The sequence below is a fragment of the Pseudoxanthomonas sp. 3HH-4 genome, from assembly GCF_006716465.1.
Lineage (GTDB): Bacteria > Pseudomonadota > Gammaproteobacteria > Xanthomonadales > Xanthomonadaceae > Pseudoxanthomonas_A.
On record NZ_VFPB01000003.1, the window covers coordinates 294,426 to 409,768 of the forward strand.

Sequence of the window (115,343 nt, forward strand, 5' to 3'; positions counted from 1 at the left end):
GAGCGGGATTCTGCGAGTTGCCGCCTCACGAATCACCAATCACGAATCACCGCTTTCTGGCACAAACCCTGCATCAGCTCCTGCGCCCGCATTTCTCACCAGTCGCCGGACCCACGGCGGCGGTGGGAGACGGAGAGATGCGGGCTAAAGAACGGCCGCGGCAGGCCGCTACTGAAACTGCACGGGCGGGCCCCATCCGGTAGCGGATGCCAGGCCCGCCCGGCCACCCTTTTTCGGAAGGGCACTGACAGGAGACGGCAATGGCAGACTATTCGCTGGGTTATGGCGGCATCGGCACCGGGATGGACATCAACGGCATGGTGTCCCAGCTGGTGGCTGCCGATCGCGCGCCCGCTGAGAACCGCCTGACCCGCATCGAAAGCCAGGCCAAGTTCAAGCTGTCCGCACTGGGCACGGTCAGTTCCGCCTTCAGCAACCTCGACAAGGCCCTGACCGCGCTGAAGGCCGCCACCGCCTTCGACACCCGCACCGTCAAGTCCGCCACCGACACGGTGGTTGGCGCCACGGTGGGCAGCGGGACGCCCAACGGCACGTATGCGGTCGAAGTGGTCGAACTGGCCACCGCCAACAAATGGATCACCAGCCAGCCGGTGACGGCCGGCACGACCTTCGGCGCCGGTCAATTGACGCTGACGGTCGGTGGCGAGGCGCTGGCCATCGACATCGCCGCGGACAGCACGCTGCAGGATGTCCGCAGCGCGATCAACGACGCCGCCCGCAGCAAGGGCGTGCAGGCGAGCGTGTTGACGTCCAATGACGGGCTCTACCTGTCCGTGTCGTCCGACAAGACCGGCGCGGCCAACGGCATCTCGCTCGCGTTCACCTCCGGCGGCAGCGACCTGCAGGCGCTGGCTGCCAGCCTGCAGGAACGCGTCCCCGCCGCCGATGCCGAAGTGAAGATCGACGGCCTGACCGTCACCGCCAGCGGCAACAAGATCACCGACGCGGTGCCCGGCCTGACCCTGGACGTGAAGACGAAGGGCACCAGCACGGTCACCGTGTCCACCGACACCGCTGCCGCCAGCAAGCTGATCCAGGATTTCGTGACCGCGTACAACGCGGCCATCGGCGCCATCAACACGTCGACCAAGTACAACGCCGAAAGCGACGAGCCTTCTGCCCTGACCGGCGATGCGCAGATGCGCAGCGCCTCGGGCCAGTTGAGGAGCGTGCTGAGCGGCGTGCTGGGCGACCTCGCCTCGCAGGGCTTGGACGCCAAGACGCTGGGGCTGCAGACCAAGGGCTATCCGTCTTCCGACGGCACCCTGGTATTCGACAGCAGCAAGTTCACCGCCGCGCTGGTCAGCGACCCGGAGAAGATCCGCAGCGCCTTCACCGGCGACAGCGGCTTCGCGGGCAAGCTGCAGGCGGCCGTTGGCAGCTACATCGGCACCAATGGGGCTTTCACCCAGCGCACCAGCGGCCTGAATGCCCAGATCAAGGACGTCGCCACGCAGCGCCTGGCGCTGGATGCGCGCATGGAAGCCGTCGGCAACCGTTACAAGGCCCAGTTCGTGGCGATGGATTCGATGGTCGCCCAGATGAGCAGCACCAGCAGCTACCTGGCCCAGCAACTCGCCTCGCTCGCCAACCAGACCGGATAACCGCCGATCCGAGCCGCCGTCGGGTGACGCGCGGGGATCGCAGGAGAAAATGGAATGTCATCGCATTCGTACGCCGCCCAGTACCGCAACACCGGCCTCAGCAGTGCCGTCATGGACGCCGATCCGCATCGCCTGGTGGCCCTGCTGCTGTCGGGTGCCTGCGAACGCCTGCGACTGGCGGACGCGTGCATGGAACGTGGCGACCTGGCACGCAAGGGCAAGGCGATCGGCGAAGCGTGCGCGATCATCGGGCACCTCAATGGATCGCTGGACCATGAGGCGGGCGGCGAAATCGCAGGCAGTCTCTCCGCACTGTACGACTACGTGCAGACGCGCCTGATCGATGCCAACCTGCACAACGATGCAGCCGCACTGCGCGAGTCGCTCGACCTGTTGGGTGAGATCGAGTCCGCCTGGAACGCCATTCCCTCCGAGCAGCGCCAGCCCCCGGCCATGGCCGCCGCGCGATGAACGCCACACCGGCCCTCGACGACCTCTTCGCCCAGCTCGACGGCATGCGTCACGCCCTGCACGCGGGCGAACTGGAGGACGTCGAGCGCCTGCTCAACCGTCACGACCATGACGTGCGCGCTTTCCTGCATGCCGATGGGGGCCGCTCCGCGGGTTACGACGCGCTGGCCGTGTTGCTGCGTGCGCAACTGGAACTCCAGAAGTCGATGCAGGATGCGCGCGAACAGGTGCGTATCCGCATGCACGTCAACCAGAGCGCCGACCGCGCCGCGCGCGCCTATCTTTCCGTTGTCGAGGGGTGAGCCATGACCGCTTCGATCATCCTCGTGGAGCACCCTGCCGAGCACGCGCTGTTCGATGGCGCGCTTACCTGCGAGGTGGTGTTGCCCACGCGCTTTGATGCGGGTGCACGGGTCCTGATGCAGGGCCCGTCGGAGGCCTTGCTGAAAGGCCTGGCTGTCGCCGAGGACGTGCGCGGCGAAGACCCGGACGACCGCAAGGAAGCCACTCCCACGCAGCAGCGCATCGAAGCCAAGCTGGACCTGGTGCTGTCGCTGCTCGGCCGGCTGGCGCGCAGCCAGCATGAAACCCTGCCCGCCACCCCGTTGCGCTGGTCGCACCGTGGCCTGCGCCTTGATGTCGCCTCGCCGCAGGAACTGGCCGTCGGCATCTCCGGCGTGGTGACCATGCAGCCCGCCACCTGGTTGAGCGACCACATCGAATTGCCTGCCACGCTGCTGGCCCAGGCCGAAGGCTCGCAAGGCATGCAACACCTCTGGCTGCAGTTCGAAGCTTTGGGCGCCGGCCTTGCCGAAGCGATGGACCGCCACCTGTTCCGCCTGCATCGCCGCCAGATCGCCGAAGCCCGCCAGTCCCAGCACGCGGTTCGTCCGTAGCCACCTTTTCGCGCATGCACGCGCACCGCGACACCTGCGATGTGCATGCATCACACGCCGCGATTGCGGTATTCGCCCTTTTCACGGGAACACGGTCACCACAAGTGTGACTTATGTCGTGGTTTCACTTTTCCATCGCGATTCTGAATTGGCGCACGGGGACAGCGCGGCTATCGTGACATCACTAAGCAACGCGATATCGACTGGTTCTTCCCTGTGCGTGTACTCATCGTCGACGACCACACTCTGGTCCGCGCCGGCATCGGCCGGCTGCTGCAGTCATTGCCCGACGTTGACGTCGTGGCCGAGGCCTGCAACGCGCAACAGGCGCTGGACATGGCGGCGATCCACCGCCCGGACCTGATCCTGCTCGACCTCTCCCTGCCCGACCGCAGCGGACTCGATCTGCTGCCGCTGCTGCGCGAATCGCTGCCGCAGACCCGCGTGGTGATCATGTCCATGCACAACGATCCCACCCAGGTGCGCGTGGCGCTGGACCGCGGCTGCGCCGGTTTCGTGGTCAAGGAAGCGGCGCCGATGGAACTCGAACTCGCCCTGCGCGCCGCCGCCAGCGGCCAGGTGTTCCTGAGTCCGCAGGTGTCCTCGAAGATGCTGGCGCCGATGCTCAACCCGCAGCGTCCCACCGGCATCGCCGCGCTGTCGCCGCGGCAACGCGAGATCCTGCGCCAGCTGGGCAGCGGCATGAGCAGCAAGGAAATCGCGGCCCAACTCGGCATCAGCGTGAAGACGGTGGAAACCCACCGTGCACGGATGATGGAATCGCTGGGCTGCCGTCGCGCCAACGATCTGCTGTTGCTGGCCGCACGCCACCAGAACGAACTGGCCTGAGCCTTGCAGGTACGGCGTGGATGACCTCGCCGGCGACGGATTCCCGTTGCCGCACCGCCCTGACGGGCACTTCCCATCGACGATAACCCGACGCTGTAGGGGAAACCCTGACGGCCAGTGGGGCGTGCCCGCAGCACAACCAGAAACGCCCTGATTTTTTTTCCGTCACCGGGCGCCCAAAGTGTTCACACGATGTGAAGCCGACCTCGGCACGCCATCGAATCGGGGACAACGGGAATGAAGACGGGACTTTCCACCCAGCTCGGCCAGCAACTCCACCTGACGCCGCAGCTGCTGCAGTCGATCCGGCTGCTGCAGCTGGACGGCCTGCAGCTGGAGATGGAAGTGCGCCGCGCACTGGACCTCAATCCGCTCCTGGAAGTCGAGGAAGCGCAGGATGCCGAGACGGCCGCCGAGATCGACGTGCTGCCGGCGCAGGACGCCGCCGCCCTCGATGCCGCCGCGTTCGATGAACTGCCCGAATCCAGCCTGTGGGACGTGGCAGGCGCCAACTGGCAGGACGGCGACGACGACCGCATGCAGCGGGTCGAAGCCGGCGAATCCAGCGACCCGCACGTGCGCGTGCTCGACCGCCTCGCGCTGGAGCTGGACGACCGCGCGCTGGACGTGGTCGCCTTCTGGCTCGAGCACACCAACGACGCCGGCTACCTTGAGCAGGCGCCCGACACCCTGGCGCTACTGGCCTCGGCCCGCTTCGACGTGACCACCGGCGCCGCACTGCAGCTTCGCGCGCGTCTGTTGCGGGGCGAATTCCCCGGCCTGGCCGCCGCCGACGTGCGCGAGTGCCTGCAGGTACAGCTGGACTGCCTGCAGGGCCGCGTGCCCGGCCGCCACGTCGCCCGCCGCATCGTCACCGAAGGCCTGGCGCTGCTGGCCGCACACGAGTACGACGCCCTCGCCCGCCTGATGGACCTGGAACTCGACCAGGTGATGGAAGGCGTGCGCCTGGTGCTGTCGCTGGATGCGCGCCCCGGCGCGTCGCTGGCGCCGGCACCCACCGGCTACATCGTCCCGGACGTGGTCGCCTGGCATGCCGACTGCGCCTGGCGCGTGGCCCTGAACCCGGCGACCACGCCGCGCGTGCGGGTCAATCCGATGCAGGAACGCGCACTGGACCAGGCCGGAGCCTCCGAAGGCGCCGGCAAGCTGCGCGAGCTGCTGCAGGAAGCGCGCTGGCTGACCCGTGGCCTTTCGATCCGTTACGACACCCTGCTGCGGACGGCCCGCGCCATCGTCGAGCGCCAGGCCGGTTTCCTGGCCCAGGGCGATGAAGCGATGGCCCCGCTGACGCTGAAGGAAATCGCCGACGCCATCGGCATGCACGAATCCACCGTTTCGCGCATCACCACCGGCAAGTACATGCAGACGCCGCGCGGCACGTTCGAGCTCAAGCACTTCTTCGCGGTGCGCCTGGAAGGGGCCAACGTGTCCGGACCGGCCGTGCGCGCCATGGTGCGCCGCCTGATCGATTCCGAACCGGCCGGCAAGCCGCTGGCCGACGAGGCCATCGCCGGCCTGCTGGCCCGCCAGGGCATCCACATTGCCCGCAGAACTGTGGCGAAGTACCGGGAACAGCTCGATATCGCTCCCGCCCGGGAACGCCGACGCGCTACCGTACCGGTCTTGGCCAAGGCCGGATAAGAACGGAGCACGACCGCAATGAGCAAGATCACCGTATTGCTGGTGGACGACCACGAAGGTTTCATCAACGCCGCCCTGCGCCACCTGCGCAAGGTGGAGTGGCTGGACATCGTGGGCCGCGCCAGCAACGGCCTGGAAGCCATCGAACGCTCCGAGACCCTGCGTCCGGACGTCGTGCTGATGGACCTGGCCATGCCGGAGATGGGGGGCCTGCAGGCTACCCGCCTCATCAAGACGCAGGACGCACCGCCCTTCATCGTGATCGCCAGCCATTTCGACGACGCCGAGCACCGCGAACACGCGATGCGCGCCGGTGCCGACGAATTCGTCAGCAAGCTTTCCTATATCCAGGAAGTCTTGCCCATCCTCGAAAGGTTCAAAGACAGCCGCCATGAGTGAATCCCGCATCCTCGTCATCGATGCCGACGCCACGCGTGCCGAACGCCTGGCCGGCCTGCTCGAATTCATGGACCTGACACCCCGCTGGGTCGCCAGCGCCGGTGACGTGGATGTGCGCCGCCAGCGCCCGCACGACTGGCTGGCGATCGTCGTCGGCACCCTCGACGATGGCAAGGCCGCCGACGCGTTCTTCGCCTGGCTGGGCAAGGCGCAACTGCCGCCGCCGGTGCTGCTGATGGAAGGCGACACCGCCGCCTTCGCCGCCGCGCACGGCCTGCACCACGCCGGTGTATGGACGCTGGAAAGCCCCATCCGCCACGCGCAGCTGGAAGCCTGCCTGCGCCGCGCCAGCCTGAAGCGGCTGGATACCGAACACCAGGCGCAGCAGGTCAGCACCAGCGGCCCGACCGGCACCAGCCCGGCCGTCACCCGCCTGCGCCGCATGATCGAACAGGTCGCCAGCTTCGACACCACCGTGCTGGTGCTGGGCGAATCCGGCACCGGCAAGGAAGTGGTGGCGCGTGCCATCCACGACCAGTCGCCGCGCCGCGACGGGCCGTTCGTCGCCATCAACTGCGGTGCCATTCCGCCGGACCTGCTGGAAAGCGAACTGTTCGGCCACGAGAAGGGTGCCTTCACCGGCGCGCTCAGTGCCCGCAAAGGCCGTTTCGAGATGGCCGAGGGCGGCACCCTGCTGCTGGACGAGATCGGCGACATGAGCCTGCCCATGCAGGTCAAGCTGCTGCGCGTGCTGCAGGAGCGCAGCTTCGAACGCGTGGGCGGTAACCAGACCATTCGCTGCAATGTGCGCGTGATCGCCGCGACCCATCGCAACCTGGAAGCGCGCATCGCCGACGGCCACTTCCGCGAAGACCTGTTCTACCGTCTCAATGTGTTCCCCATCGAGATGCCGGCGCTGCGCGAGCGCGCCGACGACCTGCCCGACCTGGTCACCACCATCGCCACGCAACTGGCACGCACCGGTCGCGGTGAAGTGCGCTTCGCCAACGAGACGCTGCAGGCGCTGCGCCTGTACGCGTGGCCGGGCAACGTACGTGAGCTGACCAATCTGGTCGAACGGCTTGCGGTACTGCATCCGGGCGGACTGGTGCGCGTGGCCGACCTGCCCAAGCGCTACCAGCCGGACGGCGTGGAGGCGCTAGTCGCCCAGGCGCCGGCCCCTTCACCGGTGGCCGCTGCGCCGGCCCCGCTGCCGACCGCCGTCGTGGCCGCCGCCGTGTCGCCGGCCGACCGCCTGCCCGAATCCGGCATCGACCTGCGCGAACACATCGCGCAGATCGAGCTGAACCTGATCCGCGATGCACTGGACCGCGCCGGTGGCGTGGTCGCGCACGCCGCGCAACTGCTGGGCCTGCGCCGCACCACGCTGGTGGAGAAGCTGCGCAAGTACGGCATCGAGCGAGAAGAGGTCGCCCTGGCGACGGAAAACTGACTGGCGACGGACGGCGTTTCCGGCACGGGTCTTGCAACTGATCTGACAAGACACCCCGACGACCGAAGCACCCGCCCATGTCCGACGTCTCCTCCATCCTCTCGCAGATCCGCAGTTACCAGCACCAGGTCGGTACGCGTGCCCTCGAGCCGATGCCGAACCCGGGTGCATTCACCCCGAACCGGGTGGGGCTTGAACAGCCGGGCGTCAAGGCGCCGAGTTTCGGCGACACCCTGCAGAACGCGCTGCAAGGCGTGAACGAAGCGCAGAAGACGTCCGGCGCGCTCGCGCAAGCCTTCGAACTGGGCGACCCGCGCGCGGACCTGGCACGGGTGATGGTGGCCGCGCAGCAGTCGCAGGTGGCCTTCCGCGCAACGGTGGAAGTCCGCAACCGCCTGGTGCAGGCGTACCAGGACGTCATGAACATGCCTTTGTAGGTCCCGCCGCTGTAAAGCCCGCCGCCGCAATGCCCGACCGCTGACCGCCCCACTCCACCGAGCCGACCGCGCAGGAACCGCACCACCATGGCCCTGACCCTTTCCAAGGAAGCCCTGAAGGAATCGCTGACCGCCGACAAGGCAGGCGCGGCGCTGACCAGGATCCAGGACGCGCGCGTGTTCAAGCAGATGGGTACGCTGCTGCTGATCGCCGGTGCGGTCGCCGTGGGCATGATGGTGTTCTTCTGGTCGCAGAAGCCGGCCTACACGCCGCTGTACACCGGCCTGGACGCCAAGGCCACCGCCGAAGCCACCGACATGCTGCGCGCCGCGCAGATCCCGTTCCAACTGGACCAGGCCAGCGGCGCCATTTCGGTACCGGAAGAAAACCTGCACGACGCCCGCCTGAAGCTGGCCGGCGCCGGCCTGGCCGAAAGCGGACGCCTCGGCTTCGAGATGATGGAGCGCGATCCGGGCTTCGGCGTCAGCCAGTTCGTCGAGAACGCGCGCTACCAGCACGCGCTGGAAACCGAACTGGTGCGCACCATCACCACCCTGCGCCCGGTGCGCGACGCACGCGTACACCTCGCCATTCCCAAGCCCAGCGCCTTCACCCGCCAGCGCGAAGTCGCTAGTGCGTCCGTGGTGCTGGATCTGCGCTCGGGCGCCCTGCTGGAACGCAACCAGGTGGATGCCATCGTGCACCTGGTGTCGTCCAGCATCCCCGACCTTGCACCGGAACGCGTCACCGTGGTCGACCAGAGCGGCCGCATGCTGACCATCAGCGACCCGAACAGCGAAGCCGCGCTCAACGCCGCCCAGTTCGAGCGCGTGCGCAAGCTGGAAACCTCGTTCAACGACCGCATCCGCGAACTGCTGGAGCCGCTCACCGGCCCCGGCCGCGTGAATGCCGAAGTCGCGGTGGACATGGACTTCTCGGTCACCGAGGAGGCGCGCGAGACCTTCGCCAATGATCCGGCCAAGATCCGCAGCGAGCAGGTCAGCCAGAACAGCGTCGCCGGCACCGGTCCGGAAGGCGTGCCCGGCGCCACCAGCAACACGCCGCCCGGCCCCAACGCGGCCGCCGCGCCCAATCCCGCCGCGCCGGTCGAAACCAGCAGCAGTGCCACCCGCAACTTCGAAATGGACCGCACGCTGCAGCACACGCGCCAGCCTGCCGGCCGGGTGCGCCGCGTCACCGCCGCCGTGCTGGTCGACCACGTGCCGCGTACCGGCGAGAACGGCAAAGTCGTCATGACCGCGCTGGACGCCGCCACCCTGGCCCGCATCGAAGCGCTGGTGAAGGAAGCCGTGGGCTTCGACGCCGCGCGCGGCGACTCGGTCTCGGTGATGAACGCGCCGTTCGTGCGTGAGACCGAAGCCCCGGTGGACGTGCCTTTCTGGGAAAGCCCTTGGCTGCACAACCCGATGCTGCGCGACATCGCCCGCTATGGCCTCGGTGCGCTGGTCGTCATCGCGCTGCTGTTCGGCGTGCTGCGCCCGGCCATGCGCCAGATCATCCATCCGGCCACCAGGCGGAAGACGCAGGACGAGGAAGACGGCATCGACGTCACCGTGATGGACGAGGACGACATGGATGCTGGCGCCTTGGCCACGCTGTCGCACGACGCCCTGCCGCCGATGCGCGCCCTGCCCTCCGATGCCTACGAAGACCGCCTGCGCCAGGCGCGCGAAGCAGTAAAGACAGATTCCAAGCAGGTGGCGCAGGTAGTGAAGGACTGGGTGGCCAGTGATGAATAACGCACAGGAACCGGCACTCAACGGCGTGCAGCGCGCGGCCGTGCTGCTGCTCTCCCTCGGCGAGGAAGATGCCGCCGAAGTGCTCAAGCACATGAACGCCAAGGAGGTGCAGAAGCTCGGCATCGCCATGGCCACCATTTCCGGCGTCAGCCGCGAGCAGGTGATGCAGGTCATGGCCACGTTCGGCGAATCGCTGGACAAGCAGACCTCGCTGGGCATGGGCGCCGACGACTACGTGCGCAAGGTACTGGTGCAGGCACTGGGCGAAGACAAGGCCGGCAGCCTGATCGACCGCATCCTGCTGGGCCGCAACACCACCGGCCTGGACACACTGAAGTGGATGGACCCGCGCGCGATCTCCGATCTGGTGCGCAACGAACATCCGCAGATCATCGCCATCGTACTGGCCCACCTGGACAGCGATCAGGCCGCCGACACCCTCAAGCTGCTGCCCGAGCGCACCCGCACCGACGTGCTGCTGCGCATCGCCACGCTGGACGGCATCCCGCCGAATGCGCTGAACGAACTCAACGAGATCATGGAGCGCCAGTTCGCCGGCAACCAGAACCTCAAGGCCTCCAGCATCGGCGGGGTCAAGGTCGCGGCGAACATCCTCAATTTCATGGACTCCGGCCAGGACCAGCTCATCCTCGGCAACATCACCCAGGTCGACGCCGACCTGGGTGCACGCATCCAGGATCTGATGTTCGTGTTCGACAACCTGGCCGACCTGGGCGACCGCGAACTGCAGGCGCTCCTGCGCGAAGTGCCGAACGACCGCCTGGGCCTGGCGCTGCGCGGCGCCGATGCCAAGGTGAAGGAAAAGATCACCCGCAACATGTCCCAGCGCGCCGCGCAGATCCTGGTCGAAGACATGGAGGCCCGTGGCCCCGTGCGCCTGTCCGACGTGGAAGGCGCGCAGAAGGAAATCCTCGCCATCGTGCGCCGCCTGGCTGACCAGGGCGTGATCTCGCTGATGGCCGGCGCCGAGGAAATGGTATGAGCGCGGCGTCGCCGTTGCGCTGGATGCCGGCGCCGCTCGATGTCGTCGTCGCGGCATCCGCCCCCGAACCGGAAGCACCGCCGCTGGTACCGCCGACGATCGAAGAGATCCAGGCCATCCAGGATGCCGCATACCGCGAAGGCCTCGAACGCGGGTTGGCCGAAGGCCATGCCGAAGGCTTCGCGACCGGCCAGACCGAAGTCCGCCGGTTGGCCGCACAGATGGAGGGCATCCTCGACAACTTCTCGCGTCCGCTGGATCGACTCGAGAATGAAGTCGTCGGCGCCCTGTCCGAACTCGCCGTGCGCATTGCCGGCGCACTGGTGGGACGCGCCTATCAGACCGACCCGGTCCTGCTGCAGGAACTGGCGACCAGTGCACTGGATGCTGTCGGCGGCGCACAGCGCGAAGTCGAACTGCGCCTGCATCCCGACGATATCGCGGCCCTCACTCCCGTGCTGGCCATGGCCCCGGGTACGCGACTGACCGCGGACACCTCGCTCAGCCGCGGCGACCTGCGCGTGCACGCCGAAAGCGTCCGCATCGACGGCACCCTTGAAGCCCGCCTGCGCGGCGCGCTGGAAACCGTGCTCAACCGGAGCACGCGCGCATGAGCGCCCAACCGCTGGAATGGCTGACCGCACGCGACCTGCGCCTGTCTGCGCGCCTGTCGCAGATCAATCCCGAACTCGGCGGCCGCGGCCTGATCCGCGAGGGCATCCTGCGCCGTGCCGTCGGCCTCACCCTGGAAGCCATCGGCTGCGAAGCACCGATGGGAGCCACCTGCAAGGTGGAAGTCGTCGATGGCGGCTGGGTGGATGCCGAAGTCGTCGGCTTCTCGGGCGAACGCACCTACCTGATGCCCAGCGCCGAACTGCACGGCCTGCTGCCGAATGCGCGCGTGGTGCCTTCGCGCCGCCGCGGCGGCGTGGAGGTCGGCGAAGGGCTGCTGGGGCGCGTGATCGACAGCGACGGCGTTCCGCTGGACGGTCGTGGCCCGATCCGCGCGGAAGGCAGCGTCAGCCTCGCGGGCGTGACGATCAACCCGCTGTCGCGCGAACCGATCACCCAACCCCTCGATGTCGGCGTGCGCGCGATCAACGCGCTGTTGCCCATCGGCCGTGGCCAGCGCGTGGGCCTGTTCGCCGGTTCCGGCGTCGGCAAGTCCACGCTGCTGGGCATGATGACCCGCTATACCGCCGCCGACGTGATCGTCGTCGGCCTGATCGGCGAACGCGGCCGTGAAGTGCGCGACTTCGTGGAAAGCACGCTCGGCCCGGTAGGCCTGGCGCGCGCTGTGGTCGTCGCAAGCCCGGCCGACCGGCCGCCGCTGGCCCGCCTGCAGGGTGCGTATCGCGCCACCGCCATCGCCGAGTGGTTCCGCGACCAGGGCCTCAACGTGCTGCTGCTGATGGATTCACTGACCCGCTTCGCCCAGGCGCAGCGCGAGATCGGCCTGTCGGTGGGCGAGCCGCCCACCACGCGCGGCTATCCGCCGTCGGTGTTCGCGCGCCTGCCCGCGCTGGTGGAGCGTGCCGGCAATGGTGCGAAAGGACGCGGTTCCATCACCGCGTTCTACACCGTGCTGACCGAAGGCGACGATCCGCAGGATCCGATCGCCGATGCCGCGCGCGCCATCCTCGACGGCCACATCCTGCTCTCCCGCCGCGTGGCCGACAGCGGCCTGTATCCGGCCATCGACGTGGAATCATCGGTCAGCCGCGTGGTCACCGAGATCGCCGACGAAACCTGGCGCGACCGCATCCGCAAACTCAAGCGCCTGCTGTCCGCCTACAACAGCAACCGCGACCTGATCGCCATCGGCGCCTACCAGCGCGGCAACGATCCCACCGTGGACGAAGCGCTGGAACGCTGGCCGGAGATCGTCGAATTCCTGGGCCAGGACGTGGCGCGCGCAGCCGACTTGCCCAGCAGCCGTGCCGCCCTCGAATCGCTGGTCCAACGCAACGTCGCTGCCGGCATCCCCACGCCGCGCAGCCCGCAGTAACGCCAAGGAATCCCCGCCATGATGCAGTCCCGCCGAATCGATCCGCTGTTGCGCCGCGCGCAGGAACACGAGGATTCCGTTGCCCGCGACCTGGCCGAGCGCCAGAGCACGCTGGCGCAGCACGAGTCGCGCCTGGAGGAACTGCGGCAGTACGCCGAGGAGTACGCCAACAGCCAGATGGCCGCCACCAGCCCGGCGCAGCTGGCCAATCGCCGTGCCTTCCTGGAACGCATCGACCAGGCGCTGGCGCAGCAACTGCAGAACGTCGACCGCAGCCGCAGCAGCGTGGACATCGAACGCGACCGCCTGTTGCTGGCCAGCCGCGACAAGCAGGTGCTCGAACAGCTCGCCGCCAGCTACCGGGCCCAGGAACGACAGGTGGTGGAACGGCGCGACCAGCGCGAGATGGATGACCTGGGTGCGCGCCGGGCGCGACTGGCCGCCACCGCGCAGGAAAGCGAGGAAGCCTGATGCCATCCCCGATGGCTTCGCTGCCTTCTGCTGGCAAGACGGTGTCGCCCGCCACGGTGGGTGGCGTCGCGCAGACGCGGGAAGGCGCATCGGAGCCGGCGAAGCCCAGCTTCGACGAGATGGTGCGTCGCCCGGCAATGCGTGAAGACGCTCCCGCGCTAAAGCCCGCGCCCCGGCGCGACGAGGGGCAGGAGACCGCCCTGCCCCCTGCGCACACCGCCAAGCGCAGTCCCGACAAGGCGGCGCACGCAACGGACGATCAGGACACCCGGGAGACTCCCGTCTCAACGCTCATGCTGCCGGATCTTCCGGTACCGACACGCGTCGCTCTGCCGTCCGATCCTGGCGTCGCTATGGTGCCGACCGATCCGCTGGGCAATCCGCTGTTGGGCGACCCACTGCTCGGCGGCGCCCTGCCTGCGGAGGCGCCCTCCTCACCCGATGCCCCGTCGGCCGGCAGTCGCGTCCTTTTGCCGACCTCGCCGGCCAGCACCTTGCCGGCCCAGGCCAACGCAGGAGTCGACAACCCGGGCGTCCCCGACCTCCAGAATGCCGCAACCGCCACCGCAACCACCGCTGACGCGACCGCGACAGCGTTGCCCACGGCGACCGCCACGATGGACAACCTGGCCAAGGCGCCGCTGCAGAACCTGCTCTCCTTCACTGCCCACCTGGCCACCGGCCAGGCCGGCGCCGCGATACCGGAGGTGATCAACCTCGGCCGCGACATCATCGATGCCCTGCGCAACGACGACGCGGAGACCACCACTTCGCCCACCGGCACGCTCCTCGCCGGCGTCGGCGCGTCGAACGCCCCGCTCGGCCTGGCGCGCACGGAGACCGTCAATGCGATGGAAGCACCGAGCGCCGACCTGCATGGCGGCCACTTCGACGAGGACGTCGCCGATGCGGTGCGCTGGATGGCCGACCAGAAGATCGGCCATGCGCACATCAAGGTGACCCCGAACGACCTGGGCACCGTGGAGATCCGCCTGCGACTGGAAGGCGACCGCGTGCACGCCGACTTCTCCAGCGCCCAGGCGGACGTCAGGCAGGCGCTGGAAAACAGCCTGCCCAAGCTGCGCGACATGCTGGGCCAACACGGCTTCCAACTGGCCCACGCCGATGTCGGCCAGCAGCATGCTCCGCCGTCGCAGGGCGGCACTGCGCCGCACGGTGAAGGCGCCGCAGACACCAGCGACGCCGGCCCCGAGACACCACGTACCGTCCGCATGACGGCGCGGGGACTGGTGGACGCCTACGCCTGACGGGTCGCTGTTCCTGTAGGAGCGACGTGAGTCGCGACCGCGGAAATTCGGCGCCATGGGCTCCGGCCTACGCGGCCATCCTTGCGCGCACACCGTTTCTGGACCGCCATGACGTGCGGTCGCGACTCACGTCGCTCCTACAGAAGGCATCCCCGTCAAAACCCCGTCGGGCTCTCCTGCCCATCACGGCACGCCACTTGCATCCCCTGGACTGACCCCTCAGGAGATCCACCGCCGTGGCAGCCGCCGACAAGAACGCAAGCAAATCCAAGGCCGACAAGGGCGACAAGCCCAAGGGCGGCAAGTCGCTGCTGACCATCGGGCTGGTGGCACTGGTCGCGGCCGGCGCCGCTGGCGGTGGTGCGTGGTACTTCGCCAGCCATGCCGGCGCGGAAGTGAAAGCCGATGCCCCCAAGGCCAAGAGTCCCGGCGAGGTTCCCGCGCCCGCCCAGTACTTCGCGCTGGAGCCGCCGTTCGTGGTCAACCTTGTCGGCGAAACGGGCGGCGCACGCTACCTGCAGGTCGAGGTGCAGCTGATGACCCGCGACCCCGAATCGCTCAAGGCCATCGAACTGCATGCGCCCGCCATCCGCGCGCGCCTGCTGATGCTGTTCGCGCAGCAGGATGCCGCCGGCCTGATGAGCCGGGAAGGCAAGGAGCGACTCCAGAACAGCGCACTCTCGGAAGTGAAAGCGCTGCTGGTGGCCGAAACCGGCAAGCCCTCCGCAGACTCCCTGTTGTTCACCAGCTTCGTGATGCAGTGACGGAGCCGCGCCGCCATGAACAGTGACCTGCTGTCGCAAGACGAGATCGACGCGCTGCTCAACGGCGTCGATACCGGCGCGATCGAGACCGAAGAACCGCCGGTCGATCCCACCATCGCGCGCACCTACGACTTCGCCAGCCAGGACCGCATCGTGCGCGGCCGGCTGCCGACGCTGGAGATGATCAACGAGCGTTTCGTGCGCACGTGGCGCATCGGTCTGTTCAATCTGCTGCGGCGCTCGGCCGAACTGTCGGTGCGCGGCATCGAAACCATCAAGTTCGGTGACTACCTGCACTCCCTGTACGTACCCACCAACCTCAACCTGATCAAGTTCAAGCCGCTGCGCGGCGTGGGCCTGATCGTGTTCGAACCGAAGCTGGTGTTCACCATGGTGGACAACTTCTTCGGCGGCGACGGTCGCTATCCGGCCAAGATCGAAGGCCGTGAGTTCACCGCCACCGAGATGCGGGTGATCCAGTTGCTGTTGAAGCAGACCTTCACCGACCTGGTCGATGCCTGGGCGCCGGTGATGCCGGTGGACTTCGAGTACATCACCAGCGAGGTCAATCCGCACTTCGCCAACATCGTCAGTCCCCGCGAGTACGTGGTCGTGAGCCGCTTCCATGTGGAACTCGATGGCGGCGGCGGCGACCTGCACGTGACGCTGCCGTATTCGATGCTGGAACCGATCCGCGAACTGCTCGACGCCGGCATCCAGTCCGACCGCGTACACGACGACGACAGCTTCCGCGTCACCCTGCACGAGCAGCTGCGCGGCGCCGAAGTCACCGTCTCCAGCGTACTGGCGGAGAAGCGCATCAACCTGCGCCAGCTGACCCGGTTGAAGGTGGGCGACATCCTGCCCATCGACCTGCCCAAGTCGGTGCCGGTGTGCGTCGAACAGGTGCCGGTATTCACCGGCGAGTTCGGCATCTCCAACGGCAACAACGCGGTGAAGATCACCGCCAAGCACCCGCCGGGCAGCCATCACAAGCACGCCACGCCTCCCCGCCACGCCCTGACACCCGTCGCCTTCCAGGACGCCACACCATGATTCCCGAGAACGAAGACACCCTCGCCGCCTTCGGCGACACCAGCGCGGATGCCCCCGTGCAGGACAACGACGGCGACAACGACATGAGCCTGGACGTGATCCTCGACGTGCCGGTCACGCTGTCGCTGGAAGTCGGCCGCACCCGCATGCCGATTCGCAACCTGCTGCAGCTCAACCAGGGCTCGGTGGTGGAGCTGGAGCGCGGCGCCGGTGAACCCCTGGACGTGTTCGTCAACGGCACGCTTATCGCGCATGGCGAAGTCGTGGTGGTGAACGACCGTTTCGGCGTGCGCCTGACCGACGTGGTCAGCCCCAGCGAACGCATCCGTCGCCTGCGCTGAGCCGATGTCCATGCACGCCTTCGCCCTGCTCGCCACCGCTGCGGCACCCGTACAGAAGATCGGCCAGCACGCGCCGTCCACGCCCGGCATCGGCGGTGCGCTGGTCGGCCTGATCCTGGTGCTTGGCCTGATCCTGGGCATGGCCTGGCTGCTCAAGCGCATGCCGGGCGCCGGCCTGGGCATCCGGCCCAGCGAACAGCTTCGCGTGGTGTCCATGCTGTCAGTGGGCACCAAGGAGCGCGTGATGGTGATCGAGGTGGGCAAGCAGCAACTGCTGATCGGCGTCACCGCTGGCGGCATCACGGCCTTGCACACGCTGCCCGAACCCCTGGTCGTCGCGCCTGCGCCGACGATGCCGAATTTCGCCGAGTTGCTGGCCAAGCGCCTGCGCAGAGAGAGCTGACATGCGCCGTTTCGTTCTTTCCCTGATCTGCCTGCTGTGGCTGTGCGCACCGGTGCTGGCGCTGGCGCAGACGGCCCCCGCCGCCGCACCGGCGCAGAACCCCGCACCTGCGGCGACGCCCGCCGCGCCGACCGCACCGACCCTGCCTGCCCTGCCCAAGGTCAACGTGGGCCAGATCGGCGACAACACCGTCAGCCTGCCGTTGCAGACGCTGCTGCTGATGACGGCGATCACGCTGATCCCGTCCGCGCTGCTGGCGATGACCGCGTTCACCCGCATCATCATCGTGCTCGGCCTGCTGCGGCAGGCGCTGGGAACCGGACAGACGCCGTCCAACCAGGTGCTGGTGGGGCTGGCGCTGTTCCTGACCATGCTGGTGATGATGCCGGTGGGCGAAAAGGCGTGGGCGCAGGGCATGGCGCCCTACCTCAACGGCCAGATCGATTTCTCCACTGCGTGGACAATGACCACCGGGCCGCTGCGCGACTTCATGCTGGCGCAGGTACGCGAAACCGACCTGATGACCTTCGCCGGTCTTGCCGGTCACGGCAGCTATGCCAGCCCGGCGGACGTGCCGTTCCCGATCGTGGTGGCCTCGTTCATCACCAGCGAATTGAAGACCGCGTTCGAGATCGGCTTCCTGATCTTCATTCCCTTCGTGATCATCGACCTGGTGGTCGCCAGCGTGCTGATGTCGATGGGCATGATGATGCTGTCGCCGATGCTGGTGTCCGCACCGTTCAAGATCCTGCTGTTCGTGCTGGTGGACGGCTGGGTATTGATCGTCGGCTCGCTGGCCGCCAGCTTCAACGGCGTCTGAGGAGCACGCGATGAGTCCCGAACTTGCCCTTACCGAACTGCGTGACGGCCTGGAAATCGCCCTGTGGGTCGGTGGCCCGCTGTTGCTCGTGGTGCTGATCGTCGGCGTGGTGGTCGGCGTGATCCAGGCGGCGACACAACTCAATGAGCCCACCATCGCCTTCGTCGCCAAGGCGATCGCGCTGACTGCGGCGCTGTTCGCCACCGGCAGCTACCTGCTCGGCGTGCTGGTCGAATACACGACCAGCCTGTTCCAGCGGTTGCCTCATCTGATCGGCTGACGACGCGGACGCGACGCGATGGATCCCGCGACCCAGATGGTCATCGATGGCCAGCAGGCCTTCGGCATGGTCAACGCCATCCTGTGGACGATGCTGCGCACCGGCGCACTGCTGATGGCGGCACCGTTGATCGGCACGCGTGCGGTCTCGGTACGGGTGCGGGTCATCATCGCCGGCGCGCTGGCGATGGCGCTCGCACCGCTGCTTCCGGGCACGCCGGATCGGATCGCCTTCGACGCCAGCACCGTGCTCAACGTGGCGCGCGAACTTGCCGTCGGCGCGAGCATGGGCTTCATGCTGCGGCTGGCGTTCGAAGCCGGCGCGTTGGCGGGCGAACTGATCTCGCAGGGCACGGGCCTGGCCTTCGCCCAGATGTCCGATCCGCTGCGCGGCGTGAACTCCGGTGTCGTCGGCCAATGGTTCTACCTGGCATTCGGCCTGCTGTTCTTCACCGCTAATGGCCACCTTGCCCTGGTGTCGCTGCTCGTGGACAGCTATCGCTCGCTGCCGATCGGCACCTCGCTGCCGGATGTGCAGCAGATGCTCGAAGTCGCGCCGATGCTGTTCAGCCACATCCTGCGTGCCGCGGTCGGGCTGGCGCTGCCGGTGATGGTGGCGATGCTTGCGGTGAACCTAGCGTTCGGCGTGCTGGGTCGCGCCGCGCCGGCCCTCAATCCCATCCAGCTGGGCCTGCCCACGGCCCTGTTGCTGGGGTTGTTCCTGCTGGCGCTGCTGGCAGGCGAGCTGGGGCCGCCGGTACAACGCATCTTCGACCTTTCGTTTGATGCAGCGCGGCAAATCAGCGCGTAACGAAACTGCGGTTATTCTCTTCGGAGCACCCGGCGCCTGCCGTTCAGGCCCCGGCGTGCGGGTTTCACACGATGTGTGCGCCCCCTGTTCCACTAAATGCATGAATCTGTGCAGAATGGGGCTGAGGGAGGCGCCACATACGCCAGCGCACGGTCTGGACCCAGGTCCAGGCCGACGCAGGAGAGTTTCCCCCGCGAACCGGAGAATGCCTGTGAGTCCAAGCCCTACCCACAAGCGCCGTACCAGCCAGGAGACCCGGGAAGCCGTGCTCATCGCTGCGCGCAGGCTTTTTTTCACCAAGGGCTTCGACCAGACCACCCTGATGGACCTGGGCGAAGAAACCGGACTTAGTGCCCGCGGTGTGATCCTGCACTTCGAAACGAAGGCGGACATCATCGCAACCCTGCTGATCCGCGACTACACCGCGCGCAAGGCGCCCATGGTGGAGCGCCCGCAGGGGTCTACGCATGCCCAGCGCATCCTCGATTTCTATTTCTGGATGGCACGCGAGGACGCCGCCAATTTCATCGCGTTCCCGGCTTTGTGGAGCGTGTCGGCGCGTTGGTCCCCGAGCGTGGAGGCGGAAATGAACACCGCACTGCGCCGGATGCGCGAGCCGGTGCGCCAGGAGCTCAGCCGCGGCATGGCCGCGGGCGAATTCCGCGGCGTGGACATCCAGCATGCGGATGAGATGATCTGGCAGAGCTACCAGCACGGCCTGCGCGCCGTCTCCGTCAATGGCGGCACCCCGGCCATGGCCGTGCCACAGGTATTCAAGACACTGGAAGCGCTGACGGCCTGAGCCGCAGCGCGCCTGGGCGCCGTATATCGGAAGCCCGCTGGACATGTCGGGCCACGGGCCATCCTGGGGTGGTTCAAGGTGTCATGCTGATCGCGCCCGCTCCTGCGCAAGGAACCTCCATGCGCGCCACCTCCTGCGCCGTGCTCGCTCTCTATCTGCTGTGCTGCGTTGGCGCGCTGGGACTGATCCATGTCTCCGAGCATCAACTGCTGGGGCTGCGGCCCGACCCCCTCGCGCACGCATTCGCCTGGTTGCTGGCCTTGCCATGGTCACTGTTGACCCTGCTGCCCATCGCGGGCAGCCCGAGGGTGGCCTACGCGTTGACCATCGCCGGCATGCTGCTGAATCTGGCGGCGGGCGTGGTGTGGGTGGTGCGCTGGAAAGCCGGGTGATGCCCGCAAGCGCAAGGACAGACGCGACAACGGCCGCGTCGGCGGCCGTTGTCGCTGGATCAGGCAACGCACATAAGGCTACTTGTCGCGGCCGTTACCCTTGTTGCCGTTGCCCTTCCCGCTGTTGCCCTTGCCGGGATGGTCGGCATGGACAGGCTTCCCGCCTTGGCTGGCCTGCGCAGGCTTCGCGCCACCTGCACGCTTGCCCTGGCCGGGACCGTGCTTGGACCAGTCCACGCTGGTGCGCTGGTCGATGCGGATGGGGTAGCCCCAGCGGTCGTAGGTGCCCACCGCGCCGTTCTTCAGGGCGTGGAAGGCCGACGATCCGGGCTTGATGCCCATCTGCTTGGCGAGATTGCCCCAGCCCTGACCCGGATTGCGCTCATAACGTTGCACCACATCCAGGCAGGGAATGCCAAGCGCGCGCGCGATGGCGCAGGCGAAGTACACATCGGCCGGCGCCCAGCCGCGACGATCAAGCAGGTCCAGGACCAGCGAGCGCGGCGCGCCATAGTGCCCGGTCATCTCTGAAACGAACGGATCCCGGTACCGGCGTCCGTAGTCGTTGATCTCACCCAGCCGGGTGTCGACCCACACATCGCCTGTCCGGATGTTGTAACCCACAGTCTGCGCATGGATGGGCTGGACGCTCCCCACCGCAGCACCGGCAACCGCCATCACCACTACCCAGCGCGCCAACATGTTCATGCTCTGCTCCTCCTTCACGGTGGGCGGAGTCTTGGCCCGACGCACTGAATACGCAATGACGCAGCGCGCGAAATGTAATGCGAACCAGGGCGACTCATGGCGTCCGATCGTGGTCACCCGTTGCACCCAAGCGTGACACGGGTCACGCCCACCCACAGGCAACCGCATACACTGCGCGGTGGTCCATCTCCGCCGACTTGCTGCGATCGCGTGAACGCTTGAACGACGAAGAAGCATCCCGCCCCCCGGCACATCCGGCCCTCGCCATGAAGCCGACCCGCCGCGACTTCCGCCTCGACATCATCATCCTGCTGGGTTCGATCACGGGCGTCACCATCACCGTCTTCGGCATCTATCGCTGGCTCAGCGGGCAGCACGCCCTCGCCTGGCTGGACTTCGCGATCGTCGCCTGCGTCATGCTGCCTGTGCTTTACGCATGGCGAACCGGCGACAGCGCCCGGGCCGGCGCAGCCCTGTGCGTGCTGAACTCGGCAGGCACCCTGGCCGCGTGCCTGCTGGCGGGACACACCGCACTGACGTGGATCTACCTGGTGCTGCTGACCAACTTCTTCATCGCCAATCGCTGGCTGGCGGCCTCCGCCAACCTTGTCATCCTCTTCGGCGTGCAATTGCTGCCCGACTTCTTCCACGACGGATTCCACGCCACGTCCGTGGCGGTCAGCGTGCTGCTGATCACCGGATTCTCGTACATCTTCGCCAAGCGCACGCAGGGGGACCGGGCGCGGCTGGAGAAGCTGGCCGCGATCGATGCCCTGACCGGCGTACCCAACCGGCGCAGCATGGAGCGCGCGCTTGCGGATGCGGTGGACACGTTCCAGCGGACCGGACGCAACTACGGGCTGGTCGTGCTCGACCTGGACCGTTTCAAGGACGTCAACGACCAGTACGGACATGCCGCCGGTGATGCCGCCATCGCCGACCTCGCCTCTATCCTGCGTTTCGAAATGCGGCGCAACGACCAGGTGTTCCGCTTCGGAGGCGAAGAGTTCGTCGCCTTGCTGGAACTGGACAACATCGAAGATCTCGACACCACGACCGAACGGCTGCGCAAAGCCGTGCGTGCCTCACTGCGCGGTCCGGGCGGACGCATCACCATCTCGCTGGGCGCAGCCCTGCTGCGCGAACACGAGAAAACCTGGCACGACTGGTTCTCGCGCGCCGACGCCGCGCTCTACCGCGCGAAGTCGGCCGGTCGCGACAGCTACGTGATCGCCGACGACCTGTTCTAGGCGTGCGTGGGATCGCGTGGCCGACCCGCGGCATCGCGCTCATCACGCCCAGGTCCCCCTCCCATTGTCCCGGCGAACGCCGGGACCCATCTGCTCTTGCCCTGGAAGTCCCGGCACTCACAGGCGATGGATTCCTGTACTCGCTGGAATGACGGGATCGAGTTCATCCGATCGGGCGGCCCGGCGTGATCGCCCCGCTCATTTCCTGCTCCACCACCACCGGTAAAGCACCGGCAGCACCAGCAACGTCAACAGCGTGGACGAGACGATGCCGCCGATCACCACCGTGGCCAGCGGACGCTGCACCTCCGATCCCGCCCCGACATTGAGCGCCATCGGCAGGAAGCCCAGCGATGCCACCAGTGCGGTCATCAACACCGGCCGCAGGCGGCCGAGCGCCCCTTCGACGACCGCGATATCAAGCGAGGTGCCTTGCTCGCGCAGTTTGCGGATGAAGGCGATCATCACCAACCCGTTCAATACCGCCACACCCGACAGCGCGATGAAGCCGACGCCGGCCGAAATGGAGAGCGGCAAGCCGCGCAACGCCAGCGCCACTACGCCGCCGGTCAGCGCCAGCGGAACTCCGGTAAACACGATGGCGGCATCCTTCGCCGAGCCGAACGCCCAGAACAGGAGCGCGAAGATCACCACCAGCGTCACCGGCACCACGATGACCAGGCGCCGACTGGCCGAGATCAACTGCTCGAACGTGCCGCCATAGTCCACCCAATAGCCGGCAGGCACCTGTATTCCGGCACCGATCTCCTGTCTCAGTTCCGCGACAAATCCGCCCAGGTCACGGCCACGCACGTTGGCCGTCACCACCACGCGGCGCTTGCCGTTCTCGCGGTTGATCTGGTTCGGCCCCAGCGTGATGCCGATCTTCGCGACCTCGCGCAGCGGCACCGTGCCCGGCGTGCCGGAACCCCACGCCGCGGAGCGGGTGGACTCGTCCTGGTTGTCGCTGCGTCCCAGCGGGATGGGCAGGTCGTGCAGCGCGGCCGGATCCTGCCGCAACGCCTCGGGCAGGCGCACGACGATGTCGAAACGACGGTCGCCTTCGAACAGCTGCCCTGCCACTTCACCGCCCACTGCGGTCGCCACGGTGTGCTGCACGTCGCCGGGATTCAGCCCGTAACGGATCAACGCCTGGCGATCGGGCGTGACCGTCAGCAGCGGAAGTCCCGTCGCCTGCTCCAACCGTACGTCGGCCGCACCATCGACGGTTTTCGCCACGCGTTCGATCTGCTCACCCAATTCCACAAGGGCCTCCAGGTCGTCACCGTAGATCTTGATGGCCACATCCGCGCGTACGCCTGATATCAGCTCGTTCATGCGCATCTGGATGGGCTGGGTGAACTCGTAGTTGTTGCCGGGAATCTGCTGCACCGCGCGTTCGATCTCCGCCACCAATGTGGCCTTGGGTTTGCGCGGATCGGGCCACTCCGCACGCGGCTTGAGCATGATGAAGGTATCCGCCACCGAGGGTGGCATCGGATCGGTCGCCACTTCCGCCGTCCCCAGCTTGCCGAAGACGCGGTGCACTTCCGGAAACTGGGTGATCCGTGCTTCGAGCGTCGCCTGCATGCGCACCGCCTGGTCCAGGCTGGTGCCGGGAATGCGCATGGCGTGCATGGCGATGTCGCCTTCGTCCAGGCTGGGCACGAACTCGGTGCCCAGCCGCGTGGCGAGCAGCCCGCACACCACCACCAGCGACGCGGCACCGGCGCCGACAAGCAGTCGCCGGCGCAGCGTCCATGCCAGCGCCGGCGCGTACGCACGTCGCGCCCACTGCATCACACGGGTTTCCTTCTCCTGCACGCGGCCGCGCATGAACAGCGCGATGGCCGCCGGCACGAAGGTCAGCGACAGCACCATCGCACCGGTCAGTGCGAGCACAACGGTGATCGCCATGGGGTGGAACATCTTTCCCTCCACGCCGGTGAGCGCGAAGATCGGCAGATACACGGCGGTGATGATGCCCAGGCCGAACAGGCTGGGCCGGATGACCTCCGCCGTCGCCGACGCGGTGGCGTCCAGGCGCTCCTCATCCGTCAGCAGGCGGCCCAGCGCATGCTGCAGGTCGCCGAAGCGGCGCAGGCAGTTCTCGATGATGATGACGGCGCCATCCACGATCAGGCCGAAGTCCAGCGCCCCCAGGCTCATCAGGTTGCCCGACACGCCACCGCGCACCATACCGGTCAGCGTGAACAGCATGGCGAGCGGGATCACTGCCGCGGTGATCAGCGCCGCGCGCACATTGCCCAGCAATAGGAACAGCACCACGATGACCAGTACCGCACCTTCCACCAGATTCTTCGTCACCGTGCGGATGGTGCGGTCCACCAGCGAGGTGCGGTCGTACATCGCCTCGGCGCGCACGCCCGCGGGCAGGCTGCGGTTGGCATCGGCCAGTCGCGCAGCCACGGCCTGCGCCACGTCGCGGCTGTTGGCACCGATCAGCATGAACGTAGTGCCCAGCACGACCTCCTTGCCGTTCATCGTGGCCGCGCCTGTCCGCAGTTCCGGCCCCTCACCCACCTGTGCCACGTCGCGCACGCGGATCGGCACGCCTTCGCGCCGGTCCAGCACGATGTCGCGGATACCCTCCAGATCAGCCACCTGCCCCGGCGCACGCACCAGGAACTGCTGGCCGTTGCGTTCGATGTAGCCCGCGCCCACGTTCTGGTTGTTGCTGGCCACCGCCTGCACCACGTCGTGCAGAGTGAAGCCCAGTGCGACCAGTCGCGCAGGGTCCGGCGTGATGTGGATCTGCCGCGCGAATCCGCCGATGGTGTTGACCTCGGTCACACCCGGGACGTTGCGCAGCTGTGGCCGCACCACCCAGTCCTGCAGCGTACGCAGGTCGGTGGCGGTATACGGCGTGCCGTCCGGCTTGCGGGCCTCTGCGCCGGCTTCGATGGTGTACATGAAGATCTCGCCCATGCCGGTGGCGATGGGTCCCATGCCGGGCTCCACGCCGTCAGGGAGCTGCGACTTCACCTGCTGGAGACGTTCGCCCACCTGCTGCCGGGCGAAGTAGAGATCGGTGCCGTCCTTGAACACCACCGTCACCTGCGACAGGCCGTAGCGCGAGATCGAACGCGTATGGTCCAGCCCCGGCAGTCCGGCCAGCGCCGTCTCGATGGGGTACGTCACGCGCTGTTCCGCTTCCAGCGGCGAATAGCCATCCAACTGCGTGTTGATCTGCACCTGCACGTTGGTGATGTCCGGCGTGACGTCGATCGGCAGCCTGCTGAAACTCCAGGCACCGACCACGACCAGTGCCAACGTCAGCGCCATCATCAGCCAGCGGTGCGCGATGGCGAAGCGCAGGATGCGTTCCAGCAATCCGTACGATGCCGGACGGGATCGGTCAGTGGTCATGCGATGCCCCCGACTTCTCGATGTCGGCCTTCACCAGGTAACTCTGCTCGACGACCACCTGGTCGCCGGCGTTCAGGCCGGACAGCACTTCCACCTGTCGTGCATCGCGCTTGCCGAGTTCGACAGGCCGCACCTCATACGTGTCGCCGACGCGCACGAACACCACTTGCCAGTCGCGAAACGTCTGCAGCGCGGCGACCGGCACCACCATTGCCGCCGGCTGCTGCTCCACGGTGATGCGCGCCTTGACCGCCGAACCCGGACGCCACAGGCCATCCGCGTTTTCCAGGGTGGCGCGGGCGACGGTGCTCTGGCTGGCCGTGGCGGTTCCCGGCAGCACGCGTTCCAGCGTGGTCTGCAGGGTGGCCCCGTCGCTCAACCGCGTCACCGTCACCGGCACGCCCGGCACGATGTGCTGCGCATCGGCACCGAAGATGTGCAGGTCCACCCACAGCGTGGACAGGTCGGCCACCTCGAACAGCGTGGCCCCTTCCCCCGCCACGCTGCCGACGGTGGCGTTCCGTGCCAGCACGACACCGGTGATCGGCGACGTGACGGCGTACGAGGTCAGGCTGAGATTGCTTTCCACGGTGGCCACGGTCTGACCGGCCTGCACGCGGTCGCCCACATTGACCGCGAGCCGGCGGATGGGGCCGGGGAAGCGCGCGGCGATGTTGGCCACCCGACCTTCCACCGGCGTCAGCAGTCCCTGCACTTCATGCTCATCGGCGATGGTGCCGGCCTGTGCCGGGGCCACGCGGATGCCGGACTCCCCGGCGATCTTCGCGGCGATGGTGGTGCGGCCTTCGTAGCTGTCGTAGCTCCAGCGCAACGTGCGTCCATCGATCTTCGCAACCACCTCGACGTCGAAGGAGTGCGGTTCGCCCACCACGGTCTTCGCCAGCAGGCTGCCGTCCGGCTGCGGCGTCAGCGCATGCGTTTCGCGCACGCCGCCCAGGCGGACGAGGCGGACTTCCACGCTGCCCGCGCTCGCGGGCAACGGCTTGCCGTCACGGTAGAGCCAGGCCTGGTACCTGGGTGGTGTGCCGGTTTCAGCGATCGCCAGCTCGACGGTGAAACCTTCCTGGCTCAGCAGTCGGCCACCGTGTCCACCACGTGCGGCATCGGCGTCGTCGTGTGCGCCGCCCTCTTCATGGCCGTGGTCGTCCGTGGACGCGCTGTCGTTCGCGCCGCCGCAGCCTGCCAGCATCAGGGAGAGCGCGAGCGCGCGCAGGAGGGGTCGCAGGGTCATGGCGTGCTTCCTTGTTCGGCAGTTGCGGTCCCGGCCACCAGGGCCTGGCCGGTGAGGCGTTGGAGTTCGATCAGCGCGCGGTGTGCTTCGAGCGCTGCCTCGAGTTGCTGGCGGCGGGTGGACGTGGTCTCGGATTGAAGCTGCGCCCATTCCAGGTAACTGATGGCGCCGGCGCGGTAAGCACGCTCCGCCGCCTGTTCGGCGCGCACCAGGCGCGGCAGCACGTCGTCGCGCATGCGCTGCACTTCGAGTTGCGAAACGCGATAGCGGCCGTGGGCGTCGGTGAGCGTCGAGTACAACGCGATGTCACGCGATTCGCGCTCGATGTCCAGCGCCGCCAGGTCTGCTTCCGCAGCCCTCGCCTCGGGGCCGGAACGGCGCGCGCTTCCCAACGGCAGCGACACGCTGCCGACCAGTGCCGTATCGCCGCTTTCCTGCAGCCGGCGCACGCCGACCTGCCAGTCGAGGTCTGCCGTCCCGCGGCTGCGCGCCAGGCGCAGGCGTGCCTCGCGCAGGCGGCGCTCTTCGGCGAACTGTGCAAGCTCCGGCGTGCCCTGCAGCAGCGCGGCCAGGGCCTGCGTGCCTTCTATGGCCGGCAGCGCCAGAGGATCGCCTGGCGCCACTGCGAACCCGGGATCGCGCTCGCCCCACAACGCGGCCAGATGCTGGCGCGCGGCGTCCTGCTGCTGCTTGGCACGTGCCGCCGCCATCTCTGCACGCGCCAGTGCTGCCTGGGCAGTGAGGAGCACCGACTCCGGCGACGCACCCACCTGCAGACGCTGCCGTGCGGCCGCCACGGTACGGCGGCGCTGCGCGATGTCATGTTCGGCGACCCCGCGTTGTGCGTGCGCGGCAGTGACAGCCAGATAGCGCCGCGCCACATCCGCCAGCAGGTCGAGGCGTTGTGCCTCGCGCTGCACGGCCAGGGCATCGATGCGCGCCTGCGCCAGCGTGCGGCGGGCATCCAGCTTGCCGCCCCGTTCCAGCACGCCGGCCAGTGTCAGCGTGAGTTCGGCCCCGGAAAAACCACGGGCGTCGCCCGTGCCCAGCATGTTCTCCACCTGCATGCCGGCGCTCAACGGCGGGCGCAGGATCGCGGCGTCGCGCTCGGCAAGCAGTGCGTCGGTGCGGGCGCCAAACAGGCGCAGGTCGGGATGGACGCGGGCAACGCGCGCAATGGCGTCATCCAGCGTCAGTGTTTCGGGGGATACAGCGGGCGATCGCACCTGCGCATGCACGCACGGCACGATCGCGAAGGCAGCCAATGCCGCCAATCGCAACCACATGGAAATTCTCCGGAAAGTCGGTGATGGAGCGCGGGCGGCAGAACGTCAGCCCGGCATGGACATCACGCGCTGATCGGAGGACGCAGCAGGGAGGTGACCGGCGCGCGTGGCACCGGCATCGTGGCCGCGACGGGCGCGGCGGAAAGCAGTTTCATGGCAGGCACGCGCATCGCCGCAGGCACGATGGCGGTCAGGTGGCCGCAGCAGTGGCTGGCGTGCATCAGGGCGTGCAGAAGATCGCCCTCGCCCGCCTCCCCATTCGCGTGATCGTGGTCGTTGCCTGCGGATTCACCGGCATGTTCGCTGACTGCATGCAGATGGTCGCCACCACTGCCCAGCTCGTGCAGGTCGCCCAGCGAGGCCAGTACCGGGTTCGCCAGCACGGCCAGCAACAGCACCGCCAGCGCGGGCAGGCGCAGCAGCCGGAGGCAGTGGCGGCGGAGAAAACGGAGCATCGGTCCGCATCCTAGCGGCAGCCATCGACGTTAGACAATTCCACGTCGCGCTGCGGCCGCGGGATGGAACAGGTCTTGCAGTGCCAATCCGACCCCGTCGGAAACGCGCCATGTCTGAGCAGGACGAAAGCGGCGAACGCACAGAACTCCCTACCGAAAAACGACGCCGCGAAGCCCGTGAACAGGGCAACATCCCGCGTTCGCGCGAGCTGGCGACGGCGGCCGTCTTCGGGGCCGGCGTGCTGGCGATCATCGCGATGGGTCCGGGCCTGGCACGCGACACGCTGGGCTGGATGAAGATCGCGCTGACACCCGACCCCGCGCTGATGCGCCAGCCGGACCAGCTGTTCGGGCACGTCGGCCTGCTGCTGCTGAAGCTGCTGGCAGTGGTCGCGCCGGTGGCCGGCATCTGCGTGCTGGCCGGCCTGGCCGCACCGATCGCGATGAGCGGCTTCCAGTTCTCGCAGAAGGCGCTGATGCCGGATTTCAAGCGGCTCAGCCCCGCCGCCGGCCTCAAGCGCCTGTATGGCGCCGAGAGCGTGGCCGAGCTGTTGAAGTCGCTGCTGCGCGTGGCCCTGATCGGCGGTGCGGCGGCGATCTGCGTGAAGCTGGGCCTGAACCCGCTGCGCGAACTGCTGACCATGCCGCTGGAACAGGCCGTGCGCAGCGGCCTGAAGTTCACCAGCACCCTGCTGCTGGCGACCACCGGGGGCCTGATCCTGCTGGCCGCCATCGACGCGCCGTACCAGAAGTGGAACTGGCTGCGGAAGCTCAAGATGACGCGCCAGCAGCTTCGCGAGGAGATGAAGGAAAGCGAGGGCAGCCCCGAGGTCAAGGGTCGTATCCGCCAGATGCAGCACCAGCTGTCGCAGCGCCGGATGATGGAAGACGTGCCCCAGGCCGACGTGATCGTGGTCAATCCGACCCACTACGCGGTGGCGCTGAAATACCAGACCGGCCAGATGGGCGCGCCCACCGTGGTTGCCAAGGGCGTGGACGAGCTCGCGATGCGCATCCGCGAAGTGGCCGACGCGCACCGCATCGCCATCGTCTCGGCGCCCCCTCTGGCACGCGCCTTGTATCGGGAAGGCCAACTTGGCCGGGAAATCCCCGTGAGACTCTACGCCGCCGTCGCCCAGATCCTGTCCTACGTGTACCAGCTGCGCGCCTGGCGCGTGGGCGAGGCCCCCCTGCCCGACCTGCCCGCGGTGGACGTGGATGAGCACGGGGGCAAGGCATGAGCGCGCAGCCCGTCGGCGGCATCCGCTGGATGGAGATGCTGAAGAACGGCCTCGGCGCCCCTCTGGTGGTGCTGGCGCTGCTGGCCATGATCGTGGTGCCGCTGGCACCGCCGGTGCTGGATGCCCTCTTCAGCTTCAACATCGCCATCTCGCTGGTGGTGCTGCTGGCCGTGGTGTACGTGAAGCGGCCCCTCGACTTCACCATCTTCCCCATCATCCTGCTGATGACCACGATGCTGCGCCTGGCGCTGAACGTGGCGTCCACCCGCGTGATCCTGCTCAACGGCCAGAACGGCCATGACGCCGCAGGCAAGGTCATCGCCGCGTTCGGCGAATTCGTGGTGGGCGGCAACTACGCCGTCGGCATCGTGGTGTTCGCCATCCTGACCATCATCAACTTCGTGGTGATCACCAAGGGCGCGGGGCGCATCTCGGAAGTGTCGGCCCGCTTCATCCTGGACGCGATGCCCGGCAAGCAGATGGCCATCGACGCCGACCTCAACGCCGGCATCCTGACCCGCGAGGAAGCCAAGGCCCGGCGCGAGGAAGTGCGTGAGGAAGCCGACTTCTACGGCGCGATGGACGGTGCCAACAAGTTCATCCGCGGCGACGCCATCGCCGGCATCCTGATCCTGTTCATCAACCTGGTCGGCGGCTTTGCCGTGGGCATGTTCCAGCACGGCATGGCGGCAAGCGACGCCGCGTCCACGTACACGCTGCTGTCCATCGGCGACGGCCTGGTCGCGCAGCTGCCCGCTCTGCTGGTCTCGTCCTCGGTCGCCATGCTGGTGACGCGCGCCTCGCGCTCGCAGGACATGGGCCAGGCCGTGATGGGCCAGGCCTTCGGCCAGCACAAGGCGCTGGCCGTGTCGGCCGGCGTGCTGGGCCTGGTCGGCCTGGTGCCCGGCATGCCCAACGTCGCCTTTTTGACGCTCGCCGCCGGTCTGGGCTACCTGGCCTGGAAAATGTGGAAGCGGACCCAGGAAAGCCCCGAAGCGGCCGCCGGCGACCTGGCGGCCCTGCCCGCTCCCGGTGCGCCCGACCGCAACGCCGAGCTGACCTGGGACGAACTGCGCCCGGTCGATCCGCTGGGCCTGGAAGTCGGCTACCGGCTCATCCCGCTGGTCGACAAGAACCAGGGCGGCGAGCTGATGTCCCGCATCAAGGCGGTGCGCCGCAAGCTGACCCAGGACCTCGGTTTCCTGGTGCCGCCAGTGCACATCCGCGACAACCTCGAACTGCCGTCGAATGGTTATCGCCTGCTGGTGCACGGCGTGCCGGTGGCGTCGGCCGAGATCCATCCTGACCGCGAACTGGCGCTGGACCCGGGGGGCGCGTTCGGCAGCATCGACGGCATTCCGGGCAAGGATCCGGCATTCGGGCTGGATGCCGTATGGATCCAGTCGCACCAGAAGGCCACCGCCGAATCGCTGGGCTATACCGTGGTCGATCCGGCCACCGTGATGGCCACCCACCTCTCGCACCTGGTGCGCGAACACGCGCCGGAGTTGCTGGGCCACGAGGAGGTGCAGCAGTTGCTGTCCCAGCTAGGTCGCAGCGCTCCGAAGCTGGTCGAGGACCTCACTCCCAAGGCGCTGCCGCTGGCCACCGTGGTGCGCGTGCTGCAGAACCTGCTGATCGAGCGCGTGCCGATCCGCCAGCTGCGCCGCATCGTCGAGGCGCTGGTCGAGTTCGCCCCGCAGAACAGCGATCCCGCCGCGCTCACCGCTGCGGTGCGGACCTCGCTGGGCCGTTTCATCGTGCAGGAAATCTCCGGCATGGCGCCGGAACTGCCCGTCTACACCTTGGCGCCGAATCTGGAACGCGTCTTGCAGGACAGCACCCAGGGAACCGGCGCGGCGCTGGAACCGGGACTGGCGGAACGCCTGCACCAGAGCCTCGCCGACGTGGTGAACAAGCAGGAAGCCCGCAGCGAGCCTGCGGTGGTGCTGGTACCGGGTTCGGTCCGCGCCGCCCTCGCCCGCCTCGTCCGCCACAGCGTCCCCTCGCTGTCGGTGCTGGCCTACAGCGAGGTTCCCGAGGACAAGCGGTTGAAGCTGGTCGGCACGATCAGCTGAGACCGGGAGCAGCAGAACCCGACGCGACATCGAACCGGATAGCACGCCATGAAAATCAAACGCTTCGTTGCCCCCGACATGCGCACCGCCTTCGCCATGGTCCGCCAGGAGCACGGCCCGGACGCGGTGATCCTGTCCAACCGCGTGACGGAGGACGGCATCGAAATCGTCGCTGCCAGCAATTACGACGAAGCGCTGGTGCAGCGCACGCTGGAAGCGATGCGTCCGGCCACGCCCACTGCGCCGCTGCATCCGATGCTCGACCCGGCGCCGCAGGCACCGACCGCGAACGCTCCGGCCCTGTCACCGGCCGAAGCCGCGGCCAGCTACTTCGCCCGCCGCCAGCCGGCCGTCCCCGCTGCCCCGCGTGCCGAGACCACCAGGCCGGCCGTCGCCGCGCCTGCGTCGATCGCACCGCCGGCAGCACCCATCGCAGCGCCGCGCGCGCCGGTGGCCGCCAGGCCCACGCCGACCACCGGCGAGATCCCGGCGCCGGTCGTCCGCGACATCGCGCCACTGCTGATCGAACCCGAATCCTTCGCCGCCAAGCTGGCCGCCTGCCTGCCGGCCGCTCCCGCCAACGAACCGGTCTCCGCGATCGAACCCGCTGCACCGCCGCGCCGTCCGGCCGCGCCGCGCGCCGACGCCGACGACACGCTCGACCTGGATGCATTGCTGCCCTCCATCGCGCCGCCGGTGTCGCTGCCGGAACCCGAGTCTGCGCCGGTCGTCGCGCTGCACGCCACGCGTACAGCGGTGACCGCACCGGTACCGGCGCCCGCCGCCGTCACCGTGCCGACGCTGACCGTCGTCACCGACAACGCCACCCAAGCCCGCGAGAGCGACGAGCAACTGGTACAGATGCGCGGCGAACTGTCCGCCATGCGCGAGATGATCGAGCGCGAGATGCACCGCCTTACCGATGAGCGCCTGCGCGGTTCTCCGGTGCGCATGCAGGCGATGGAGCTGATGGAAGACTACGGCTTCGACGCCGGCATCACCCGCGACATCGCCCTGCAGATTCCCGCCGACACCGAATTGCACCGCGGCCGTGGCCTGATGCTGGGCCTGCTGTCGAAGAAGCTGCCGGTGGTCGACACCGACCTGCTGGAAACCGGTGGCGTCATCGCGTTGGTGGGCCCCACCGGCGCCGGCAAGACCACCACCATCGCCAAGCTCGCCGCCTGCTTCGCGCAGCGCTACAACGCCCGCGACGTGGCACTGATCACCACTGATACCGTGCGGGTGGGTGGTCGCGAACAATTGCACGGCTACGGTCGCCAGCTCGGCATCGCCGTGCACGAGGCCGACAGCGCGCAAGCCCTCGCCCTGCTGCTGGAGCGCCTGCGCGATTACAAGCTGGTACTGATCGATACCGCCGGCCTGGGCCAGCGCGACCGCAACCTAGTGGGCCAGCTCAACTGGCTGCGCGCATCGGGCCAGGTGAAGACCCTGCTGTGCCTGCCCGCCAATTCGCACTTCTCCGATCTGGACGAAGTGGTCCGCCGCTTCAGCAGCGTCCAGCCGCAAGGCGTGGTGCTGACCAAGCTGGACGAGACCGGTCGCCTGGGCAGCGCCCTGTCGGTGGTCGTGGACCACCAGTTGCCGATGACCTGGGTGACCGACGGCCAGCGCGTTCCCCACGATCTCCACCGCGCCAACAGCGCCCACCTCGTGCTGCGGCTGGACCAGCTGCGCCGCGAAGCCGACGAACCCTGCTCGACCGAGGCCACCCATGTCGCCTGACCACTTGCTGCAGACGAATCCCCGCAGCACGCCGCCGATGCCCGGCGCATTCCACCCCGTGCGGGTCATCGCCATCACCGGTGGCAAGGGCGGCGTGGGCAAGACCAACGTGTCGGTCAACCTGGCCGTGTCGCTCTCCGAAATGGGCAAGCGCACGCTGCTGATGGATGCCGACCTGGGGTTGGCCAACGTGGACGTGCTGCTGGGGCTGTCGCCCAAGTTCACCCTAGCGGACCTGGTCGCCGGTCGCTGCGCACTGGAGGATGTACTGCTGGAAGGGCCCGAAGGCGTGCTGGTGGTTCCCGCCTCGTCGGGTTTCCGCCACATGGCCGAACTGGCGCCGGCCGAGCACGTGGGTCTCGTCAACGTGTTCTCCGAGCTGCAGCGGGCGCTGGATTTCATGGTCGTGGACACCGCCGCCGGCATCACCGACAGCGTGCTGACGTTCTGCCAGGCCGCACAGGACACCGTGGTGGTGGTCTGCGACGAGCCGGCGTCCATCACCGACGCCTACGCGCTGATCAAGGTGCTGGCGCGCGAACGCGGCCTGGACCGCGTGCACGTCATCGCCAACATGGTCCGCGACCCCAACGAGGGCCGGAAGCTGTACGAGAAACTCGCACGCGTCTGCGAGCGCTTCCTCGGCGACGTGGCCCTCCACTACCTGGGCGCCGTGCCGCAGGACGACTGGCTGCGCCGTGCCGTGCAGCGCCAGCAACCCGTCGTCAAAGCCTATCCGGGCAGCCCGTCGGCACGCGCCATCGCCGAGATCGCGCGCATGACCGCGCGCTGGCAGCCGCCGCTGGGAGCGCGCGGCAACGTCGAGTTCTTCGTCGAACGCCTGATCCAGCGGGGAGTCGCCGCATGAACACCGCCGCCGCCCAATACCGCGCGGTGCAACGCAGCACCGCGAACGATTTCGTCACCCAGCACGCCGACCTGGTCCGTCGCATCGCCCATCACCTGGCCGCACGCCTGCCGGCCAGCGTGGAGGTCGACGACCTGGTGCAGGCCGGCATGATCGGGTTGCTGGAAGCCTCTCGCAGCTACGACGCCGAGCAGGGCGCGTCGTTCGAGACCTATGCCTCCATCCGCATCCGCGGCTCGATGATCGACGAGATCCGTCGCGGCGACTGGGTGCCGCGCTCGGTCCACCGCCGTGCCCGCCAGGCGGCCGCCACCGTGCGCGAGATCGAACAGCGCACCGGCCGCGCCGCCATCGCCACCGAAGTGGCGAGCGCGATGGAGATGCCGCTGCCCGAATACCTGCGTCTGATGGAAGATGCCGCACGCGGCCAGGTCCTGAGCCTGGAGTCGCACATCGACGACCACGGCGAACCGAACACCGCGCGCACCGGCGGCCCCTCGCCGGAGCAGCATCTGGAGCGCAGTGAATTCCGCCAGCAACTGGTCAAGTCCATCGGCCAGTTGCCGGAACGCGAGCAACTGGTCCTCTCGATGTACTACGAGCAGGAACTCAACCTGAAGGAGATCGGCGCGGTCCTCGGCGTCAGCGAGTCGCGCGTCTGCCAGATCCACGGTCAGGCCATGGTCCGTCTGCGCGGCCGTCTGCAGGTGTTCGAGAAGGCCGACGCCGGCCTTGAAGACGAATGAGGACCGCGCGTTGGCGCCGCAGCAGCGCCCCTTGGGTGCGACCAGGGCATGCGCCGGACGCTAAACATTTCCCCGGCCCGGCCGATACCGCCACCAGACCCACCGTCCATGCAACACCGGAGCACCCGTGACCAACAAGAACATGCGCATCCTCATCGTGGACGACTTTTCGACCATGCGCCGCATCATCAAGAACCTGCTCAACGACCTGGGCTACACCAACACCGCTGAGGCCGAGGACGGCAACAGTGCGTTGACCGCACTGTCGCAGGGCAGCTTCGAGTTCGTGGTCACCGACTGGAACATGCCTGGCATGACCGGCATCGAGCTGCTGAAGGCCATCCGCGCCGATGACCGCTTCAAAACCCTGCCGGTGCTGATGGTCACCGCCGAAGCCAAGCGCGAGCAGATCATCGAAGCCGCCCAGAACGGTGTGAACGGCTACATCATCAAGCCGTTCACTGCGCAGACGCTGGAAGAGAAGCTGGGCAAGATCTTCGAACGCTTGGGAGCCGCCGCCTGATGAGCGCCGTGGCCGATGTCGCCGGCGCACGCGCCGCGCTGGTGGAAAAACTGCAGCACGCGCTGGATGCCCTGGAGCAGGGCGACGAAGCCGGCTGGCGCCGCGAACTGGATGCCATCGCCGCCTGGCGCACGCAGCCCATGATGCAGGGCCTGGGCCGCCTCGCGCGCGAACTGGCGCAGACGCTGGGAGAACTGCCGCCCACCGGACCCGGCGAACTGGACGACGCCTGCGCACGCCTGGACCATGTGGTGGAAATGACCGAACAGGCCAGCCACACCACGCTGGACCTGGCCGAACAATGCCGCGGCTACGCGACCCAGCTGAAGGGCACCGCGCTGTCGCCCGAACAGGCGGCGCTGGTGGACAGCATCGGCAAGGGGCTATCGGAAATGGCCCTGGCGCAGAGCTACCAGGACCTTACCGGCCAGATCATCCGTCGCGTCGCGGGTATCGTCCGTCGCGTGCACGAGGGCTTCGGTGCGCTCGGCCTGCCTCCGCCGGAGAAGAAGAACCCTTCAGATCTGGCCGGCCCGGCCGTTGCTGGTCTGGACCGCAACGCGTTCTCACAGAACGACGCAGACGACCTGCTCTCCGGACTGGGGCTGTAGGCACCCACGAACGCGCAGCGGAACCGGAGACCTGCCATGCCCGACGCTTCCGCCCGCCGTTCCCGCCATCCGCTCGTCCTGTTGTTCGTGGGAGCGCTGCTGGTCTGTGATGCCCTGGTGGGCCGCTTCCTGCGGCGTCGCCACGCCCACGCGATGCACCTGCCCCATTCCTCCCGCTGATCGCCCGTACCGGTACCCGCCCCGCCCATGTCCGCCGTCACGCCTGAAATCGCCGCCGACTTCCTGATCGAAGCGCAGGAAATCCTCGACCGGCTGGGCGAGCAACTGGTCACGCTGGAGCAGGACCCTTCCGACAGTGAGCAGCTGAACGCGGTGTTCCGCGGCTTCCATACCCTGAAGGGCGGTGCCGGCTTCCTCGGCATCCAGCCGATGGTCAACCTGTGCCACGCCGCCGAAGAAACACTCGGCCTGGTCCGCGCCGGACAGGCCACGCTGGAACCGCAGCACTTCGATGCCGCCCAGCAATCGCTGGACTGGCTGCAACAGATGCTGGATGCGATCGGCGCCGGTGAAGACCCGCCGCACGCACCGCAGATGCTGATCGACCAGTTCGATACCCGCGGGGATGCCGCGCCTGCCACACCGAAGCAAACGACCGCGACGAACGCCACGCCCGCTGCGACCGGCACGGACCTGATCAGCGATGACGAGTTCGAAGCATTGCTGGACCAGTTGCATGGCGATGGCGCCCCCACCCGCACGGCCGCACCTGCGCCAGCCGCGCGACCGGCCCCCTCGCCCGCGAAACCGGCCGCACCGAAGCCGGTCGCGAAGGCCGGCGGTGAAACCGAACAGACCATCCGCGTGGACACCAAGCGGCTGGACGCCATCGTCAACCTGGTGGGCGAACTGGTGCTGTCGCGCAACCGGTTGAAGACATTGCGTGCGCGCATCCGCGACGAAGAACTGGACCGCGCCGTCAGCGGCCTCGACATCGCCACGGCGCGCCTGCAGACGGCCGTGATGCGCACCCGCATGCAGCCGGTGGGCAAGGTGTTCTCGCGCTTCCCCAAGGTTGCGCGCGACGTCGCCCGGCAATTGCAGAAGGAAGTCGACCTGGAACTGGTCGGCGCAGAGACGGAACTCGACCGCAACCTGGTGGAAGCGCTGGCCGATCCGCTGGTGCACCTGGTGCGCAATGCGATCGACCATGGCATCGAAGTGCCCAGCCTGCGCGAAGCCTGCAGCAAGCCGCGCGCCGGCCACGTGCGCCTGTCGGCGCAGCAGGAAGGCGACTTCGTCACCATCGAGATCCGCGACGATGGCGCCGGCATCGACCCCGAACGCCTGCGCGCCAAGGCGCTCGAGAAAGGCCTGATCGATCCGGAAGCCGCCGCGCGCCTTACCCACGATGAATGCCTGCAACTGATCTTCCTGCCCGGCTTCTCCACCAAGGCCGAGGTCACCGACATCTCCGGCCGCGGCGTGGGGATGGACGTGGTGCAGTCGCGCATCCGCGAACTCAGCGGCCAGATCGCCATCCATTCCGACATCGGGCGTGGCAGCCGCTTCGTCATCCGCGTGCCGCTGACGCTGGCCATCCTGCCCACCCTGCTGGTGCAGGCCGGCGAACCCGTCTACGCCCTGCCACTCGCGCGCGTGATGGAAGTGCTGCACGCACCTTCCGAGAGCCTGCGCTGGTTCGACGGCCAGGCCGTGCTGGACCGCCAGAGCCATACCTTGCCCCTGGTCGACCTGCGCCACTGGCTGCGGGTGGACCCGGTGATGACGCCTTTGCTCACCATTGTGGTGCTGCAGATGGGCGAACAACGCTTCGGCCTGATCGTCGACCAGGTGCGTGGCCGCGAAGAGGTCGTCATCAAACCCCTGCCGCGCGCCGTGCGCGGCCTGCCCGGCTACGCCGGCGCCACCCTGATCGGCGACGGCCGCATGGCCCTGATCCTGGACGTGGACGGCCTGCGCGCGACGGCGTAAGCCATCCCTCCGGCACCTTGTAGGCGCGATGTAAGTCGCGACCGCACGCCGTGCACAACACGGCAGCCCGATGTCTGTGTGATCACGGTCGCGACTTACGTCGCTCCTACAACAGCAATGCAACTGCCTGCGACCGCACATCGTGCACAACATGACAGCCCGATGTCTGTGTGATCGCGGTCGCGACTCACGTCGCTCCTACAAGAAGCGCACCTCAAGTCCACCTGAACCGGGCCGATAGATCTGCACATGGACATCTTCAGCCTCATCGGACTCATCCTGGCGCTGGTCGCCCTGGTAGGCGGCAGCATCCTCAAGGGCGCGGGCCTGTCCTCGCTGTGGTCGTCGGCGGCCTTCGTCATCGTGATCCTGGGCACCATCGCCGCGATCCTGGTGCATACGCCGCCACCGGTATTCAAGCGCGCGCTGTCCATCGTGCGCTGGGTGATCCGGCCTCCGGGCAGCGACGGCGACGCGCTGATCGCCGAGATCGTCGACTGGAGCAACATCGCCCGCAAGCAGGGCCTGCTGGGGCTGGAGCCGCTGGTCAACCAGCAGGACGACCCGTTCCTGAAGAAGGGCCTGCAGATGCTGGTGGACGGGGTGGAACCGGAATCGATCCGACACATGATGGAGATCGACCTCAATGGCCAGGAGCACCAGGACCTGGCGGCCGCGAAGGTGTTCGAAGCCATGGGCATCTACGCGCCCACGCTGGGCATCATCGGCGCGGTGTTCGGCCTGATCGCGGTGATGAAGAACCTCGCCGACCCCAGCAAACTGGGCCACGGCATCGCCGCTGCGTTCACCGCGACGATCTACGGCATCGCCTCGGCAAACCTGTTCTTCCTGCCCATCGCCAGCAAGCTGAAGAGCGTGATCGGCGGGCGCAGCCGCGAACAGGAAATGATCATCGAAGGCCTGATCGCGATCGCGCAGGGCGAGAACCCGCGCAACATCGAGGCCAAGTTGGCCGGCTTCCTGCACTGATCCCGCGGAACGACGGCGATGGCGCGCAGGAAGAAACACGAGGAGCACGCGAACCACGAGGCCTGGGCGATCCCCTACGCCGACCTGATGACGCTGCTGCTCGCCTTCTTCGTGGTGATGTACGCCATCTCCACCATCAACGAGGGCAAGTACCGCGTGATGGCCGATGCGCTCACGGCAGCCTTCGGTGGCGCGCCGCGCACCATCAACCCGGTGCAGGTGGGCAACCACCAGTTGCAGGGCGCCGACTTCGACCGGCCTTCGCCGATCAAGTCCGGCGCCAAACAAGGTCCATCCGCCCCATCGCCCTCGCCCAACGTCACCCTGCTGGCGGCGATGGCCTCGCAGATGAACCTCTCGATGGACGAGAAGGGCCTGAAGAGCGCGCAGGGCGAGCTCAAGCGCATCGCCGATGATCTGGAGCGCGCGCTGGCGCCGCTGATCGACGAGAAGCTGGTGGTCATCAAGCGCTCCGAGTTGTGGCTGGAAGTGCAGATCAACAGCGACATCCTGTTCGCCACCGGTTCGGCGGCACTGGATCCGCAGGCGCAGCAGACCGTCGGCAAGCTGGCGGAAGTGCTGGGCAACGTGCCCAACTCGGTGCGCGTGGAAGGCTATACCGACGACCGCCCGATCCGCACCGCGCAATTCCCGTCCAACTGGGAACTGTCTTCGGCCCGCGCCGCGAGCGTGGTGCACCTGTTCGTCCGCGACGGAATCCCGCCGGAGCGGCTGGCGATGATCGGCTACGGCGAGTTCCGGCCGATCGGCGACAACACCACCCTCGAAGGCCGCAACGCCAATCGCCGCGTGCTGCTGATCATCCTGGCCAGCCCGGCCGGCCCGGCACCGAACTTGCATGCGCAGGAGCAGGCCGTCGAAGCGCCGTCAGTGATCGCACTGCCGTCGTTGCCGACCCACGCCGCGTCGCCCATGCCCGGAGCGCCGCCGGCGCCCCAGGTCCATGAAGGAGTCCAGTGATGCGCGTGTGGGCAATCGCCAACCAGAAAGGCGGCGTAGGCAAGACCACCACCACCCTCGCCCTCGGGCGCGCCCTGGCCATGCGTGGCCGCCGCGTGCTGCTCGTGGACCTGGACCCGCACGCGTCATTGACGCGCGCGTTCGGCGTGCCCGCCGAGCCGCAGCCTGCCGGCGTGCTGGACCTGTTCGATGAGCAACCGCCGCTGCTCGCCAGCGTGGCGCGCGCCACCGAGATCGAGAACCTCGCCTTCGTTCCGGCACAGACACCATTGGCCACGCTGGAGCGCCGCAGCGCCACCCAGCCCGGTCTGGGCTTGGCGCTGTCCAATGCGCTCGCGCGCGGCGGCCAGGCCTGGGACCACGTGCTGTTCGACTGCCCGCCCACGCTGGGCTTGCTGATGGTCAATGCGCTGGCCGCTGCCGACCACGTCATCATTCCGACCCAGACCGAACCGCTGGCGCTGCACGGCCTGAAAGGCATGTGCCGCACCGCCGATATGATCCAGCGCTCGCGCCATCGCGAACTTCCGGTGTCGATCCTGCCCACGCTGTACGACAAGCGCACCCGCACGGGTGCCGAGACCTTGAAGGCGATGCAGGACGAGTACGGCGGACGCGTCTGGAACGACGCCATCCCCAACGACACGCGCATCTGCAGCGTCGATGCACTGACCCGTTCCAGCCCCGCCGCGCAGTATCCCGGCCGCGGCCTGTCGGCGTACCGCCGCGCCCTGGACTGGCTGTTGCTGACGGAAGCACGCGCCACCGAGCAAGCCGCATGAACACGCCCGCCGTCCTCGATGACTACCTGCAAGACCTGCTGGGCGAACTGGGCACGGCAACCGTCGCTCCTTCCCAAGCCGCGGTCGTCGAGGAAACGGCGGTGATCGCCGGGATATCGCCCAACGCGGCCGACACGCCAGCGCCGCCCATCGCGAAGGTCGAAGCGCCTCCCGCGTTGGCGATCGCACCGGTGCGGGCGGGCAGCGACGCCGACATGATCAACGACGACGAGTTCGAAGCGCTGCTGGACCAGTTGCACGGCAGTGGCGCCCCCACCGTGGTGACCGGCCCCGCCAGCGAGCCGATCATCGCGGCGCCGACGCCTCCCGCGCCCGCGCCCGCGCCTGCGCCTGCGCTTGCGGTCGCGCCTGCGCGCGCAGACAGCGCCGGCGACATGATCAGCGACGACGAGTTCGAAGCCCTGCTTGACGACCTGCACGGAGGCGCTGCGCCCACCGCGCGGATTGCCGAACGCGCGCCTGTCGCCCCACCGGCCGCACCCGCCGCACAGGCGCCGCGCGCCCTGGCGCCGCTGCCCAGCAAGCCGTACCTGCAGGAAGCGCTGCCCGACACCGGCGAGCGCCGACGCGCAACCGAACGCAAGACGCGCTGGCTGCGCCTGCGCTGCGACCAGCAGCACTACGCGCTGGAACTGCTGAAGGTGCAGGAGGTCGTGCGCCCCGCCACCCTGCTGCCCCTGCGCGGCGCCGCGCCTCACATGCTCGGTGTGATGAACCTGCGCGGCCAGGTGGTGCCGGTCATCGACATGGGCCTGTACCTGGGCCGCAGTGCGATCGACACCGATGCCGCCACGCGCATCGTGGTGCTCGAAGAGCATGGCGAGATCCTCGGCCTGCGCGTCAGCGCGGTGGAGGACGTGGCCAACCTGACCGACAACCAGATCGAATCCCCCGACAACGCGCGCGTCGGCCGCATCGCGAATCCCTTGGTCCGCGGCGTGGCCCGCCTCAACGAACGCGCGGTGATCCTGCTGGACGCCTCGCAAGTCCTGCAGTGATGGGGGGAAATCAAAACAGGACCCGAGGGATGGCGCATTCCGCCAGCACGTCCATGCCGGTGTTGCCGGGTGTAGCGGAAGCCGGGAACGCGTGCGCCGAAGCTGGCTTCCCAGCCTCGCGCCCTGCCCCCTGCATTTCACGAACCGCGTCACATATCCACACCGGATGCTCAAGAGTGGCCCGCGAGCGCCGATACCCCACTAGAGCCGCCCTTCCGGAGACACGATGAGCGCAGTGCCCCTGGGTGATGACCTCGGCATCGAGGCCGCCACCGACCTCAAGCAACACCTGGCCATGCATGTCGCACAGCCTGGCCCGCTGGTGCTGGATGCCGGCACGGTACAGCGCGTGCACACCGCCAGCCTGCAGGTGCTGTGCAGCTTCGTGCGCCAGCGCGAGCAGGCCGGGCTGGCCACCGACTTCAGTGCGGTCAGCCAGAACTTCCGCGACGCGGCGCGCCTGCTCGGCCTCGCGCCGCAGCTTGGCCTGGCGACCACCAACAACGAAAACAACATGCAACAAGTGGAGAACGCCGCATGAGCGCACGCATTCTGGTAGTGGACGATTCGGCCTCGATGCGACAGATGGTCGCTTTCGCCCTGACGTCGGCCGGCTTTTCGGTGGATGAAGCCGAAGATGGCCAGGTCGCACTGGGACGCGCGCAGGGACAGAAGTTCAATGCGGTGGTCACCGACGTCAACATGCCCAACATGGACGGCATCTCGCTGATCCGCGCCCTGCGCGGCATCCCCGACTACAAGTTCACGCCCATGCTGATGCTGACCACCGAATCGGCCGCCGACAAGAAGGCCGAAGGCAAGGCTGCCGGCGCGACCGGCTGGCTGGTCAAACCGTTCAACCCGGAACAACTGGTCGCCACCGTCCAGAAAGTCCTGGGCTGATCCTCCTTCCCTCCGCTTCCCTTCCGACCGCACCAGGGCACCGTCGCAATGAACATGGACATGCAGCGCTTCCACGCCACGTTCTTCGAGGAAAGCCGCGAAGGGCTGGAAGCGATGGAGGCCGGCCTGTTGTCGCTGGAGCAGGGCAACCGCGACGGCGACCTGATCAATTCCATCTTCCGCGCCGCGCATTCCATCAAGGGCGGCTCGGCGACGTTCGGCTTCGATGCCATCGCCGGCATGACCCACGTGCTGGAGACCCTGCTGGACGAACTGCGCGCCGGCCAACGCGCCGTCAGCCCGCCCGCCGTCGACGCCATGCTGGCCTCGGTAGACGTGCTGCGCGCCCTGCTGGCCGAGGCCGAACACGGCACGCCGGCAGATCCTGCAGCGGTGCAGGCCATGAAGGACCGCCTCAACGCGGTGTTGTCCGGCCAGGACGCACCTGCCGCCACGCCCGCGGCTGCAGCGAAGGCCGACGAAACGCCGGAAGGCTGGAAGATCGGATTCACCCCCGCACCGTCGCTGTTCATGAGCGGCAACGATCCGCTGCGCATCCTGCGCGAACTGGAACACCTCGGTCCGCTGGAGATCGCGTGCCGCATGGAGCGCCTGCCGGGGTTCGAGCAGATCGATCCGCTGGAAGCCTATCTCGCGTGGGACCTGGGCCTGATCGGCAAGGTGCCGCGCAGCGCGGTGGACGATGTGTTCGCGTGGGTCGTCGACGATTGCGAACTCGACATCCAGCCGATGCAGCGCAATGCGGCGCCTGTGGAAGCCGTCGCCATCGCCGCGCAGCCGGTCGCCACGGTGACCGCCAGCGGTGCGCAGGCACCGGCAGGCGCCGCGCCCGCCGCCAACGACACCGCAGAAACCTCCATCCGCGTCAGCGTCGACAAGATCGACGGACTGATCAACCTGGTCGGTGAACTCGTCATCACCCAGGCCATGCTGAAACAGGTCTCCGGCCTGCTCGACCAGGCCCAGTGCGAGCGCCTGTTCGCCGGTCTGGACCTGCTGGAGCGCAATACGCGCGATCTGCAGGAGGCCGTCATCGGCGTGCGCATGCTGCCGGTGGATGCCGTGTTCCGCCGTTTCCCGCGCCTGGTCCGCGACCTGTCCGCCCGCCTCGGCAAGCAGGTCCGCCTGCGCACGATTGGTGAGGGCACCGAACTTGACAAGGGCCTGATCGAACGCATCGCAGACCCGCTGGTCCACCTGGTCCGCAACTCGATCGACCACGGCCTCGAACTTCCCGATGCGCGTCGCGAAGCGGGCAAGGACGAAACCGGCACGATCACGCTGGCGGCGTCGCACCAGGGCGGCCACATCGTCATCGAAGTCAGCGACGACGGTCGCGGCCTGAATCGCGACCGCATCCTGGCCAAGGCCGCCGAGCGTGGTCTGGCCGTGCCCGAGAATCCCAGCGACTCCCAGGTCTGGGACCTGATCTTCCAACCCGGCTTTTCCACCGCCGAGGCCGTGACCGATCTTTCCGGTCGTGGCGTGGGCATGGACGTGGTCCGCCGCAACATCCAGGCGCTGGGCGGCGAAGTGCAGCTGGAAAGCGCATCCGGCAGCGGCACGCGCGTGGTCATCCGGCTGCCGCTGACGCTGGCCATCCTGGACGGCATGGGCGTGTCGGTCGGCGAGGAAACGCTGATCCTGCCGCTCGGCTACGTGCTCGAGGCCCTGCAGCCGCAGGCCGAGGACGTGCGCACAGTGGCCGGCGACGGCCGCGTACTGCGCGTGCGCGGCGAGTACCTGCCCATCGTGTCGCTGAACGACTACTACTGCTACGGCCAGAGCAGCGCAGAAGATCCGCTGGTGGTGGTGGTGGAAGCCGACGGCCAGAAGCTGGCGCTGGAAGTGGACGAACTGATCGGCCAGCAGCAGGTCGTGGTCAAGAACATCGAAAACAACTACCGCCGCATCGACGGCATCTCCGGCGCCACCATCCTCGGTGATGGCCGCGTGGCCCTGATCGTCGATGTCGGCGGACTGGTCCGCGCACGCAGGACGCTGCAGGCGGCCTGACGCAGCCGTTCCATTCTTCCTCTCCGGCGTTCACTTGGGACGCGGCCTTAGACTGGCCGCGACAGGTGGACGCACGCCCACACCCAATAGGTAAATCCATGAAGTACATGTCCACCCTCGCCCTGGCCCTGATGGCCGCCCACGCCACCGCGCATGCGGAAGATGCCGGCACCAGAGCCAGTGCATGGCCGCCGAAGATCAGCTTCGCCGACGGCACCGAACTGAGTCTGGGCGGCAATCTGCAATACGACCTCAACCGCTTCTCCGGTGAGGGCTACAACGGCGCCGCGCTGGAAGACGACGACGCCTGGCGCCGCCAGGAAATCGGCGTGACACTCAAGCGCAAAGGGGTGTACGACTTCGGCGCGACCTTCGACTTTCAGGCCAAGACCTGGAGCGACGTCGCCCTGCGGCTGGAAACCAAGGCGCTGTTCGGTCACGACGCCGGCAAGCTGCGCATCGGCCAGATGAAGCTGCCGCTCGGCTTCGAGGGCAACACCGGCACCCGCCACGTCTCGATGATGGAGCCGTCGCTGCCCACGCAGGCGTTCTACCAGGGCCGCCGCAGCGGCATCGACTGGGCGTTCGAGCGCGACCGTTATATCGCCAATGTGGGCTACTTCTTCGAATCCGACCTGCAGGGCAACAACAAGGGCGACACGGCGGCGTTCCGACTGGCGTGGACGCCGCGCAAGGCGGCCGGCGACGTGCTGCACCTCGGAATCGCCGGTTCGCAGGAACGTCCCGACAGCGAGGTCAACGGCCTGGGCGCCACCGTGTATCCCAGCGTGCGCTGGCGCGCCAAGCCGGAAGCTTCGCTCACCGGCGTGCGCCTGGTGGACTCGGGCACGCTCACGCGCGTGGACCGCATCGAGCGTACCGCCCTGGAAGCGTTGTGGATCCACGGCCCGTGGTCACTGCAGGGCGAGTACCTGCGGCAGGAGACCACGCGCGAGCTGGGACTGCCTTCGTACTCGGCCGATGGCGGCTACGTGCTCGGCAGCTGGCTGGTGACCGGCGAGTCGCGTGGCTACAGCGGCGGCAACGTCAGCAACCCCAAGCCCAAGCGCAAGCACGGCGCGCTGGAACTGCTGGCCCGCTACAGCCGCATCGACTTGGACAGCGACGGCATCGCCGGTGGCCGCGAACACAACTGGACGCTGGGCGCCAACTGGTACCTGACGCCCTACTTCAAGTTCCAGGCCAACTACGTGAAGAGCGATGCGACGCGCGGCGCGTTCTCCGCCGACCCGTCCGTGTTCCAGCTGCGCGCGCAGATGCATTTCTGACCGCGCATGCCGCATCGCCCGCGCAGCCGGTCACGGTCTGCGCGGGCATGCCGTCGACATGCAGGTAAGCGCGCTTACCTTTCCGCCGAGCGGCCATCAAGAACTGTCACATTCCGCCGTTACTTCGGGAGAGACATGGCGCCAAGGGCATGGACCGCCACTGCTTCCGCCTGATGCACTGGCCCCACCTACTGAACTCTATCGAGACCGCCTTCATGTTCAAGCACCTCAAGATCGGCAAACGCCTGGCCATCGGCTTCGCCGTGCTCGTCCTGCTCATCGTCGCCACCGGGGCGTTCTCCGCACAGCGGATGGGCGTGGCCCAGGGCGTGGTGGTCGAGATCACGAACAAGGAGGTGCCGGCCATCCGCGACTTGGGACGCCTGGCCACGATGCTGGCCGAATACCGGGTCAGCGAACGCGGCCTGGTCGCCGGCTACCAGGACCCGGAGAAAGTCGCCGAATACACCGGCGAGATGGTCGCGGGCGGCAAGGCCTTCGACGAGCTCTCGAAAGCGTACGGGACCACTATCACGGACAAGCATCAGAAAGAGCTGTACCAGCAGATGCTGGCCAAGTCCGCGCTCTACTTCGACAACAGCCGCCTTCTGATCGAATCGGTCAAGGTCGGCGATCTGGCACCTGCCAGTGGAGCCGGCGACCTGCGCCAGGCCTCGGCCGATGCCGTGGCCCTGATGCTGGACGACAAGATGAAGGAGCTGGACGAAGCCGTTGCCGCCCAGCAGGCCGGCTATACCAACAACATCCGCGCCATCGGCCTGCTGGTGGCGGTGGCACTGATGCTGGCCATCGCGGCCGCGGTCCTCATCACCCGCTCGATCGTGCGCCCGATGGCTGACGTCGCGAGCGTTGCCGACTCCGTGGCGCGTGGCCAGCTGGATCGCCAGATCATCATCGACGACCGCAGCGAGCTCGGCGACCTGCTCGGCTCCATGCAGCGCATGCAGACGCAGGTGAAGTCGGTCATCGCAGCCCAGAGCGAAATGGCGGCGCGCCATGACGAAGGCCGGATCAGCTACCGGATGGACGACAGCACATTCCCCGGCGAGTACGGCCGGATGGTGCGCGACACCAATGCCCTGGTCGCCCAGCACATCGGCGTGAAGATGCGCGCCGTGGAGGTGATGCGCCGCTACGCCGTGGGCGACCTGTCGGTGGACATGGACCGCCTGCCGGGCGAGAAAATGGTCATCACCGAAGCGATGGACATGTGCAAGGCCAATCTGTCGGCGATCAATGGCGAGATCAAGCGTCTGGCCAGTGCCGCCGCTTCCGGTGACTTCACCCATCGTGGCGATGTCGACAAGTACCAGTACGACTTCCGCGACATGGTGGAAGGTCTGAACCGTCTGATGGAAACCACCGACGGCAACCTCGCCGAGGTGTCCGAACTGCTGCAGGCCATCGCCCGCGGCGACCTGACCGCGAGGATGGAAGGCGACTTCCATGGCGTGTTCGCCAGCATGCGGGATGATGCCAACGCCACCGTCGCCCAGCTGACCGAGATCGTCGGCGGCATCCAGATGGCGGCCACCAGCATCAATACGGCTGCCGGCGAGATCGCATCGGGCAACAACGACCTGTCGCGCCGCACCGAACAGCAGGCCGCAAACCTGGAAGAAACCGCCGCCTCGATGGAGGAACTGACCTCCACCGTGCGCCAGAACGCCGAGTCCGCCCGCCAGGCCAACCAGCTGGCCATCGGTGCCGCAGGCGTGGCTTCGCTGGGTGGCGATGTGGTCGGCCAGGTGGTAACCACGATGCGCGACATCGAGCAGTCCTCCAAGAAGATCGCCGAGATCATCTCGGTCATCGACGGCATCGCCTTCCAGACCAACATCCTGGCCTTGAACGCGGCAGTGGAAGCCGCACGTGCCGGCGAACAGGGCCGTGGCTTCGCGGTCGTGGCCAGCGAGGTGCGCACGCTTGCCCAGCGTTCGGCCAATGCCGCCAAGGAGATCAAGGGCCTGATCGAGAATTCGGTGGATCGCGTGGCCGACGGCTCGGCGCTGGTGAACCAGGCCGGCGCAACCATGGGCGAGATCGTTGCCAGCGTGCAGCGCGTGACCGACATCATGGCCGAGATTTCCGCCGCCTCGCAGGAACAGTCGGCTGGCATCGAGCAGGTCAACCAGACCATCACCCAGATGGACGAAACCACCCAGCAGAACGCTGCGCTGGTGGAAGAAGCCACCGCCGCCGCGCGTTCCATGGAAGAGCAGGCCGGTGCGCTGACCCAGAGCGTGTCGGTGTTCAAGCTGCAGGCCACCGTCAGTGCCCCGGTCCGCCAGGCCATTGCGGCGGCCGCCGTTGCACCGCGGCCGGTGGCGACACCCAAGGCCGTGGCCCGCAAGCCGGTCGCACGCAAGCCCGAACCCGCGCTCGCCGACGGGGACTGGCAGGAGTTCTGATCGCGCATCGGAACACGCGACAGAAGCACCCTGCACGGCCCGGATTTCCGGGCCGTGCCTGTCTGGAGCGCCACACTCGCGCAGGTATCTGTATTTACCGCTCGTCGGGGAAATCCCCACAAAGGCTCAATGACCTGGCCGTAACGCCGATATCGATCCAGCCTCCATCACGACACGCCCTGCCCCCATGAATCGACTGAAGCGCCTTTCTCTCGGCAGCAAGCTCTCCCTCCAGGTCACCCTCGCCGTGGCCGTCGTCCTCACCCTCCTCGCTGTGGTCGTGCAGCGGCAATCCAGCCGCGCCATCGAAGCACGTGCCCTCGGCGATCTCGACGTCGCGGCGCAGGTGATGCTGGAATCCATCGCGCTCTACGACAGCACCCTGACCGACGCCACGCAGCGGATGGCAAGGAGCTTCCGCGCGGCACTGCCTTCGGGCGACGTCTCGGTCGATGCCGGACGCACCACGCCGATCGGCGATTTCGAGGTTCCCGAACTGCGTTTCGGTGCGCAGGCGATCAACCTGGACTTCACCACCGTCGACCGCTTCACCGAAGCCACCGACGTGGTCGCCACGCTCTTCGTGCGTCAGGGCGACGATTTCATCCGTGCCACCACGTCGCTGCGCAACACCGAAGACGAACGCGTCATCGGCACCGCGCTGGACCACAAGCATCCCGCATACGCTCTGATCCTCCAGGACAAGCCCTACACCGGCCGCGCGCGTCTCTTTGGTCGCGACTACATGACCCATTACGAGCCGCTGCAGGATGCGGAAGGCAACACCATCGGCATCCTGTTCGTCGGCCAGAACTACGGCGATGGCCTCGCGGCGCTGAAGGACAAGCTGCGCAACACGGCACTGGGCGAAGCGGGCTATTTCTTCGTGGTGGATATCGCCGAAGGCGAGCACTACGGCAAGCTGGCCGCGCATCCCGCCAGCCAGGACGCGCTGTATTCCTCGGTGGTGGACGTCGACTCCGTGCCGGAGATGAAGGCCCTGCTGGCGAAGGACCATGGCCACACGGTGCTCGACATCGCGCCCAAGGCCGGCGAAGAGGCCGTACCGGCACTGGTCGCGGTGAAGCAGTTCGCCCCGTGGAAGTGGGCGCTGGTGGCGGTCGAACCCCGTTCCACCGTGCTGGCTTCAAGCCATGCGTTGACGGTCGCCATCCTGCTGCTTTCGTTGCTGGCACTGGTGGTGATAGCGACGCTGGCCTGGTTCGGCGTGCGTCGCGTGGTCTCGCACCCGCTGCGTGGTGCCGTCGCCATCGCCGAAGCGGTGGCCGTCGGAAAACTGGACAGCCGCATCGACACCTCGCGCCACGATGAAGTCGGCCAGTTGCTGTCCGCCATGCACCATGTGCAGACCCAGGTGGTATCTGTGATCGAGGCACAGACCGAGATGACGCGACGACACGACGAGGGCCAGATCAGCCACCGCATCGACGACAGCGCATTCCCCGGCGAGTACGGCCGCATGGTGCGCGACACCAATGCGCTGGTGGCCTCGCATATCGCGGTGAAACTGCGTCTTGTCGAGGTGATGCAGCGCTACGCCATCGGTGACCTGTCGATGGACATGGACCGTTTGCCTGGCGAAAAGGCGGTGCTGACGCAGACGATGGACGCCACCAAGGCCAGCCTGTCGGCCATCAATGGCGAGATCAAGCGCCTGGCGCAGGCCGCTTCCTCGGGCGATTTCAGCCAGCGCGGCGACGTGGACAAGTACCAGTACGATTTCCGCGAGATGATCGGGGGACTCAACCAGTTGATGGAAACCACCGACGGCAACCTCGCCGAGGTGTCCGAACTGCTGCAGGCCATCGCACGTGGCGACCTGACCGCACGGATGGAAGGCGACTTCCACGGCGTCTTCGCCACCATGCGCGACGATGCCAATGCCACCGTCGCCAAGCTGACCGAGATCGTCGGCGGCATCCAGATGGCGGCCACCAGCATCAATACTGCCGCCGGCGAGATCGCCTCCGGCAACAACGACCTGTCGCGCCGTACCGAACAGCAGGCCGCCAACCTGGAAGAAACCGCCGCCTCCATGGAGGAACTGACCTCCACGGTGCGCCAGAACGCCGAATCGGCCCGTCAGGCCAACCAGTTGGCCATCGGTGCGGCATCGGTCGCTTCGCAGGGTGGCGAGGTGGTCGGTCGCGTGGTCACCACGATGACCGACATCGAGCAGTCATCGAAGAAGATCGCCGAGATCATTTCGGTCATCGACGGCATCGCCTTCCAGACCAACATCCTGGCTTTGAACGCGGCAGTGGAAGCCGCACGTGCCGGCGAACAGGGTCGCGGCTTCGCGGTGGTCGCCTCCGAAGTCCGCACGCTCGCCCAGCGGTCGGCCAATGCCGCCAAGGAGATCAAGGGCCTGATCGAGACTTCGGTGGACAAGGTCGCCGAGGGCTCGGCGCTGGTCAATCAGGCCGGCACGACGATGGGCGAGATCGTGGCCTCGGTGCAGCGCGTGACCGACATCATGGCCGAGATCTCCGCCGCATCGCAGGAACAGTCGGCCGGCATCGAGCAGGTCAACCAGACCATCACCCAGATGGACGAGACCACCCAGCAGAACGCTGCGCTCGTTGAAGAAGCCACCGCTGCCGCGCGTTCGATGGAAGAGCAGGCCGGCGCGCTGACCCAGAGCGTTTCGGTGTTCAAGCTGCAGGCCACCGTCAGTGCCCCGGTCCGCCAGGCCATTGCGGCCGCCGACGTTGCACCGCGGCCGGTGGCGACGCCGAAGGCCGCAGTCCGCAGGCAGCCCGCACGCAAACCGGAACCCGTGCTTGTCGAGGGAGATGGCGAGGGCTGGCAGGAGTTCTGAGCGGTTCGCGGTTCGTATAAAGCGGCGCGCAACAAGCACACAGCCAAGAAATTCCGGGCCCTGTGCTTGCACGCGGAGCAACGAAATCCGTGAAGATTCACCCTGTAGGATGGGTTGAGCCGTAGGCGATACCCATCGAGCACGTGGCGCCTTCACCACGATGATGGGTATCGCTTCGCTCAACCCATCCTACGCGCTGACGATGTTGGGTTACCCCGCCAGCATCTTCTATTACTCAGCCTCGCTGGTCACAAGTCCCAGCCACGCCACGGCAGCGAGGATTGCATAGCGTCCCCATCGGCGCCGCTCCACGATCTTGGCGTAGGAGCTCCGGGCATTTAAGTCTCCCTGATTGCTCTTAAATGGCGCTATGGTCGCGAGCCCGGCGGTGAGTTTCTGACAGAGCTATCGGAAACTCCGCAGGAGACCTTGTTCCCTATTGCTCTCAGGACCAGGGCGCAATTTCCATTCTCTATTTTATTCGGAGGCCAACCTATCCGCCTCTAACGTAGAAGTCGCAAGCTTGGCAGCGCGAGAGCCGTTCAGATGAGAGCCAAAGACGATCTACTTTAACTGCCTCTCTCCGTCAAGGGCACACGCCCCTTCTTGAACCCAGTGTCGTCATTAAACTGCATAAAGAGCACTTCGGCTTCCAAGCAAACGCAAAAGAACACTGAGCTCGACTCGTAAGGCCCCGAGTCCGCCACCAGCTTCAGCACCTTGCTCACAGTTTTGTCTTCGACCACTGCACACACATACTCCATGACCCTGAATGACAAGTACTTTCGCAGATCGGAGACCTCCTCCTTCGTTCCGAACCGAAAATTCTTGACTAGGAATGGCCTTAACTCCAACTCAAGATCAGCCACTCCATGTTGCAGCACGTGCACGCTAGAAAACGTCAGGTTAGGACGCCAGCTGAAATGTGCCGCTAAGGCTTCTTCAGCAGAAGATCTCGCCTCACTCAGAGAAACCACGTACGAAAACGCGGTGTGATCTCTAAGTGCTCCACTGAAAGCTGCAACCCCAGAAAGAAAGCCATCCAGTTTTTCTACCTGCTCTTTCATGTCGACTCGCTCGGCTCCTAAGGGGGACAAGTTCCACCACAAATGTTTCTATAGGACGATTCCAGCTTCGCCAGCGTCGCCGACAACTTGGCAATTCTGGCGAGATGCCCTTGATAGCTACCGGAGCTTGGATTCAGATCTGTCCTTCTCCATGCAATCTGCGCCCTCAAAACCCTGATCGCATGCGCCAGCCTATTACATGCATCGCCACCACCAAAAGGGTCCGGCATGAAAGCAATGGCTGCATCTTCTTCAAAATGATCATAGGGAGCAGGAGCATCTGCAAGCCCACCCGCTTGGGCCGACGACGACCATCCGCCAAACTGCTCATCGGGTTTTGGATGCGTCCAATCGTAGATATCCGCGCCGAGGGGTTGGCCACTCCAACTCGTGTACTGACCATCAATCCACGAACCAAACTCCCAACCCGCCCAACCGGCAGCTCCAGCACCACCCAGCCTTCCAGCTACAAGCCGAAGTTGCGCCCAATTGAATGGAGCGCTTGCCGGCATCGTCATTGTCGCTAGACCGAGGGGATCGAGCCCGGTTAAGGGACCACTACCAACGTAAGTATAAGTTGCCGGACCGTCCCCGAGCCCAATGGGATCGCTTTGCAAATAGCGACCAGTAGCAGGATCGTAATCGCGATACCCGTTGTGAAATGCACCGGAATTCTCGTCCCATCGCTGACCAGGGAATCGCATGTCAAGCGCAAAAGCCACGCCGTCGGCGTCCGCGTCCTGATCCGGAGGCGTGAGCCCGAAAACATCGCCCTTCAAATCCCACTGCCATACAGCGGTGTCCCGTATCGGATCCACGACAGCGCGCGGCGTGCCAAGGTGATCCGGCTGGACGTAATAGATGTGTCCACCATCCAGCACACCCACCGGCATGTCGTCTATCCAGATCGGCTGCTGCGACACGACACCTGACGTGCCGTAGTCGCCCAGCCAGTGACCATCTTCGTCGTAGAGCGACTGCGTTTCAGTAACACCCAAATGTCTGCGAACCTGCTCCCCTCGCCCGTTGTACGCATACTCCATGGCCACAACGCCACCGTTGCGCACCCGACTCATCCGGCCCGCATCGTTGTATTCGAGCTCACGTGAGGCGCCAATAGATTGCGTATTGCCGACTGCGTCGTAGGCGCGATTCTCACCTGCGACCGAATCCAGCCGATGGCTGTTGGCCGGATACGCATAGGCCTTCGTGCCGAACGAGTCGGTGTAACTGATCCGGTTACCCGTCTTGTCGTACTCGTACTTGTCCAGGACTGCCTGGGCCGGGCCATCGAGCGCCTCCGTCAGGCGACCCAACGCGTCGTAGCGGTACTCCATCGGTGGTGAGCTGCCGCTATCGATGTCGACCAGGTTGCCGACCGCGTCATAGCCATAGGTCAGGTCCAGACCGCCCGTTCCTCCCTGGATCGACGTTGGACGGTAGTCCAGGTCCACGTCGCGCTGCATGACACGACCGTTGCCGTACACCCAGCCAGCGATGGGACCGAAGGGGTGGTAGGTCGCCTGGTGCAGCAGGATTTCCCGCACCTGTCCCGGCCGGGTGACGCCCACACTGGTGATCTGGCCTTGCGCGTTGCGGACGTAGTCCGCCACCGTGCCGTCCGGGTAGGTCATCGCCTGCAGTTGCCCACTCCTGGTGTAGGCGTACTGCAGCGTCAGCGCCACGCCATCCGTGGTCTGCACCTTGCGGACCAGTTGACCGAAGCGATCGTGGCAGTACTGGGTTGAGCCACTGCCATCCACCATCAGCGTCAACCGCCCCACCGAGAACGTCTCGCCTGCCTGGCAGACCGGCTGGGTGACATCGTAGGTATAGGCGACATTGAGGCTGGCGGTGGGATAGCCCACCTGCGTCAGCCGGTTCAGCGCGTCGTACTGGTAGGTCGTCGTGATGCCGCGGGCATCGGTCTGGCTGGCGCGGTTGCCGGCACTGTCGTAGGTGTAGGTGGTGATACCCGTGTCCGGGCTGCTCAACTGCACCAGGTCGCCAAAGCCGTTGTAGCTGTACGTGGTGTCCAACCCCTTCGGGTCGGTGACTTTGGTCAGGTTGTCGTTGGCGTCGTACTCGAACTTGGTTTCCGCCTCGATCCCGCCCACGTCCTGCAGCGTGCCCTTGAGCCGGCTCAGGGGATCGTAGTCGTTGCGGGTGACATGCCCCAGCGCATCGGTCACGGTCTTCGCGTTTCCGCTTGCATCGTAGGTGAAGTCGGTCGGGTTCGACTGCGCGTCGGCCTGCGTGGCCAGTTGCCCCAGCGTGTTGTAGACCCGCGACAGCGTGCGCTTGAGCACACCGCCTGCGCCCTTGGTGCTCTCACCGACGCGATTGCCCGCGCCGTCCAGCGTGTACTCGATGCGATTGCCGGCACTGTCGGCGACCGCGGTCAGGCGCTTGGCATCGTCGTATTCGTACGTAGTGTAGACACCATCAGGATCGGTGATCTTCTTCACCAGCCCGGTGGGCCAGTACTCGTACGAGGTGATGCGGTCATTCGCACTCGTCGCGCCCTTGACCGTGATCGTCGCCACCCAGCCGCGCGGGTAGTAGAGCGTCTCGGTCACCACGCCGTTCGTGTCCTTGACCGCCAGCGGACGCCCGGCTGCATCGTAGGCCAGCACTTCGGTTACGCGCCCCATCGCATCTGTAACCTTCCACAGATCACCTGGGCGATAGCCGCACCCGGACAACGTGCTGCCGCAGGCGCCGCCGACGGTGCCGTAGTAGGCATATGCGTTAGTGTCGGACACGTCCGTGCGTGGACCATCGATCGACTTCAGCAGGCCGACACGGGGACAGGTACCGATATCGACGTCGGCCTGCTCGCAGTAGGCACGCGTGGCAGTACGCGCAGCCAGTGTCGACGGGTCCAGGGATGTCGTCGTCAACAACTGTCCGGTGGCGCTGTAGTCCATATTGGTCTGAGACACGACCTGACCAGCAGCGTTCAGGGTTCGTTGTTGTGTGGGCACGTTCAACGTAGCGTGCCAAACCGTTTCGCGGGTCTGCTTGTCAGAAGTCCCGAAAGCAGACGTCGCGGAGGTCAGCTTTCCACCCGTGTACGTGTAACGATCCTGGGAGCCATTGACGTTGGTTCGCGTGAGCGTCCGCCCGTAGCTATCAAAGGTGGCGGACCGTGTGCCATTAGGGTCAATCACTGACAGGGGACTACGGTTTCGATCCGCGCTATAGGTGAATGTGCGCGTAGCGCCGCTACTTGTCTCTACCTCCGCCTGATTCGCTGACGTGTAACGCATCCTGCTGGTATTCACTGGCTGCCCTGCTGAGTTGAACTGCGCACTCAGAACAACCCGGCCATGTACGTCGTAGCCGAAACTCGAATGACGGTTGCCATCCTCGTACGTGATGCCAGTCAGCAATCCGGGATCACCATTGGTGGCCAAGCCGGCCTCACCGTAGTGGTATTGCTTTACTCCGCCGTGACCATCGGAAACCGATACAAGGTTGCCGTGCCCATCGTAGGCATAGGTCTGTGTTGTTCCATCTGGCAGAAGCAGGCCAGTCAGCGTTCCGAAATAGTCGTGCGTGAACTGCAGGGCGCGACCGCTATTGTCAACCACCCTTTCCAGGAGTCTCTTGCTGTTGTACTCCAGCGTCACGTCCCGCTCGGGCGCTCGCGCGTTGCGGATGCTGACCAACCCCAGCGTCGAAGAGAAAGTACTGACATCTCCGTTGGATTCGGTGATCTGCCAATTTCCGTCCGCGGCCTGGATCATTGACGCATCGCCGAGACCCGCAATTACAAAACGACCGCCGCCAACCGACTGGTACTTCATCCTTTTTCCGCCAACGATGAGCTGGCTCGAATTGGTTCCCGGAGGGCTGAAAACGGGCCCATAGGTATGGGACCAGCCGCGTCCCAGCTTGAATCCGCCGGAGAGTTCCTCGCGCAGCGAGTTGTAGTGGCGGGCAAAGGGACGACCGGCGAAGGTGAAGTCCGCTTCGGCGCTCGACTTGTTGGTCGTGGAGGGCTCGCACGACTGGTTGTCTGCGGGACACTGGCCCGCATTCTGCCGGGGCGTAGTGATCAAGATAGTGCCGCCGGCTGTCGATTGGCACAGGTAGGGCGCGATGTCCGCCAGCACGCCTCTCGTAGGCCCCATTCCTGCCGGGCAAAGGTACAGTTGCCGACGGACAAGAGGGAACTCGTACGTTCCTCGGTACCTATGGTCGTCGTAGTTCGTATCGAAAACGATCTTGCGAGATCGAGACTTGGTCGAATCATTGAGCACCCCGACTCCGGGGGTACTGGTACCGTCGGTTCGATTCAGTGGGACGTACGATCCTTCCACGCGGGGATTGAGGTTGTAGCACCTGTTCCAGCCACAAGAGTAAACCACTCCCGCGTTGATTCTTTGAGCAAAGAAGTTAGAAATGAGCTCATCTTCATTTCCGCACCCACCAAAGTTATTGGCGGATCCTGGGCAGTACTGCGTTGCCTCGACGGCCTCAAGGAACATGTAGTAAGGCTCGTAGTACTCCAGTGGCGCTTGCGGTTTGACGGCGTAGTATGACCGAATCTGACCGTTCGACAGCTTCTGCAGGCTGCTGTTGTACAGAAACCGGCCAACGTCAGGCACTGCTGCACGCAGCGCAGCTTCTGCAGCACCCAACGAAGTGAAACAGCCTCCAGTACTCGGGCAATAGGTCGCGCCCGGCGTGAAGCCACCCGTCGGGTCATCCACCGCAATCGCCTGCGCACGAACTTCTCCCACCACACCCAGCATCGCGATCACCGCGATGATCGAGAACCCTCTGAACATCCCTATCCCCTCTTCAGCTGCCTTGCAAAAGGTGCGGCGCATCGCCGCCTCGTGAACCAGATAGAACGCTACACGGTCGCCGCGTAACGGGAAAGACGGCAAATCGGGTAAGTACATTTACGTCCCGCCGACGCCCTCACGATCGGCATCTTCCCGGCCGGCAGCTACTAGCCCCTAAAGATGCTGCACACCACGCCGATACAGCCTGTGACGCCTTCCCTGCCCAGACGCTTTCCGACGCCCGCATGACCGAGCCCAGCGACGCCACTCTGGCCGATCCCGTCAGGTACGACGAAGAAGAAAAGTACCTGGTGCATGGCGAATACGAGATCCGGCAGATTCTGCAATCGCTGATCGCCAGGCGCGCGCTCGTCAGTGGTTGCGCGATGCCGCGCAACCACACCTTCCCCACCTCCATCATCGAAGTACTGGAGGACGAAGACGGCGTCCTGATCGATGGCAGCGCATCGGAGACCATCAACCGCAGCATCGAGGAAGCGACCCACGTCACCTGCGTCTCCCGGCTCGACCGCATCCACGTGCAGTTCAAGCTCTATGACCTGCAACGCGTGCAGAAGGACGGCCAGGTGGCATTCCGTGCCTCGCTGCCGGAAAGCATCCTGCGCCTGCAGCGTCGCGAGTTCTATCGCCTGCAGGTGCCCGTGACACAGCCCATGGAATGCGCCGTCGCCGAGCGACACCCCGACGGCGAGACCACCTACCGCAACTACCGCGTGATGGACATCAGCGGCGGCGGCATCGCCCTGGCCGTGCAGGCCGAAGAGCCCACGCTTCGCCCCTACAAGGAGTTTCCCGGCAGCCTCCTCCACCTGCCCGAAAGCGGCCCGCTGTGCGTCCGCCTGATGGTCAAGAGCCTGCACCGCCAGCTCAACCAGAACGGCACCGAAAGCTGGCGCGCCGGCTGCCAGTTCACCGACCTGCCGCGTGGCGGCGATGCGCTGATCCAGCGCTACATCTTCCGGCTGGAACGCCAGCGCAGCGCCCGCGAACGCGGCGCGGCGTGACCTGCATCGAATTTCCGGCCGCCGCCCGTCGCCTGTGACCGGCATCCGCTCAACCTTGCACCGCCGCCGCCGATACCTCGCGTAACACCCCTGCGACGGGGGCGTGGCAGCGCACCACCGCCACCGCCATGCCGCAGGCGTCGCAAGCCGTACCATCCAGTCCGCACGAGGCCAGCATGTCATCCATTCCCTCCCGATCCTCCTCCCGCAGCATCGCCACGCGCGTGATGTACGGCACCGCCTTGGTGGCCCTGCTCGCTTTCGGCGTGGCCGCCGCGGCCAGCTACCTGCGCAGCAGCCAGTCCCTGCTCGCCGGTGCGCGAACCACGATGGAAGGGCTGGCGAACCAGGAGGCCCAGCGCATCTCGGGCGAACTCACCCGCGCTTTCGACGGCAACGACACGCTCGCGCATGCACTGCTCGCCCAGCGCGGGGGCGACGGCATCAGCCGCAGCGCCGCCAGCGCCATCTTCAAGCGCCAGTTGGAAGCGCACCCGGAATGGGTCGGCGTCGGCACGCTGTGGGAACCCGATGCCTTCGACGGCAAGGATGCGGAACATATCGGCGCCGAAGGCCACGATGACACAGGCCGCTTCATGAGCTACTGGGCATGGAGCAACGGCGCCCCGCTGCTGGAAGCCCTGCGCGACTATGAAGTCCCCGGTGCCGGCGACTGGTACCGGCGGCCGCGCGAACTCAAGCGTCCCGTGGTCGCCGAGCCCTACGTCTACAAGATCGCCGGCAAGGACGTGCTGATGACCACGCTGTCCACGCCGATCCTGCAGGACGGCGACTACCTCGGCGTGATGACCGTGGACTTCGCCCTGCAGTCGCTGCAGGAGCGCATCGCGAAGCTCACCCCGATGGATGCCGGCTTCGTCCGCCTGCTCACGCCGGCCGGCGTGGTCATCGCGGACAAGGATGCCGCCTCGGTCGGCAAGCCTTATGCAGGCGCCCACGCTGCCGACGTCATCAAGCAGGTGGCCTCCGGCAAGCCGGTGTTCCGCGAGGCCACCGATGCCGCGGGCGAGACCGTGATGGAAGCCTACGTACCGCTGCAGATCGGCGCCGCGCAGGAGCACTTCGCGCTGGGCGTGGTGGTGCCCCGTGCAGTGCTGATGCGCGAAGCGCGCGCCGTGCTCTGGACGGTGGTGGCGGTCGGCGCGCTGGGCGCGGCACTGCTGTGCGGCGCCGTGTTCTGGCTGCTGCGCCGCCAGGTCGGTGTGCCGCTGGCCGGCGCCGTGCGCGTGGCCGACGATATCGCCAGCGGCAAGCTGGACAGCCAGATCGAGGTCGGGCGCGACGACGAGATCGGTACCCTGATGAAGGCCATGCGCAGCATGCAGGGCAACCTGCGCGAGCGCATCGAGCGGGACGCCGTGGTGGCGAAGGAAAGCCTGCGCATCCGTACCGCACTGGAGGATGTCACCACCAACGTCATGATCGCCGACGCGGACCGCACCATCGTCTATGCCAACCGGCCACTGATGAAGATGCTCACCGACGTCGAACAGGACCTCCGGCGCGACCTGCCCGCCTTCGATGTGCGTACCGTCATCGGCAGCAGCATCGACATCTTCCACAAGAAGCCCGAGCACCAGTCGCGCATGCTGGCCCAGTTGCAGGGCACCCATCGCGCGCAGATCAGCGTGGGCGGCCGCATCATGCAACTGATCATCAACCCGGTGACCGACGGCGAGGGCCAGCGCATCGGCTACGTGGTGGAATGGGCTGACCGCACCAACGAGGTAATGGTCGAACAGGAAGTCACCCGCATCGTGCAGGAAGCTGCGCAGGGCGACCTGAGCGGGCGCATCACCGAAACCGGCAAGCAGGGCTTCCTGCTGGCGCTGTCGCAGCAGGTGAATGGCCTGCTGGCGACGATAGCGGGCAGCGTGGACTCGGTTTCCGGCGTACTGCGTTCGCTGTCGAAGGGCGACCTGACCGCGCGCATGGAAGGCGACTTCCACGGCGTGTTCGCCACCATGCGCGATGACGCCAACGCCACCGTCGCCCAACTGACCGACATCGTCGGCCGTATCCAGGACGCCTCGACCAGCATCAATACCGCCGCCGGTGAAATAGCATCCGGCAACAGCGACCTGTCCCGCCGCACCGAGCAGCAGGCCGCCAACCTGGAAGAGACCGCCGCTTCGATGGAGGAACTGACCTCGACCGTGCGCCAGAACGCCGAGTCGGCCCGCCAGGCCAACCAGTTGGCGATCGGGGCTGCCGGCGTCGCCTCGCAGGGCGGCGAGGTAGTCAGCAGAGTCGTCAGCACCATGACCGACATCGAACAGTCGTCGAAGAAGATCGCCGAGATCATCTCGGTCATCGACGGCATCGCCTTCCAGACCAACATCCTGGCGCTCAATGCCGCTGTTGAAGCCGCACGCGCTGGCGAACAGGGCCGCGGCTTCGCGGTGGTCGCATCGGAAGTCCGCACGCTTGCCCAGCGTTCGGCCAACGCCGCCAAGGAGATCAAGGGCCTGATCGAGAACTCGGTAGACAAGGTGGCCGACGGCTCGGCCCTGGTGCACCAGGCAGGCGCGACGATGGGCGAGATCGTCGCCAGCGTGCAGCGCGTGACCGACATCATGGCCGAGATCTCGGCCGCCTCGCAGGAACAGAGCGCCGGCATCGAGCAGGTCAACCAGACCATCACCCAGATGGACGAGACCACCCAGCAGAACGCCGCACTGGTGGAAGAAGCCACCGCCGCCGCGCGCAGCATGGAAGAACAGGCGCAGGCACTGGCCGAGGCCGTCTCCACTTTCCGGCTGGACGGCCACGGCCGTGTCGCGCGGCTGGTGCACGAACGCGTCACCCGCATCGCGGCCGGCACCGCACCGCGGGGCGTCACCGAACCGCACCCGTACTGATCCGCTAAAGAAACCCGTCCCGGGGCCGATCTAGGCCATGACAGGTTCCGTCCCGGGAACCCCGACACTTTCACCGGCTGCAACAGGAGCCCGACGAATGAGCGACAAGAAAACCCAGGCCGCGGCGAGCGCGGACGAGTTCCTCAGCTTCACCCTGGGGGACGAGCACTACGGCGTGGACATCCTGAAGGTCCAGGAAATCCGAGGCTACGACTCGGTGACCCGCCTGCCGGACGCACCGGACTACATCAAGGGCGTCATCAACCTGCGCGGCACCATCGTGCCGGTGATCGACCTGCGCCTGAAGCTGCGCCTGAAGGAAGCCCGCTACGACGCCTTCACCGTGATGATCGTGCTCAACGTGGAAGACCGCGTGGTCGGCATCGTGGTGGACAGCGTGTCGGATGTGATCGCGCTGAACGCCGAGCAGATCCGTCCCACGCCGGAATTCGGTGCCAGCGTCGATACCCGCTTCATTTCCGGCATCGGCACGGTGGACGAGCGCATGTTGATCCTGCTCGATATCGAGACCCTCATCGACAGCGCCGACCTGGGTCAGCCGGCGCCGGAACAGGTCGCCGCCTGACGCATCGCGTTCACGGTACGCACCATGCGTTTCCCCGGGGACCGCAGGCCGCAAGGCCTCCGGTCCCTTTTTCTTGCGCGGCCCCGCCCCCGCTGCGCCACGCCTTTCGTCGTAGGGGCGCGAAAACCACTGAAATTCGTCCATTCGCGGCCGCTAATACCTACGAAGGCAATCCGCCCCGCATTCCGTACGCACAGGCCCCACCTGTCGCCAGAGACCCCGCCATGACGTTCAACGCCAAGATCGCCGCCCTGCTCTCCAACCTGCCGCTGAAGCGCAAGTTCCTCATCCAGACCGCGCTGGTCGCCATCGGCACCATCGGACTGGCGGTGGTCGCGGCACGCATGCAGTACCTGGATCTCACCGGGACACGGCAGGCGGGCCTGAAGGCGCAGACCGAGATGGCGCTGGGCGTCATCGAGGGATATGCGAAACAGGTGGAAGCCGGCACCCTGGACGAAGCTCAGGCGAAGGAAAGCGCGCTGGCCACGCTAGCCTCGATGCAAGCGAACAAGGGCGTGGACTACTTCTTCGTCACCGACGAAGCACCGGCCATGCTGATGCACCCTACCCGTCCGGACCTGATCGGCAAGCCGCTGGATGATGTGCTGAGCCCGGACGGCAAGCGCATCTTCCCCGAGTTCGTCCGCGTGGCGCGCGCAGGCGGTGGCCATGTCGACTACAGCTGGGCCAAGGCCGGCGAAGAAGACCCTGTGCCGAAGACCTCGTATGCAGCGCTGTACCAGCCCTGGGGCTGGGTGATCGGCACCGGCGTCTATATCGACGACACCCAGGCACAGGCGCTGCAGTTCACCTTCATCATGACCATCGCCGGTGGCCTGCTGGTGCTGCTGAGCATGGCGATCGGCTGGGTGATCGGCCAATCGGTGCTGGAACCGGTCTCGCGTGCACTGGCGGCCATCAAGGGCGTCTCGCGTGGCGACCTGAGCGTGCGCACCGGCCACCACGGCCGTGACGAAGTCGGCCAGATGCTCAAGGCCACCGATGAAATGGTGCACATGCTGGAACGTTTCTCGCAGGAAACGCATGTGATGATCCGCCTGCACGAAGCCGAAGACATCGGCCATCGCATGCCCGAAGATTTCCCTGGCGTGTACGGCGAGCTGGCGGGCGGCATCAACACGATGATGTTCGAGCACCTGGATGCCTTCCGCGATGCCATCGGCATCCTGGAACGCTACGCCAGCGGCGACCTCAGCCAGGATGCGCGTCGCCTGCCCGGCACGCGTGCATTCCTGCATGAAGCGATGGACGCCGCCAAGCAGAGCCTGCTGGCCATCAACGCCGAGATCAAGCGACTCGCGCAGGCCGCCGGGGCCGGTGATTTCAGCGCCCGCGGCGACGAGGCGCGCTTCCAGCACGACTTCCGCCAGATGGTGCAGGGCCTGAACGCCATGATGGCGACCAGCGACCGCAACCTGGCCCAGCTGTCCGCCCTGCTGCGCGCGATCGCCGATGGCGACCTCACGGCCCGCATGGAAGGCGACTTCCATGGCGTGTTCGCCAGCATGCGTGACGATGCCAATGCCACCGTCGCCCAGCTGACCGACATCGTCGGCGGCATCCAGATGGCGGCCACCAGTATCAATACGGCTGCCGGCGAGATCGCATCGGGCAACAACGACCTGTCGCGCCGCACCGAACAGCAGGCGGCCAACCTGGAAGAAACCGCCGCCTCGATGGAGGAACTGACCTCCACCGTGCGCCAGAACGCCGAGTCCGCCCGCCAGGCCAACCAGTTGGCCATCGGTGCAGCATCGGTCGCTTCGCAGGGTGGTGATGTGGTCGGTCGTGTGGTCACGACGATGACCGACATCGAGCAGTCATCGAAGAAGATCGCCGAGATCATCTCGGTCATCGACGGCATCGCCTTCCAGACCAACATCCTGGCCTTGAACGCGGCAGTGGAAGCCGCGCGTGCCGGCGAGCAGGGCCGCGGCTTCGCGGTGGTCGCCTCCGAAGTGCGCACCCTCGCCCAGCGGTCGGCCAATGCCGCCAAGGAGATCAAGGGTCTCATCGAAACGTCGGTGGACAAGGTCGCCGAGGGCTCGGCGCTGGTGAACCAGGCCGGCACGACGATGGGCGAGATCGTGGCCTCGGTGCAGCGCGTGACCGACATCATGGCCGAGATCTCGGCCGCCTCGCAGGAACAGTCGGCCGGCATCGAGCAGGTCAACCAGACCATCACCCAGATGGACGAAACCACCCAGCAGAACGCTGCGCTGGTGGAAGAAGCCACCGCCGCTGCGCGCTCCATGGAAGAGCAGGCCGGTGCACTGACCCAGAGCGTGTCGGTATTCAAGCTGCAGGCCAGTGCACATGCCCCGGTCCGTCAGGCCATCGTGGCCACCGGCACGCCGCGGCCGGTGGCGACGCCCAAGGCTGCAGTCCGCAAGCCGGTCGCGCGCAAACCCGAACCCGCACTCGCCGATGGGGACTGGCAGGAGTTCTGAGCCGACGGGCGCACCCGGCGTGCGCCCCTTTCCGTGACCGCCTTCAAGTAACCCGGACTCCGGCCGATATGTCACCAGAAGGCCCTCTTCCCTGGCACCCGATGACCGTCGCACCCCCCGCCACCGACGACGCCACCCGCTGCCCGAAAGTGCGCCGCGAGGACAGTGCATGCTAGGCCGCACGCTGACTTCGCTGACATCGGTGCGCGACGCACAGGCGTCCACCGATCTCCTGCCGGAGAGCCTCTGGCACGTGCTGGAGCAGTCCGTCGATGCTGCGTTCGTCGTCGATGGGCGCCACCGGGTGGTGCTGTTCAACCCGGCGGCGGAAGCACTCTGGGGCTACCCGCGCGAAGACGTGCATGGCATGCCGTTCACCCGACTGCTGTCCAGTCCCCAGTCGGACAGCAGCCCCGACGCCACGCTGGCGCAACTGCTGGGCAGCCATCGCGATGCCGTGCTGCACCGGCCCGATGGCAGCGAGGTCGCTTGTTCGGTTTCCCTGTCCAAGGTGCGAGTGGGCCCACAGGTCTTCCACACCGCCTTCGTGCGCGACACCAGCGACCAGAAGCGCCAGCTCGAGCGCCTGCGCCAACTGTCGATCGTGGTGGACAAGAGCGATAACGCGATCTTCGTGAGCGCGCCGGACCGCGAAGTGGTGTACGTCAACAGCGGCTTCACCCGCATGCTGGGTTACCGGCTCGAAGAGCTGCGCGGGATCAAACCCTCGCAGCTGCTGTCCGGCGCGCATACCGACGCCAGCCTGGACGATCGCATCAGCCAGGCGATGAAGGCCGGCGAAGGCCTGCAGACGGAAGTGCTGTTGTACACCAAGTCGGGCCGCCCGCTGTGGCTGTCGGCTGCGATCAACCCGGTGCACGACGAGGACGGGACGCTGCTGGGGCTGGTCAGCGTGCTGAGCGACATCACCCAGACCAAGATGCACCAGGTGCTGCACAACAAGGTGCTGGATGCGCTGGTGCACGAATGGAGCGTGGCCGACGTGATGACGCTGATCTGCCGCGAGGTCGAGCACATCGCGCCGGAACTGACGGTCTCCATCATCACCGTGGACAACGAGGGGCTGATGCATGCCCTCGCCTCGCCCAGCCTGCCGGAAGCCTGGGCCCGCAAGATCGACGGCATGGCGATAGGTCCACGCGCCGGCGTGTGCGGTGCCGCCGCCTGGCGGGGCCGCGCGGTGCTGGTGAAGGACATCGCCAGCGATCCGCTGTGCGCCGGTACCCGCCACCTCACCACGCCACTCGGGTTGCGCGCCTGCTGGACGCACCCCATCAAGTCGAGCAGCGGCCGCGTGCTGGGCACGCTGTCGTTCTACTACCGCGAGAACCGCGGTCCCGACGAACTGCACGAGCGTCTGGCCGACACCTGCCTGCACCTGTGCTCGCTGACGCTGGAGCGGGAGCAGACCAACGAGCGGGTGCACCAATTGGCGTTCTACGACACGCTGACCGGCCTGCCCAACCGCATCATGTTCAGCGCCAAAGCGGAACAGGCGCTGGCCAACGTCGCCCAGGTGAACGGCACCGCGGCCGTGCTCTTCATCGACCTGGACCGCTTCAAGCGCGTGAACGACGCGCAGGGACACGCCGCCGGCGATGGCCTGCTGCGCGATGTCGCCGCACGCCTGAGCGAGGAACTCGGGGGCATCAACATCGTCGGTCGCCAGGCCGGCGACGAATTCGTCGCGGTACTGCCGATGTGCAGCGCCGAACAGGCCGGCAGCGTGGCCGAGCGGATGCTCGGCGCCATCGCGACGCCGACCACCGCCGGACTGATGACCCTGCATCCCAGCGCCAGCATCGGCGTGGCGATGTTTCCGGACGACGGTCGTGACATCGACCTGCTCGTGCGTCATGCCGATATGGCGATGTACCGAGCGAAAACCGATGGCGGCGGCAGCTTCCGCTTCTTCAGCCTGGACATGAACCGGTTGGCGCAGGAGCGGGTTTCGCTCGAAACCGCGCTGCGCGAGGCCCTCCGGCTCGACCAGCTGAAACTGCAGTACCAGCCCCAGGTCGGAGGCTGCGACGGCAGGCAGTTGTACGGCGTGGAAGCGCTGCTGCGCTGGCACCATGCGGAGCTCGGCATCATTCCCCCCGCGCGCTTCGTGCCGGTGGCCGAAGAGTGCGGGCTGATCGCCGAGCTCAGCCTGTGGGTGCTGCGCCAGGCGTGTGCGCAGATGGCCGACTGGCGCCAGCGTGGCATCGATATCCCGCGCGTGTCGGTGAACGTTTCCGCGATCAATTTCCGTGACCCGCAGCTGTCGCTGCAGATTTCCGACCTGCTGGACGAGCATGGCCTGGAACCGGGCGACCTGACGCTCGAGATCACCGAGAGCGTCATGCTGGACCCGGACCCGGACGTGCTCGAGAACATCGAGGCCATCTACGTGCTGGGCGTGCGGCTGTCGCTGGACGACTTCGGCACCGGCTATTCCAGCCTCAGCCACCTGCATCGCCTGCCCATCAGCGAGCTCAAGCTGGACCAGAGTTTCGTGCGCGACATCGACACCAGCGCCATCGCGCGCACGCTGACCTCCTCGGTGCTGCGCATCGGTGAAAGCCTGGGCATGAAGGTGGTCGCCGAGGGCGTGGAAACCGAATCGCAGCACCGCTTCCTGACCGAGCAGCGCTTTCCCGTGCTGCAAGGCTACCTGTTCTCGCCACCGCTGCCGCCCGGGCCGCTGGAAGAGTGGCTGGACACGCACGGCTACACGGCTGCCCGCGAAGTCGAAACCGGAGCTGGCGCTACACCGTAGCCGCAACGCCGGCTGTGCAGGCGGTTCGTGGGCAACCCCGAAAGTGTGACCCGCCTCCCAGTCGCAGGAAGCAACGATCCCGCGTTGCCCCATCGCCTCAAGTTTGGCGACGACGAGCCGATCTCTGGCAGTGAGCCGTTACCCCTCTTCTGTCCATCCGGAGTTACTGGAATGAAAATCGCATCCGTCCTGACCCTGTCCATCGCCGTCGTCGGCGCCGCCCTGCTGATGCCCGCGACGCCGGCCAACAGCCAGTCGCAGGTCGACAACGCGATCCCCGCCGACATGGCCGCGCGCTTCGCGGGCAAGAACGGCACGGTGTGCGGCAAGGTGGGCAAGGCCCGCTTCGCCGAGAATTCCGAAGGCACGCCGACCTTCCTGTACATGGGCGGCAACTTCCCGCGCCATACCTTCACTGCACGCATCCCGGGCGATGCCCGCGCCAAGTTCAAGCCGGCTCCGGAAGAACTGGAAGGCAAGGACGTCTGCGTGATCGGCGCCATCGAGCGCGACAACTCGCGCGCCGAAATCGTGGTCAGTTCGCCGGCCAATCTGAAGCTCGCGACGATCCGCTGATCCGTTCCAACGGCAGGGCGCCACGCCCTGCCCGCCCTGGTCGCACCCGAGAGCGGCGCGGCACGCCACCGGTAAAGGAAAACGAATCCCATGCAGCGGATCAAGAACCTCAAACTGACGACGAAGATGATGCTCGCCTTCGGCGCCGTGCTGGCGCTGATGCTGGTACAGGGCATCGCCGCTTTCGTCGGCCTGAACTCGTTGAACGGCGCCACCACCCAGGTGACCGGCAACGTCCTGCCCAGCGTGAAAGCGGCCGGCGACCTTCGCGCGTTACTCGGCGAGCTCCGCACGACCTCCTATCGCCAGCACGTGCGCGCGAGCGACGCGGTCAAGGCCGATGCCAAGACCAATGCCGCCAAGCAGGAAAAGCAGATCGACCAAGCGGTGGAGGACTACGCCAAGCTGATCGTCACGGCGAAGGAAAAGGCGGTGTACGCCACCTTCGTCAAGGAATGGAAGGCCACCAAGCAGTCCTACGCCGACGTGCAGGAAATGCTCGACCTGGGCCTGCCGGATGACGCCGTGGATACCTTCATCGGCAGCACGCGCGACCAGCACGCCAAGGCCGCCAATGCCCTGACTTCGCTCATCAACGAGGTCGACCAGCAGGCGAAGGGCGCCAGCGCCAGCGCCGACAGCACCTTCGCTGCCTCCAGCACGCTGATGGTCATCATGCTGCTGGTGGGCATCGTGGGCGGCCTGGCCCTGGCCTGGTTCTTCGCCCGCGCCATCGCCGGCGCCGTCGGCGAAGCCGTGCGCGTGGCCAATGACGTGTCCGCCGGCAAGCTGGATGGCAAGATCGATACCAGCCGCCAGGACGAAGTGGGCCAGTTGCTGTCCGCCATGCAGCGCATGCAGACGCAGGTGCAGTCGGTGATTTCCGCCCAGAGCGAAATGGCCGCGCGCCACGACGAGGGCCAGATCAGCTACCGCATGGACGACAGTGCGTTCCCGGGCGAGTACGGCCGCATGGTGCGCGACACCAACGCCCTGGTCGCCTCGCACCTGCAGGCCATCGGCGATGCACTGAAGATCATGCAGCGCTACTCGATCGGCGACCTGAGCCTGGACATGCCCAAGCTGCCGGGCGAGAAGGCCAACCTCACCGAGACGATGGACGCCACCAAGGCCAACCTGTCGGCGATCAACGGCGAGATCAAGCGCCTGGCGATGTCCGCTTCCTCCGGCGATTTCAGCCAGCGCGGCGACGTGGACAAGTACCAGTACGACTTCCGCGACATGATCGACGGCCTGAACCAGCTGATGGAAACCACCGACGGCAACCTCGCCGAGGTGTCCGAACTGCTGCAGGCCATCGCGCGTGGCGACCTGACCGCGAGGATGGAGGGCGACTTCCACGGTGTGTTCGCCAGCATGCGTGACGATGCGGATGCCACTGTGGTTCAGCTGACCGACATCGTCGGCCGTATCCAGGATGCCTCGACCAGCATCAACACCGCCGCCGGTGAAATCGCCTCCGGCAACAGCGATCTGTCGCGCCGTACCGAGCAGCAGGCGGCCAACCTGGAAGAAACCGCCGCCTCGATGGAGGAACTGACCTCCACCGTGCGCCAGAACGCCGAGTCCGCCCGCCAGGCCAACCAGTTGGCCATCGGCGCCGCCGGTGTCGCCTCGCAGGGCGGTGAGGTGGTCGGCAAGGTGGTCACCACCATGCGCGACATCGAGCAGTCGTCGAAGAAGATCGCCGACATCATCTCGGTCATCGACGGCATCGCGTTCCAGACCAACATCCTGGCCTTGAACGCTGCGGTGGAAGCCGCACGTGCGGGCGAACAGGGCCGCGGCTTCGCGGTGGTCGCATCGGAAGTCCGCACGCTGGCCCAGCGCTCGGCCAATGCGGCCAAGGAGATCAAGGGCCTGATCGAAACGTCCGTGGACAAGGTTGCCGACGGCTCCAAACTGGTGAACCAGGCCGGCGCAACCATGGGCGAGATTGTGGCCTCGGTGCAGCGCGTGACCGACATCATGGCCGAGATCTCCGCTGCTTCGCAGGAACAGAGCGCGGGCATCGAACAGGTCAACCAGACCATCACCCAGATGGACGAGACCACCCAGCAGAACGCCGCGCTGGTGGAAGAAGCCTCGGCCGCTGCCCGTTCGATGGAAGAGCAGGCACAGGCACTGAGCGAATCGGTGTCGGTGTTCAAACTGCATGCCAACGCGGCACCGGCCCCCGTGGTCGCCAAGCAGGCCAAGGCCGCATCTGCAGCCCCTGTGAAGCCCGCGCCGCGGGCCGCTGCCCCGTCGGTGCTGGAGCCCGCGCTGGCCGATGGTGACGACTGGCAGGAATTCTGAGGCACGCGGTTTGCATCGCATCCCGGCAACACGCCCCTTTCCCTGTCCATGCGGCAGGGAAAGGGCACCGCCACACCCCTAGCCTCACCCGTCCCGTCGAGAATCCGATGTCCGTCAGTACCCGCTCCCCTGCTCCGGCTGCCACGACACGACGGACCCCCGCGCCGCTTCCCGCCGACGACGGTGCGCCAGGATCGGCAGGACGCGATTTCGAGTTCGATGACCGCGACTTCCGTCGTGTGGTCGACCTGATCCGCCAGCGCGCGGGCATCGCCCTGGCCGACGGCAAGCGCGACATGGTCTATGGCCGATTGTCACGCAGACTGCGCGCATTGGGCCTGCGCAGCTTCAAGGACTACCTCGACCAGTTGGAACGGGACGGCGGCGATGAATGGCAGGCGTTCACCAACGCACTGACCACCAACCTGACTTCGTTCTTCCGCGAGCCGCACCACTTCGAGCGGCTGCAGGAAGAACTGGCGAAGCGCCGGCACGACGGCCCGCTGAAGATCTGGTCATGTGCCGCGTCTACCGGCGAAGAGCCCTACTCCATCGCCATCACCGCTTGCGAGGCCTATGGCACGCTGACCCCGCCCGTGACTATCCTGGCCACGGACGTGGACACGCAGGTGCTTGCCACCGGCGAACGCGGCGTCTATCCGGTCGAGCGCATCGCCGGCCTGGACGACACCCTGAAACGGCGCTATTTCCAGCGCGGCAGCGGCCCCAACGAAGGCAAGTGCCGCGTGCATCCGGCCCTGCGCCAGCTGATCGACTTCCGCCCGCTCAACCTGCTGACCGCACGCTACGACGTGGCCGGCCCGTTCACTGCGGTGTTCTGCCGCAATGTGATGATCTATTTCGACAAGCCCACCCAGCGCGGCATCCTGGCGCGCCTGGTGCCGCACCTGGCCGACGACGGCATGCTGTACACCGGGCACTCGGAAAACTACCTGCACGCCGCCGACATCATCCAGCCCTGCGGTCGCACGCTGTACCGCCGCGTCGGGACCGGCGCATGAGTTCAGCCGCCGCCTCGTTCGTCGATGGCAGTGTGATGCGCTACCACGACGCCCGCTTCAAGACCGAAGCGGCCAAGCTGCTGCCCACGCAGTACCTGGTGGTGGACAACGACACCGCGCTGGTCACTGTGCTGGGCTCGTGCGTGGCCGCCTGCATCCGCGACCCGCTGCTCAAGCTGGGCGGCATGAACCACTTCCTGCTGCCGGACGGCAACGTGGGCGACGGTGCACCCGCGCGCTACGGCAGCTTTGCGATGGAATTGCTGATCAACGACCTGCTCAAGCGGGGCGCCGCGCGCAACCGGCTGGAGGCCAAGGTCTTCGGCGGCGCCAACGTGCTGAAAGGCTTCACCAGCAACCCGGTCGGCACGCGCAACGCCGAGTTCGTCCGCAAGTACCTGAATGCCGAACGCATTCCCGTGGTCGCCGAAGACCTGCGCGGCATCCATCCGCGCAAGGTCTGGTATTTCCCCAACACCGGCCGCGTGGTCGTGCAGCGCCTGCCGCATGCCCATGATGCCGAGGTCCTGGCCGCCGAATCCGCCGCCCGCGCCCGCCTGTCGAGGGCGCCGGTCACCGGAGGCGTGGAGCTGTTCTGATGAGTAGTCCTTCCCCCTGCAAGGTATTGATCGTCGACGACTCGGCGGTCGTGCGGCAGATGCTGACCGAGATCCTGTCGCGCGACCCGGGCATCGAGGTCGTCGGTTCCGCCGCCGATCCGCTGCTGGCACGCGACAAGATCAAGCGCCTGAATCCCGACGTGATGACGCTGGACGTCGAAATGCCGCGCATGGACGGCCTGGCGTTCCTGGAGAACGTCATGCGCCTGCGGCCGATGCCGGTGGTGATGATTTCCTCGCTGACCGAGCGCGGCGCCGACACCACGCTGCAGGCGCTGGCGCTGGGCGCGGTGGATTTCGTGTCCAAGCCCAAGCTCGACGTCGCCAGCGGCCTGCAGGCCTATGCCGACGAGATCATCGCCAAGGTCAAGGCCGCGGCCAAGGCGCGCGTGCGCCCGATCGCTCGCAGCAACGGCCCACGCACCAGCCTGGACACGGTGTTGCCCTCGCCGCCCGCGTTGCGCTTCCGCACCACCGACCGCCTGATCGCCATCGGCGCCTCCGCCGGCGGGACCGAGGCGCTCCGCGTGGTGCTGGAACAGATGCCGGCCGACGCACCCGCCATCGTCCTGACGCAGCACATCCCCGCCGGTTTCAGTCGTGCCTTCGCCGAACGCCTGGACCGCCACTCGGCCATGGCGGTGCGCGAGGCCAGCGATGGCGAAGCCATCCTGCCCGGCCACGCCTACCTGCCCCCCGGTGGCCAGCACATGCGCGTCATCCGCGACGGTGCGCGCTGGCGCTGCCGCATCGACGACGGCCCGGCGGTGAACCGGCACAAGCCGGCCGTGGACGTGCTGTTCCGCTCGGTCGCACAGAGCGCAGCGGGCAATGCGGTAGGCGCCATCCTCACCGGGATGGGCGACGACGGCGCGCGCGGCCTGCTGGAAATGGCCCAGGCCGGCGCGCCGACCCTGGTGCAGGACGAAGCCACCAGCGTGGTCTGGGGTATGCCGGGCGCGGCGGTGAAGCTGGGCGCGGCGAAGGATGTCGTGCCGCTGGAACGCATCGCCCAGCGCCTGCTGGACCTGGCGGCGCAGATCGCCTGATTGCCCGGCGACGCTCCTGCGGGATCCACTGTAGGAGCGACGTAAGTCGCGACCGCAGGGCTGACGCTGCCGATATCCATGATGCGAATGAGAGGCCCTGACGGGCAGGAGCCCCACTCCATCTGCGCCAATCGCCTCTCCCGCGCGCGGTCGCGACTCACGTCGCTCCTGCAGGGGCGCTACGACGGTCACAGATCATCCGCAATCCAGAAACCAGCGGACTTCCCGCCTAAAGAGCCGAACCCCACGGCCGATACTCAACAGTGAGCTTCATCAGAGAGCATCCATGTACTCGCGCATCCTGGTTCGTCTTGCGGCACCCCTCATCCTCACCCTGCTGTTCCCGCTGTCGGTCGCCTTCGACTGGCCGAACGCGCTGCAGTGGGCCCTGCTGACCTCGCTGACCCTGGCCTGGCTGATCTTCGCCTGGCTGACAGTCACCAACTCGCACCAGATTTCGCCCGAGCACGCCAGCGTCGTACGCGAGCAGGACGCCCTGCTGACCGAGCTGCGCCGCTTCGTCAACAACGAGATCGAAGGCTCGCGCAGCGAGATCGACCGCGCCCGGGAACTCATCCGCGAGGCGGTCAGCAACCTCGGCGGCAGTTTCGATGCGATGAACCGCAAGTCGCGCGAACAGAGCGCTGCGATCTCCCGCATCATCGACCGCAACGGCGACGGCGACCGCGCCGGCGTGGACGTGGCCCGCTTCGCCCAGAACGCCAGCCAGCGCATGGAGCAACTGGTGGAGGCGCTGGAACAGGTCGCCGGCCAGAGTGGCACCACCGTGCACCATATCGACGACATGGCCCAGCACCTGGACGGCATCTTCTCGCTGCTGGAAGACGTGAAGTCCATCGCCGACCAGACCAACCTGCTGGCGCTGAATGCCGCCATCGAAGCCGCCCGTGCCGGCGAAGCCGGTCGCGGTTTCGCGGTGGTCGCCGACGAAGTGCGCAACCTGTCCGAGCGCTCCACCGCCTTCAACGAACAGATCCGCAAACTGGCACACAGTTCGAAGGAATCCATCGCCAAGGTCCGCGATACCGTGTCGAACATGGCTTCCCGCGACCTGGATCGTTCACGGGAAGCCCGCAGCGAAGCCGCCGGCATGCTGAACCAGGTGGCCGCGATCAATGCCTCGCTGGGTGATGGCATGCGCGAAGTCTCGATGTGCGGCCATGCCATCGACGCCAGCGTGGCCGATGCCGTCCGCTCGCTGCAGTTCGAGGACATCGCCACCCAGTCGCTGGGCAGCGCGAACACCCACCTGGACCGCCTGACCGCGATCAACAAGGAAGCCCTCGCCCTGCAGGAACTCCTGCACCGCTCCGGCGGCGCGACCGACAACGAACTGCTCAGCGCACTGCGCCTGATCGGCAACCGCCTGCGCGACCAGCGCACCGAGTGGGAACGCCCACCGCACAAGCCGGTCGCACAGCAGAACATGGGTGCCGGCACGGTGGAACTGTTCTGATCGCAACCGCATCCACACGCAACTGAATCCCGACGGGGCGACCAGGATCTGGTCGCCCCGTCGCGTTTCTGCCGGCGGCACACCCAGCCACGAAGCACCACTGGCATACTGCGGATTGGTTGCCCCGCCGCAGACGATGTCGAATCCGCCCTCTTCCCCGTTGTTGCTGCAATTGTTCCGGCTGCAGGAAGCCGAGCGCCTCCAGGTGGGGCACGCCCTGCACAACCAGGTCGGGCAGGCACTGTCGGCGATCAAGATGGGCGTGCACCTGGTGCAATCCGAGGACGATCCGGCACAGCAGCAGGAAGACCTGCAGGACATCATCCGCACCTGCGACGAGACCGTCGCGATCCTGCGCGACCTGCATGCCACGCTGCACCCCCCCCAACTGGAAGCGATCGGGCTGGAGGCCGCATTGCGCGCCGAGCATGAACGCGTGTTTCCCGGCGCCACGGTGGCGCTCGACCCGTTGCCGTGCATGCCTGCGACCGACACGGTGCTGGTGGCGTTCCGGATCGCGCAGGTCGCCATGCGCGCGGTGGCGGGGGCTGGTGGGACACTGGCATTGGGATTGAGCGGCGATGCCGAGGCCGATGGCGGATTCGCCGTCACCGTGGACGCCGATGTCGAAGTACCGAGCGCCGAGCTACCCCTGTTGCAGGCCCTGGCCGCGACGCTGGGCGGCAGCCTGGAATCCAGCGGTGGCGAGCACGGCAGCCGATGGCAACTTCGCCTACCCTATGCGCCTGCACCCGTGACGCCCACCGACGCCGCTTGAACACCGAGCACGCCCACCTGCCCCGCCTGCCCCGCCTCGGCGCCGGCGAACCCGACCTGCAGCGGATGGTCGACACCGCGAATGCGGACGGCACGCCGTTGATGCTGCTGTACCTGGACATCGACCACTTCCGCTCGATCAACGAGAACATGGGCGTGGAAGTCGGCGACGAAGCGCTGGCGATCCTCAGCGACCGGCTGCAGCGGTCACTCGGCCCGGAAGCACGCGCTTGGCGCCATGGCAGCGACGAATTCATCGTGGCGGTGCCGCGCCTGCCGGGCACGCTGCCGCCGGAGCGCTTCGGCGACGCCTTGCGCGAGCAGATCGAACTGCCGATGACGGTGCTGCCATACACGCTGTTCCTGACCGGCACGCTGGGCATCGCGCTGTGCCCGGAGCATGCGGACAATGCGTCCGGCCTGCTGCAGTGCGCCGAAAGCGCGATGGAACAGGCCAAGCACGAGGGCATGAACCTGGTGCGCCTGTACCGGCGCGGCGCCGCGATCACCGCCCGCAGCGACAGCATCATCGCCCGCCAGATCGTCAACGCCATCCAACACAACGAGCTGCGCCTGTTCTACCAGCCGCAGATCAACGCCCACGACGGCCGCGTGGTGGGCATGGAAACGCTGCTGCGCTGGTACTCGCCCGCGCTCGGCCTGCTGGTACCGGAACGTTTCATGCACGTGGCCGAGAAGCTGGGCGTCATCGTGCAGATCGGCGACTGGGTGCTGCGCAATGCCTTCAAGCAGGCGCGCGTCTGGCGCGACTGGGGCTTCGACGATTTCGAGATCGCGGTGAACGTGTCGACGCTGCAGCTGCTGCGCCCCAGCTTCGTGTCCGAAGTGCTGGAGGCCATGCAGGAGGCCGGCATCCCGCCGCAGATGGTGGTGCTGGAAGTACGCCAGAACGCGCTGGCCAAGGACATGAACCTGGTCCACCGCACGCTGGCGCAACTGCACCACGAAGGCGTGCGGCTGACGCTGGACGATTTCGGCATGGGCGATTCCAACTTGGACTCGCTAGTCCGCTTCTCGGTGGACAAGATCAAGATCGACCGCAACTTCGTGAAGGGCGTGCCGTCCGGCAACCGTGAGGTGGCCATCACCTGCGCCATCATCGCGATGGGCCACCAGCTCGGCATGAAGGTGATCGCGCATGGCGTGGAGACCGACGTGCAGCTGGGATTCCTGCGCAGGAACCAGTGCGACATGTTCCAGGGCCACCTGTTCGGCGAACCGATGTCGGCCGAAGATGCCGGCGCGGTATTGCGCCGCCGCTACCTGCGCGCCGATGCCTTCGCCGCCACCAAGCCCGATCGCACCCTGCTGCTGCTGGACGACGAAGAGAACATCCTGCGTTCGCTGGTGCGCCTGTTCCGCCGCGACGGTTACCGCATCCTGGCCGCCAGCAACGTCACCGATGCATTCGAACTGCTGGCGACCAACGACGTGCAGGTGATCCTGTCCGACCAGCGCATGTCGGACATGAGCGGCACCGAGTTCCTGGGCCGCGTGCGCATGCTGTATCCGGACACGATACGCCTGGTGCTGTCGGGGTACACCGACCTGGCCACGGTGACCGAGGCGATCAACCGCGGCGAAATCTACCGCTTCCTGACCAAACCGTGGAACGACGACGACCTGCGCGAACACATCCGCCAGGCATTCACCACCTACGAGCACCAGCCGCACCACCGCGCGCATGCCTGAGATCCGCACCGGAACGCAGGACGGCTGGTGCGTGTACCTGCTGGAGTGCCGCAACGGCGCGTACTACGCCGGCATCACCAACCGGCTGGACGCCCGCTACGCCGCGCATGTGGCGGGTACGGGCGCCAAGTACACGCGGGCGAATCCGCCGGTAACCCTGCTCGCCAGTCGCAGCTATCCGGATCGCAGCGCGGCATCCCGCGCGGAAGCACAGCTCAAGCGGCTGCCACGGGCGAAGAAGCTGGCGTTCTTCGATTCGCCCTCTGTAGGAGCGACGTAAGTCGCGACCGCGGAAATCAAACAATCTGCGAATGGTTCATCGCACGAACCCACGCTCGCGACCAACGCATTGTTCCGGTCGCGACTTACGTCGCTCCTACAGTGATACGCGTTAATCGCTCAAGCTGCGTCGACCGCCGGCTGCCGGATCGGCAGCATGATGCGGAAGCAGGCGCCGGAGCCGGGCTCGTTGCGTACTTCGATGCGGCCGTTGTGCTTCTTCACGATGCCGTAGGAGATCGATAGTCCCAGGCCCGTGCCGCTGCCCACCGGCTTGGTGGTGAAGAACGGGTCGAAGATGCGCTGCAGGATGTCGTCGGGAATCCCATGGCCGCTGTCCTGGATCTCGACCCAGACCTCATCGCCCTCCACCCCCGTGCCCACGGTGATCGTGCCGCGTTCGTCGATGGCATGGCTGGCGTTGAGCAGGATGTTCATGAACACCTGGTTCAATTCCGACGGCCGGCACTGCACCAGGGGCAGTTTGCCGTAGTGCTTTTCCAGAGTGACCTTGTACTTCAGCTCGTTCCAGATGATGTTGATGGTGGAATCGAGGCCGGCATGCAGGTCGGCAGACTTCCAGCTGTCGTCGCGGCCGGAGTAGGAGAAATCCTTCAGGTTGCGCACGATCGCAGTGACCCGCTCGATACCCTCGCGCGACTCGGACATCAGCTGTGGCAGGTCGCCGGTGATGAAGTCGATGTCGTAGCGGGCGCGCAGGTCCTCGATCTCGGGCAGCATCGCCTTCGGGTCCGGCAGGCGCAGCGCGCGCTCGTAGACTTCGATCAGGGAGAACAGGCTGTGCAGGTACTCCTGCAGCGAGCCGAGGTTGGAGTGCACGTAGCCGATCGGGTTGTTGATCTCGTGCGCGACGCCGGCCGCAAGCTGGCCGATGGACGCCATCTTCTCCGATTGCACCAGCTGTTCCTGCGTACCGGCCAGGCGCACCAGCGTCTGCCGCAGCTGCGCGTGGCGGCGCTGGAGTTCCTGCTGGCGCGCGTGCGCTTCGCTGACGTCGTGAAAGACGATCAGGCAGTGGCCGCCGCCCGGATTGTCATGGAAGTACGCGCGTACCTGCAGCACCAGGCCGTCGTCGAGGGCCAGGTCGCCGTTCCAGCGGCCGGACTGGCGCGCGGTGGGAATGGCGTCGGGGGGCAGCAGCCGCGACAGGGCGCCGAGCACATCGGGGGCATCCTGCACCAGCGCGCGCGCCGCCGCATTGGCGTGCAACGGGCGGGCGTCGCCACGGCACAACAGGTAACCGTCGTCCATCAGTTCGGCCAACGCCTTCAGATCGGCGAAGGTCGGGACGTCATCCGCAGTGCAGGCGCTGGACGGCTGGTTCAAGGGAGGGGCGGTGGCCACGGACGCATCGGGCGGCGGCGATGGGGCGCCAGTATCCGGCGTGGCCACGGGAGCGGCAAGTTGCGGCGTCGCAGTTTGCGGATCCGGCACCTTGCTCAGGCAACCGCGAGCGGACGGGGGGCGGACAGGGTCGCGGTCTGGCCCTGCGCGTCGTAGGCGCCGCTGCTCTCGGTGCGGCCCAGGTGGCGCAGCGCCCAGTTCACTTCGCGGCGGCGCCGGGCAAGCAGGATGCCATTCGCGTGGTTCATCTCGGCAAGTTCGGCGAGCCGCTCCTGCAGTTCATCGGGAAAGCCGAAGCCGGCAGCGGCCGCCTCCAGCGCGCGCAATGCCTCCAGCTTCTCCTGGGTGGCGCGCACCAGTGCCTCGACGTCATGCTCGAGGATGGCGCGACGCTCCTCTCCCAGTGCCGCGGACAGTCGCTGGAGGGGGGCCGGTGTCATCGCGATCAACCGCCCAGCTGGTTGTCCAGTCGCAGCATCCCGTCGGCAATGGCCTCGGGATTGACCTTGTACGTGCCGGCCTGCAGCGCTTCGCGCACGGCCTGCACGCGGGCATTGTCGATGGCAGGCGCAGTGGACAGCTCACGCTGCATGGCCTGGAGGCTGGCGGCCTCGCCGGTCAGGCGCAGGCTGTCACCACCGGCGCTGGCTTCCACCGGCCTGGAACGGTCGGCACCCGCGTTGGCAACACGCCCGCTGACGGGACCGGTGGTGCGTACGGCGGCGGGGGGAGTGCCTTCGATTTTCTGGCTCATGTCGGTTCACCTGTAACAGGGTTCATGGGAGATATCGGCCGCGACTGATTCGACTTTAGTGACGGAAGCCACATTTCCGAGGAAGGACCCGATGCTGCCCGGTTTGCTTCCACCCGCATTCGGTATCGGCCGCCCCCGCAACAACTTGAGGGCGATGTTGCACATTTTTCATCGGTTGACCCAGACGTCGCCGCCCGGGCCGACCACGCCCTGCACCACCCGGCGCGAGGACAGATTCTCAACGGTGACCCGCTCATTCTCACCGGCATCCGCCAGCGCCTTGCCGGCCACGCGCACTTCCACCCCGCCGCGACGGGATACCAGCGCCACGTTGTCGCCGCGGCGGACCAGGCGCTGGGCGACCAGATCGGTGGCCGACAGTACCGTGCCTGCCGACAGCATGCGCCGTGCCACGCGGCCCAAGGCCTGGGATGGATCAGCGACGGCGGCGCCGACGATGCGCGAGGCATCGCGGGTTTCGGGAATGAACGCGTCGGCGGTGATCGTTTCGCCCGGCGCGATGCCGCGGCTCAGCACCAGCACGGTCTGGCTGCGGCGTACCCGCACCGGCACGAACAGGCGCCAGCCATCCGGGCAGCTGACTTCCACGCTGTGGCTACCCTGGACGCGTGCGACCAGCGATGCGTCGCAGCGTGGCAAGCGCAAGGCGGGATCGAGCGTGGCCTCGGCCTCGCTTCCGGTTGGCAGCGCCCCGAGGGCGGCTGCCTTGATACTGTCGACCGGCTGGAAGTCGGCGGCCAGCGCGACGCATGCGGTCAGGCCGCCGATCAGGACGATGGTCAGGCGCAGCACGGGCGGGATCCGGAGGTTCATCGCCAACAGGCGTGCAAGGCGTGTGCCATCTCGCGCTGAGGACGGAGGTACTTCGGGCTCCAGGCATGGTGCCGCTCGCCGCGGGGGCATTCTTGACCAGCCATTGGGTTGTTGAGGAGCACTTTTTTGCTTGTGCAAAGAAAGAATCAAAGAATCACACCCCAAGCGGCACGCCCTCCGCGCTGTGCGCTCCGGGTCCGCGAGCGGTCCGGGAATTTTCGTAAGGCACATCCCTCTTCCATACGAAAACGCAGCCATCCATGGCGGCGCTCTACGGGTTTTACCCTGCCCACTCGCCGTGCCTCAAGGGGACCCAAAGACAACACAAACAGCAAAAAGAGCACGCGTCGAACCATCAGGGGCTGCTCTTGGGACCCCCTGAGGTCCGGCAGTCACGGCGGGTCAAACCCGCAGGGCGGCGCACAGGACGTGCGCCGTTTTCGTATGGGCCAGGATGGCCCTTACGAAAATTCCTGCGGGGACTGCGCACCCGCCGCACAGCGGCGGGCGGACCGTCGGGGTGTGCTTTCTTTGCCTACTTTCTTTGCACAAGCAAAGAAAGTAGGGCCTCCGCGGCGAGCGGCGCCATATTCAAGAAATGGAAAGCGCCTGCCGGCAGGTCATCAAAAGCACGGACTCCGTTGACCCTCACCCCATCCCCTCTCCCGCAGGGAGAGGGGTTTGGAGCTGCCGCCCACCGGCTCAAGTGCCCTATCCAGCGGCCGATATGCTCTGCATGACCCAGGATCTGCTCAACCGCATCGACCAGCGCACCCGCCTGGCCGGCCACAACCGCCTCGCCCTGCTGCTGTTCCGCCTGGGCGGGCGTCAGCTTTTTGGCGTCAACGTATTCAAGGTGCAGGAAGTCCTGCGCCGGCCCAACCTGTTCCAGTTGCCCGGATTGCCCACCGAATTCGTCGGCGTGGCCGACGTGCGCGGCCGCTCGGTGCCGGTGCTGGACCTGGGCCTGAGCATCCGCCACCCCGAACGCGACCCGAATCCGGAGAACACCCCCAACTACCTGGTGGTCACCGAATTCAACCGCTCCGTGCAGGGCTTCCTGGTCAGCGGGGTTGAACGCATCGTCAACATCGCAGTGGAAGACATCCACCCGCCCCCGGAACTCGGCGCCGAGAACAGCTACCTGACCGCCGTGACGCGCTTCCAGGGCGAACTCATCCAGGTGATCGACGTGGAAAGCGTGCTGGCCGACATCTGCCAGTCGCGCATGGACGCCACGCTGGCGCCCGAGATGGCCCTGCCCGCGGACGCACCGCCGCTGCAGGTGCTGGTGGTGGACGACTCGCGCGTGGCGCGCTCGCAGATCCGCAGCGTGCTGGAGCAATTGGGCGTCACCACCACCCTGCTGTCCGACGGCCGCCAGGCGCTGGACCACCTCTTGCAGGTGCACGCCGCCGGCGAAAATCCGGCCGAGCGCTACGCCATGGTCATCTCGGACATCGAGATGCCCGCCATGGACGGCTACACCCTGACGACGGAAATCCGTCGCCACCCGGGTCTGGCCGGCCTGTACGTGCTGCTGCACACCTCGCTGTCCGGCGTATTCAACAACGCCATGGTGGAACGCGTGGGCGCGAATGCCTTCGTGGCCAAGTACAGCCCGCACGAACTGGCCGAGCACGTGCTGTTCCGCCTGAACCAGGTGGTCGCGGCGCAGATGGCGGCCTGATCGTCGTCCCAGCGAACGCTGGGACCCATTTGCCTTTCCCACGGAAGAGGTAAGAGGCAAAGGGCAGGATCAAGATGGATCCCAGCGTTCGCTGGGATGACGGCACGGGGAATTACTGCCTGCCCGGATGCCGACCTGCCCCGTTCTGGCACACGCCTTGCAGCATCCCCGGCAACGGTCTGCCGGAGCGGTGCTATGTCCAATCCCATCTCCAACTACCTGGGTGTCCACGGAGCGGCCCTGCCACTGCGCGAGCAGCGCATGCAGCTGATCGCCAGCAACCTGTCCAACGCGGATACGCCGAACTACAAGGCGAAGGACCTGAACTTCCAGGCAGCACTGGAGAGCGCGGCGGCCAAGGCCTCCCCATTGCTGACCACCAGCGAGCAGCACCTGACCTTGCTGGATGCCACCCCCCGCATCTTCGAACGCGCAGGCGTGCAGCCCAGCCTGGACGGCAACACCGTCGACGCCGATACCGAACGTGCCGCCTACGGTCGCGCGGCGCTGGAATACCGCGCCTCGCTCAGCTTCATCGAGTCCAAGGTGCGCACCATGCTCACCGCGATCACCGGCCAGTAAGGGGACGCGCCATGAGCAACCTGCCCATCTTCGACGTCGCCGGTTCCGCGCTGCAGGCGCAGTCGGTGCGACTGAACACCATCGCCAGCAATCTCTCCAATGCGGATTCCATCGCGTCCTCGCCCGAGGCGGTCTACAAGCCCATCGAGCCGATCTTCCAGGCGCGCCCGCTGAATGCGGACGGCTCGCTGACATCGGTGCAGGTGAAGGAGATCACCCAAAGCGAAGCACCGCCGATCAAACGCTACGAGCCCGGCCACCCGATGGCCGATGGCGACGGTTATGTCTACGCGCCCGATGTCGATCCGGTCGCGCAGATGGTCAACCTGATCTCGGCATCACGCGGCTACCAGGCCGGCGTGGAAGTACTGAACACCGCCAAGGAACTCGCCCTGGCCACCCTGACCATGGGCCGCTGACGCCCCGCCACCGAGCGACCACGCACATGACCACCATCAATGGCGATCCGTTCGCCGCCATCAACAACGCCACGTCGGGCGCTGCCACCACCAAGAAGGCCGACACGTTGGGCCAGGCCGACTTCATGCGCCTGATGACCGAGCAATTGAGCCACCAGGATCCGCTCAAGCCGCTGTCCAACAGCGAGTTCGTCGCCCAGCTGGCGCAGTTCTCCACCGTGCAGGGCATCAGCGAACTCAACACCACCGTCGGCGGTTTCACCTCGGCGCTGACCGGCGACCAGGTGCTGAAGGGCGCCTCGTTGGTCGGACACTCGGTGGTTGTGCCGTCCGAATCCATCGCCCTGCCCGCCTCGGGCAGTGCCACCGGCCTGGTGATGTCGCCGGGCGCGGGCAAGGTGACCTTCGAGATCAAGGACGCCAGCGGCGTGGTCGTGGACACCGTCGAGGTGGAAGCGACCGGCAAGGGCGAGACCGCATTTGCCTGGGACGGCCTGAAGACCAACGGCGAACGCGCAGCCGCCGGTGCGTACTCCATCAAGGCCACGCACACCGCCACCGATGGCACCGGCACTGCGCTCAATACCTACGTCGACGCCACCGTGGACAGCGTGACCATCGGCTCCGACGGGCTGTACCTCAACCTGCCCGGTCTGGGCACCGCTCCGCTCGACTACGTGCTGCGCATCGGCAAGTCGGCGTCCTGACCTCTCACTCCCACCGCATCCTGCAAGGAGTCATCCATGGCTTTCAACAGCTCGCTGTCCGGCATGAGGGCGGCCAACGCCGACCTCAACGTCACCTCGCACAACATCGCCAACGTCAACACCACCGGTTTCAAGGAGTCGCGCGCGGAGTTCGCGGAGGTGTTCTCCACCACTGGCTACGGCCTGCTGCAGAACGGCATCGGCGCGGGCGTGCGGGTGACCAACGTGGCCCAGCAGTTCTCGCAGGGCGACATCAACCAGACCGGACGCTACCTGGACCTGGCGGTGGACCGCGAAGGCTTCTTCACCGTCAGCAACAACGGGACGAACGTGTACACGCGCGCCGGCAACTTCCAGCGCGATCCCGACGGCTACGTGACCACGCCTGACGGCTACCGCCTCCAGGTGTTCCCCCCACGCGCCGACGGTATCGGCTTCGACACCGGCAATCTGGTCGACCTGCAGTTGCTGACCACCGACAGTGCGCCCGCGCCGACCACCAACGTCGACCTCGGCGTCACCCTGCCCGGCAATGCCGCGCAGCCGACCATCACCCCGTTCTCGCCGACCGACAGCGCCAGCTACAACGAGACCACCTCGGTCACCGTGTACGACTCGCTGGGCGTCGCCCACCAGCAGGCCGTCTACTACGTGAAGACGGCGAATCCGAACGAGTGGCAGATGCATACGTACGTGGACGGTGCTTCGATGGGCGCACCGACCACGGTGCAGTTCGACAACAACGGCACGCTCACCGCGCCGGCCAACGGCCTGGTGACGCTGGCGCCGTTCACGCCCAGCACCGGCGCCGGCGTGCTGAACATGACGATGAACATCAGCGGCACCACGCAGTACGGCGAGCAGTTCGCCAAGCGCATCCAGAACCAGGACGGCTATGCCACCGGCAAGCTCAACGAGTTCAGCGTGTCGCCCGAAGGCGTGGTATTCGCACGCTACTCCAATGGCGTGGACCGGGCCATCGGCCAGGTGGGCCTGGCCAACTTCACCAACCCACAAGGTCTGGTGTCACAGGGCAACAACACGTGGACGCACAGCTTCGCCTCCGGTGAGCCGCGCATCGGGGCGCCGGGCACCTCGGACTTCGGCCAGGTAGCCTCCGGCGCGCTCGAAGCCTCGACCGTGGATCTGACCGAGCAACTGGTGAACATGATCGTGGCGCAGCGCAACTTCCAGGCGAACTCGCAGATGCTGTCCACGCAGGACCAGATCACCCAGACGGTCATCAACATCAGGTGATTCGTGATGCGTGAGGGGTGATTCGCAAAAGCGCTGACATCTGAAGAACGGCAAGCCGGGTCACCGTCAGCACCCGCGACAGATCCCGCTCCAGCCCTTACCAATCACGATTCACCAATCACCAATCACCACCCACCCATCACGAGCCTTCCATGGACAAAGCCCTCTACGTCGCGATGACCGGCGCCCGCGCCTCGCTGCAGGCACAGGGCACCGTGTCGCACAATCTGGCTAATGTGGACACGAAGGGCTTCAAGGCGGCGCTGGCCGGCACCGAGGCGTTCAAGATCCAGGGACAGGGCTTTCCTTCACGCGTGGACGCGATGCTGATCGACCCTGGTTTCGACGGGCGCACCGGCTCGCAGATGGTCACCGGTCGTTCGCTGGACGTTTCGCTGCAGCCGAACCGCTGGATGGCGGTACAGGCCGCCGACGGTGGCACCGCGTACACGCGCAACGGCGAGCTCAACGTCACCCCGAACGGCCAGCTGGTCACCGCGGGCGGCCGCGCAGTGCTGGACGACAACGGCAATCCCATTGCGATACCGCCGGCACAGTCGATCGACATCGGCGCCGACGGTACGGTATCGATCATCCCGCAGGGCGAAGGTCCGCAGACCATGGCGATCGTCGGCCGCATGCGCATCGTCGAGGGGGCGCAGTCGCAGCTGGCCCGCGGCGGCGACGGGCTGATGCGTCCATCGGACCCGCAGGCGCCCGCATTGCCCGTCGCCAACGGCAACAGCCTGACGATGGGCGTGCTGGAAGGCAGCAATGTGGATGCGGCCGGTGCGCTGGTGCAGATGATCCAGTTGCAGCGGCAGTTCGAGATGCAGGTGAAGGTGATCCGGACGGGCGATGAGATGGCGCAATCGTCGAACCAGTTGCTGCGCCTCGGTGGCTGATGCTTCTTGAGCCCCTCTCCCGCCGGGAGAGGGGTTGGGGTGAGGGGCAACGAAGCCTGTATCCCTGCACATCTTTCTGGTACGACGCCCGCGACGACTGGGTTTCATGGTCTGTCGGGTTGGGCCTTCTTTTGTCGATGCATGGTGCCGCTCGCCGCGGGGCCTTACTTTCTTTGCTTGTGCAAAGAAAGTAAGCAAAGAAAGCACACCCAAGGCGGCGCGCCCTCCGCTTCGCTCCGGGTCCGCGAGCGGGCCGGGAATTTCCGTAAGGCACATCCAGGTGCCATACGGAAACGCCGTCATCCATGACGGCGCCCTTCGGGTTTTACCCTGCCCACTCGCCGCGCCTCATGGGGACCCGAAGGCAACATCAACAGCAAAGACGCGCGCCGATCCGTCGGGTGCGGCTCTTGGGGCCCCTTAGGTCCGGCAGTCACGGCGGGTAAAACCCCGCAGGGGCGGCGCACAGGACGTGCGCCGTTTTCGGCCGGGGCAGGAGGCCCCGTCCGAAAATCCCCGTCGTGACTGCGCACCCGCCGCGCAGCGGCGGGCGGACCGCCGGGGTGTGTTTCTTTTGCCTACTTTTCTTTGCAAAAGCAAAGAAAAGTAGGGCCCCCGCGGCCAGCGGCGCCATGCCGCCGAGCAAGTGGACTCTCCGGCCCCGCCGTCCGCCATCTTTCCGCCGCACAGGCTCCGACGCCCGCGCCGGACTTACGGCGCCCATTCCGGCACAGGACTTGCTTGAGAGGAGGCGAGGAACCGCACCACGCGGCCCCACCCCTTCCACCAGCGAGGAACCACGCCATGAACCAGGCCCTCTGGGTCGCCAAGACCGGACTGGACGCGCAGCAGACGCGCATGTCCGTGGTCTCCAACAACCTGGCGAACACCAACACCACCGGCTTCAAGCGCGACCGCGCCAGCTTCGAAGACCTGCTCTACCAGCAGGTGCGCCAGCCCGGCGGCTCCACGTCCTCGCAGACGCAGCTGCCGTCCGGCCTACAGCTCGGCACCGGCGTCCGCGTCGTATCCACCTCCAAGGACTTCCAGCAGGGCAACCCGCAGCAGACCGGCCGCTCGCTGGACGTCATGGTCAACGGTCGCGGTTTCTTCGAAGTGCTGCTGCCCGACGGTTCACCGGCTTACACGCGCGACGGCTCGTTCCAGATCAATGCACAGGGCGAACTGGTCACCAACAGCGGCTACCCCGTGCAACCCGGCATCCAGGTGCCCGAGGGTGCGCAGTCGATGACCATCGGCAACGACGGCACCGTCAGCGTAACCATGGCCGGTCAAGCGCAGGCGCTGGAGATCGGCTCGCTCACGCTCACCGACTTCGTCAATCCGTCCGGCCTGCAGGCCAAGGGCGAAAACCTCTACGTCGAGACCACCGCTTCCGGCCCCGCGCAGAACGGCACGCCCGGCCTCAACGGCTTGGGCAGCGTCGTACAGGGCTCGCTGGAAGGCTCCAACGTCAACGTCGTGGAGGAGCTGGTCAGCATGATCGAAACCCAGCGCGCCTACGAAATGAACGCCAAGGCCATCTCCACCACCGACTCGATGTTGGGCTACCTCAACAACAACGTCTGATCCACGCATACCGGGAACCGCCATGAAGCGCTCCACGTCCGCCACCACCCTCGCCTGCGCGCTGATGCTGCTGCCGGGCTGCGCACGCTACTACGGCGACGTGCGCCCGTACGCGCCGATGCAGCCCATCCAGCCCATCGTCGCCGCGCAGGCGCCGGCCACCGCCGGCTCCATCTACCGCGCCGGCCCCGGACTGAATCTCTATGCCGACCGCCGCGCCCGCGACGTCGGCGACCTGCTGACGATCAACCTGGTGGAGAACACCACCGCGCAGACCTCGGCCACCACCTCGGTGGACAAGAGCAGCGAGATCAGCATGGCCGCACCGAACATCGCCGGTGCGCCCGTTACCTGGAACGGACGCGACATCCTCAGCGCATCGGTCAACGGCGAGCGTGGCTTCAACGGCGCCGGCAACAGCGCGCAGAGCAACAAGCTGCAGGGCAGCGTGACGGTCACCGTGATCCAGCGCCTGCCCAACGGCAACCTGGTCGTGCAGGGGCAGAAGAACATGCGCCTCAACCAGGGCGACGAGCTGGTGCAGATCCAGGGCATCGTGCGCCCCGCCGACATCAACCCGGACAACACCATTTCCTCGGGCAAGGTTGCCGACGCCCGTATCGCCTATGGCGGCCGCGGTGCGATCGCGCAGTCCAATTCGATGGGCTGGCTGGGCCGCTTCTTCAACTCCCCGATCTTCCCCAACTGAGCGCCGTGATGGACACCAACGACTCCCACCACGCAGCGCCGACGCCCGCGAAGAAACCGCGTCGCATCGACACCTATACGCTGCTGGGGCTGCTGGCGTGGATCGGGCTGGTGCTGCTCTGCCTGGCCCCCGCCGCGCGTGCCGAACGCATCAAGGACCTGGCCCAGGTCGGTGGCGTGCGCAGCAATCCGCTGGTCGGCTACGGCCTGGTCGTGGGCCTGGATGGCAGCGGCGACCGCACCAGCCAGGCGCCCTTCACCGTGCAGAGCCTGAAGAACATGCTGGGCGAACTGGGCGTCAACGTGCCGGCCAACGTCAATCCGCAGCTGAAGAACGTGGCCGCCGTGGCGATCCACGCCGACCTGCCCGCCTTCGCCAAGCCGGGCCAGCCCATCGACATCACCGTGTCGTCCATCGGTAACGCCACTTCCCTGCGCGGCGGCAGCCTGCTGATGGCACCCTTGCGCGGTGCCGATGGCGAGGTCTACGCCATCGCCCAGGGCAACCTGGTGGTCGGTGGCTTCGGCGCGCAGGGCAAGGACGGTTCACGCGTGTCGGTCAACATCCCCAGCGTCGGCCGCATTCCGAATGGCGCCACGGTCGAACGCGCGATACCGAATGCGCTCGACAGCGGTGACGGTACCATCACCCTCAACCTGCACCGCGCCGATTTCACTACGGTCTCGCGCATGGTCGCGGCGCTGGAACAGAACTTCGGCGTCGGCAATGCCTATGCGCTGGATGCCGTCACGGTCGCCGTACGTGCGCCGGCCGACATGTCCCGTCGCATCAACTTCCTCGCACAGCTCGAGAACCTGGAACTCACTCCCGGCAGTGCGCCGGCCAAGGTGATCGTCAACGCGCGCACCGGCACCGTGGTGATCGGCGCGCAGGTGCAGGTGATGCCGGCGGCGGTGACGCATGGCTCGCTGACGGTGACCATCACCGAATCGGCCAATGTCAGCCAGCCGAATGAATTCTCGCGTGGCGGCAATACGGTGGTGACACCCGAATCGACCGTCTCCATCAGCCAGGAAGGCAACCGGATGTTCAAGTTCGAGGGCGGCACATCGCTGGACGAAATCGTCCGCGCGGTGAACGAAGTCGGTGCCGCGCCCGGCGACCTCATCGCGATCCTGGAAGCCCTGAAGCAGGCCGGTGCCCTGCGGGCAGAGCTCGAGGTGATCTGACATGACCAGCACGCCTATCGGCGCACTGAATTCTCCCCTGCCGCTGGCCGACGCCAGCGGCAAGCCCGACAACGCCCGCATCCACGATGTCGCGCGGAAGCTGGAGGGCCAGTTCGCACAGATGATGATCAAGTGCATGCGCGAGGCAGGCTTCGGGGATTCGCTCTTCCCGGGTGAAAACCAGGTGTTCCGCGACATGTACGACCAGCAGATCGCCACCGCGATGTCGCAGGGACGCGGGCTGGGACTGGCGCCGATGATCGCGCGCCAGCTGGGTGCCACCGACACCCCGGCACCTGTGGCGACCAACACCGCCCTGTCGGCGTATCGCCGCATGATGCCCACGGCCGAAGCGGCGGACTCCATGCTCGACGCCATCGCTGGCCGCGGCATCGGCAGCGGCACCGTGCGCAACGATGCCGGCATGCCGGCCACGATCACGCTGGACACCATCACCGTGCGTCCCGATGCGGCCTGCGACGAGGTCGAGAGCGTGGCATCGGCCGACCCGTCGAAATACGCTCGCAACACACCGGAGCGCTTCGTCGCCGAGATCTGGGACCACGCCAAGCAGGCCGCGAAGGAACTGGGCGTGGATCCGCGCGCCCTGGTCGCGCAGGCCGCGCTGGAAACCGGCTGGGGCAAGCGCCAGATCAGGACCGGCGACGGCGACAGCGCGCACAACCTGTTCGGCATCAAGGCCACCGGCTGGAAGGGCGAGCGTGCCCGCACCGCCACGCACGAGTACAGCAACGGCGTGAAACACAGCGAGACCGCTGACTTCCGTGCGTACGCTTCGCCCGCCGAAAGCTTCGCCGACTACGTTCGCCTGCTGAAGAACAACCCGCGCTACCAGCAGGCGCTCGCGGCGGGCAAGGACATCGCCGGCTTCGCCCGCGGCCTGCAACGCGCCGGCTACGCCACCGATCCCACCTACGCCAACAAGATCGCCTCGATCGCCAACGGGCCCACGCTGGGCAAGGTGTTGTCGGCGATCGGCGACACCGTCGGCGGCAAGATCGGCGGCCTCGTCGGCAATGCCATCGGCAACGCACTGCAGCGCTGATCCAGGGAGCACGCATGTCCAACCTTCTCGCCACCGGCAGCAGCGCCCTCCTCGCTTTCCAGCGCGCCCTGTCCACGGTCAGCCACAACGTCGCCAACATCAACACGCCGGGCTACTCGCGCCAGCGGGCCGAATTCGAAGCGCGCGACGGCACCTTCTTCGGCCAGGGCTACCAGGGCAACGGCGTGCAGATCGTCGACGTGCGCCGCATGGCCGACTCGCTGGCCACCTCGCGCCTGCTCGACAGTGGCGGCGAACTCTCGCGCCTGCAGCAGTTGTCGGTCCTCTCCACCCGGCTCGACCAGCTGTTCTCCGAGAAGGCGACCGGCATCAGTGCGCCGTGGTCCAGTTTCTTCGATTCGGTCAGCGCGCTGTCCTCCAACGCCGCCGGCTCCGCCGACCGCGAAAGCGTGCTGGCGCAGGCGAATGCGCTGGTCACCCGCTTCCGCCAGATCGACCAGCATCTCGACGGCTTGGATACCGAAGTCAATGCGGGCCTGACCGCCGCCACGGGCGAAGTGAACCGCCTGGCGAAGGAGATCGCCCAGCTCAACGGCCAGATCGGCGGCAATACGAATCCCTCCGGCGACCTGCTCGACCGTCGCGACCAGCTGATCAGCGAACTGGTCGCCTTCACCGGCGGCAACGCAGTGACGCAGGACGGCGGACTGGTCAACGTGTTCAGCGCCGGTGGGCAACCCCTGGTGGTCGGTGCGAGCGCCAGCACGCTGGTCACCGTGCCCGATGCGTATCGTCCCGAGCGCCTGCAGGTGGCGCTGGAAACCAATGGCCAGCGCATCACCCTGGACAAGCGCGCGCTTGGCGGCCAGATCGGTGGACTGATCGAGTTCCGTACCACGGTGCTTGACCCGGCCGTGGCCGAACTGGGGCGCGTGGCCACCTCGCTGGCGCAAACCTTCAACGAAGGGCATCGCGCCGGCATGGACCAGTACGGCCAGCTGGGAAGCGATTTCTTCAGCCTGCCCGCGCCGCGTATCTCATCGAACGCCGGCAACACCGGCAATGCCGTCCTCCAGACGTCGGTCGGGAGCGTCTCCGCGCTCAATGCGCAGAATGTGTTGCTGCGCTTCGACGGCAGCGCATGGGTGGCGACACATCCGGAGAGCAGCGCCACCATCGCGACCACGGGCACGGGTACCGCGGCCGATCCGCTGGTGGTGAACGGCGTGGAGATCGTGCTGGCTTCCGGCACGCCGGCCACCAATGACCGTTTCCTGCTGCAACCCACCGCGGGCGCGGCCGGCAACCTGGGCGTGGCGATTACCGATCCCGGCCGCATCGCCGCCGCCACGCCGGTCAAGGCCACGACCGACATGGCCAACACCGGCAGCGGCAAGCTGAGCGGACTGAAGGTGACCGACGCGGCCAACGCAGGCCTGCTGGCGCCGGTGGACATCGAGTTCATCGACGCCACGCAATACACCATCAACGGCACCGGCCCGTTTCCCTACACACCAGGGCAGACCATCGCGTCGAATGGCTGGAGCCTGGTATTGGATGGTGCGCCTGCCGCAGGCGACACCTTCAGCGTGGGCCCGACCGGCGCCAACTCCAGCGACAACGGCAATGCCAAGCTGCTGTCGAACCTGGACGATGCGCGCGCGCTCAACGGCGGCACGCTGACGCTCAATGGCGCCATCGGCGGGCTCACCACGCAGGTCGGCTCGGCGGCACGCCAGGCGGACTATTCCGCGCAGGCGCAGCAGGTCATCCATGACCAGGCCCAGGCTGCGCGCGATGCGATTTCCGGCGTCAACCTTGACGAAGAGGCCGCCGACCTGATGCGCCTGCAGCAGGCATACCAGGCCGCGTCGCAGATCATCGCCACCGCCGATACCCTGTTCCAGGCGCTGCTGGGAGCCACTCGCCGATGAACTACCGCATCTCCACCGGGATGATGTACCAGCAGTCGATCAACACGATGCTGGCCAAGCAGGCGAAGCTGGCGCATACCCAGCAACAGCTCTCCAGCGGACAGCGCCTGGTCACCGCCAAGGACGATCCGGTCGCCGCCGGCACCGCCGTGGGACTGGACCGTGCGGTGGCCGAACTCGAACGCTTCGGCATGAATGCCAGCGCCGTGCAGAACCGCCTGGGCCTGCAGGAGAACGCGCTGACCCAGGTTGGCGATGCGATGGCGCGCGTCAACGAGCTCGTTATCCAGGCCAACAATGCGGCCATGGGCGACGACAGTCGGCAGGCGATCAGCACTGAACTGAAATCGATCTACGCCGGCCTGCTGGACCTGGCCAACAGCACCGACGGCGCCGGCCGTTACCTGTTCGGCGGCACCAGCGACGGCAGCGCACCGTTTGCGATCTCCGGCGGCAACATGATCTACAGCGGCGACCAGACCCAGCGGCAGGTGGAAGTGGCGCCGGACATGTTCGTCACCGACACACTGCCCGGCAGCGAGGTATTCCTGCGCCTGCGCACCGGCGATGGCCGCATCGACGGTCAACCGGCCGGCGGCAACACCGGCACCGGCCTGCTGATGGGCTTCAGCGTGACTGATTCCACGGCCTGGGACGGTGACACCTACACGCTCAGCTTCGGCGCCGGCAATACCTATCAGGTGGTCGATGGCGGCGGCGCGGTGGTCGCCACAGGTGCCTACGCCAAGGGCGAGAGCATCGCCTTTGCCGGCGTGCAGATGAAGATCGACGGCCAGCCCGCCAATGGCGACAGCTTCACGCTGGGGCCGGCCGGCTCGCGCGACATCTTCGCCACGATGCAGGGCCTGATCGACACACTGGAGACCAGCCCCACCACCGACACCCAGCGTGCCGTCATGCAGAACAGCCTGCAGGCGGCCATGCGCGATATCGCCACCGCACAGAGCAGGATGATCGACGCGCGCGCCAGCGGCGGCGCCCAACTATCCGCTATCGACGACGCCGCCGCGCTCCGCGAGGCGAACAACGTCACGTTGCAGGGCACGCTGTCCACGCTGCGCGACCTGGACTGGGCCGAAGCCATCGGCCGCTACCAGATGGAAAACACCGCCCTGCAGGCTGCTCAGACGGTCTTCATGCAGATGCAGTCTCTGTCGTTGTTCAAGCTGATGGGCTGACGGCATACCTTTCCTTTCCTGCAGTCCTTGCCCTCACGCCGCGCTCCCTCGCGGCGTTCTTTTGCCTTCCTGTAGGAGCGACGTAAGGCGCGACCGCACGCTCGACGAGCTATGACCCCCAGTGCGAGCGTGCTGCAGACGCGTTCCTGGCCACGACCCTACGCGGTCGCGACTTACGTCGCTCCTACAGGAGTTTCCCTCAAGCCGGCCGCACCCGGAACACCACGCTGATCCGCGGCCCCTGCGCACGTCGCGTCTTCGGGATGCCATGTTCATGCGTCCTCTGCGAGGCATGGCTCATCGACAGCACGCTGCCCGGCGCCAGATCCACCGCCAGCGTCTCGCGGCGGCCTTCGCGGGCGCGGATCAGCATCCGCCGTGGCGCACCCAGTGACACCAGGGTGATTGGATGGCCCGCCACCACGGTATGCAGCTTGTCGCCATGCATGGCGACACTGTCGTGGCCGTCGCGGTAGAGGTTCATGCCGATGCGCGAGTACGGTGCGGGCGCCCTCGCCTGCACGCAGGCCAGCAGCTGCGCCAGCGGCAGGTCGGTCGGCAGGGTTTCCACGGCGTAGTTCGCCAGCAGACGGGGCACGTCGACGATGCGGTCGTACATCGGGCGTTGCAGGTGCGTCCACGCCGCGCGCGCATGCAGCAGGTCGAACCAACGCTGCGCCGTCGCGGCGTCGACGGCATCCGGCCAGTAGCGGATACCGCCTTCGGCATCGTCCACCAGTTGCACCACCGCAGGCGCAAACAGGTCATCGATCATGGCGGGCAAGGCGCGCACAAGGAGCTCAGTGGAAATCGCGCGAGCTGGTGTGCAGCTCGCCAAGCAGATGACTGAAGTCGTGCAGGTCGTGGGCAATCAGGTGGCGCACGCCATCGACATGTTCCCAGCGACCCCGCACCCCCAGCAGGCGCGCCCCCAGCAGGGCCTTGCGCCGGCGTTCGGCGATGCGTGCCCAGACCACCACATTGACCACGCCATGTTCGTCTTCCAGGGTGACGAAGATGACGCCGCTGGCCGTACCGGGCCGCTGGCGTTGGGTGACGATGCCGGCCACATGCACACCACGTCCGTGCGGCAGCTCCTGCAGCTGGCGCGAATCGACCACGCGCTGCTGGCGCAGGCGCTCTCGCAGCAACGCCAGCGGATGCACGCCCAGCGTCAGTCCGGTGACGCGGTAATCCGACAGCACGTCTTCGACCGGATTCGGCGCGGGCAACACGATGTCGTCTTCGTCGGGACTTCCCGGCAACAGCGGTCGCTGGCGTTCGACGCCGGCCACCGCCCAGCGCGCCGCATGGCGATGGCCGGTCAGCGCCTGCAGCGCGCCGGCTTCCGCCAGCGCATGCCGGGCCTTTTCGTCGAGGTTTGCGCGCAGGCAGAGGTCGCGCACGTCGGCGAACGGCCGCTGCGCCCGGGCAGCGACGATCGCGTTCGCCGTCCCCTCGGACAGACCAATCACCTGGCGCATCCCCAGCCGCAGCGCGGCTTGCCCGCCATCATCCAACCCGACACGCGCATGCCCGCCTTCCAGCGTGTTGTCCCAGTCGCTGCAGGTCACGTCGACCGGACGCACCTCGATGCCGACCCGCCCGCCGTGCCCTCGCCGTGCGTCCTGCACGATCTGGCTGGCCGAATAGAACCCCATCGGCTGCGCGTTGAGCAGTGCGCAAACGAAGGCCGCCGGCTCGTGCCGCTTCAGCCAGCAGCTGATGTAGACCAGCTTGGCGAACGACGCCGCATGGCTCTGCGGGAAACCATAGGAACCGAAGCCCTTGATCTGCTCGAAGATCTGGTCGATGAAGTCGGATGAATAATTCTTCTCTTCCATCAACCGACGGATCTTGTCGCGATGCGGCGCCATGTCCCCGCCCCGGCCCCACGCCGCCATCGAACGACGCAGGCCATCGGCCTCCGAAGGCGTGTAGCCGGCATGGATCACCAGTTCCATCACCTGTTCCTGGAACAACGGGATGCCCAGCGTGTTGCCGAGAATGGCTTCGATGCCATCCGAGGGATACGTCACCGGTTCCTTGCCCTGCCTTCGCCGCAAATACGGATGCACCATGCCGCCCTGGATGGGGCCGGGCCGCACGATGGCCACTTCGATCACCAGGTCGTAGAAATTCTTCGGCTTCAACCGCGGCAGCATGCTCATCTGCGCGCGCGACTCGATCTGGAACACGCCGACGGTGTCGGCGGCCTGGATCATGGCGTAGGTAGGTTCGTCTCCTGCGGGCGGCTGGTGCGCCAGGTCGATCGTGTAACCGCGATGTTTCGCTACCAGGTCCACGGCCTTCTGGATGCAAGTCAGCATGCCGAGGGCCAGGCAATCGACCTTCAGCAACTTCATCGTCTCCAGGTCGTCCTTGTCCCACTGGATGATGGTGCGGTCTTCCATCGCGGCGTTCTCCACCGGCACGACCTCGGACAACGGCCCGTCGTTGATGACGAAGCCGCCGACATGCTGGGAGAGATGGCGTGGATGTCCGCGCAGCTGGGTGGTCACCGCCAGCACGCGATGGATCAGCGGATTCTCCGGATCGAAGCCGGCTTCGCGCAGGCGCTGTTCCATCGGCGTCTCGCCATTGCCCCAGCCATAGCACTCGGCCAGCAGCGCGATCTGGTCCGGTGGCAATCCGAAGGCCTTGGCTACGTCGCGAACCGCGCTCTTGCCGCGGTAGCGGATGACGGTGGCGGCCAGCGCCGCGCGGCGGCGGCCATACTTGCCGTAGACGTACTGCAGCACTTCCTCGCGGCGCGCGTGTTCGAAGTCGACGTCGATGTCCGGCGGTTCGCCACGTTCCTCGGACAGGAAGCGCGCCATCAGCAACCGGCTTTCGGCGGGATTCACCACGGTGATGCCCAGTGCGAAGCAGACCGCCGAATTGGCCGAGGAGCCACGGCCTTGGCACAGAATGTCCTTCGACCTGGCGAAGCGGACGATGTCTTCGACCGTCAGGAAGAACGCCTCGTAGTTGAGCTTGGCGATGAGGGCGAGCTCGTCGTCGATCTGCGCGACGATGGCGGGCGGCGCGCCGTCCTTCCAGCGTTCCCGCATGCCCCGCTCGGTCAGCGCGCGCAGCCAGCTGGCCGGCGTGTGCCCGTCCGGCACCAGTTCGGCCGGATAGCGATAGCGCACCTCGTCCATCGAGAACGTGCAGCGCCGCGCCAGCGCTGCTGCCCCCTCGAGTAACGCATGTGGGTGGATGTTTCCCAACGCCCGGCGAGTACGCAGATGGCGTTCGCCGTTGCGGAACAGATGCCCGCCGCACTCGGCCAGCGGCAACGTATGGCGGATCGCCGTCATCGTGTCCTGCAGCACCCGTTGCCGGCGCACGTCCATGTGCACGTCGCCGGCGGCCAGGGCCACCATCGACAGCCGCGCCGACAGATCAAGCAGCTGCTGCAGGCGCGCGGCATCGTCCTGCTCGCGGTGCAGTTCCACCGCCAGCTGCGCGCGTCCGCCGAACACCTGCTGCAGCCAGCGTCCTTGCGCTTCGTCCGGCGCGCGCGCCGGCAGCCACAGTGCGAACAGTCCGCCGGCCTCCGGATCGCCCTCGCCCAGCACCTGCACCATGTCCTGTCGTGTCAGCGTGTAGGTGCCCTTGGGGGCGGCGCGACGTGCGGTGGTGATCAGCTCGCACAGCCGCGTGTAGCCCACGAGGTTTTCCACCAGCAGCACGCATTTCAACCCGCACTTCAGGGTGAATTCGCTGCCGACGATCAACTTCAGCCCGGTGGCGCGCGACGCCTCCAGCCCGCGCACGATGCCGGCCAGTGAGCACTCGTCGGTGATCGCCAGGGCTTCGTAGCCGCAGTGCTTCGCGCGGACGAACAGGTCTTCCGCGCTGGAGGCACCACGCAGGAAGGAGAAATCCGACAGGCAGTGCAGTTCGGCATAGGCCGGCAGGCCGTCGTCGTCGGGCGCGTCGTCATTGGCCGCCGCATGCGTCCGCAGCCGTTGCGCGGTTTCCCAGGCGCGCGGCACGTGCGCGCCCGGGTAGTCGCCGCGCTCCTCATCGCGGCTCACGCGAACCACCCATGCAGCATCCAGCCGCCCTGCTCGCCGGGCGGCGCGAAGGCCCAGGCGCGCTGGCCCTGCGAGGTTTCCAGCACGTAGTAATCGCGGCGCGCGTCCTCGCCGTCCCACCAGCCGCTTTCCAGCCGCTCCGGGCCGGAGACGATGCGCGGATGCGGATCACGAAGCGGCACCGGCTGCGGCAGCAGCCAGGTCGGGCGTGGCGGACGCACGGGCGCCTGCTCGATCCGGCCACCATCGCCCTGCATGCGACGCCACGCGCGTTCCGGGCGCGGATCGCCCGCAGGCGCCACGCGATGCACGGCCTCGTCGCCCAGGCGCGCACGCAGGCGTTCACGTAACTGCGGCCACGGCAGTTGCTGCTGCGATCGTGTATCGAACAGGTCGCGCGCCGCCGGCACGAACGGCGGCAGCTCGCGTGCCAGCAGGCGCACGCCGACGACCGGGTGTTCGATCTGCACGCGCTCCAGCCGGTTGCGGGTCAGCTCGAACAGCATCGCCGGTTCGCGTTCGGCGGCCAGCAGGCCCACCTCGACATCGGTATGGCCTTCCTCATGCTCCAGCCGCAGCACGAAGCGCTGCACGCCGCCGTCGCGGATGGACAGGTAGGTGGACAGGTCGCCGATCAGCCGGCGCAGCGGGAACAGCAGCGCCATGTGGTTCTCGACTTCGTAGCCGAGTTCGATGCACGCATCGAAGTGATCCGGCGGTGCGTAGTACACCAGCGGGTCGTCGGCCTGCCCGTACAGGCGGTCGAGGTGCTCCAGCACCGGCAGGCCGAAGCGGCGGCGCAGGCTGTCGCGCGGCAGGCCGCGCAGTGTGCGCAGGTCGCGGATGCCCATGCGGTGCAGGCGTTCGCCGGCGTCGTCCGGCAGGCGTGCGCGGCGCACCGGCACGCGGTCCAGCATCTCCGCCATGGCCGCGGGCTGCATCACCGCCAGGCCGTCGCGCAGGCCGGCGAACACATGCGCCGCGCGCGGCGTGGGCGCCAGCGCGAGGCGATGCTGGAAGCCCAACAGGCCCAGTTCCTCGCGCAAGCGCGCCTCGATGCGCGGCCACGGTCCGAGCAGGCGGAAGCTGGCGCGCACTTCCAGCACTAGGCAACCCGGCCACTGCGCACTGACCAGCGAACTGTGGCGGTAGGCCCACGCGGCGAGGAAACGCTGCCAGCGCGCTTCGGCCGGCGGATCGTGTTCGACCATCGCGAAGTCCGGCAGCAGCGCGTGCGCGGCGGTCAGGCGCATGCCGGCCCGCAGGCCCGCCTGCGCGGCCGACGCATTCACGGCATGCAGGGTGCGCAGTTGCGCGGCGCCACCGACCAGCGCCAGCGGCGCGTCGGGATCAGGCAAACGCCGGAGGACGGCGTCCAGCGCCAGCTGTGGCAGCAGTACACAGGCCCAAAGCATGCGCGCGCCTCAATGCGCGACCAGCGCGAACGACTGCGCGGGTGCCGGGCCGCCGCGGCATTTGCGCACCTGCCAGTGCGTGCCGCCCTGCGCATCACGGGTGGCCTCCACGCGCAACGCGGCCGCCGACGGATTGGCCGCATGGCGGCGGTCGCGCAGCGCGAAGCCCAGGCACTCGCCGCTGTCGGCAGCCACCTGCAGGCGACGCAATGCAGGCCCATCCGCCTGCACCGGCCACCCCAGCACGGCAGCGCAGGCGCCGCTGCGCAGGCATTGTTCGAACGCCCACAGCGCGTCGCGCGGTGAGGCTTCCACGATGTCCAGCAGTGCCAGATCCACGCCGGCCGCCTGCCACGCGGGCGCATACGGTATATACGGCGGCGCGATCACCGCCACCGGATTCCCCGCCTGCGTGAGCCGCGCCAGCGTGGGCAGCAACAGTGCCAGTTCGCCCACGCCGTCGGCGGGCAGCAGCAGTTCGGTCAGCGCACGCCGGGGCCAGCCGCCCTGCGGCAGCAGCGCATCGAGCGCGGCGTGGCCGGTGGGTTCGCCATCGGCAGCGATGGCTGCGCTGCGGCCCGCGTGCCACAGCGTGCGTGCGGCCAGCATCGTGTCGAGGGCGACGACCGCACCCATGTCAGCCGCGCCTTACCAGGCCGCAGTAGACGCCTTCGATGGCGAAGTCCTGCCCGGGCTGCACGTCGATGGGCGCATGCGCGGGATTGCGCGGCAGCAGGCGAATGCGGCGGCGCTCGCGCTGCAGGCGCTTGATGGTCAGTTCGCCATCGATGCGCGCTACCACGGTCTGTCCGTCGCGCGCCTCCTGCGTGCGATGCACGCCGACCAGATCGCCGTCGACGATGCCGTCGTCGATCATCGAATCGCCCTGCACCTTCAGCAGGTAATCCGGTTGCGGCGAAAACAGCCGGCGGTCCAGCCACAACTGCTCGTCCAGGCCGATGTCGGCCCCGATCGGCTGGCCCGCGGCCACCCGCCCCAATACGGGCAGCGGCAGCAGGTCCGCCATGCCGCCCGGCAGGCGCAGGCCACGCTTCTGGCCCGGGGCCTGTTCCAGCAGGCCGTCGGCGACCAGCGCCTGCACATGCTTCTGCGCGGCATTGCGGGACGCGAACCCGAAGGCGTCGGCGATGTCCGCCAAGCTGGGGGCACGCCCGGCCGCCAGTTCCCGGCGCAAGAAGGCCAGGACAGCGGCACGTTGGGGAGGCAGGTCGACGGGGTTCATGGGTGTACATTTGTACACCTACCCGTCGCTCAGGGCGAGACTGGCGGAGCCGCCGGCTATCGGCTAGGCATGTAGCCCTGGTAAGCGCAGCGCACCCGGGATGGCGTCACCGGACAATCCGCGTCCCGGGTGCGGCCTGCGGCCTTACCCGGGCTACGCGCTCGTCAGGCCGCCTGTTCCTCGGCTCGCTCGACCATGGTCTCGGCCATCTGCCGCCAGTTGGGCAACTGATCCAGTACACCCAGCGACTTCAGGTAGCCCTCGTCCACGGGTTCGTTGCTGGCCAGAGCCCCGGCCACGTGCACGGCGCCCGGCACCCAGAAGCTGCGCAGGCTGGAACGCTGCGGCTGGCGATGGAAGGCCACCGCCTCCACGATCGGCATCGGCAGGCCCCACAGGCCGAGCAGATAGGCACCGGCTTCGGTATGGCCGGGGCGGTCGTCGTCTTCGGCGGCTGGCGTGTCGCGCTCGTCGCGCACACCCGGCAGCAGCAGGCCGATGTCGGCCAGCAACGCCGCCGTCGCGCCCAGTTCGGAGCTGGTACGCGGCAGGATCTTCGCCGCCAGCCGCGAGGCCAGCAATGCGCGTTGCTGCAGGACGCTGCGGTCGACGTTGGAAGCGGTCTTCATCGAGAACACCTCGCTGGCCAGCACCAGGTCGCGCAGCGTGCCCAGGCCCAGTCGCGTGACGGCAGCGCGCAGATCGGTGATGGAACGGCCGTTGGAGAAATAGGCCGAGTTGCACAACTGCAGCACCTTGGCGGCGATGGCGGGATCGCCTGCCACCAGCGTGGCGATGTCGTTGGCGGTGCCTTCGTCCTCTTCCAGCGCACGCGTCAGTGCGAAGTACAGGTGCGGCGGCGACGGCAGGTGTTCGACCCGGCCGATGGCGCGGCGCAGGCGCGGACTGTCGAGCAGGTCGCGCAGTTCTTCCAGGCTGTGGATCGCCTCCAGCACCGTCTCCGACGACAACGGCAGCGGCAGGAAGCGGTGCGCCACGCCGATCAGCTTGATCGGCGCGGCCAGGCTCTCCGCAGCGCCTTCCAGCAACGCGATGCGAATCGTCTCCGGGCGCAGCGTGCGGATCTGGCCGAGCAGCGTGGCAGGTGGCAGGTCGGCGAGCGCAGGGCCCACCATCACCACGTCCACCGGACCATTGGCGACGGTGTACATCGCCGACTTGCCGTCGGCGACGACCTCCACGGTCCATTCGTCACCCATGTCGCCGATGTAGTCGGCCAGGTCGTCAGGCAGGCAGGCGGTGTCGCCAACATACAGAATGCGCAAAGCACTTCCCCTTGGATCGTTCTTGCAAGCTTCAACGCGCGCCCCTGCTTGAGGAGGCGCGGACCGGATGAAATCTAGCAAGGATGTCGGCCGCGGCCGGGCGTTCTTGAATCGCGATGCGGGGAATGCGCAGTCCTTCACATTCCACTGTCGGTGAATCCCCGACAGCGCCGCGACTCAGAAGCGGAACGTGCCCAGCAACTGCGGCCCGCGGTTGTCGAGGTTGAGGTTGCCAATGAAGCGCGTGCGCTCGAAATCGAGGTCCACGTCGTTGTAGTTGTAGCGCTACGAGAAGCCGAAGTACTCCCAGGGGAAGTACTCCACTTCCACCTGCGCTTCCAGCGCGTCGCCGGTGACGTTGCCACTGTGCTTCCTTGTGTACGCCAGCGCGGCGTCCATCGCCCGTGTCCCGACAGTGACCGCGCATACTCACCGCGCAGCATGGAGGGCCATTCGTCCCTGGAAAAGCGATCCCCCGCAGAAAGCCGATTCTGCGCAGACCAGCAAGCAGGGGACAAAGGGATGGCGCATGGGGCGGCTTCTGCGGCAAAGCCGACAGGCATGGCGTCATCGCCGACACCCCGACCCTGCCAGCATCCGTCCGGCGAGGGGCAATCACGGAGGATCTCAGGCGAACGGGGGCCCCACCGCCGGTGTCCCAGCATCCGGCTGCGCCAGATGCAGAAGCAGGTGTGCCAGCGTCACCACGTCCTGGAAGTTGTGCAGCAGCACGCGCCTGAGCAGGCCTGCGTCACCGCCACGCAGATACTGCAGCCATGCGCCCGGTGCTTCCGATCCCGGCAGGTCGTCCTCGCGCACGATACCCAGCGCGTTGCGCTCGATGGTGGCCAGCCGGCAGTTCTCCCAAACGCCGCGATAACGGCGGCGCGTGGGAAACAGCAGGTCGAGGTGCTCGATGCCGGCAAGCGGCGTGCCTTGTCGCGCCAGTCGGTAGCGCGTGGCCAGCAAGGGGGCGTCGTAGCAGCGTCCGTTGTAACTGACCAGCCGCGTGTCTTCCGACAGCCAGCCAGCGAATGCCCGCAGCATCGCCGGCTCCGCCGACAGGTGGGTGATCAGCAACTGGCGAACACGCAGGCCGCCGGGCACGAAATCCGACGCACCCACCATGAAGGCGCGCGTGCCGGTGCCACCGGACAGGCCAGTGGTCTCGGTGTCGAAGAACAGCATGCCCTGCGTGGGCAAGTCGCCGGTCCGCGCGAAGGTGCCGTCGACATGGGACGGCGCCTCGTCGAACGGCAGCACCTGCTCCAGTCGCAGCAATCCGGGCGCGATCTCCTCGCCCGGCAACGCACGATCGCCGCTACGCGTCGTCATGGCGGGACGCGTGCGTTCACGGATCCCCAGCATGCGTCGCAGCGCCGGCAAGGGATCATGCACCGGCGGCAGCGGCGCGGATGGCGACATGGTGCTGCCGTGCCCTGCCTGGCGTCGCAGCCGCTGCAGTTTTTCGAGGCTGACGCTCATGCGGCGTCCAGCAGGTGCAACACGCGCACCGCCAGCGCGCGCGGCGTGGTCCCGGCGTCTTCGTCGTTCGCCAGCACCGGACCGACGCAGGCAGGACAGCCGGCCTTGCAGTCGCACGCGGACACCAGTTGCACCGCACGCTGCACCAGTTCGCGCTGGCGTCGCCACAACGGTTCGCTCAGGCCGATGCCGCCGGGATAGTTGTCGTAGAGATAGGCGGTCGGCACGAAGCGCTCACCCGATACCGGCGACAGCACCTGGCTGTCCGTCCCTCGCAGCTGGCCGCGGCCCTGCGTATCCGGCAATGCGAACCAAGCACCGTCACCGTCGCCCACCGCTTTCTGCAGGTCGCGGCCTTCGGCCATCACCGCGACGGTAGCCGCGATGTGCAGCGCATACGCGGCACCAAGAAAACCGTCCAGCGCGTCCTGTCGCGATTCGAACGATGTCTCCAGCAACACCGGCGGCAGCTGCCACCACAGGCTGGTGGTGTGCATCTCCTGATCGGGCAGATTCACCGGGCCGTAGCCGATGTTCTCGTGGGTGTAGTAGCGGATCTTCTTGTAGCCGGCCACGCGTCGCACCACGTGCACTTCGCCATGGTGGCAGGTGCCCTGCCCCGCGATGCAGCCGTCGAAGCGCTCAAGCACCTTCAATTTCGTGTAATCGATCGCATCGGTGTAGTAGTCCACGTGCGTACGGGTGACGTAGGCCTTGCGTCCTTCCCAGTCCAGTCGCTCCACCTGGTACGGCGTGGACTGGATCATGTGGATGGCGCCTTCGTACAGCGTCAGCGGCGCGGCGCTGAAATCGACCTCGGCGATGATCACCTGGCGCCCATCGGTGCGGTCGACGACGACGAAGTTGCCGTCGGCCACCGAGCGCAGGCTGACCGCGTTGGCCGGATAGCTGTCGGCGATCCACTCGTAGCGGTCGCCTTCGCGATGGACCACGCTGTCTTCGTCCAGCAGCTGCAGGAACGGCGTCGGATCGACCGGACCGAAGGGTTCCCCGGCCAGGAACGGCAGCTCGAACGCGGCGCAGCGCACGTGGTCCAGCAGGATCATCGGCTGGTCGGGTGCGATGCGCGCGTGTTCCGGCGGGCTGTCGGCGAAAAACTCCGGATGCCGCACCACGTACTGGTCCAGCGGCTGCGAACTGGCGACCAGGATGCCCAGTGATGCCTGTTGCCGCCGACCTGCCCGGCCAAACCGCTGCCAGGTCGCGGCGATGGAGCCCGGATAGCCGTTCAGTACCACCGCGTCCAGGCTGCCGATGTCCACGCCCAGCTCCAGTGCGGACGTGGAGACGATGCCGTCGACGCGGCCGTCGCGCATCGCGCGTTCGGCCTCGCGGCGCTCGGTGGGCAGGTAGCCACCGCGGTAGGCGCGGATGCGCGCGGGCAGCCGTGGATCGCTGTCGAACACGTCCTTCAGGTACTTGGTCAGTACCTCGACCATCGTGCGCGACTGGGCGAACACCAGCGTCTTCAGCCCCGCCTTGATCGCCAGCCGCGCGATGCGGTTGCTCTGCGAGCGCGCCGACGCGCGCAAGCCCAGGTCGGGATTGACCACCGGCGGATTCCACAACAGCACGTGCTTTTCGCCCGTCGGCGCACCGGACTCGGTGATCGCATGCACCGGCAGTTCCAGCAGCGCTTCCGCATGCGCCTGCGGGTTGCCGATGGTGGCCGAGCAGACGATGAACTGCGGCGTGGCACCGTAGAACGCGCAGACCCGCTTGAGCCGGCGCAGCACATTGGCCACGTGGCTGCCGAACACCCCGCGATACGTGTGCACTTCGTCGATCACCACGTAGCGCAGGTTCTCGAAGAACTGCGCCCACTTGGTGTGGTGCGGCAGGATGGCCTGGTGCAGCATGTCGGGGTTGCTGACCACGATGTCGCCATGCAGGCGGATCGCCTGGCGCGCATCGCCCGGGGTGTCGCCATCGAAAGTGAAGGCTTTCAGGCCGAGGTCGCCGGCCCTGCTCAGGTCCAGCAGTTCCGCCACCTGGTCCTGCGCCAGCGCCTTGGTCGGGAACAGGTACAGCGCCTTGCCCCTGCGCTCAAGCGCCGAGGCCACCACCGGCAGCGTGTAGCACAGCGATTTTCCCGATGCCGTCGGCGTAACCACGGCCAGATGTCCACCCGCCTGCACATGCCGCCATGCCTCGGCCTGGTGCGAATACAAACGCCCGATGCCGCGCGCGCGCAGCGCCTCGGCCAGTTCCACGGGCAGATCCGCCGGCATCGGCTCGTAACGCCCTTCGCGCCCCGGAATCACGAATTGCCCGGTCACGCGATCGTGGTACTTGCCCGCGAGCCGCTCTGCCAGGGCACGGCCATCGGCTACGTTCACGGGCAGCAGCGCTGCATCGGTGGCGTGACGGCGGATCAGGGATGTCTGGGCGGGCATGGCGGACTCTCGGCGGCGTGTGCGCCATCAGAACCGTGCCGCGTCTCAATCCCTGAGACTGACCGCCTGCTGACAGGCAGCCACTGCCTCAGCTTTGTGATCGGACTTTGAAGGCATTTCTCACCCGTGGGTAACGTCTCCCGCGATACCACGTCATCGTGATCAGGAGCTCCCCATGAACCGCCACCTCTATCGCGAACAACTCGACACGCTTCGGCAGGCACCCCGCCATTCGAGCGCCATGACCGACGATGCCTTCACCGCATTCACGGCCTACGACTACGGCCGGCGCCGCCGCCTGCATCCGGATGTCGCCTGGGAAGACGCGTGCCGTGCATACGCATTCGCCGCCGCTTCCCATGCCGACCACGCCGGACATCTCGATCTCGATACCGAACTCGAACTGGAAGACCACTGGGAACGGCTGCGTGGCGATTCCGGCCCCGACTGGCCGGTGGCCCGCACGTTGCTGCGCGAGACGTGGCGCTGGCTCGACGAACACGGGGCCGGTGCGACCCGCATGCATTGAATCAGCCTCGCATTGCAGGAAACGACGAACGGTAGGCCGGCCATGGCACGCCCCCCCGTCTTCAACAACGCAGGGGCACAATAACGACAAGATCCGGCAGGGGCGTGAGCCATGCATCTCCTTCGGGGAGAAAGGGGTGACACGTTGCCACAGGGGGCCGCGCGCAGTCAGGGACTGTCGCGACGGGGCACGCAAGCGGCTGTCATGTGCTGGTAAGCCGCATTTCATCCAATGGGTTCACCCTCCGCCATGATCCTGCGCCATGGAGGGGAACTCATGTCTTCCTGCCTGTCTGATCCGTTTGCCCCCGCATGGATGGATGATGCGATGCCGTGCGCCGTCATCGACATCCAATCGGAACTGCGCTTCTGGGAAGAAACCTACGCGCGCCAGAGCTTCCACCGCCCGGGCACGCCGTTCCGCCATTACGTACCCACGCTCAAGTTCGCCTACGACATCTACCTGCTGTCGCACAGACGATCGCTAGAAGAACTGCTGCCCTCGCTGCCCTCCCGCTACGAAGCGGGCATCTTGCGTGGCGTCCGGCTGGACTGGCCATTGGCGCACGCGGTCATCGCACGCGTATGGGAGCGGCTCAATGCGCCCCTGGAAGAGGATGCTCCGCTGTTCGCCCCGCCAGTTGCGACCGTCGTGGACGAGCGCGCCCTGTTGGCAGAGGCGATGAACAAAGCGGGCACCCGCACCATCACGCAGCGAATGCAAAGGTGAACGTAAAAGACCTCCCGCGGTTAAACACAGGTTAAAACGCTCTTTATTTCACTTAAGCATCACCGGGCGGAACAAAAAATCCACGTCGCCACCACCACGCCGACCGGGGATCACCAATGGCCAGCCTGCATCATCGCAATGCCCACGCGACCGCCCAGATCGTCGACATCGACGCTGAACTCGCCTACTGGAAGACACGACTCGACGAAGACACGTTCCAGGTGGTCGGAGCCACGGTAGGCGATCTAGAGCAATGCCTGAAGATCGGGTACGACGCCTATCTGTTGCACCATCGCCAGGACTTCGACGACATCGCGCCCTCGCTGCGCGACCGACTGCAGCGCTACTGCCCGGATACGCCGATCGGCTGGTACCGCGCGCAGCCGATCATGCGCGCCGTATGGCAGCGGCTGAAGCCTGCCGTCGCCACGGCCGCAGGCCACGCCTGACTATCCAGCGTCCCTGCACGAGGCAGGGGCGCCTACGCGCGCAGATCCAGCGCGTGTTCGATTGCCTCGAACAACGCCTGGACCTGCACCGGCTTGGTCAATGTCGCGGCGCAGTCGTGGCCGCCGTCCGGCGCACCCGGCTCCCGCAGACGGATCACCGGACCCTCGAAGCCGGCTTCCTGCAACACCGCCAGCACGTCTGCGGCGGACAGCAGCAGGATGTCGTCGTCGATGATCGCCAGCTGCGGCAGGCCATTCCGCGTGATCTGCTGCAACGCATTAGCACCGTCAGGCGCCATGATCGGATCGTAGCCCTGGCTTGCCAGCGCGTTGCCGAGCAGCGAGAGGCGCGTGGCATCGCCGTCGACCAACAGGATGCGGCGGCCCTCGCCATCCCGGAACGCCGTGTCCTCCGTGCCTGTCCAATCGTCGACAGCAGGTGCCGGCAGGTGCAGTTCGAATGCGCTGCCCTGCCCGGGCGTGCTGTTCACTTCGATGCGCCCACGCACGGATTCGACGATGCGCTTGCAGGACATCAGGCCAAGGCCCGTGCCGCTGGTCTTGGTGGTGAAGAACGGCGTGAACAGCTGTTGGCGCGTGGCCTCGTCCATGCCGCTGCCTTCATCGGAAACACGCAGCACCACGTAGTCCTGCCCGTCGGCGGCCACCGTCTGCGTCGCCGACAGGGTCAGCTGCCCGCCGCGTTCGGCCATGGCCTGGATGCCATTCAAGCAGAGGTTGATCAGGCACTGCTGGAATTCGGTGTAGTTGCCTTCGATCAGCAGGTCCTCCGGCGGCAGCTCCACCGTCAGCCGGACCTGCCGCGACAGGCTGCCCTGCAGCAGCAGCTGCACCGCGCTGAACAGCGCCGCCACGCTGATGGTCTCGCTGGCCTTGCGCGAACCGCGCACGAACGACAGCATCGAATCGGCCATCTCGTGGCCGCGTTTGCCGCTCTCCGAGATCACCGAACCCAGGCGCAGGATCTTCGGATCGTCGCTGTAGGTCGACAGCAGGTCGGGCACGATCAACAACGGCTGCAGGATATTGCGCAGATCGTGGCTCAGACCCGCGGCCAGCATCGCCAGGCAGTCCAGCCGCTGCGAGCGCATCAGCTCGCGCTCGGCATGCTCGCGTTCGCGCTCGCTGCGCGCCTCGCGGATGGCACGTGCCACCGCGGCCGGCAGGCGCACCGGGTTGTGCTTCAGCACATAGTCGCTTGCGCCTTCCTGCAACGCCTTGACGGCGGTCTCTTCACCGATGGTGCCCGAGAAGAACACGAACGGCAGCCGAGGATCATGCGCCCGCAGGATTTCCAGCGCCTCGTAGCCGGAGAAGCCGGGGAGTTCCATGTCCGAGAGCACCAGGTCGAACGGCGCACCGGCCAGCGCCATGCGCAGGTCGTCGGCGGCGTCCACGCGCACGAAGGCGGCATCCAGCCCGGCCTCGTGCAACTGCTCTGTCAGCAGTTCGGCGTCGAGTTCGGAATCCTCGACCAGCAGGATACGGACAGGTCCCAACGGTGTTCCCGATTTCGGCACGGATCAGTCTCGCGGCAGGGTTTCGTTGATGACCGCCCAGAACGTGCCCAGCGTCTTGACCGCCTGGAAGAACTGGTCGATATCCACTGGCTTGACCACGTAAGCGTTCACGCCCAGGTCCCAACTGCGTGCGAGGTCGCTTTCCTCGCGCGAGGACGACAGGATCACCACCGGCAGGTGCTTGAGCTTCTCATCGCCACGGATGGTCTTCAGCACCTCCAGCCCATCCATGCGCGGCATCTTGATGTCCAGCAACAGCACCGAGGGAAGTCCATCTTCGCGCTGGGCATGCGCACCACGGCGCAGCAGGTAATCCAGCGCTTCCACGCCGTCCTCCACGTGCACGATGGGATTGGCGAGATTGGCCTCGCGCAGCGCGTCGATCGCCATTTCGGCGTCGGCCAGGCTGTCTTCGGCCAACAGGATGGTACGGATGGCGCTCATGCATCTCTCTCTCTGGAAAGCGGAGCGTCGAGCGCCGCGGGAAGGGTGAAATAGAAGGTGGCGCCCTGGTCGGGCTCGGATTCGCCCCAGATGCGCCCACCATGGCGGCCGAGAACGCGCCGCACGCTGGCCAGGCCGATGCCCGTACCAGGGAAGTCGCTGGCCTTGTGCAGACGCTGGAACACGCCGAACAGCTTGCCGGCATACGCCATATCGAACCCCGCGCCATTGTCACGTACGCTGAACAGGTGGCTGCCGTCAGCCTGCAGCTGGTGGCCCACCTCGACGATGGAACGATCGCGCTGGCTGCTGTACTTCAGCGCGTTGCCCAGCAGATTGCTCCATACCTGCCGCATCATGTTTTCGTCGGCCAGCACGATGGGCTGCGGTGCGATGCGCCATTCCACCCGGTCGGCGCGGCCTTCGTTGGCCTCGTTGGCATCCAGCATGGCGCGCGCCTCGGCTACCAGCGACTGCATGTCCACCGCCTGAAGCCGCAGCGCGCTCCTGCCCAGGCGCGAGTACACCAGCAGGTCATCGATCAGTTGCGACATGCGGCGCGCGGAATCGCCGATCACCTCCAGGTAATGACGGCTCTTGTCGTCGATATCCTCGCCCAGGTGGCGGCCCAGCTTGTCCGAGAAGCCAGCCACATGCCGCAGCGGCGCACGCAGATCGTGCGATACCGAATAACTGAAGGCCTCCAGTTCGCGGTTCACTTCCGACACCTGCTCGACCTTGCCTTCCAACTGGCGGTTCAGCGCAGCAATCTCCTGCTGCGCGGTCTTCTGCAGCGAGATGTCGCTGACCGTCATCAGCACGGCATACTCGTCTTCCCCCGGCAGCGGCATGCGGCGTGCATTGAGCAGCACGGTACGGCGCACACCATCTGCGGTGTCCTGCTGCAGTTCGTAGTCCCACAGCTCGCGTCCTCGTGCAAGCACGTCATCCAGGCGCTGCCGCATCACCTTGTCCTGCCAGGCGCTGCCCAGTTCGTCCAGGCTGCCCGCCTTTGCGCCCTTGCCCATGCCGTAGAGCTCGCCGAAGGCGATGTTGTGCATCTTGATGTGCTGGTCGCCGTCCAGCAGCACGATGGGTTCCCGCACGGTGTCCAGCATCACCAGCGCACGCTCGCTGGCCTGTGCGATCCGCTTCTCCGCATTCAGCCGGCGCGCGACCTGGCGACCCAGCGACAGCAACACCAGGGCGAGCAGCAGCAACTGCGCGCCCATGGCCACGAGGGCCAACCATTCCGCGCGCTGGCGCTGGCGCTGCGCATCGTAGTTGCGCTGGGCCAGCAGTTGCCGTTCGTTGTCCAGGATCTGCGTCAACAGGCCACGGATGGGGAAGCGCGTCGCCAAAGGCGCCACCACGGAACCCCGATACGCTTCGGGGGCCTCCATGAGTTGATCGATGACCTCCATGCGCGCCTCGACCAGTTCGCGCAGGCGGCCGATGAGCACGAGCTGCTCGGGATTGTCGGCCGTGAGTTCGGTCAGCGTCGCGAACCGGTCGGGCAGCGTCTTCCTGCCGGAGGCCAGGCGATCGCGGGCAAGCGGATGGTCCGCGCCAAGCGCGATCATCATGCCGGAGGATTCGATCTCGCGAACCTCGACGACCATCGCCATCACGGCCGCTTCCACCTGGTGGGTGTGCGCCACGGCATCGGCGGCATCAAGATTCGCCCGCGACAGTCGCTGCAGCAGCAGCACGGGGCCCACCACGATCAGCAGGACGGCCAGCCCCAGCAGCGGCAGTCGCCATGTGCCCCAACTTCGCCGGGCGCTGTCGTCGTCGTTCATGATCCCCCGGCATCTGTGGACGGCAGCGGAGCAGCGCATGTCGCGCGGCCACGCCGTTATCCAAGGATGCTATCGCAGGGATGTCACATTTGGAATCAAATCAGGACGTTCAGGAAGCAGCCGCCACGTGCACGCGGTCACGCCCTTCGCGCTTGGCGTCATACAACGCCTGGTCCGCGCGACGCATCTGGTCACGCAAGGATTCGCCTGCCCGGTGTTCAGCGATGCCCGCGGACAGCGTGGTGACGACGCCGCCCTGCTCCTTGCCGAACTCGCTTCGCACCCGTTCGGCGAACGCCCGCGCCGCCCGTGCGTCTTCACCTTCCAGCAGGACCGCGAACTCCTCGCCACCGATGCGTGCCGCGCATCCGTTGGCACCAACGCGCGCACGCATGATGTCTCCCAGCCGCTGCAGCACCAGGTCGCCGCCGTCATGGCCGTGGTGGTCGTTGATGCGCTTGAAATAATCGATGTCCAGTACCGCGACCACCACCGGGACACCTGCCGCCACCGCACGCGCATGCGCCGACACGGCGTGCTCGTTCCAACCGTTGCGATTGAGCAGTCCGGTCAGTTCATCGGTATGCGCCTGCCGCACGAGCCGGCGACGCATCTGCCAGGCCGATACCGCGAAGTCCGTCCGATAACCCGCCAGCACCAGACCGAAGCCGATCGTGGTCAGCGTATACAACCAGTACAGCGCGCTGCCCGTCCCCGGCGCCCCGTACAGGGCGATGCGCAGCAGTGCCATCACCACGATCAGCAGGGCAAGCGCCAGCAACGATACCGGACGCACCATCAGCGCCATCAACGCCAGCGGCAGCAGTTGGAACAGGCCCGTTCGCAGCGCCAGCTGGCCGGTCGCTCCCGGCAGCGGCATGCTCATGAAGATGCCGGTCAGCAGCGTGGCCAGCAGCATCAGTACCAGGCGATGTTGCCAGTTCACCATCCGCGATACGCCTGCCGCGCAGCCCGCCACCAAGGCGGACGCCAGCAGCTGCGACCACACGGGATACCCGATCGATGGCGTCACGCCCGCCATGTCGAACAGGGCGGTGATCGCCAGCAGCACGGCGCCGCACAACAGCACGCCGCTGACAATGGGCCGGGTGGCCCGCAGTTGCGCCAGCGCGAGGTCTTCCCGTTCCTCGGCGTTCAGCGCGCGGGTGGAATCGCGCGACAGCAGTCCGCGCAGGCTGTGCAGCAGGCCCGGGGCAGCGATCGGAGCATGGAGGAGTCGGGCGCGCATGCGCGGTTCCTGGACGGGACTGCTTTCAGGATGCAACTCCCGTGCCACTGCGCGTTCAGAATGTGCCCGTCGCCTGCAACGCGTCACGTGGTACGCGTCCTGCTGCCGCCTGCATGCCGGCGGGACTGACGCACGCGGGCGCTTTCCGCCCGCAGGCGCAGGCGCATGACCCGCTTCATCCGCCGAACGCATCCCGCATGCGTGTTTCATCCGGCCGCTCGATCACGCCCTTCTCGGTGACGATGGCATCGATCAACGTTGCCGGGGTCACGTCGAAGACAGGATTCCACGCCGGCACCCCCTCGGCCACCGTGCGCGTGCCGCCGATGCCCAGCAGTTCGGCCGGATCGCGCTCTTCGATATGGATCGCGTCACCGCTCGGCGTGGCCATGTCAACGGTGGACGATGGCGCCACCACCATGAAGCCCACGCCATGGTGGCGCGCCGCGATGGCCAGCTGGTAAGTGCCGATCTTGTTGGCCGTGTCGCCATTGGCGCAGATGCGGTCCGCCCCCACGACAACCCATTGCACCGCACCGGTCTTCATCAGGTGGGCGGCAGCGGAGTCGGCGATCAGCGTGGCCGGGATGCCGTCCTGCAGCAGTTCCCATGCGGTCAGGCGCGCGCCCTGCTGCCAGGGCCGCGTCTCGCCCGCGTAGACCTTTCCGATGCGCCCCTGCGCCACGCCGGCGCGGATCACGCCCAGTGCGGTGCCGAAGCCGGCCGTGGCCAGCGAGCCGGTGTTGCAATGGGTCAACACGCCACTGCCAGCGGGAATCAGTGCAGCCCCCAGTTCGCCCATGTGCCGGTTGGCGGCCAGATCTTCCTCGGCGATGGCCAGGGCTTCAAGTTCCAGTGCGCCGCGCCATTCGTTGCCCGCCGTCTTCAGCGCGGCGCGCATACGCGCCAGCGCCCATGCCAGGTTCACTGCCGTGGGGCGTGCGTCATTCAGCCGCTGCAGCGCGGGCTCCAGCCTCTCCAGCGCTTCCGCGGGCGTGGTCGCCATCACCTCGCGCGATGCCAGTACCACGCCCCATGCCGCGGCAATGCCGATGGCCGGCGCACCGCGTACCGCCAGTGCATGGATGGCGGCGGCCACTTCGTCGCTGGTGGCGCAGCTCAGGTACTCCACCACGAAGGGCAACCTGCGCTGGTCCAGCAGTTCCAGGGCGCTGCCGGTCCAGCGGATCGGGCGGACGTGGTCGTAACGGGCGTAGTCGATGGCATTGGTCATGCCACCATTGTAACGGTCCGCCGTGAAAGCCCCTCCCTGCCACGATGTCAGCGGCTGCGAAACTCCGCCCGGCAGCCTGCGGTGACCCACACCCCGCGGCCATCACGGCCCCAGGTACGGCCTTCGATGCAGGGCGCACTGGACAGCTGGCGCACCAGTTGCACACCGCCACGGCCGTCCACGTCGCAGACACGGGTGCGGTCGCGCTCGGACTCACAACGGAATACCTGGCCATAGCCCCCTCCGTTGTTCCAGCCACCACCGCTCCAGCCATTGCCGCGCCGCTGGACCTCGAACTCCGCACGGCAGCCCTGCGACACCCAGATCCCGTTACGGTCCTGGCCCCAGCTCCGCCCTTCGATGCAGCGCGCGCTGGAGAGCTGGCGCACCAGACGCACATCGCCACGCGTGGAGATCGCGCAGGTGCGCGTGCGGCCATTGTCCGACTCACAGCGGATGCGCTGCCCACTGTTACCGCCATTCCATCCACCGCGCCCGCTGGCGAACTCCGCGCGGCAACCGCGATTCACCCACACACCATCGCGGGTCTGGCCCCAGGTGCTGCCTTCCTCGCAGCGCGTCTTCGACAACTGTCTCACCACCTGCACGCGGCCACGCGTGTCCATGCGGCATTCCCGGTAGCGGCCATCGTTGGATTCGCAGCGGATCACCTGACCGTTGCGACCGTAGCCATCACTGCCGTACTGCGGCGCGGCGTGGGCAGCGGCGGTGCCGAGCAGCGCGGCGGCACCCAGCATCAGCGAAGCAAGAAGTCGACGTTCCATGGCATGCATCCTCGTGTGTGTTGCATTGAAATCTACGCAGCCATCATGAACGTGAACCCACGAAACCGTTTGCAGGAATCGAATCGCTGATGGCGTGTTTGGCTGACTTTCAGGCGCGCGCGAAATCGAACGCCAGCACATCGGCGATCCGCGGCGTGTCCTGCATGGCCATCAACAACCGGTCCACGCCCAGCGCCACGCCCGAGCAGTCGGGAAAGCCGTGCGACAGCGCTGCCAGCAGGTGCGCGTCTATCGACGGCGAAGGCGTGCCGCGCGCTGCACGCGCGGCCACGTCGCGCTGGAAGCGTTCGCCCTGTTCGATGCCATCGGCCAGCTCGTGGTACCCGTTGGCCAGTTCCAGCGGCCCCAGGTAAAGCTCGAAACGCTCGGCCACGGGCACGGCGTCGTGGCGGATGCGCGCCAGCGCACACTGCGACGCGGGGTAGTCGTACACGGCCAGCACCTGGTCGCGCGGGAAGTCCGGCTGGATCCGGTGCGTCATCAGCAGGTCCAGCCAGTCATCGCGCGTCAGGCCGTCGCCATCGATGGCAATGCCGCTGGCCGCGGCGCGCACGGTGTCCAGGTCGGCGGTCATCGGATCGAACCCCAACCGCTGCAGGTACAGGTCGCGGAAGCTGATCCGAGACGCGGTGGCCGTGCGACCGACCAGCGCGAGCGCCGACTGCACCAGCGCCACGGTTTCATCGATCAGCGGCGCCAGCGTCCAGCCCACGCGGTACCACTCCAGCATGGTGAATTCCGGGTTGTGCCGCCCGCCCGCCTCGCCGTCGCGGAACACCCGGCCCAGCTCGTAGCAGTCGCCCACGCCGGCGGCCAGCAAGCGCTTCAGCGGAAACTCCGGCGACGTGCGCAGCCAGCGCGTGCGCGATGCACCATCGGTGCGACCCGAAAATTCGAGCGCGAAGGAGGCGATGTTGGGGTCGGTATTGCCCGCCCACGACATCATCGGCGTCTCCACCTCCAGCACGCCGCGCTCGTGGAAGAACTCGCGGATCAGCCGGTTGAGCGAGGCGCGCAGGCGCAATGTGTCGAGCGAAGCCGAAGGTTGCCAGGTCAAGGCAAGCCTCCCGCCACTGTAGGAGCGACGTAAGTCGCGACCGGAAGAATTCTCCTGCCATGCAGCGTGTTTCGCGTCGCTGCGTTCAAGGGTCGGAACGCTGTTGCCGTGCGGTCGCGACTTACGTCGCTCCTACAGAGAAGCGGGCTCCGCCTCATGCATGCTTCTCCAAGAACGCCAGAAGCTGTGCTTCGTCCCAGATCTCGATGCCCAGTTCCTGTGCCTTGGCCAGCTTGGAACCGGCGGCTTCGCCGGCCACCACCAGGTGGGTCTTCTTCGACACGCTGCCGGCCACCTTGGCGCCCAGCGCTTCCAGCTTCTCGCCGGCTTCGTCGCGACTCATCGCGGCCAGGCCGCCGGTCAGGACCACGGTCTTGCCGTCCAGCGGACCGGCAGAGATGGCGGCGTCTTCCGGCGTGACCTTCAGCAGCTCCTCCAGCGCCGCGCCGCTGCGCACCAGCAGCCGCGCATTCGCCTCGTCTTCAAGCCACGCGGCGAAGGCGTTTGCAGAATCGCTGGGCAGGCCGGCGGTGACGAAGTTGTGCACCGGCGCGTCCAGCAGCGCCTGCACCGACAGAAATGCCGTGGCCAGCTGTTCGGCGCGCACGCGGGTGACCTTGGGAATCTCCAGGTCCACCAGCAGCGT

At 66.9% G+C, this 115,343-nt stretch carries 99 protein-coding genes and 1 pseudogene (1 of these 100 only partly in view); 73 read left to right on the forward strand and 27 right to left on the reverse strand.

Annotation, left to right across the window (positions count from 1 at the left end; all coding sequences use genetic code 11):
* The first annotated feature begins 260 nt into the window (after positions 1–260).
* The 24 genes from fliD (at position 261) to FB548_RS11455 (ending at position 19,971) form a co-directional block, all read left to right on the forward strand.
* Positions 261–1,625, forward strand: coding sequence for a flagellar filament capping protein FliD (gene fliD, locus FB548_RS11340; protein WP_142124889.1), 1,365 nt, complete (start codon positions 261–263; stop codon positions 1,623–1,625).
* A 54-nt stretch (positions 1,626–1,679) separates the two neighbouring features.
* Entirely contained in the window at positions 1,680–2,096 is a 417-nt protein-coding gene (fliS, locus tag FB548_RS11345) for a flagellar export chaperone FliS (protein WP_142124890.1), read from the forward strand.
* Positions 2,093–2,398 carry a hypothetical protein gene (locus tag FB548_RS11350; protein ID WP_142124891.1) on the forward strand — a complete coding sequence of 102 codons (306 nt, stop codon included), beginning with the start codon at positions 2,093–2,095 and terminating at the stop codon, positions 2,396–2,398. The genes fliS and FB548_RS11350 overlap by 4 nt, the downstream gene beginning before the upstream one ends.
* A gap of 3 nt (positions 2,399–2,401) precedes the next feature.
* Positions 2,402–2,992 (forward strand): PilZ domain-containing protein, encoded by a 591-nt coding sequence (locus FB548_RS11355; RefSeq protein ID WP_142124892.1) that lies wholly within the window; start codon positions 2,402–2,404, stop codon positions 2,990–2,992.
* A gap of 216 nt (positions 2,993–3,208) precedes the next feature.
* The gene (locus FB548_RS11360; RefSeq protein ID WP_142124893.1) at positions 3,209–3,841 is read left to right on the forward strand and encodes a response regulator transcription factor; all 633 of its coding nucleotides are present in this window, start codon (positions 3,209–3,211) and stop codon (positions 3,839–3,841) included.
* Between the two features lie 237 nt (positions 3,842–4,078).
* A complete protein-coding gene (gene rpoN / locus FB548_RS11365; RefSeq protein ID WP_142124894.1) occupies positions 4,079–5,503 on the forward strand; it encodes an RNA polymerase factor sigma-54 in 1,425 nt (474 codons plus the stop codon).
* 18 nt (positions 5,504–5,521) lie between these two features.
* Entirely contained in the window at positions 5,522–5,902 is a 381-nt protein-coding gene (locus FB548_RS11370; protein WP_142124895.1) for a response regulator transcription factor, read from the forward strand.
* The gene (locus FB548_RS11375) at positions 5,895–7,355 is read left to right on the forward strand and encodes a sigma-54 dependent transcriptional regulator (protein ID WP_142124896.1); all 1,461 of its coding nucleotides are present in this window, start codon (positions 5,895–5,897) and stop codon (positions 7,353–7,355) included. Before FB548_RS11370 ends, FB548_RS11375 begins: the two co-directional genes overlap by 8 nt.
* A 77-nt stretch (positions 7,356–7,432) precedes the next feature.
* Positions 7,433–7,792, forward strand: a complete 360-nt coding sequence (gene fliE, locus FB548_RS11380) for a flagellar hook-basal body complex protein FliE (RefSeq protein ID WP_142124897.1) — start codon at positions 7,433–7,435, stop codon at positions 7,790–7,792.
* 87 nt (positions 7,793–7,879) lie between these two features.
* Positions 7,880–9,553 carry a flagellar basal-body MS-ring/collar protein FliF gene (fliF, locus tag FB548_RS11385; RefSeq protein WP_142124898.1) on the forward strand — a complete coding sequence of 558 codons (1,674 nt, stop codon included), beginning with the start codon at positions 7,880–7,882 and terminating at the stop codon, positions 9,551–9,553.
* A complete protein-coding gene (gene fliG / locus FB548_RS11390) occupies positions 9,546–10,556 on the forward strand; it encodes a flagellar motor switch protein FliG (protein ID WP_142124899.1) in 1,011 nt (336 codons plus the stop codon). The genes fliF and fliG overlap by 8 nt, the downstream gene beginning before the upstream one ends.
* Positions 10,553–11,170, forward strand: coding sequence for a FliH/SctL family protein (locus FB548_RS11395; protein ID WP_142124900.1), 618 nt, complete (start codon positions 10,553–10,555; stop codon positions 11,168–11,170). Before fliG ends, FB548_RS11395 begins: the two co-directional genes overlap by 4 nt.
* Positions 11,167–12,564 (forward strand): flagellar protein export ATPase FliI, encoded by a 1,398-nt coding sequence (gene fliI, locus FB548_RS11400; RefSeq protein ID WP_142124901.1) that lies wholly within the window; start codon positions 11,167–11,169, stop codon positions 12,562–12,564. Before FB548_RS11395 ends, fliI begins: the two co-directional genes overlap by 4 nt.
* Positions 12,565–12,582: 18 nt before the next feature.
* Positions 12,583–13,035: a flagellar export protein FliJ gene (fliJ, locus tag FB548_RS11405; protein WP_142124902.1), complete on the forward strand. Its 453-nt coding sequence runs from the start codon at positions 12,583–12,585 to the stop codon at positions 13,033–13,035.
* Positions 13,035–14,303 (forward strand): flagellar hook-length control protein FliK, encoded by a 1,269-nt coding sequence (locus FB548_RS11410; protein WP_142124903.1) that lies wholly within the window; start codon positions 13,035–13,037, stop codon positions 14,301–14,303. Before fliJ ends, FB548_RS11410 begins: the two co-directional genes overlap by 1 nt.
* Before the next feature lie 236 nt (positions 14,304–14,539).
* Positions 14,540–15,067 carry a flagellar basal body-associated FliL family protein gene (locus tag FB548_RS11415; RefSeq protein WP_142124904.1) on the forward strand — a complete coding sequence of 176 codons (528 nt, stop codon included), beginning with the start codon at positions 14,540–14,542 and terminating at the stop codon, positions 15,065–15,067.
* A gap of 15 nt (positions 15,068–15,082) precedes the next feature.
* Positions 15,083–16,123 (forward strand): flagellar motor switch protein FliM, encoded by a 1,041-nt coding sequence (gene fliM, locus FB548_RS11420; protein WP_142124905.1) that lies wholly within the window; start codon positions 15,083–15,085, stop codon positions 16,121–16,123.
* Positions 16,120–16,464 (forward strand): flagellar motor switch protein FliN, encoded by a 345-nt coding sequence (fliN, locus tag FB548_RS11425; protein WP_142124906.1) that lies wholly within the window; start codon positions 16,120–16,122, stop codon positions 16,462–16,464. The genes fliM and fliN overlap by 4 nt, the downstream gene beginning before the upstream one ends.
* A 10-nt stretch (positions 16,465–16,474) precedes the next feature.
* Positions 16,475–16,867 carry a flagellar biosynthetic protein FliO gene (fliO, locus tag FB548_RS11430; RefSeq protein WP_142125054.1) on the forward strand — a complete coding sequence of 131 codons (393 nt, stop codon included), beginning with the start codon at positions 16,475–16,477 and terminating at the stop codon, positions 16,865–16,867.
* Position 16,868: 1 nt separating this feature from the next.
* A complete protein-coding gene (fliP, locus tag FB548_RS11435) occupies positions 16,869–17,687 on the forward strand; it encodes a flagellar type III secretion system pore protein FliP (RefSeq protein WP_142124907.1) in 819 nt (272 codons plus the stop codon).
* Between the two features lie 10 nt (positions 17,688–17,697).
* Entirely contained in the window at positions 17,698–17,967 is a 270-nt protein-coding gene (locus FB548_RS11440) for a flagellar biosynthetic protein FliQ (protein WP_142124908.1), read from the forward strand.
* A gap of 18 nt (positions 17,968–17,985) precedes the next feature.
* Positions 17,986–18,777, forward strand: coding sequence for a flagellar biosynthetic protein FliR (gene fliR / locus FB548_RS11445; protein WP_142124909.1), 792 nt, complete (start codon positions 17,986–17,988; stop codon positions 18,775–18,777).
* A gap of 211 nt (positions 18,778–18,988) precedes the next feature.
* Positions 18,989–19,579 carry a TetR/AcrR family transcriptional regulator gene (locus FB548_RS11450; RefSeq protein WP_185742087.1) on the forward strand — a complete coding sequence of 197 codons (591 nt, stop codon included), beginning with the start codon at positions 18,989–18,991 and terminating at the stop codon, positions 19,577–19,579.
* A 119-nt stretch (positions 19,580–19,698) separates the two neighbouring features.
* A complete protein-coding gene (locus FB548_RS11455) occupies positions 19,699–19,971 on the forward strand; it encodes a hypothetical protein (protein WP_142124911.1) in 273 nt (90 codons plus the stop codon).
* Between the two features lie 78 nt (positions 19,972–20,049).
* On the opposite strand, the gene FB548_RS11460 is transcribed toward FB548_RS11455, so the two are convergent.
* Positions 20,050–20,679, reverse strand: coding sequence for a hypothetical protein (locus FB548_RS11460; RefSeq protein WP_142124912.1), 630 nt, complete (start codon positions 20,677–20,679; stop codon positions 20,050–20,052).
* 266 nt (positions 20,680–20,945) lie between these two features.
* Here FB548_RS11460 and FB548_RS11465 point away from each other — a divergent pair, with 266 nt between their 5' ends.
* Positions 20,946–21,929, forward strand: a complete 984-nt coding sequence (locus FB548_RS11465) for a GGDEF domain-containing protein (RefSeq protein ID WP_142124913.1) — start codon at positions 20,946–20,948, stop codon at positions 21,927–21,929.
* 198 nt (positions 21,930–22,127) lie between these two features.
* On the opposite strand, the gene FB548_RS11470 is transcribed toward FB548_RS11465, so the two are convergent.
* The 4 genes from FB548_RS11470 to FB548_RS11485 form a co-directional block, all read right to left on the reverse strand.
* Positions 22,128–25,283, reverse strand: coding sequence for a CusA/CzcA family heavy metal efflux RND transporter (locus tag FB548_RS11470; protein ID WP_142125055.1), 3,156 nt, complete (start codon positions 25,281–25,283; stop codon positions 22,128–22,130).
* Between the two features lie 25 nt (positions 25,284–25,308).
* On the reverse strand, positions 25,309–26,571 hold the full coding sequence (locus FB548_RS11475) for an efflux RND transporter periplasmic adaptor subunit (protein WP_142124914.1): 1,263 nt from the start codon (positions 26,569–26,571) through the stop codon (positions 25,309–25,311).
* Complete coding sequence (locus FB548_RS11480; RefSeq protein ID WP_142124915.1) at positions 26,568–27,857, reverse strand: TolC family protein; 1,290 nt, start codon at positions 27,855–27,857, stop codon at positions 26,568–26,570. The genes FB548_RS11475 and FB548_RS11480 overlap by 4 nt, the downstream gene beginning before the upstream one ends.
* Before the next feature lie 62 nt (positions 27,858–27,919).
* Complete coding sequence (locus tag FB548_RS11485) at positions 27,920–28,312, reverse strand: hypothetical protein (RefSeq protein WP_142124916.1); 393 nt, start codon at positions 28,310–28,312, stop codon at positions 27,920–27,922.
* Positions 28,313–28,422: 110 nt separating this feature from the next.
* Here FB548_RS11485 and flhB point away from each other — a divergent pair, with 110 nt between their 5' ends.
* The 19 genes and pseudogenes from flhB to FB548_RS11575 all read left to right on the forward strand — a co-directional run bounded on the left by flhB (position 28,423) and on the right by FB548_RS11575 (position 51,356).
* Complete coding sequence (gene flhB / locus FB548_RS11490; RefSeq protein ID WP_142124917.1) at positions 28,423–29,553, forward strand: flagellar biosynthesis protein FlhB; 1,131 nt, start codon at positions 28,423–28,425, stop codon at positions 29,551–29,553.
* Positions 29,550–31,631, forward strand: a complete 2,082-nt coding sequence (gene flhA, locus FB548_RS11495; protein ID WP_142124918.1) for a flagellar biosynthesis protein FlhA — start codon at positions 29,550–29,552, stop codon at positions 31,629–31,631. The genes flhB and flhA overlap by 4 nt, the downstream gene beginning before the upstream one ends.
* 48 nt (positions 31,632–31,679) lie before the next feature.
* On the forward strand, positions 31,680–33,377 hold the full coding sequence (gene flhF / locus FB548_RS11500) for a flagellar biosynthesis protein FlhF (protein WP_142124919.1): 1,698 nt from the start codon (positions 31,680–31,682) through the stop codon (positions 33,375–33,377).
* 55 nt (positions 33,378–33,432) lie between these two features.
* Positions 33,433–34,245: pseudogene (locus FB548_RS11505) on the forward strand (MinD/ParA family protein); the annotation flags it as partial.
* Positions 34,242–34,991, forward strand: a complete 750-nt coding sequence (locus FB548_RS11510; RefSeq protein ID WP_142124921.1) for an RNA polymerase sigma factor FliA — start codon at positions 34,242–34,244, stop codon at positions 34,989–34,991. The pseudogene FB548_RS11505 and the gene FB548_RS11510, both read left to right, overlap by 4 nt.
* 142 nt (positions 34,992–35,133) lie before the next feature.
* A complete protein-coding gene (gene cheY, locus FB548_RS11515) occupies positions 35,134–35,514 on the forward strand; it encodes a chemotaxis response regulator CheY (protein ID WP_056879027.1) in 381 nt (126 codons plus the stop codon).
* Positions 35,514–36,125 carry a protein phosphatase CheZ gene (locus FB548_RS11520; protein ID WP_142124922.1) on the forward strand — a complete coding sequence of 204 codons (612 nt, stop codon included), beginning with the start codon at positions 35,514–35,516 and terminating at the stop codon, positions 36,123–36,125. Before cheY ends, FB548_RS11520 begins: the two co-directional genes overlap by 1 nt.
* A 36-nt stretch (positions 36,126–36,161) precedes the next feature.
* Positions 36,162–36,305, forward strand: coding sequence for a hypothetical protein (locus FB548_RS18790; RefSeq protein ID WP_185742088.1), 144 nt, complete (start codon positions 36,162–36,164; stop codon positions 36,303–36,305).
* 27 nt (positions 36,306–36,332) lie between these two features.
* Entirely contained in the window at positions 36,333–38,081 is a 1,749-nt protein-coding gene (locus FB548_RS11525) for a chemotaxis protein CheA (protein ID WP_142124923.1), read from the forward strand.
* 249 nt (positions 38,082–38,330) lie between these two features.
* The gene (locus FB548_RS11530; protein WP_142124924.1) at positions 38,331–39,071 is read left to right on the forward strand and encodes a flagellar motor protein; all 741 of its coding nucleotides are present in this window, start codon (positions 38,331–38,333) and stop codon (positions 39,069–39,071) included.
* Between the two features lie 18 nt (positions 39,072–39,089).
* Positions 39,090–40,052 carry a flagellar motor protein MotD gene (motD, locus tag FB548_RS11535; RefSeq protein ID WP_142124925.1) on the forward strand — a complete coding sequence of 321 codons (963 nt, stop codon included), beginning with the start codon at positions 39,090–39,092 and terminating at the stop codon, positions 40,050–40,052.
* Entirely contained in the window at positions 40,052–40,834 is a 783-nt protein-coding gene (locus tag FB548_RS11540) for a ParA family protein (protein WP_142124926.1), read from the forward strand. The genes motD and FB548_RS11540 overlap by 1 nt, the downstream gene beginning before the upstream one ends.
* A complete protein-coding gene (locus tag FB548_RS11545; RefSeq protein WP_142124927.1) occupies positions 40,831–41,853 on the forward strand; it encodes a chemotaxis protein CheW in 1,023 nt (340 codons plus the stop codon). Before FB548_RS11540 ends, FB548_RS11545 begins: the two co-directional genes overlap by 4 nt.
* Before the next feature lie 226 nt (positions 41,854–42,079).
* On the forward strand, positions 42,080–42,394 hold the full coding sequence (locus FB548_RS11550; RefSeq protein ID WP_142124928.1) for an STAS domain-containing protein: 315 nt from the start codon (positions 42,080–42,082) through the stop codon (positions 42,392–42,394).
* The gene (locus tag FB548_RS11555; protein WP_142124929.1) at positions 42,391–42,756 is read left to right on the forward strand and encodes a response regulator; all 366 of its coding nucleotides are present in this window, start codon (positions 42,391–42,393) and stop codon (positions 42,754–42,756) included. Before FB548_RS11550 ends, FB548_RS11555 begins: the two co-directional genes overlap by 4 nt.
* Positions 42,757–42,804: 48 nt before the next feature.
* The gene (locus FB548_RS11560; RefSeq protein ID WP_142124930.1) at positions 42,805–44,793 is read left to right on the forward strand and encodes a chemotaxis protein CheA; all 1,989 of its coding nucleotides are present in this window, start codon (positions 42,805–42,807) and stop codon (positions 44,791–44,793) included.
* 98 nt (positions 44,794–44,891) lie between these two features.
* On the forward strand, positions 44,892–46,082 hold the full coding sequence (locus FB548_RS11565) for a porin (protein WP_142124931.1): 1,191 nt from the start codon (positions 44,892–44,894) through the stop codon (positions 46,080–46,082).
* 215 nt (positions 46,083–46,297) lie between these two features.
* The gene (locus FB548_RS11570) at positions 46,298–48,514 is read left to right on the forward strand and encodes a methyl-accepting chemotaxis protein (RefSeq protein ID WP_142125056.1); all 2,217 of its coding nucleotides are present in this window, start codon (positions 46,298–46,300) and stop codon (positions 48,512–48,514) included.
* 187 nt (positions 48,515–48,701) lie between these two features.
* Complete coding sequence (locus FB548_RS11575) at positions 48,702–51,356, forward strand: Cache 3/Cache 2 fusion domain-containing protein (protein ID WP_142124932.1); 2,655 nt, start codon at positions 48,702–48,704, stop codon at positions 51,354–51,356.
* Between the two features lie 569 nt (positions 51,357–51,925).
* On the opposite strand, the gene FB548_RS11580 is transcribed toward FB548_RS11575, so the two are convergent.
* Entirely contained in the window at positions 51,926–52,423 is a 498-nt protein-coding gene (locus FB548_RS11580; protein ID WP_142124933.1) for a hypothetical protein, read from the reverse strand.
* A gap of 17 nt (positions 52,424–52,440) precedes the next feature.
* A complete protein-coding gene (locus FB548_RS11585; RefSeq protein WP_255470512.1) occupies positions 52,441–57,264 on the reverse strand; it encodes an RHS repeat-associated core domain-containing protein in 4,824 nt (1,607 codons plus the stop codon).
* Between the two features lie 203 nt (positions 57,265–57,467).
* Here FB548_RS11585 and FB548_RS11590 point away from each other — a divergent pair, with 203 nt between their 5' ends.
* The 14 genes from FB548_RS11590 (at position 57,468) to FB548_RS11655 (ending at position 76,804) form a co-directional block, all read left to right on the forward strand.
* Positions 57,468–58,247 carry a flagellar brake protein gene (locus FB548_RS11590; RefSeq protein ID WP_142124934.1) on the forward strand — a complete coding sequence of 260 codons (780 nt, stop codon included), beginning with the start codon at positions 57,468–57,470 and terminating at the stop codon, positions 58,245–58,247.
* A 176-nt stretch (positions 58,248–58,423) separates the two neighbouring features.
* Positions 58,424–61,129, forward strand: a complete 2,706-nt coding sequence (locus FB548_RS19130; protein WP_185742089.1) for a methyl-accepting chemotaxis protein — start codon at positions 58,424–58,426, stop codon at positions 61,127–61,129.
* 97 nt (positions 61,130–61,226) lie between these two features.
* Positions 61,227–61,715, forward strand: coding sequence for a chemotaxis protein CheW (locus tag FB548_RS11600; protein ID WP_142124936.1), 489 nt, complete (start codon positions 61,227–61,229; stop codon positions 61,713–61,715).
* Positions 61,716–61,939: 224 nt separating this feature from the next.
* Positions 61,940–64,189, forward strand: coding sequence for a methyl-accepting chemotaxis protein (locus tag FB548_RS11605; protein ID WP_142124937.1), 2,250 nt, complete (start codon positions 61,940–61,942; stop codon positions 64,187–64,189).
* Positions 64,190–64,358: 169 nt separating this feature from the next.
* Entirely contained in the window at positions 64,359–66,971 is a 2,613-nt protein-coding gene (locus tag FB548_RS11610) for an EAL domain-containing protein (RefSeq protein ID WP_142124938.1), read from the forward strand.
* Positions 66,972–67,142: 171 nt separating this feature from the next.
* Positions 67,143–67,547: a hypothetical protein gene (locus tag FB548_RS11615; protein WP_185742090.1), complete on the forward strand. Its 405-nt coding sequence runs from the start codon at positions 67,143–67,145 to the stop codon at positions 67,545–67,547.
* 90 nt (positions 67,548–67,637) lie between these two features.
* Positions 67,638–69,866 (forward strand): methyl-accepting chemotaxis protein, encoded by a 2,229-nt coding sequence (locus FB548_RS11620; protein WP_142124939.1) that lies wholly within the window; start codon positions 67,638–67,640, stop codon positions 69,864–69,866.
* A gap of 107 nt (positions 69,867–69,973) precedes the next feature.
* Positions 69,974–70,888: a CheR family methyltransferase gene (locus FB548_RS11625; RefSeq protein WP_142124940.1), complete on the forward strand. Its 915-nt coding sequence runs from the start codon at positions 69,974–69,976 to the stop codon at positions 70,886–70,888.
* Positions 70,885–71,487, forward strand: coding sequence for a chemoreceptor glutamine deamidase CheD (cheD, locus tag FB548_RS11630; protein WP_142124941.1), 603 nt, complete (start codon positions 70,885–70,887; stop codon positions 71,485–71,487). The genes FB548_RS11625 and cheD overlap by 4 nt, the downstream gene beginning before the upstream one ends.
* Positions 71,487–72,557 carry a chemotaxis response regulator protein-glutamate methylesterase gene (locus tag FB548_RS11635; protein ID WP_142124942.1) on the forward strand — a complete coding sequence of 357 codons (1,071 nt, stop codon included), beginning with the start codon at positions 71,487–71,489 and terminating at the stop codon, positions 72,555–72,557. The genes cheD and FB548_RS11635 overlap by 1 nt, the downstream gene beginning before the upstream one ends.
* A gap of 286 nt (positions 72,558–72,843) precedes the next feature.
* The gene (locus FB548_RS11640) at positions 72,844–74,034 is read left to right on the forward strand and encodes a methyl-accepting chemotaxis protein (protein ID WP_142124943.1); all 1,191 of its coding nucleotides are present in this window, start codon (positions 72,844–72,846) and stop codon (positions 74,032–74,034) included.
* Positions 74,035–74,170: 136 nt separating this feature from the next.
* Complete coding sequence (locus FB548_RS11645) at positions 74,171–74,812, forward strand: histidine kinase (RefSeq protein WP_142124944.1); 642 nt, start codon at positions 74,171–74,173, stop codon at positions 74,810–74,812.
* Positions 74,813–74,877: 65 nt separating this feature from the next.
* Positions 74,878–76,524, forward strand: a complete 1,647-nt coding sequence (locus FB548_RS11650) for an EAL domain-containing protein (protein ID WP_255470530.1) — start codon at positions 74,878–74,880, stop codon at positions 76,522–76,524.
* Positions 76,517–76,804, forward strand: a complete 288-nt coding sequence (locus FB548_RS11655) for a GIY-YIG nuclease family protein (RefSeq protein WP_142124946.1) — start codon at positions 76,517–76,519, stop codon at positions 76,802–76,804. Before FB548_RS11650 ends, FB548_RS11655 begins: the two co-directional genes overlap by 8 nt.
* 119 nt (positions 76,805–76,923) lie before the next feature.
* On the opposite strand, the gene FB548_RS11660 is transcribed toward FB548_RS11655, so the two are convergent.
* The 4 genes from FB548_RS11660 to flgA form a co-directional block, all read right to left on the reverse strand.
* On the reverse strand, positions 76,924–78,075 hold the full coding sequence (locus tag FB548_RS11660) for an ATP-binding protein (RefSeq protein ID WP_142125059.1): 1,152 nt from the start codon (positions 78,073–78,075) through the stop codon (positions 76,924–76,926).
* A gap of 188 nt (positions 78,076–78,263) precedes the next feature.
* Positions 78,264–78,608 (reverse strand): flagellar protein FlgN, encoded by a 345-nt coding sequence (locus FB548_RS11665; RefSeq protein WP_142124947.1) that lies wholly within the window; start codon positions 78,606–78,608, stop codon positions 78,264–78,266.
* A 5-nt stretch (positions 78,609–78,613) separates the two neighbouring features.
* The gene (flgM, locus tag FB548_RS11670; RefSeq protein ID WP_142124948.1) at positions 78,614–78,922 is read right to left on the reverse strand and encodes a flagellar biosynthesis anti-sigma factor FlgM; all 309 of its coding nucleotides are present in this window, start codon (positions 78,920–78,922) and stop codon (positions 78,614–78,616) included.
* A 168-nt stretch (positions 78,923–79,090) separates the two neighbouring features.
* Positions 79,091–79,732: a flagellar basal body P-ring formation chaperone FlgA gene (gene flgA, locus FB548_RS11675; RefSeq protein WP_255470531.1), complete on the reverse strand. Its 642-nt coding sequence runs from the start codon at positions 79,730–79,732 to the stop codon at positions 79,091–79,093.
* A 760-nt stretch (positions 79,733–80,492) separates the two neighbouring features.
* Here flgA and FB548_RS11680 point away from each other — a divergent pair.
* The 12 genes from FB548_RS11680 (at position 80,493) to flgL (ending at position 92,965) form a co-directional block, all read left to right on the forward strand.
* Entirely contained in the window at positions 80,493–81,446 is a 954-nt protein-coding gene (locus tag FB548_RS11680; protein ID WP_142124950.1) for a chemotaxis protein, read from the forward strand.
* Positions 81,447–81,641: 195 nt separating this feature from the next.
* Entirely contained in the window at positions 81,642–82,028 is a 387-nt protein-coding gene (gene flgB, locus FB548_RS11685; RefSeq protein WP_142124951.1) for a flagellar basal body rod protein FlgB, read from the forward strand.
* Between the two features lie 11 nt (positions 82,029–82,039).
* Positions 82,040–82,447: a flagellar basal body rod protein FlgC gene (gene flgC, locus FB548_RS11690; RefSeq protein WP_142124952.1), complete on the forward strand. Its 408-nt coding sequence runs from the start codon at positions 82,040–82,042 to the stop codon at positions 82,445–82,447.
* A gap of 26 nt (positions 82,448–82,473) precedes the next feature.
* Positions 82,474–83,154 carry a flagellar hook capping FlgD N-terminal domain-containing protein gene (locus tag FB548_RS11695; protein WP_142124953.1) on the forward strand — a complete coding sequence of 227 codons (681 nt, stop codon included), beginning with the start codon at positions 82,474–82,476 and terminating at the stop codon, positions 83,152–83,154.
* A 36-nt stretch (positions 83,155–83,190) separates the two neighbouring features.
* Positions 83,191–84,411, forward strand: a complete 1,221-nt coding sequence (gene flgE, locus FB548_RS11700; protein WP_142124954.1) for a flagellar hook protein FlgE — start codon at positions 83,191–83,193, stop codon at positions 84,409–84,411.
* 152 nt (positions 84,412–84,563) lie between these two features.
* Entirely contained in the window at positions 84,564–85,316 is a 753-nt protein-coding gene (locus FB548_RS11705) for a flagellar basal body rod protein FlgF (protein WP_142124955.1), read from the forward strand.
* Positions 85,317–86,120: 804 nt separating this feature from the next.
* Complete coding sequence (flgG, locus tag FB548_RS11710; RefSeq protein ID WP_142124956.1) at positions 86,121–86,906, forward strand: flagellar basal-body rod protein FlgG; 786 nt, start codon at positions 86,121–86,123, stop codon at positions 86,904–86,906.
* 22 nt (positions 86,907–86,928) lie between these two features.
* Positions 86,929–87,615, forward strand: a complete 687-nt coding sequence (flgH, locus tag FB548_RS11715) for a flagellar basal body L-ring protein FlgH (RefSeq protein ID WP_142124957.1) — start codon at positions 86,929–86,931, stop codon at positions 87,613–87,615.
* A gap of 8 nt (positions 87,616–87,623) precedes the next feature.
* Entirely contained in the window at positions 87,624–88,805 is a 1,182-nt protein-coding gene (locus FB548_RS11720; RefSeq protein WP_142124958.1) for a flagellar basal body P-ring protein FlgI, read from the forward strand.
* A 1-nt stretch (position 88,806) separates the two neighbouring features.
* A complete protein-coding gene (flgJ, locus tag FB548_RS11725; RefSeq protein WP_142124959.1) occupies positions 88,807–89,871 on the forward strand; it encodes a flagellar assembly peptidoglycan hydrolase FlgJ in 1,065 nt (354 codons plus the stop codon).
* Positions 89,872–89,885: 14 nt separating this feature from the next.
* The gene (gene flgK / locus FB548_RS11730) at positions 89,886–91,766 is read left to right on the forward strand and encodes a flagellar hook-associated protein FlgK (RefSeq protein WP_142124960.1); all 1,881 of its coding nucleotides are present in this window, start codon (positions 89,886–89,888) and stop codon (positions 91,764–91,766) included.
* Complete coding sequence (gene flgL, locus FB548_RS11735) at positions 91,763–92,965, forward strand: flagellar hook-associated protein FlgL (RefSeq protein ID WP_142124961.1); 1,203 nt, start codon at positions 91,763–91,765, stop codon at positions 92,963–92,965. Before flgK ends, flgL begins: the two co-directional genes overlap by 4 nt.
* A gap of 199 nt (positions 92,966–93,164) precedes the next feature.
* Here the strand turns inward: flgL and FB548_RS11740 are convergent, their stop codons facing one another.
* The 8 genes from FB548_RS11740 to FB548_RS11775 all read right to left on the reverse strand — a co-directional run bounded on the left by FB548_RS11740 (position 93,165) and on the right by FB548_RS11775 (position 104,857).
* Positions 93,165–93,740, reverse strand: coding sequence for an alpha-ketoglutarate-dependent dioxygenase AlkB (locus FB548_RS11740; protein WP_142124962.1), 576 nt, complete (start codon positions 93,738–93,740; stop codon positions 93,165–93,167).
* Between the two features lie 25 nt (positions 93,741–93,765).
* The gene (locus FB548_RS11745; RefSeq protein WP_304654062.1) at positions 93,766–97,011 is read right to left on the reverse strand and encodes an error-prone DNA polymerase; all 3,246 of its coding nucleotides are present in this window, start codon (positions 97,009–97,011) and stop codon (positions 93,766–93,768) included.
* On the reverse strand, positions 97,008–98,426 hold the full coding sequence (locus FB548_RS11750) for a DNA polymerase Y family protein (RefSeq protein ID WP_142124963.1): 1,419 nt from the start codon (positions 98,424–98,426) through the stop codon (positions 97,008–97,010). Before FB548_RS11750 ends, FB548_RS11745 begins: the two co-directional genes overlap by 4 nt.
* A 9-nt stretch (positions 98,427–98,435) precedes the next feature.
* A complete protein-coding gene (imuA, locus tag FB548_RS11755; RefSeq protein WP_142124964.1) occupies positions 98,436–99,062 on the reverse strand; it encodes a translesion DNA synthesis-associated protein ImuA in 627 nt (208 codons plus the stop codon).
* A gap of 1 nt (position 99,063) precedes the next feature.
* On the reverse strand, positions 99,064–99,669 hold the full coding sequence (gene lexA / locus FB548_RS11760; protein ID WP_142124965.1) for a transcriptional repressor LexA: 606 nt from the start codon (positions 99,667–99,669) through the stop codon (positions 99,064–99,066).
* A 164-nt stretch (positions 99,670–99,833) separates the two neighbouring features.
* A complete protein-coding gene (locus FB548_RS11765) occupies positions 99,834–100,955 on the reverse strand; it encodes an HDOD domain-containing protein (RefSeq protein ID WP_142124966.1) in 1,122 nt (373 codons plus the stop codon).
* A gap of 627 nt (positions 100,956–101,582) precedes the next feature.
* Positions 101,583–102,440: a ribonuclease H-like domain-containing protein gene (locus FB548_RS11770; protein ID WP_142124967.1), complete on the reverse strand. Its 858-nt coding sequence runs from the start codon at positions 102,438–102,440 to the stop codon at positions 101,583–101,585.
* On the reverse strand, positions 102,437–104,857 hold the full coding sequence (locus FB548_RS11775; RefSeq protein ID WP_142124968.1) for a DEAD/DEAH box helicase: 2,421 nt from the start codon (positions 104,855–104,857) through the stop codon (positions 102,437–102,439). Before FB548_RS11775 ends, FB548_RS11770 begins: the two co-directional genes overlap by 4 nt.
* A gap of 175 nt (positions 104,858–105,032) precedes the next feature.
* Here FB548_RS11775 and FB548_RS11780 point away from each other — a divergent pair, with 175 nt between their 5' ends.
* The 3 genes from FB548_RS11780 to FB548_RS11790 all read left to right on the forward strand — a co-directional run bounded on the left by FB548_RS11780 (position 105,033) and on the right by FB548_RS11790 (position 106,564).
* Entirely contained in the window at positions 105,033–105,386 is a 354-nt protein-coding gene (locus FB548_RS11780; protein ID WP_142124969.1) for a hypothetical protein, read from the forward strand.
* A 249-nt stretch (positions 105,387–105,635) separates the two neighbouring features.
* The gene (locus FB548_RS11785; protein ID WP_142124970.1) at positions 105,636–106,115 is read left to right on the forward strand and encodes a hypothetical protein; all 480 of its coding nucleotides are present in this window, start codon (positions 105,636–105,638) and stop codon (positions 106,113–106,115) included.
* A gap of 116 nt (positions 106,116–106,231) precedes the next feature.
* Positions 106,232–106,564, forward strand: a complete 333-nt coding sequence (locus tag FB548_RS11790) for a hypothetical protein (protein WP_142124971.1) — start codon at positions 106,232–106,234, stop codon at positions 106,562–106,564.
* A gap of 32 nt (positions 106,565–106,596) precedes the next feature.
* Here FB548_RS11790 and FB548_RS11795 read toward each other — a convergent pair whose 3' ends face one another.
* The 8 genes from FB548_RS11795 to ligA all read right to left on the reverse strand — a co-directional run.
* Entirely contained in the window at positions 106,597–108,105 is a 1,509-nt protein-coding gene (locus FB548_RS11795) for an ATP-binding protein (RefSeq protein WP_142124972.1), read from the reverse strand.
* 3 nt (positions 108,106–108,108) lie between these two features.
* Positions 108,109–108,549 (reverse strand): response regulator, encoded by a 441-nt coding sequence (locus FB548_RS11800; protein ID WP_142124973.1) that lies wholly within the window; start codon positions 108,547–108,549, stop codon positions 108,109–108,111.
* Positions 108,546–110,351, reverse strand: a complete 1,806-nt coding sequence (locus FB548_RS11805; protein WP_142124974.1) for an ATP-binding protein — start codon at positions 110,349–110,351, stop codon at positions 108,546–108,548. The genes FB548_RS11800 and FB548_RS11805 overlap by 4 nt, the downstream gene beginning before the upstream one ends.
* A gap of 109 nt (positions 110,352–110,460) precedes the next feature.
* Positions 110,461–111,600, reverse strand: a complete 1,140-nt coding sequence (locus FB548_RS11810; RefSeq protein WP_185742091.1) for a GGDEF domain-containing protein — start codon at positions 111,598–111,600, stop codon at positions 110,461–110,463.
* Positions 111,601–111,775: 175 nt separating this feature from the next.
* Complete coding sequence (gene mtnA / locus FB548_RS11815) at positions 111,776–112,834, reverse strand: S-methyl-5-thioribose-1-phosphate isomerase (protein WP_142124976.1); 1,059 nt, start codon at positions 112,832–112,834, stop codon at positions 111,776–111,778.
* A gap of 47 nt (positions 112,835–112,881) precedes the next feature.
* The gene (locus FB548_RS11820) at positions 112,882–113,619 is read right to left on the reverse strand and encodes a DUF3011 domain-containing protein (protein WP_255470516.1); all 738 of its coding nucleotides are present in this window, start codon (positions 113,617–113,619) and stop codon (positions 112,882–112,884) included.
* A 109-nt stretch (positions 113,620–113,728) separates the two neighbouring features.
* A complete protein-coding gene (epmA, locus tag FB548_RS11825; protein WP_142124978.1) occupies positions 113,729–114,697 on the reverse strand; it encodes an EF-P lysine aminoacylase EpmA in 969 nt (322 codons plus the stop codon).
* Positions 114,698–114,851: 154 nt separating this feature from the next.
* Positions 114,852–115,343, reverse strand: the 3' end of a protein-coding gene (ligA, locus tag FB548_RS11830; RefSeq protein WP_142124979.1) for an NAD-dependent DNA ligase LigA. 1,851 nt of this gene lie beyond the right edge of the window; only the last 492 of its 2,343 coding nucleotides appear in the window; its start codon lies beyond the right edge, outside the window; it ends in the stop codon at positions 114,852–114,854.

What these genes read in the sequence shown, in the direction of transcription:
- FB548_RS11485 (WP_142124916.1), bottom strand. Translation starts at nt 28,312, where the DNA reads ATGCTCCGTTTTCTCCGCCGCCACTGCCTCCGGCTGCTGCGCCTGCCC.
- FB548_RS11480 (WP_142124915.1), bottom strand. Translation starts at nt 27,857, where the DNA reads ATGTGGTTGCGATTGGCGGCATTGGCTGCCTTCGCGATCGTGCCGTGC.
- FB548_RS11530 (WP_142124924.1), top strand. Translation starts at nt 38,331, where the DNA reads ATGGACATCTTCAGCCTCATCGGACTCATCCTGGCGCTGGTCGCCCTG.
- FB548_RS11805 (WP_142124974.1), bottom strand. Translation starts at nt 110,351, where the DNA reads ATGAACGACGACGACAGCGCCCGGCGAAGTTGGGGCACATGGCGACTG.
- fliF (WP_142124898.1), top strand. Translation starts at nt 7,880, where the DNA reads ATGGCCCTGACCCTTTCCAAGGAAGCCCTGAAGGAATCGCTGACCGCC.
- FB548_RS11635 (WP_142124942.1), top strand. Translation starts at nt 71,487, where the DNA reads ATGAGTAGTCCTTCCCCCTGCAAGGTATTGATCGTCGACGACTCGGCG.
- fliM (WP_142124905.1), top strand. Translation starts at nt 15,083, where the DNA reads ATGAACAGTGACCTGCTGTCGCAAGACGAGATCGACGCGCTGCTCAAC.
- FB548_RS11350 (WP_142124891.1), top strand. Translation starts at nt 2,093, where the DNA reads ATGAACGCCACACCGGCCCTCGACGACCTCTTCGCCCAGCTCGACGGC.
- FB548_RS11510 (WP_142124921.1), top strand. Translation starts at nt 34,242, where the DNA reads ATGAACACCGCCGCCGCCCAATACCGCGCGGTGCAACGCAGCACCGCG.
- FB548_RS11585 (WP_255470512.1), bottom strand. Translation starts at nt 57,264, where the DNA reads ATGCGCCGCACCTTTTGCAAGGCAGCTGAAGAGGGGATAGGGATGTTC.
- flgL (WP_142124961.1), top strand. Translation starts at nt 91,763, where the DNA reads ATGAACTACCGCATCTCCACCGGGATGATGTACCAGCAGTCGATCAAC.
- imuA (WP_142124964.1), bottom strand. Translation starts at nt 99,062, where the DNA reads ATGGGTGCGGTCGTCGCCCTCGACACGATGCTGGCCGCACGCACGCTG.
- fliI (WP_142124901.1), top strand. Translation starts at nt 11,167, where the DNA reads ATGAGCGCCCAACCGCTGGAATGGCTGACCGCACGCGACCTGCGCCTG.
- FB548_RS11820 (WP_255470516.1), bottom strand. Translation starts at nt 113,619, where the DNA reads ATGGAACGTCGACTTCTTGCTTCGCTGATGCTGGGTGCCGCCGCGCTG.
- FB548_RS11570 (WP_142125056.1), top strand. Translation starts at nt 46,298, where the DNA reads ATGTTCAAGCACCTCAAGATCGGCAAACGCCTGGCCATCGGCTTCGCC.
- FB548_RS11660 (WP_142125059.1), bottom strand. Translation starts at nt 78,075, where the DNA reads ATGGACGACGGTTACCTGTTGTGCCGTGGCGACGCCCGCCCGTTGCAC.
- FB548_RS11640 (WP_142124943.1), top strand. Translation starts at nt 72,844, where the DNA reads ATGTACTCGCGCATCCTGGTTCGTCTTGCGGCACCCCTCATCCTCACC.
- FB548_RS11720 (WP_142124958.1), top strand. Translation starts at nt 87,624, where the DNA reads ATGGACACCAACGACTCCCACCACGCAGCGCCGACGCCCGCGAAGAAA.
- cheD (WP_142124941.1), top strand. Translation starts at nt 70,885, where the DNA reads ATGAGTTCAGCCGCCGCCTCGTTCGTCGATGGCAGTGTGATGCGCTAC.
- FB548_RS11600 (WP_142124936.1), top strand. Translation starts at nt 61,227, where the DNA reads ATGAGCGACAAGAAAACCCAGGCCGCGGCGAGCGCGGACGAGTTCCTC.
- FB548_RS11525 (WP_142124923.1), top strand. Translation starts at nt 36,333, where the DNA reads ATGTCCGCCGTCACGCCTGAAATCGCCGCCGACTTCCTGATCGAAGCG.
- cheY (WP_056879027.1), top strand. Translation starts at nt 35,134, where the DNA reads ATGCGCATCCTCATCGTGGACGACTTTTCGACCATGCGCCGCATCATC.
- FB548_RS11785 (WP_142124970.1), top strand. Translation starts at nt 105,636, where the DNA reads ATGATCCTGCGCCATGGAGGGGAACTCATGTCTTCCTGCCTGTCTGAT.
- FB548_RS11590 (WP_142124934.1), top strand. Translation starts at nt 57,468, where the DNA reads ATGACCGAGCCCAGCGACGCCACTCTGGCCGATCCCGTCAGGTACGAC.
- flhB (WP_142124917.1), top strand. Translation starts at nt 28,423, where the DNA reads ATGTCTGAGCAGGACGAAAGCGGCGAACGCACAGAACTCCCTACCGAA.
- mtnA (WP_142124976.1), bottom strand. Translation starts at nt 112,834, where the DNA reads ATGACCAATGCCATCGACTACGCCCGTTACGACCACGTCCGCCCGATC.
- fliS (WP_142124890.1), top strand. Translation starts at nt 1,680, where the DNA reads ATGTCATCGCATTCGTACGCCGCCCAGTACCGCAACACCGGCCTCAGC.
- FB548_RS11615 (WP_185742090.1), top strand. Translation starts at nt 67,143, where the DNA reads ATGAAAATCGCATCCGTCCTGACCCTGTCCATCGCCGTCGTCGGCGCC.
- FB548_RS11550 (WP_142124928.1), top strand. Translation starts at nt 42,080, where the DNA reads ATGAGCGCAGTGCCCCTGGGTGATGACCTCGGCATCGAGGCCGCCACC.
- FB548_RS11475 (WP_142124914.1), bottom strand. Translation starts at nt 26,571, where the DNA reads ATGACCCTGCGACCCCTCCTGCGCGCGCTCGCGCTCTCCCTGATGCTG.
- FB548_RS11560 (WP_142124930.1), top strand. Translation starts at nt 42,805, where the DNA reads ATGAACATGGACATGCAGCGCTTCCACGCCACGTTCTTCGAGGAAAGC.
- FB548_RS11620 (WP_142124939.1), top strand. Translation starts at nt 67,638, where the DNA reads ATGCAGCGGATCAAGAACCTCAAACTGACGACGAAGATGATGCTCGCC.
- FB548_RS11650 (WP_255470530.1), top strand. Translation starts at nt 74,878, where the DNA reads ATGGTCGACACCGCGAATGCGGACGGCACGCCGTTGATGCTGCTGTAC.
- fliG (WP_142124899.1), top strand. Translation starts at nt 9,546, where the DNA reads ATGAATAACGCACAGGAACCGGCACTCAACGGCGTGCAGCGCGCGGCC.
- fliO (WP_142125054.1), top strand. Translation starts at nt 16,475, where the DNA reads ATGCACGCCTTCGCCCTGCTCGCCACCGCTGCGGCACCCGTACAGAAG.
- fliP (WP_142124907.1), top strand. Translation starts at nt 16,869, where the DNA reads ATGCGCCGTTTCGTTCTTTCCCTGATCTGCCTGCTGTGGCTGTGCGCA.
- flgJ (WP_142124959.1), top strand. Translation starts at nt 88,807, where the DNA reads ATGACCAGCACGCCTATCGGCGCACTGAATTCTCCCCTGCCGCTGGCC.
- FB548_RS11750 (WP_142124963.1), bottom strand. Translation starts at nt 98,426, where the DNA reads ATGCTTTGGGCCTGTGTACTGCTGCCACAGCTGGCGCTGGACGCCGTC.
- FB548_RS19130 (WP_185742089.1), top strand. Translation starts at nt 58,424, where the DNA reads ATGTCATCCATTCCCTCCCGATCCTCCTCCCGCAGCATCGCCACGCGC.
- flgM (WP_142124948.1), bottom strand. Translation starts at nt 78,922, where the DNA reads ATGAGCCAGAAAATCGAAGGCACTCCCCCCGCCGCCGTACGCACCACC.
- flgB (WP_142124951.1), top strand. Translation starts at nt 81,642, where the DNA reads ATGTCCAATCCCATCTCCAACTACCTGGGTGTCCACGGAGCGGCCCTG.
- FB548_RS11440 (WP_142124908.1), top strand. Translation starts at nt 17,698, where the DNA reads ATGAGTCCCGAACTTGCCCTTACCGAACTGCGTGACGGCCTGGAAATC.
- FB548_RS11655 (WP_142124946.1), top strand. Translation starts at nt 76,517, where the DNA reads ATGCCTGAGATCCGCACCGGAACGCAGGACGGCTGGTGCGTGTACCTG.
- FB548_RS11665 (WP_142124947.1), bottom strand. Translation starts at nt 78,608, where the DNA reads ATGACACCGGCCCCCCTCCAGCGACTGTCCGCGGCACTGGGAGAGGAG.
- FB548_RS11695 (WP_142124953.1), top strand. Translation starts at nt 82,474, where the DNA reads ATGACCACCATCAATGGCGATCCGTTCGCCGCCATCAACAACGCCACG.
- FB548_RS11540 (WP_142124926.1), top strand. Translation starts at nt 40,052, where the DNA reads ATGCGCGTGTGGGCAATCGCCAACCAGAAAGGCGGCGTAGGCAAGACC.
- FB548_RS11800 (WP_142124973.1), bottom strand. Translation starts at nt 108,549, where the DNA reads ATGAGCGCCATCCGTACCATCCTGTTGGCCGAAGACAGCCTGGCCGAC.
- fliN (WP_142124906.1), top strand. Translation starts at nt 16,120, where the DNA reads ATGATTCCCGAGAACGAAGACACCCTCGCCGCCTTCGGCGACACCAGC.
- FB548_RS11645 (WP_142124944.1), top strand. Translation starts at nt 74,171, where the DNA reads ATGTCGAATCCGCCCTCTTCCCCGTTGTTGCTGCAATTGTTCCGGCTG.
- flgK (WP_142124960.1), top strand. Translation starts at nt 89,886, where the DNA reads ATGTCCAACCTTCTCGCCACCGGCAGCAGCGCCCTCCTCGCTTTCCAG.
- flgC (WP_142124952.1), top strand. Translation starts at nt 82,040, where the DNA reads ATGAGCAACCTGCCCATCTTCGACGTCGCCGGTTCCGCGCTGCAGGCG.
- fliE (WP_142124897.1), top strand. Translation starts at nt 7,433, where the DNA reads ATGTCCGACGTCTCCTCCATCCTCTCGCAGATCCGCAGTTACCAGCAC.
- FB548_RS11740 (WP_142124962.1), bottom strand. Translation starts at nt 93,740, where the DNA reads ATGATCGATGACCTGTTTGCGCCTGCGGTGGTGCAACTGGTGGACGAT.
- FB548_RS11370 (WP_142124895.1), top strand. Translation starts at nt 5,522, where the DNA reads ATGAGCAAGATCACCGTATTGCTGGTGGACGACCACGAAGGTTTCATC.
- FB548_RS11580 (WP_142124933.1), bottom strand. Translation starts at nt 52,423, where the DNA reads ATGAAAGAGCAGGTAGAAAAACTGGATGGCTTTCTTTCTGGGGTTGCA.
- lexA (WP_142124965.1), bottom strand. Translation starts at nt 99,669, where the DNA reads ATGAACCCCGTCGACCTGCCTCCCCAACGTGCCGCTGTCCTGGCCTTC.
- flhA (WP_142124918.1), top strand. Translation starts at nt 29,550, where the DNA reads ATGAGCGCGCAGCCCGTCGGCGGCATCCGCTGGATGGAGATGCTGAAG.
- FB548_RS11375 (WP_142124896.1), top strand. Translation starts at nt 5,895, where the DNA reads ATGAGTGAATCCCGCATCCTCGTCATCGATGCCGACGCCACGCGTGCC.
- FB548_RS11575 (WP_142124932.1), top strand. Translation starts at nt 48,702, where the DNA reads ATGAATCGACTGAAGCGCCTTTCTCTCGGCAGCAAGCTCTCCCTCCAG.
- FB548_RS11780 (WP_142124969.1), top strand. Translation starts at nt 105,033, where the DNA reads ATGAACCGCCACCTCTATCGCGAACAACTCGACACGCTTCGGCAGGCA.
- FB548_RS11460 (WP_142124912.1), bottom strand. Translation starts at nt 20,679, where the DNA reads ATGAACATGTTGGCGCGCTGGGTAGTGGTGATGGCGGTTGCCGGTGCT.
- fliR (WP_142124909.1), top strand. Translation starts at nt 17,986, where the DNA reads ATGGATCCCGCGACCCAGATGGTCATCGATGGCCAGCAGGCCTTCGGC.
- FB548_RS11465 (WP_142124913.1), top strand. Translation starts at nt 20,946, where the DNA reads ATGAAGCCGACCCGCCGCGACTTCCGCCTCGACATCATCATCCTGCTG.
- FB548_RS11395 (WP_142124900.1), top strand. Translation starts at nt 10,553, where the DNA reads ATGAGCGCGGCGTCGCCGTTGCGCTGGATGCCGGCGCCGCTCGATGTC.
- flhF (WP_142124919.1), top strand. Translation starts at nt 31,680, where the DNA reads ATGAAAATCAAACGCTTCGTTGCCCCCGACATGCGCACCGCCTTCGCC.
- FB548_RS11565 (WP_142124931.1), top strand. Translation starts at nt 44,892, where the DNA reads ATGAAGTACATGTCCACCCTCGCCCTGGCCCTGATGGCCGCCCACGCC.
- FB548_RS11605 (WP_142124937.1), top strand. Translation starts at nt 61,940, where the DNA reads ATGACGTTCAACGCCAAGATCGCCGCCCTGCTCTCCAACCTGCCGCTG.
- rpoN (WP_142124894.1), top strand. Translation starts at nt 4,079, where the DNA reads ATGAAGACGGGACTTTCCACCCAGCTCGGCCAGCAACTCCACCTGACG.
- FB548_RS11625 (WP_142124940.1), top strand. Translation starts at nt 69,974, where the DNA reads ATGTCCGTCAGTACCCGCTCCCCTGCTCCGGCTGCCACGACACGACGG.
- FB548_RS11520 (WP_142124922.1), top strand. Translation starts at nt 35,514, where the DNA reads ATGAGCGCCGTGGCCGATGTCGCCGGCGCACGCGCCGCGCTGGTGGAA.
- FB548_RS11610 (WP_142124938.1), top strand. Translation starts at nt 64,359, where the DNA reads ATGCTAGGCCGCACGCTGACTTCGCTGACATCGGTGCGCGACGCACAG.
- FB548_RS11810 (WP_185742091.1), bottom strand. Translation starts at nt 111,600, where the DNA reads ATGCGCGCCCGACTCCTCCATGCTCCGATCGCTGCCCCGGGCCTGCTG.
- flgG (WP_142124956.1), top strand. Translation starts at nt 86,121, where the DNA reads ATGAACCAGGCCCTCTGGGTCGCCAAGACCGGACTGGACGCGCAGCAG.
- FB548_RS11705 (WP_142124955.1), top strand. Translation starts at nt 84,564, where the DNA reads ATGGACAAAGCCCTCTACGTCGCGATGACCGGCGCCCGCGCCTCGCTG.
- fliJ (WP_142124902.1), top strand. Translation starts at nt 12,583, where the DNA reads ATGATGCAGTCCCGCCGAATCGATCCGCTGTTGCGCCGCGCGCAGGAA.
- FB548_RS11775 (WP_142124968.1), bottom strand. Translation starts at nt 104,857, where the DNA reads ATGCCCGCCCAGACATCCCTGATCCGCCGTCACGCCACCGATGCAGCG.
- FB548_RS11790 (WP_142124971.1), top strand. Translation starts at nt 106,232, where the DNA reads ATGGCCAGCCTGCATCATCGCAATGCCCACGCGACCGCCCAGATCGTC.
- FB548_RS11770 (WP_142124967.1), bottom strand. Translation starts at nt 102,440, where the DNA reads ATGAGCGTCAGCCTCGAAAAACTGCAGCGGCTGCGACGCCAGGCAGGG.
- FB548_RS11455 (WP_142124911.1), top strand. Translation starts at nt 19,699, where the DNA reads ATGCGCGCCACCTCCTGCGCCGTGCTCGCTCTCTATCTGCTGTGCTGC.
- motD (WP_142124925.1), top strand. Translation starts at nt 39,090, where the DNA reads ATGGCGCGCAGGAAGAAACACGAGGAGCACGCGAACCACGAGGCCTGG.
- FB548_RS11680 (WP_142124950.1), top strand. Translation starts at nt 80,493, where the DNA reads ATGACCCAGGATCTGCTCAACCGCATCGACCAGCGCACCCGCCTGGCC.
- FB548_RS11545 (WP_142124927.1), top strand. Translation starts at nt 40,831, where the DNA reads ATGAACACGCCCGCCGTCCTCGATGACTACCTGCAAGACCTGCTGGGC.
- fliD (WP_142124889.1), top strand. Translation starts at nt 261, where the DNA reads ATGGCAGACTATTCGCTGGGTTATGGCGGCATCGGCACCGGGATGGAC.
- FB548_RS11410 (WP_142124903.1), top strand. Translation starts at nt 13,035, where the DNA reads ATGCCATCCCCGATGGCTTCGCTGCCTTCTGCTGGCAAGACGGTGTCG.
- FB548_RS11355 (WP_142124892.1), top strand. Translation starts at nt 2,402, where the DNA reads ATGACCGCTTCGATCATCCTCGTGGAGCACCCTGCCGAGCACGCGCTG.
- FB548_RS18790 (WP_185742088.1), top strand. Translation starts at nt 36,162, where the DNA reads ATGCCCGACGCTTCCGCCCGCCGTTCCCGCCATCCGCTCGTCCTGTTG.
- flgH (WP_142124957.1), top strand. Translation starts at nt 86,929, where the DNA reads ATGAAGCGCTCCACGTCCGCCACCACCCTCGCCTGCGCGCTGATGCTG.
- FB548_RS11555 (WP_142124929.1), top strand. Translation starts at nt 42,391, where the DNA reads ATGAGCGCACGCATTCTGGTAGTGGACGATTCGGCCTCGATGCGACAG.
- flgE (WP_142124954.1), top strand. Translation starts at nt 83,191, where the DNA reads ATGGCTTTCAACAGCTCGCTGTCCGGCATGAGGGCGGCCAACGCCGAC.